General features: G+C 63.1%; 105 protein-coding genes and 4 pseudogenes (1 of these 109 running past the window's edge). 50 read left to right on the forward strand and 59 right to left on the reverse strand.

The genetic code is table 11. The features are described 5' to 3' along the window. A pseudogene (locus QN413_RS11365) lies at positions 1-390 on the forward strand (hypothetical protein); the annotation flags it as partial. Positions 391-504: 114 nt separating this feature from the next. Here the strand turns inward: QN413_RS11365 and gap are convergent. Continuing rightward, positions 505-1,506, reverse strand: coding sequence for a type I glyceraldehyde-3-phosphate dehydrogenase (gene gap, locus QN413_RS11370; RefSeq protein WP_323496718.1), 1,002 nt, complete (start codon positions 1,504-1,506; stop codon positions 505-507). A gap of 62 nt (positions 1,507-1,568) precedes the next feature. Beyond that, the gene (locus tag QN413_RS11375; RefSeq protein WP_323496719.1) at positions 1,569-3,704 is read right to left on the reverse strand and encodes a transketolase; all 2,136 of its coding nucleotides are present in this window, start codon (positions 3,702-3,704) and stop codon (positions 1,569-1,571) included. Positions 3,705-3,887: 183 nt separating this feature from the next. On the opposite strand from QN413_RS11375, the gene QN413_RS11380 reads away from it, so the two are divergent. From QN413_RS11380 to QN413_RS11400, 5 genes are read left to right on the forward strand one after another with little or no spacing between them, the layout of a single operon-like run. Then, the gene (locus tag QN413_RS11380; protein ID WP_323496720.1) at positions 3,888-4,364 is read left to right on the forward strand and encodes a (2Fe-2S)-binding protein; all 477 of its coding nucleotides are present in this window, start codon (positions 3,888-3,890) and stop codon (positions 4,362-4,364) included. Between the two features lie 3 nt (positions 4,365-4,367). Continuing rightward, positions 4,368-6,602 (forward strand): molybdopterin cofactor-binding domain-containing protein, encoded by a 2,235-nt coding sequence (locus tag QN413_RS11385; RefSeq protein WP_416352170.1) that lies wholly within the window; start codon positions 4,368-4,370, stop codon positions 6,600-6,602. Positions 6,603-6,621: 19 nt separating this feature from the next. Next, the gene (gene speD / locus QN413_RS11390) at positions 6,622-7,011 is read left to right on the forward strand and encodes an adenosylmethionine decarboxylase (protein WP_323496721.1); all 390 of its coding nucleotides are present in this window, start codon (positions 6,622-6,624) and stop codon (positions 7,009-7,011) included. Positions 7,012-7,061: 50 nt separating this feature from the next. Beyond that, complete coding sequence (locus tag QN413_RS11395; RefSeq protein WP_323496889.1) at positions 7,062-7,775, forward strand: nucleotidyltransferase family protein; 714 nt, start codon at positions 7,062-7,064, stop codon at positions 7,773-7,775. Positions 7,776-7,830: 55 nt separating this feature from the next. Next, positions 7,831-9,219: an aminopeptidase P N-terminal domain-containing protein gene (locus QN413_RS11400; RefSeq protein WP_187053703.1), complete on the forward strand. Its 1,389-nt coding sequence runs from the start codon at positions 7,831-7,833 to the stop codon at positions 9,217-9,219. Between the two features lies 1 nt (position 9,220). Here QN413_RS11400 and QN413_RS11405 read toward each other — a convergent pair whose 3' ends face one another. After that, the gene (locus tag QN413_RS11405; protein WP_323496722.1) at positions 9,221-10,294 is read right to left on the reverse strand and encodes a LacI family DNA-binding transcriptional regulator; all 1,074 of its coding nucleotides are present in this window, start codon (positions 10,292-10,294) and stop codon (positions 9,221-9,223) included. 234 nt (positions 10,295-10,528) lie between these two features. Between QN413_RS11405 and QN413_RS11410 the strand changes: the two genes are divergently transcribed. The 7 genes from QN413_RS11410 to QN413_RS11440 are packed head-to-tail and all read left to right on the forward strand — an operon-like array spanning position 10,529 to position 17,037. Then, the gene (locus tag QN413_RS11410) at positions 10,529-11,563 is read left to right on the forward strand and encodes an ABC transporter permease (protein ID WP_323496723.1); all 1,035 of its coding nucleotides are present in this window, start codon (positions 10,529-10,531) and stop codon (positions 11,561-11,563) included. A gap of 23 nt (positions 11,564-11,586) precedes the next feature. After that, entirely contained in the window at positions 11,587-12,585 is a 999-nt protein-coding gene (locus QN413_RS11415; RefSeq protein ID WP_323496724.1) for a substrate-binding domain-containing protein, read from the forward strand. Between the two features lie 27 nt (positions 12,586-12,612). Beyond that, complete coding sequence (locus QN413_RS11420; protein ID WP_323496725.1) at positions 12,613-14,175, forward strand: sugar ABC transporter ATP-binding protein; 1,563 nt, start codon at positions 12,613-12,615, stop codon at positions 14,173-14,175. Beyond that, a complete protein-coding gene (locus QN413_RS11425; RefSeq protein WP_323496726.1) occupies positions 14,172-15,203 on the forward strand; it encodes an ABC transporter permease in 1,032 nt (343 codons plus the stop codon). Before QN413_RS11420 ends, QN413_RS11425 begins: the two co-directional genes overlap by 4 nt. Before the next feature lie 40 nt (positions 15,204-15,243). Further along, complete coding sequence (locus QN413_RS11430) at positions 15,244-16,251, forward strand: dihydroxyacetone kinase subunit DhaK (protein WP_323496727.1); 1,008 nt, start codon at positions 15,244-15,246, stop codon at positions 16,249-16,251. 7 nt (positions 16,252-16,258) lie between these two features. Further along, complete coding sequence (locus QN413_RS11435) at positions 16,259-16,912, forward strand: dihydroxyacetone kinase subunit L (protein ID WP_323496728.1); 654 nt, start codon at positions 16,259-16,261, stop codon at positions 16,910-16,912. Then, positions 16,909-17,037 (forward strand): NAD(P)-binding domain-containing protein, encoded by a 129-nt coding sequence (locus QN413_RS11440; protein ID WP_323496729.1) that lies wholly within the window; start codon positions 16,909-16,911, stop codon positions 17,035-17,037. The genes QN413_RS11435 and QN413_RS11440 overlap by 4 nt, the downstream gene beginning before the upstream one ends. Before the next feature lie 13 nt (positions 17,038-17,050). On the opposite strand, the gene QN413_RS11445 is transcribed toward QN413_RS11440, so the two are convergent. Genes QN413_RS11445 through QN413_RS11465 form a run of 5 tightly spaced genes read right to left on the reverse strand, consistent with a single transcriptional unit; the run spans position 17,051 to position 23,016 of the window. Next, positions 17,051-18,637 carry an FAD-dependent oxidoreductase gene (locus QN413_RS11445; RefSeq protein ID WP_323496730.1) on the reverse strand — a complete coding sequence of 529 codons (1,587 nt, stop codon included), beginning with the start codon at positions 18,635-18,637 and terminating at the stop codon, positions 17,051-17,053. Then, complete coding sequence (locus QN413_RS11450; RefSeq protein ID WP_323496731.1) at positions 18,634-20,169, reverse strand: polyamine aminopropyltransferase; 1,536 nt, start codon at positions 20,167-20,169, stop codon at positions 18,634-18,636. The genes QN413_RS11445 and QN413_RS11450 overlap by 4 nt, the downstream gene beginning before the upstream one ends. An 11-nt stretch (positions 20,170-20,180) precedes the next feature. Then, positions 20,181-20,399, reverse strand: a complete 219-nt coding sequence (locus tag QN413_RS11455) for a DUF350 domain-containing protein (protein WP_187053712.1) — start codon at positions 20,397-20,399, stop codon at positions 20,181-20,183. Between the two features lie 27 nt (positions 20,400-20,426). Continuing rightward, complete coding sequence (locus QN413_RS11460; protein WP_323496732.1) at positions 20,427-21,911, reverse strand: DUF4178 domain-containing protein; 1,485 nt, start codon at positions 21,909-21,911, stop codon at positions 20,427-20,429. 43 nt (positions 21,912-21,954) lie between these two features. After that, on the reverse strand, positions 21,955-23,016 hold the full coding sequence (locus QN413_RS11465; protein WP_323496733.1) for an SPFH domain-containing protein: 1,062 nt from the start codon (positions 23,014-23,016) through the stop codon (positions 21,955-21,957). A gap of 190 nt (positions 23,017-23,206) precedes the next feature. Here QN413_RS11465 and QN413_RS11470 point away from each other — a divergent pair, with 190 nt between their 5' ends. The 4 genes from QN413_RS11470 to QN413_RS11485 all read left to right on the forward strand — a co-directional run bounded on the left by QN413_RS11470 (position 23,207) and on the right by QN413_RS11485 (position 26,865). Further along, a complete protein-coding gene (locus QN413_RS11470) occupies positions 23,207-25,555 on the forward strand; it encodes an NADP-dependent malic enzyme (protein WP_323496734.1) in 2,349 nt (782 codons plus the stop codon). 203 nt (positions 25,556-25,758) lie between these two features. After that, positions 25,759-26,172, forward strand: a complete 414-nt coding sequence (locus QN413_RS11475; RefSeq protein ID WP_323496735.1) for a ribonuclease domain-containing protein — start codon at positions 25,759-25,761, stop codon at positions 26,170-26,172. A gap of 64 nt (positions 26,173-26,236) precedes the next feature. After that, positions 26,237-26,671, forward strand: a complete 435-nt coding sequence (locus QN413_RS11480; RefSeq protein ID WP_261802611.1) for a barstar family protein — start codon at positions 26,237-26,239, stop codon at positions 26,669-26,671. A gap of 59 nt (positions 26,672-26,730) precedes the next feature. Beyond that, entirely contained in the window at positions 26,731-26,865 is a 135-nt protein-coding gene (locus tag QN413_RS11485; RefSeq protein ID WP_261802507.1) for a hypothetical protein, read from the forward strand. 48 nt (positions 26,866-26,913) lie between these two features. Here the strand turns inward: QN413_RS11485 and rsmA are convergent, their stop codons facing one another. Genes rsmA through QN413_RS11500 form a run of 3 tightly spaced genes read right to left on the reverse strand, consistent with a single transcriptional unit; the run spans position 26,914 to position 31,553 of the window. Beyond that, positions 26,914-27,711, reverse strand: a complete 798-nt coding sequence (gene rsmA / locus QN413_RS11490) for a 16S rRNA (adenine(1518)-N(6)/adenine(1519)-N(6))-dimethyltransferase RsmA (protein ID WP_323496736.1) — start codon at positions 27,709-27,711, stop codon at positions 26,914-26,916. A gap of 1 nt (position 27,712) precedes the next feature. Continuing rightward, positions 27,713-29,128, reverse strand: coding sequence for a peptidylprolyl isomerase (locus QN413_RS11495; RefSeq protein WP_323496737.1), 1,416 nt, complete (start codon positions 29,126-29,128; stop codon positions 27,713-27,715). Positions 29,129-29,150: 22 nt separating this feature from the next. Then, entirely contained in the window at positions 29,151-31,553 is a 2,403-nt protein-coding gene (locus tag QN413_RS11500; protein WP_323496738.1) for an LPS-assembly protein LptD, read from the reverse strand. 111 nt (positions 31,554-31,664) lie between these two features. Between QN413_RS11500 and QN413_RS11505 the strand changes: the two genes are divergently transcribed. From QN413_RS11505 to QN413_RS11520, 4 genes are all read left to right on the forward strand, one after another. Continuing rightward, complete coding sequence (locus QN413_RS11505; protein ID WP_323496739.1) at positions 31,665-32,828, forward strand: aminoglycoside phosphotransferase family protein; 1,164 nt, start codon at positions 31,665-31,667, stop codon at positions 32,826-32,828. A 1-nt stretch (position 32,829) separates the two neighbouring features. Further along, a complete protein-coding gene (locus QN413_RS11510) occupies positions 32,830-33,579 on the forward strand; it encodes a 16S rRNA (uracil(1498)-N(3))-methyltransferase (protein WP_323496740.1) in 750 nt (249 codons plus the stop codon). Positions 33,580-33,610: 31 nt separating this feature from the next. Further along, positions 33,611-34,996: a M20/M25/M40 family metallo-hydrolase gene (locus QN413_RS11515; protein WP_323496741.1), complete on the forward strand. Its 1,386-nt coding sequence runs from the start codon at positions 33,611-33,613 to the stop codon at positions 34,994-34,996. 102 nt (positions 34,997-35,098) lie between these two features. Further along, the gene (locus QN413_RS11520; RefSeq protein ID WP_409050897.1) at positions 35,099-35,587 is read left to right on the forward strand and encodes a YidB family protein; all 489 of its coding nucleotides are present in this window, start codon (positions 35,099-35,101) and stop codon (positions 35,585-35,587) included. A 68-nt stretch (positions 35,588-35,655) separates the two neighbouring features. Here the strand turns inward: QN413_RS11520 and QN413_RS11525 are convergent, their stop codons facing one another. Further along, positions 35,656-37,170, reverse strand: coding sequence for a M20 family metallopeptidase (locus QN413_RS11525; protein WP_323496742.1), 1,515 nt, complete (start codon positions 37,168-37,170; stop codon positions 35,656-35,658). A gap of 97 nt (positions 37,171-37,267) precedes the next feature. On the opposite strand from QN413_RS11525, the gene QN413_RS11530 reads away from it, so the two are divergent. Then, entirely contained in the window at positions 37,268-38,056 is a 789-nt protein-coding gene (locus QN413_RS11530) for a DUF72 domain-containing protein (protein WP_323496743.1), read from the forward strand. A gap of 24 nt (positions 38,057-38,080) precedes the next feature. Here QN413_RS11530 and QN413_RS11535 read toward each other — a convergent pair whose 3' ends face one another. From QN413_RS11535 to metX, 5 genes and pseudogenes are all read right to left on the reverse strand, one after another. Beyond that, a complete protein-coding gene (locus QN413_RS11535; protein WP_187053727.1) occupies positions 38,081-38,620 on the reverse strand; it encodes a bactofilin family protein in 540 nt (179 codons plus the stop codon). 249 nt (positions 38,621-38,869) lie between these two features. After that, positions 38,870-38,992, reverse strand: a pseudogene (locus tag QN413_RS11540) (IMPACT family protein); the annotation flags it as partial. A 49-nt stretch (positions 38,993-39,041) separates the two neighbouring features. Then, positions 39,042-39,845 (reverse strand): 2-oxo-tetronate isomerase, encoded by an 804-nt coding sequence (otnI, locus tag QN413_RS11545; RefSeq protein WP_323496744.1) that lies wholly within the window; start codon positions 39,843-39,845, stop codon positions 39,042-39,044. Between the two features lie 55 nt (positions 39,846-39,900). Continuing rightward, positions 39,901-40,485 carry a methionine biosynthesis protein MetW gene (gene metW, locus QN413_RS11550; RefSeq protein WP_323496745.1) on the reverse strand — a complete coding sequence of 195 codons (585 nt, stop codon included), beginning with the start codon at positions 40,483-40,485 and terminating at the stop codon, positions 39,901-39,903. Between the two features lie 19 nt (positions 40,486-40,504). After that, positions 40,505-41,740 (reverse strand): homoserine O-acetyltransferase MetX, encoded by a 1,236-nt coding sequence (gene metX / locus QN413_RS11555; RefSeq protein WP_323496746.1) that lies wholly within the window; start codon positions 41,738-41,740, stop codon positions 40,505-40,507. Between the two features lie 381 nt (positions 41,741-42,121). Between metX and QN413_RS11560 the strand changes: the two genes are divergently transcribed. Then, positions 42,122-42,628: an RNA-binding protein gene (locus QN413_RS11560; RefSeq protein WP_323496747.1), complete on the forward strand. Its 507-nt coding sequence runs from the start codon at positions 42,122-42,124 to the stop codon at positions 42,626-42,628. Positions 42,629-42,678: 50 nt separating this feature from the next. On the opposite strand, the gene QN413_RS11565 is transcribed toward QN413_RS11560, so the two are convergent. The 4 genes from QN413_RS11565 to QN413_RS11580 are packed head-to-tail and all read right to left on the reverse strand — an operon-like array spanning position 42,679 to position 45,680. Next, complete coding sequence (locus QN413_RS11565) at positions 42,679-43,455, reverse strand: SDR family oxidoreductase (protein WP_323496748.1); 777 nt, start codon at positions 43,453-43,455, stop codon at positions 42,679-42,681. Positions 43,456-43,483: 28 nt separating this feature from the next. Continuing rightward, positions 43,484-44,134: an LPS export ABC transporter periplasmic protein LptC gene (gene lptC, locus QN413_RS11570; protein ID WP_323496749.1), complete on the reverse strand. Its 651-nt coding sequence runs from the start codon at positions 44,132-44,134 to the stop codon at positions 43,484-43,486. Next, entirely contained in the window at positions 44,131-44,679 is a 549-nt protein-coding gene (locus QN413_RS11575; protein ID WP_323496751.1) for a KdsC family phosphatase, read from the reverse strand. Before QN413_RS11575 ends, lptC begins: the two co-directional genes overlap by 4 nt. Further along, a complete protein-coding gene (locus tag QN413_RS11580; protein ID WP_323496752.1) occupies positions 44,679-45,680 on the reverse strand; it encodes a KpsF/GutQ family sugar-phosphate isomerase in 1,002 nt (333 codons plus the stop codon). Before QN413_RS11580 ends, QN413_RS11575 begins: the two co-directional genes overlap by 1 nt. Before the next feature lie 48 nt (positions 45,681-45,728). Between QN413_RS11580 and QN413_RS11585 the strand changes: the two genes are divergently transcribed. After that, positions 45,729-47,714 (forward strand): cation:proton antiporter, encoded by a 1,986-nt coding sequence (locus QN413_RS11585; RefSeq protein ID WP_323496753.1) that lies wholly within the window; start codon positions 45,729-45,731, stop codon positions 47,712-47,714. A gap of 16 nt (positions 47,715-47,730) precedes the next feature. Here QN413_RS11585 and QN413_RS11590 read toward each other — a convergent pair whose 3' ends face one another. Together QN413_RS11590 and QN413_RS11595 are read right to left on the reverse strand one after the other, a co-directional pair. After that, positions 47,731-48,303 carry a hypothetical protein gene (locus tag QN413_RS11590; protein WP_323496754.1) on the reverse strand — a complete coding sequence of 191 codons (573 nt, stop codon included), beginning with the start codon at positions 48,301-48,303 and terminating at the stop codon, positions 47,731-47,733. A gap of 346 nt (positions 48,304-48,649) precedes the next feature. Further along, complete coding sequence (locus tag QN413_RS11595; protein ID WP_323496755.1) at positions 48,650-48,886, reverse strand: hypothetical protein; 237 nt, start codon at positions 48,884-48,886, stop codon at positions 48,650-48,652. A gap of 154 nt (positions 48,887-49,040) precedes the next feature. Between QN413_RS11595 and QN413_RS11600 the strand changes: the two genes are divergently transcribed. Then, entirely contained in the window at positions 49,041-49,259 is a 219-nt protein-coding gene (locus QN413_RS11600) for a hypothetical protein (protein WP_323496756.1), read from the forward strand. 365 nt (positions 49,260-49,624) lie between these two features. Here the strand turns inward: QN413_RS11600 and QN413_RS27335 are convergent. The 7 genes and pseudogenes from QN413_RS27335 to rpmH all read right to left on the reverse strand — a co-directional run. Then, positions 49,625-49,693, reverse strand: a pseudogene (locus QN413_RS27335) (zinc-ribbon domain-containing protein); the annotation flags it as partial. A 119-nt stretch (positions 49,694-49,812) separates the two neighbouring features. Beyond that, positions 49,813-50,280 carry a Crp/Fnr family transcriptional regulator gene (locus tag QN413_RS11605; RefSeq protein ID WP_187053739.1) on the reverse strand — a complete coding sequence of 156 codons (468 nt, stop codon included), beginning with the start codon at positions 50,278-50,280 and terminating at the stop codon, positions 49,813-49,815. 86 nt (positions 50,281-50,366) lie between these two features. Further along, on the reverse strand, positions 50,367-51,773 hold the full coding sequence (gene mnmE / locus QN413_RS11610) for a tRNA uridine-5-carboxymethylaminomethyl(34) synthesis GTPase MnmE (protein ID WP_323496757.1): 1,407 nt from the start codon (positions 51,771-51,773) through the stop codon (positions 50,367-50,369). 93 nt (positions 51,774-51,866) lie between these two features. Further along, the gene (gene yidC, locus QN413_RS11615; RefSeq protein ID WP_323496891.1) at positions 51,867-53,558 is read right to left on the reverse strand and encodes a membrane protein insertase YidC; all 1,692 of its coding nucleotides are present in this window, start codon (positions 53,556-53,558) and stop codon (positions 51,867-51,869) included. 2 nt (positions 53,559-53,560) lie between these two features. Continuing rightward, positions 53,561-53,848 carry a membrane protein insertion efficiency factor YidD gene (gene yidD / locus QN413_RS11620; protein WP_323496758.1) on the reverse strand — a complete coding sequence of 96 codons (288 nt, stop codon included), beginning with the start codon at positions 53,846-53,848 and terminating at the stop codon, positions 53,561-53,563. Then, positions 53,845-54,234: a ribonuclease P protein component gene (locus tag QN413_RS11625; RefSeq protein WP_323496759.1), complete on the reverse strand. Its 390-nt coding sequence runs from the start codon at positions 54,232-54,234 to the stop codon at positions 53,845-53,847. Before QN413_RS11625 ends, yidD begins: the two co-directional genes overlap by 4 nt. 80 nt (positions 54,235-54,314) lie before the next feature. Continuing rightward, complete coding sequence (gene rpmH / locus QN413_RS11630; RefSeq protein ID WP_007834827.1) at positions 54,315-54,449, reverse strand: 50S ribosomal protein L34; 135 nt, start codon at positions 54,447-54,449, stop codon at positions 54,315-54,317. A gap of 322 nt (positions 54,450-54,771) precedes the next feature. Between rpmH and dnaA the strand changes: the two genes are divergently transcribed. From dnaA to QN413_RS11670, 8 genes are all read left to right on the forward strand, one after another. Beyond that, on the forward strand, positions 54,772-56,151 hold the full coding sequence (dnaA, locus tag QN413_RS11635) for a chromosomal replication initiator protein DnaA (protein ID WP_323496766.1): 1,380 nt from the start codon (positions 54,772-54,774) through the stop codon (positions 56,149-56,151). A gap of 286 nt (positions 56,152-56,437) precedes the next feature. Continuing rightward, positions 56,438-57,544: a DNA polymerase III subunit beta gene (dnaN, locus tag QN413_RS11640; RefSeq protein ID WP_323496767.1), complete on the forward strand. Its 1,107-nt coding sequence runs from the start codon at positions 56,438-56,440 to the stop codon at positions 57,542-57,544. 61 nt (positions 57,545-57,605) lie between these two features. Beyond that, entirely contained in the window at positions 57,606-60,239 is a 2,634-nt protein-coding gene (gyrB, locus tag QN413_RS11645) for a DNA topoisomerase (ATP-hydrolyzing) subunit B (RefSeq protein WP_323496768.1), read from the forward strand. A 1,033-nt stretch (positions 60,240-61,272) separates the two neighbouring features. Continuing rightward, positions 61,273-61,548, forward strand: a complete 276-nt coding sequence (locus QN413_RS11650) for a hypothetical protein (RefSeq protein ID WP_323496769.1) — start codon at positions 61,273-61,275, stop codon at positions 61,546-61,548. A 117-nt stretch (positions 61,549-61,665) separates the two neighbouring features. Continuing rightward, a complete protein-coding gene (locus QN413_RS11655) occupies positions 61,666-62,235 on the forward strand; it encodes a hypothetical protein (RefSeq protein ID WP_323496770.1) in 570 nt (189 codons plus the stop codon). A gap of 118 nt (positions 62,236-62,353) precedes the next feature. Next, positions 62,354-63,337, forward strand: coding sequence for a magnesium and cobalt transport protein CorA (locus tag QN413_RS11660; RefSeq protein WP_323496771.1), 984 nt, complete (start codon positions 62,354-62,356; stop codon positions 63,335-63,337). A gap of 112 nt (positions 63,338-63,449) precedes the next feature. Then, a complete protein-coding gene (locus QN413_RS11665; RefSeq protein WP_323496772.1) occupies positions 63,450-63,938 on the forward strand; it encodes a hypothetical protein in 489 nt (162 codons plus the stop codon). Between the two features lie 87 nt (positions 63,939-64,025). Then, positions 64,026-65,222 carry a metallophosphoesterase gene (locus tag QN413_RS11670; protein WP_323496773.1) on the forward strand — a complete coding sequence of 399 codons (1,197 nt, stop codon included), beginning with the start codon at positions 64,026-64,028 and terminating at the stop codon, positions 65,220-65,222. Here QN413_RS11670 and QN413_RS11675 read toward each other — a convergent pair. The 6 genes from QN413_RS11675 to QN413_RS11700 all read right to left on the reverse strand — a co-directional run bounded on the left by QN413_RS11675 (position 65,188) and on the right by QN413_RS11700 (position 71,922). Continuing rightward, complete coding sequence (locus QN413_RS11675) at positions 65,188-65,721, reverse strand: polyhydroxyalkanoate granule-associated phasin (protein ID WP_323496774.1); 534 nt, start codon at positions 65,719-65,721, stop codon at positions 65,188-65,190. The two genes, QN413_RS11670 and QN413_RS11675, sit on opposite strands and share 35 nt — an antisense overlap. Before the next feature lie 211 nt (positions 65,722-65,932). Next, positions 65,933-67,486, reverse strand: a complete 1,554-nt coding sequence (locus QN413_RS11680) for a UdgX family uracil-DNA binding protein (protein WP_323496775.1) — start codon at positions 67,484-67,486, stop codon at positions 65,933-65,935. Between the two features lie 83 nt (positions 67,487-67,569). After that, the gene (locus tag QN413_RS11685; protein ID WP_323496776.1) at positions 67,570-68,847 is read right to left on the reverse strand and encodes a putative DNA modification/repair radical SAM protein; all 1,278 of its coding nucleotides are present in this window, start codon (positions 68,845-68,847) and stop codon (positions 67,570-67,572) included. A 59-nt stretch (positions 68,848-68,906) separates the two neighbouring features. Beyond that, positions 68,907-69,884, reverse strand: coding sequence for a YbhN family protein (locus QN413_RS11690; RefSeq protein WP_323496777.1), 978 nt, complete (start codon positions 69,882-69,884; stop codon positions 68,907-68,909). A 35-nt stretch (positions 69,885-69,919) separates the two neighbouring features. Beyond that, positions 69,920-71,176 carry a cardiolipin synthase ClsB gene (gene clsB / locus QN413_RS11695; protein ID WP_323496778.1) on the reverse strand — a complete coding sequence of 419 codons (1,257 nt, stop codon included), beginning with the start codon at positions 71,174-71,176 and terminating at the stop codon, positions 69,920-69,922. Between the two features lie 17 nt (positions 71,177-71,193). Further along, positions 71,194-71,922 (reverse strand): endonuclease/exonuclease/phosphatase family protein, encoded by a 729-nt coding sequence (locus tag QN413_RS11700; RefSeq protein ID WP_323496779.1) that lies wholly within the window; start codon positions 71,920-71,922, stop codon positions 71,194-71,196. A gap of 269 nt (positions 71,923-72,191) precedes the next feature. Between QN413_RS11700 and QN413_RS11705 the strand changes: the two genes are divergently transcribed. After that, positions 72,192-72,617, forward strand: coding sequence for a serine/threonine protein kinase (locus tag QN413_RS11705; protein WP_323496780.1), 426 nt, complete (start codon positions 72,192-72,194; stop codon positions 72,615-72,617). Positions 72,618-72,721: 104 nt separating this feature from the next. On the opposite strand, the gene QN413_RS11710 is transcribed toward QN413_RS11705, so the two are convergent. Both QN413_RS11710 and QN413_RS11715 read right to left on the reverse strand, forming a co-directional pair. After that, the gene (locus QN413_RS11710) at positions 72,722-73,309 is read right to left on the reverse strand and encodes a Spy/CpxP family protein refolding chaperone (RefSeq protein ID WP_323496781.1); all 588 of its coding nucleotides are present in this window, start codon (positions 73,307-73,309) and stop codon (positions 72,722-72,724) included. A gap of 145 nt (positions 73,310-73,454) precedes the next feature. Next, positions 73,455-74,801 (reverse strand): carotenoid oxygenase family protein, encoded by a 1,347-nt coding sequence (locus QN413_RS11715; protein WP_323496782.1) that lies wholly within the window; start codon positions 74,799-74,801, stop codon positions 73,455-73,457. A 201-nt stretch (positions 74,802-75,002) separates the two neighbouring features. On the opposite strand from QN413_RS11715, the gene QN413_RS11720 reads away from it, so the two are divergent. Continuing rightward, positions 75,003-75,824 carry a ferritin-like domain-containing protein gene (locus QN413_RS11720; RefSeq protein ID WP_323496783.1) on the forward strand — a complete coding sequence of 274 codons (822 nt, stop codon included), beginning with the start codon at positions 75,003-75,005 and terminating at the stop codon, positions 75,822-75,824. A gap of 33 nt (positions 75,825-75,857) precedes the next feature. On the opposite strand, the gene QN413_RS11725 is transcribed toward QN413_RS11720, so the two are convergent. The 9 genes from QN413_RS11725 to QN413_RS11765 all read right to left on the reverse strand — a co-directional run bounded on the left by QN413_RS11725 (position 75,858) and on the right by QN413_RS11765 (position 86,167). Further along, entirely contained in the window at positions 75,858-76,592 is a 735-nt protein-coding gene (locus QN413_RS11725; protein ID WP_323496784.1) for an aspartate/glutamate racemase family protein, read from the reverse strand. Between the two features lie 37 nt (positions 76,593-76,629). Continuing rightward, the gene (locus QN413_RS11730) at positions 76,630-77,520 is read right to left on the reverse strand and encodes an ABC transporter permease (protein WP_323496785.1); all 891 of its coding nucleotides are present in this window, start codon (positions 77,518-77,520) and stop codon (positions 76,630-76,632) included. Between the two features lie 4 nt (positions 77,521-77,524). Further along, positions 77,525-78,442, reverse strand: a complete 918-nt coding sequence (locus QN413_RS11735; RefSeq protein ID WP_323496786.1) for an ABC transporter permease — start codon at positions 78,440-78,442, stop codon at positions 77,525-77,527. Positions 78,443-78,487: 45 nt separating this feature from the next. Continuing rightward, positions 78,488-79,771, reverse strand: coding sequence for a PotD/PotF family extracellular solute-binding protein (locus tag QN413_RS11740; protein WP_323496787.1), 1,284 nt, complete (start codon positions 79,769-79,771; stop codon positions 78,488-78,490). A 103-nt stretch (positions 79,772-79,874) separates the two neighbouring features. After that, positions 79,875-81,011, reverse strand: a complete 1,137-nt coding sequence (locus tag QN413_RS11745) for an ABC transporter ATP-binding protein (RefSeq protein WP_323496788.1) — start codon at positions 81,009-81,011, stop codon at positions 79,875-79,877. A gap of 197 nt (positions 81,012-81,208) precedes the next feature. Then, entirely contained in the window at positions 81,209-82,474 is a 1,266-nt protein-coding gene (locus QN413_RS11750) for a biosynthetic peptidoglycan transglycosylase (RefSeq protein ID WP_323496789.1), read from the reverse strand. Between the two features lie 31 nt (positions 82,475-82,505). Continuing rightward, positions 82,506-83,120, reverse strand: a complete 615-nt coding sequence (locus tag QN413_RS11755) for a hypothetical protein (RefSeq protein WP_323496790.1) — start codon at positions 83,118-83,120, stop codon at positions 82,506-82,508. Then, positions 83,101-84,012 (reverse strand): exosortase Q, encoded by a 912-nt coding sequence (xrtQ, locus tag QN413_RS11760; RefSeq protein WP_323496791.1) that lies wholly within the window; start codon positions 84,010-84,012, stop codon positions 83,101-83,103. The genes QN413_RS11755 and xrtQ overlap by 20 nt, the downstream gene beginning before the upstream one ends. Positions 84,013-84,031: 19 nt before the next feature. Beyond that, entirely contained in the window at positions 84,032-86,167 is a 2,136-nt protein-coding gene (locus tag QN413_RS11765) for a VIT and VWA domain-containing protein (RefSeq protein ID WP_323496792.1), read from the reverse strand. A gap of 207 nt (positions 86,168-86,374) precedes the next feature. Here QN413_RS11765 and creD point away from each other — a divergent pair, with 207 nt between their 5' ends. After that, the gene (gene creD, locus QN413_RS11770) at positions 86,375-87,772 is read left to right on the forward strand and encodes a cell envelope integrity protein CreD (protein ID WP_323496793.1); all 1,398 of its coding nucleotides are present in this window, start codon (positions 86,375-86,377) and stop codon (positions 87,770-87,772) included. Positions 87,773-87,815: 43 nt separating this feature from the next. Continuing rightward, positions 87,816-90,155, forward strand: coding sequence for a penicillin-binding protein 1A (locus QN413_RS11775; RefSeq protein WP_323496794.1), 2,340 nt, complete (start codon positions 87,816-87,818; stop codon positions 90,153-90,155). On the opposite strand, the gene creC is transcribed toward QN413_RS11775, so the two are convergent. The 4 genes from creC to QN413_RS11795 form a co-directional block, all read right to left on the reverse strand. Continuing rightward, on the reverse strand, positions 90,148-91,623 hold the full coding sequence (creC, locus tag QN413_RS11780) for a two-component system sensor histidine kinase CreC (RefSeq protein ID WP_323496795.1): 1,476 nt from the start codon (positions 91,621-91,623) through the stop codon (positions 90,148-90,150). The genes QN413_RS11775 and creC overlap by 8 nt on opposite strands. Before the next feature lie 4 nt (positions 91,624-91,627). Continuing rightward, positions 91,628-92,473 (reverse strand): two-component system response regulator CreB, encoded by an 846-nt coding sequence (gene creB / locus QN413_RS11785; protein WP_323496796.1) that lies wholly within the window; start codon positions 92,471-92,473, stop codon positions 91,628-91,630. Positions 92,474-92,558: 85 nt separating this feature from the next. Continuing rightward, complete coding sequence (cueR, locus tag QN413_RS11790) at positions 92,559-92,981, reverse strand: Cu(I)-responsive transcriptional regulator (RefSeq protein WP_323496797.1); 423 nt, start codon at positions 92,979-92,981, stop codon at positions 92,559-92,561. After that, positions 92,982-93,176 carry a heavy-metal-associated domain-containing protein gene (locus tag QN413_RS11795; protein ID WP_323496798.1) on the reverse strand — a complete coding sequence of 65 codons (195 nt, stop codon included), beginning with the start codon at positions 93,174-93,176 and terminating at the stop codon, positions 92,982-92,984. 129 nt (positions 93,177-93,305) lie between these two features. Here QN413_RS11795 and QN413_RS11800 point away from each other — a divergent pair, with 129 nt between their 5' ends. After that, positions 93,306-95,594, forward strand: coding sequence for a heavy metal translocating P-type ATPase (locus QN413_RS11800; protein WP_416352171.1), 2,289 nt, complete (start codon positions 93,306-93,308; stop codon positions 95,592-95,594). Positions 95,595-95,608: 14 nt separating this feature from the next. On the opposite strand, the gene QN413_RS11805 is transcribed toward QN413_RS11800, so the two are convergent. Then, a complete protein-coding gene (locus tag QN413_RS11805) occupies positions 95,609-96,463 on the reverse strand; it encodes a PA4780 family RIO1-like protein kinase (protein ID WP_187053774.1) in 855 nt (284 codons plus the stop codon). A 74-nt stretch (positions 96,464-96,537) separates the two neighbouring features. Between QN413_RS11805 and QN413_RS11810 the strand changes: the two genes are divergently transcribed. Continuing rightward, positions 96,538-97,587 (forward strand): aldo/keto reductase, encoded by a 1,050-nt coding sequence (locus tag QN413_RS11810; protein WP_323496800.1) that lies wholly within the window; start codon positions 96,538-96,540, stop codon positions 97,585-97,587. 23 nt (positions 97,588-97,610) lie between these two features. Here QN413_RS11810 and QN413_RS11815 read toward each other — a convergent pair whose 3' ends face one another. The 4 genes from QN413_RS11815 to QN413_RS11830 are packed head-to-tail and all read right to left on the reverse strand — an operon-like array spanning position 97,611 to position 101,228. Further along, on the reverse strand, positions 97,611-98,750 hold the full coding sequence (locus QN413_RS11815; RefSeq protein WP_323496801.1) for a sterol desaturase family protein: 1,140 nt from the start codon (positions 98,748-98,750) through the stop codon (positions 97,611-97,613). A 12-nt stretch (positions 98,751-98,762) separates the two neighbouring features. Next, positions 98,763-100,004 (reverse strand): beta-ketoacyl-[acyl-carrier-protein] synthase family protein, encoded by a 1,242-nt coding sequence (locus tag QN413_RS11820; protein WP_323496802.1) that lies wholly within the window; start codon positions 100,002-100,004, stop codon positions 98,763-98,765. After that, positions 100,001-100,342, reverse strand: a complete 342-nt coding sequence (locus QN413_RS11825; RefSeq protein WP_323496803.1) for a phosphopantetheine-binding protein — start codon at positions 100,340-100,342, stop codon at positions 100,001-100,003. The genes QN413_RS11820 and QN413_RS11825 overlap by 4 nt, the downstream gene beginning before the upstream one ends. A 37-nt stretch (positions 100,343-100,379) precedes the next feature. Then, the gene (locus tag QN413_RS11830) at positions 100,380-101,228 is read right to left on the reverse strand and encodes an alpha/beta hydrolase (RefSeq protein ID WP_416352172.1); all 849 of its coding nucleotides are present in this window, start codon (positions 101,226-101,228) and stop codon (positions 100,380-100,382) included. A gap of 160 nt (positions 101,229-101,388) precedes the next feature. Here QN413_RS11830 and QN413_RS11835 point away from each other — a divergent pair, with 160 nt between their 5' ends. Both QN413_RS11835 and QN413_RS11840 read left to right on the forward strand, forming a co-directional pair. Next, positions 101,389-102,078, forward strand: a complete 690-nt coding sequence (locus QN413_RS11835) for a response regulator transcription factor (protein WP_323496804.1) — start codon at positions 101,389-101,391, stop codon at positions 102,076-102,078. Continuing rightward, positions 102,075-103,421, forward strand: coding sequence for a sensor histidine kinase (locus QN413_RS11840; RefSeq protein WP_323496805.1), 1,347 nt, complete (start codon positions 102,075-102,077; stop codon positions 103,419-103,421). The genes QN413_RS11835 and QN413_RS11840 overlap by 4 nt, the downstream gene beginning before the upstream one ends. A gap of 52 nt (positions 103,422-103,473) precedes the next feature. Here the strand turns inward: QN413_RS11840 and QN413_RS11845 are convergent, their stop codons facing one another. Beyond that, positions 103,474-104,577 (reverse strand): alkene reductase, encoded by a 1,104-nt coding sequence (locus QN413_RS11845; RefSeq protein ID WP_187053780.1) that lies wholly within the window; start codon positions 104,575-104,577, stop codon positions 103,474-103,476. A gap of 222 nt (positions 104,578-104,799) precedes the next feature. Here QN413_RS11845 and QN413_RS11850 point away from each other — a divergent pair. Then, positions 104,800-105,987: pseudogene (locus QN413_RS11850) on the forward strand (YbfB/YjiJ family MFS transporter). Next, positions 105,984-106,187: a hypothetical protein gene (locus QN413_RS11855; protein WP_323496806.1), complete on the forward strand. Its 204-nt coding sequence runs from the start codon at positions 105,984-105,986 to the stop codon at positions 106,185-106,187. Before QN413_RS11850 ends, QN413_RS11855 begins: the two are co-directional and overlap by 4 nt. Here the strand turns inward: QN413_RS11855 and gstA are convergent. Next, positions 106,151-106,759 carry a glutathione transferase GstA gene (gene gstA / locus QN413_RS11860; protein ID WP_323496807.1) on the reverse strand — a complete coding sequence of 203 codons (609 nt, stop codon included), beginning with the start codon at positions 106,757-106,759 and terminating at the stop codon, positions 106,151-106,153. The two genes, QN413_RS11855 and gstA, sit on opposite strands and share 37 nt — an antisense overlap. A 204-nt stretch (positions 106,760-106,963) precedes the next feature. On the opposite strand from gstA, the gene QN413_RS11865 reads away from it, so the two are divergent. The 7 genes from QN413_RS11865 to QN413_RS11895 all read left to right on the forward strand — a co-directional run bounded on the left by QN413_RS11865 (position 106,964) and on the right by QN413_RS11895 (position 113,349). Continuing rightward, on the forward strand, positions 106,964-107,149 hold the full coding sequence (locus QN413_RS11865) for a DUF1328 family protein (protein WP_187053783.1): 186 nt from the start codon (positions 106,964-106,966) through the stop codon (positions 107,147-107,149). A 251-nt stretch (positions 107,150-107,400) separates the two neighbouring features. Beyond that, positions 107,401-109,365, forward strand: coding sequence for a tRNA uridine-5-carboxymethylaminomethyl(34) synthesis enzyme MnmG (gene mnmG / locus QN413_RS11870; protein WP_323496808.1), 1,965 nt, complete (start codon positions 107,401-107,403; stop codon positions 109,363-109,365). Further along, the gene (gene rsmG / locus QN413_RS11875) at positions 109,362-110,015 is read left to right on the forward strand and encodes a 16S rRNA (guanine(527)-N(7))-methyltransferase RsmG (RefSeq protein ID WP_323496809.1); all 654 of its coding nucleotides are present in this window, start codon (positions 109,362-109,364) and stop codon (positions 110,013-110,015) included. The genes mnmG and rsmG overlap by 4 nt, the downstream gene beginning before the upstream one ends. Positions 110,016-110,288: 273 nt before the next feature. After that, entirely contained in the window at positions 110,289-110,903 is a 615-nt protein-coding gene (locus tag QN413_RS11880) for a LysE family transporter (protein WP_323496810.1), read from the forward strand. A 16-nt stretch (positions 110,904-110,919) separates the two neighbouring features. After that, positions 110,920-111,834 (forward strand): ParA family protein, encoded by a 915-nt coding sequence (locus QN413_RS11885; RefSeq protein WP_323496811.1) that lies wholly within the window; start codon positions 110,920-110,922, stop codon positions 111,832-111,834. Continuing rightward, positions 111,824-112,396: an alpha/beta hydrolase gene (locus tag QN413_RS11890; RefSeq protein ID WP_323496812.1), complete on the forward strand. Its 573-nt coding sequence runs from the start codon at positions 111,824-111,826 to the stop codon at positions 112,394-112,396. Before QN413_RS11885 ends, QN413_RS11890 begins: the two co-directional genes overlap by 11 nt. Before the next feature lie 5 nt (positions 112,397-112,401). Then, on the forward strand, positions 112,402-113,349 hold the full coding sequence (locus QN413_RS11895; protein ID WP_323496813.1) for a ParB/RepB/Spo0J family partition protein: 948 nt from the start codon (positions 112,402-112,404) through the stop codon (positions 113,347-113,349). Between the two features lie 71 nt (positions 113,350-113,420). Here the strand turns inward: QN413_RS11895 and QN413_RS11900 are convergent, their stop codons facing one another. Beyond that, on the reverse strand, positions 113,421-113,723 hold the 3' portion of the coding sequence (locus tag QN413_RS11900) for an FAD-binding oxidoreductase (RefSeq protein ID WP_323496814.1). The gene runs 1,119 nt beyond the window's last position; only the last 303 of its 1,422 coding nucleotides appear in the window; its start codon lies beyond the right edge, outside the window; its stop codon occupies positions 113,421-113,423.

Here is a 113,723-nt window from a genome sequence, read left to right on the forward strand (position 1 = left end):
GCGGGTGGCGGTGCAAAGGAGACAGCAAAGCTGTCTGCCTCACCACCCGCCGTGCCGAGCCAGCGCAGCGAACGCGACACCGCAGCGCTTGCCGCAGCCGACGCCGCGATCGCGCTGTTGTCCAGACCACCGGAGCGCGCAGCGCCGGACACGCCGTGGGTGGCTTCGACACCGCCCGAGAAGACGACGGCTGCGCGCACTTCAGCGCCATCGCCGGCACGGGTTTCGGGGCGCGACCCGACAGCGCAGTGCGCGGAGCTGAACTTCTTCTCGCGTGCCATCTGCGTCAACAACGTGTGTGCCGATCCGGTCTTTGCCAGCCACCCGCAATGCCAGGTCGCGCGCCTGCAACGGCAGCATGACGAAGCGCGGCGCAACACCCCCAACTGAGATGAACTGAACCGAGCGGGCGAGCCGGGCGCAAAAAAAGCCAGCAGACCCCGAAGGGTGCGCTGGCTTGCGGGGAGCGGCTTCGCTTTCGCGGTCGCCGGTCCGCGCGTGCTTTTACTTGGAGACGACCTTCACCATCTCCAAGCACTTGTTCGAATAGCCCCATTCGTTGTCGTACCAGCTCACCAGCTTGACGAAGGTGCTGTCGAGCGCCAGGCCGGCGTCGGCGTCGAAGATCGAGGTGCGCGGGTCGCCACGGAAGTCGGTCGCGACGACCTTGTCTTCGGTGTAGCCCAGCACGCCTTTCAGGGCGCCTTCGCTCTGCGCCTTCATCTCGGCGCAGATTTCCTTATAAGTCGCTTCCTTGATCAGCTCGACCGTCAAGTCGACCACCGACACGTCGGAGGTCGGCACGCGAAAGCTCATGCCCGTCAGCTTCTTGTTGAGCTCGGGGATCACCACGCCCACCGCCTTGGCGGCGCCGGTGCTCGAAGGAATGATGTTTTCCAAGATGCCGCGGCCGCCGCGCCAGTCCTTGTTGCTCGGGCCGTCGACCGTCTTCTGCGTCGCTGTGGTGGCGTGCACCGTGGTCATCAGGCCGCGCTTGATGCCCCACTTGTCGTTCAGCACCTTGGCCAGCGGGGCCAGTGCGTTGGTGGTGCAGCTGGCGTTGCTGATGATGGCTTCGCCCGCGTACTTCTTGTCGTTGACGCCATAGACGAACATCGGCGTGTCGTCCTTGCAGGGCGCCGACATGATGACCTTCTTGGCACCCGCGTCGATGTGCTTCTGACACGTTTCCTTGGTGAGGAACAGGCCAGTCGATTCGAGCACGATGTCGGCGCCGACGTCGCTCCACTTCAGGTTGGCCGGGTCGCGCTCTTGCGTCAGGCGGATCTTCTTGCCGTTGACGATCAGCGTGTTGCCGTCGACCGCGATCTCGCCCTGGAACCGGCCGTGCACCGAGTCGTACTGCAGCATGTAGGCCAGATAGTCGGGCTCGAGCAAGTCGTTGATGGCGACGATCTCGATCTCGTTTCTGAAATTCTGCACCGCTGCGCGCAGCACGTTGCGACCGATGCGGCCGAAGCCGTTGATGCCGAGTTTGATTGCCATGTTGACTTGCTCCTGAAGATTGAAAAAACGACTGTGTTCTTTGGTTCTCGACTGCGCCAGGCTCAGCGCTTGAGAACCGCCTCTACCGTGGCTGCAACGTTCTCCGCCGTGAAGCCGAAGTACTTGAAAAGCTCGGGCGCAGGCGCCGATTCGCCGAAGGTGTCGATGCCGACCACGGCCGCGCACCCGTACTTCCACCAGCCGGCGGTCACGCCCATTTCGACGGCGATGCGCGGCAGCTTCTTCGGCAGCACGTCCTTCTTGTAAGCGACGTCCTGGCGGTCGAAGGTGGTGGTCGAAGGCATCGACACGACTCGCACTGCGATCTTCTTTGCAGCGAGCAGTTTCTGCGCGGCCAGCGCGAGTTGCACTTCGGAGCCGGTCGCGATGATGACCGCGGCGGTCTTCTTGTTCTTCATGCCGACCGCTTCCGGCTCGGACACCACGTAGGCACCGCGGCTGATGTCGCCGAGGTCGGTCTTGGGTGCGTAGGCGATGTTCTGGCGGCTCAGCAACAGGGCCGTCGGGCGCGTGGCGTTCTGCAGCGCAACGGCCCATGCGACCGCGGTTTCGGCCGTGTCGCCCGGACGCCAGACGTCGAGGTTGGGGATCAGGCGCAGCGACCATGCGTGTTCGATCGACTGGTGCGTCGGGCCGTCTTCGCCGAGACCGATGGAGTCATGCGTGAAGACGTGGATCACGCGGCGCTTCATCAGCGCGGCCATGCGAATCGCGTTGCGGCTGTAGTCGCTGAACGTGAGGAAGGTGCCGCCGTAAGGGATGTAGCCGCCGTGCGCGGTGACGCCGTTCATGACTGCGGCCATGCCGAACTCGCGCACGCCGTAGTTGATGTGGCGACCGATGATGTTCAACGGCTCGGCGGACGCAACGGTGACGACGCTGTCTGCCGCGCTGGCGGGCTTGGCTTCGTCTTCGGCACCCTGCTTGGCGGGCTGCGGAATCGCGCCGAGCACCACGGCGCCGGTCTTCGGGTCGAAGCGCAGCGGCGGTGTGCTCTTCGTGTTCGTGAGGTTGGATCCGGTCAGGTCGGCGCTGCCGCCGAGCATTTCGGGCAGCGCCGCTGTGAACGATTCGAGCGCGAGCTGGCTGGCCTTGCGGCTGGCCACGGTCTCGGCCTTGGTGTGCGCAGCGACGACGGTGTCGAAGGCGGTCTGGTTGAAGTCCTTCGGCAGCTCGCCTTTCATGCGGCGGGTGAACTCCGATGCCAGCGCCGGGAACGCCGCGGCGTAGGCGGCGAAGCGGTTGTTCCAGTCGGCTTCGACTTCGGCGCCAGCCGCCTTGTGGTTCCAATCGTCGTAGACCTCTTTGGGAATCTCGAACGCAGGGTAGGGCCAGTGAAGGGCCTCGCGCGTGAGCTTGATCTCTTCGGCGCCGAGCGCCTCACCATGCGCCTTGGCGGTGCCCTGGCGGTGCGGGCTGCCCTTGCCGATGATCGTCTTGCAGATGATCAGCGTGGGCTTGTTGTCGTCAGCGCCGTTCTTCTTTGCCTTGGCAATGGCCTTGGACACGTCCTTCTCGTCGTTGCCGTCGAGTGGGCCGATGACGTTCCAGCCATGCGCCTCGAAACGCTCGCGCGTGTTGTCGATGAACCAGGGCTTGACCTGGCCGTCGATGCTGATGCCGTTGTCGTCGTACAGCGCGATCAGCTTGCCGAGCCGCCAGGCACCGGCGAGACCGGCGGCTTCGTGGCTGATGCCTTCCATCATGCAACCGTCGCCCAGGAAGGCGTAGGTGTGATGGTCGACGATCGTATGGCCCTTGCGGTTGAACTCGGCCGCGAGCAGCTTTTCAGCCAGCGCCATGCCGACCGCGTTGGTAATGCCCTGGCCCAGCGGTCCGGTGGTGGTTTCAACGCCCGGCGTGACGTCGATTTCCGGATGACCGGGCGTCTTGCTGTGCAGCTGGCGGAAGTTCTTGATCTCCGACATCGGGAGGTCGTAGCCGGTCAGGTGCAGCACCGAATACAACATCATCGACGCGTGGCCGTTCGACAGCACGAAGCGATCGCGGTCGAACCAGTGCGGATTGGCCGGGTTGTAGCGCAGGTGCTCGCTCCACAACGCGACCGCCATGTCGGCCATGCCCATGGGCGCGCCCGGGTGCCCCGAGTTGGCTTGTTGGACGGCGTCCATTGCCAACGCGCGAATCGCGTTGGCCATCAGGGCTTTGTTGGCCATGTCGGGGGGCTTTCGGGGAGAGTGTGGAGAAAGTCCGGATTTTAAGTTGTCGCCCGAAAGGGGGCGCAACGACCCGTCCGCCGGTGAAGAATCGAAGGCAGCGCTACAGTCTCGCACCGGCGGTTTCGAGCGCGCTGTTCGAGCTCCGTACTTCTGACTTCCACTAAAGAAAAAACAATCCCCATGATCAGTTTGACCATCAACGGAAAACCTCACCAGCTCGATGTGACGGACGACATGCCGCTGTTATGGGCCGTGCGCGACGTCGTGGGTCTTACCGGCACCAAGTTTGGATGCGGCATGGCGCTGTGCGGTGCATGCACTGTCCATGTCGACGGTCAACCGACACGCTCATGCGTCACGCCTGTGTCTCAAGTGGTCGGTAAAAAGATCACGACCATCGAAGCCATCGACCAAAGCGCCGTGGGCAAGCGGATACAAGCCGCCTGGCGCGAGTTGGACGTGGTGCAGTGCGGGTACTGCCAGTCGGGCCAGATCATGTCGGCCACCTCGCTGCTCACGACCAACGCCAAGCCGAGCGATGCGGACATCGATGCCGCCATGAGTGGCAACATTTGCCGCTGCGGTACCTACCCGCGAATCAAGGCGGCCATCCGACATGCAGCCGGTATTCCGGTCGTCGCGGTGAAGGGAGTCTGAGTCATGACCTCCCTCAACGCCTTGCAGGCTATGTCGTCCGCCCACACCGTCGATGCGTCACCAAGTGTCGAGCCCAGCGCAGGGCCTTCCCGCCGCTCGTTCATGAAGGTTGGCGCTGCCACCGGTGGTGGGCTGTTGGCGACGTTCGTGCTGCCCGCCTTTATGAGCGTCGCCGAGGCCGCGTCCGAAAGCACAGGCTTTGCCCCTAACGGTTTCATCCGGATCGACCGCACGGGTGTCGTGACCTTCGTCATGCACAAGGTCGAAATGGGACAGGGCACCTTCACTTCCATGCCGATGCTGCTGGCCGAGGAGCTGGAAGTGGACATCGACAAGGTCAAGCTGGAACAAGCCGCGCCGAACGGACAACTCTACAGTGACCCCCTGTTGGGCGGTCAGGTCACGGGCGGTTCGACATCGGTGCGCGGTGCCTATGTGCCCCTGCGCACGGCTGGCGCGACCGTTCGGCTGATGCTGATCAGTGCCGCCGCGCAAAGCTGGAAGGTCGACGAATCCACTTGCTCCGCAAGCAACGGCGTGGTCACGCACGCGGGCAGCGGGCGCAAACTCAACTACGGCCAACTGGTTGACAAGGCAGCCACGCTGCCTGTGCCGACCAACGTCAAACTCAAGGACGCCAAAGATTTCAAGCTGATCGGCAAGGCACACCATCGGCTGGACACCACCGGCAAGATCAACGGTACGGCGCGGTTCGGCATCGACGTGCAAATGAAAGGTCTCCGGGTGGCGACCGTCGCGGCTTCGCCGGTGTTCGGCGGCAAGCTGGCAACCACCGACGATGCGAAGGCACTGGCGGTCAAGGGCGTGCGTCAGATCGTGAAGATCGACAACGCGGTGGCGGTGGTCGGCGACCACATGTGGGCTGCCAAGCAAGGTCTGGCCGCACTCGCACCGACGTGGACCGATGGGCCCAATGCCGATTTGTCGAGCGCCGAGCTGAACAAGCAGATGGCTGCCGCATCGATGGTCGCTGGTGCCGTGGCCCGCAACGACGGCAATGCAGCCGCCACCGTGGCGGCCAGCGCGAACAAGATCGAGGCGATCTATGAATTGCCGTTTCTGGCCCATGCGCCGATGGAGCCGATCAACATCACGGTCGACCTGAAAAAGGACAGCTGTCAGATCTGGTGTGGAACCCAGGTGCCGACGTTCGCCCAGGGCGCAGCGTCCAAGGTGTCGGGGTTGCCTCTGGACAAGGTGCAAATCCACAACCACCTGATCGGGGGAGGCTTCGGGCGCCGCCTGGAAGTGGACTCGGTGGTGCAGGCGGTGATGTTCGCCAAGCAGATCGATGGTCCGGTGAAGTTCGTCTGGAGCCGTGAGGAAGATGTCCAGCACGACATGTACCGCCCTTACTACTACGACCGCTTGTCGGCCTCGCTCGATGACAAGGGCCAGCCCACTGCGTGGACGCATCGGGTCACCGGCTCATCGATCATGGCGCGTTTCGCGCCGCCTGCCGTGGTCAACGGCGTTGACCCCGACGCGGTGGAAGGCGCCAAGGATCTGCCCTACACGATTCCGAATGTGCATGTCGATTACGTGCGCCACGAACCGCCTGGAATTCCGACGGCGTTCTGGCGCGGAGTGGGGCCGACGCACAACATCTTTGTCGTCGAGAGCTTCATCGACGAATTGGCGGCGAAGGCGGGCAAGGACCCCGTGCAATACCGAGTCGATCTTCTGAGCAAATCGCCGCGCGAAAAGGCCGTGCTGCAACTGGCTGCCAGCAAGGCAGGCTGGGGCCAGCCGATGAAGTCCATCGAAGGCCGGCGTGTGGGACGCGGCGTGTCGGTGCAGTTCGCATTTGGCTCGTATATGTCGCAGGTCGTGGAAGCCTCGGTCGACAAAGACGGCGAGGTGTTCGTGCATCGTGTGGTCTGTGCGGTCGACTGCGGTCAGGTGGTCAACCCCGACACGGTCCAGGCGCAAATCCAGGGCGGTGTGATGTTCGGGATCAGCGCCGCGCTGTGGGGTGAAATTACGCTCGACAAGGGCCGCGTGCTGCAAAGCAACTTCCATAACTACCGGGTGCTCCGCATGAGCGAAGCGCCAGTCGTAGAGGTCTATATCGTGCCCAGCACAGAAGCCCCCGGTGGCCTCGGTGAGCCGGGCACGGCAGCCTTGGCTCCAGCGCTTGCAAACGCGGTGTATGCGGCGACCGGACAGCGCGTGCGCAAACTTCCAATCTCGTCGGGCGGTCTTAAAGACGCATAGGCGCGCTACATTCAAGCCCATGCAGGGCTTGCACCTCACCGCCGACCTCCACGATTGCCAGTGCACCGCGCACTGGCTGCTCGACGCCGAAGCATTGGGGGCGGCATGCGTCGAGGCCGTCGAAGCGGCGGGGCTGCAGTGCGTGGCCCGGCTGTTCCACACCTTTCCTGCCACCGAGCACGGCCCGGGCGGCGTGACCGCCACACTGCTCCTGGCCGAATCGCACTTGTGCCTTCATACCTGGCCCGAGCAACGCGCCGTGACGCTCGACGTCTACGTCTGCAATTTCGGCGGCGATCATTCGACCAAGGCGCACGCGCTGTTGAACGCGCTGGTCACCTTGATGGCGCCGCGCCATGTCGAGCGCCACGCACTGCAGCGCGGCGAAGTAATGGCCCTTTCCTCGTGAACGCGAAAACCGATATCCCGAAGGCGAACGCTGCGCCCAGAGCGGCGGCCATGATCCTGGCAGCCGGCCGTGGTGAGCGCATGCGGCCTTTGACCGATCACACACCCAAGCCGCTGCTCGAGGTGCATGGCAAGCCGCTGATGCAATGGCCAATGGAAGCGCTGACGCGCGGGGGGTTCGGCGACATGGTGGTCAACACCGACTGGCTTGGCGAACAGATTGCACGCCGCTTCGGATCACAGTCGTTGTTCGACGCTGTCGGCACCGCATCGATCGCGTACTCCGACGAGGGCCACGACTTCGGCGGCGCGCTCGAAACAGCCGGCGGCATCGTTCGTGCGCTGCCGCTTCTCGGCGATGTCTTCTGGGTGGCCGCGGGCGACGTCTTCGCGCCAGAGTTCGCGTTCACCCGGCAGGCCTTCGATCGGTTCGTCGCCAGCGGGAAGCTCGCGCATCTGTGGCTCGTGCCGAATCCCGCACACAACCCGAAGGGCGACTTCGGCATCGCCCCCGACGGCCGAGCGTTGAATCGAGCCATCGCCCCCGACGCTGCGTACACCTTCTCTACCATCGCCCTCTATCGGGCCGCCCTCTTCGCACCACCGTACTGCGGCATCCCCGCCGGGAATCCGGCCGGCATCAAAGCCCCGCTGGCCCCGATCCTGCGTGCCGCGATGGACAATGACCAAGCGAGCGCAGAGCTCTACACCGGACCCTGGACCGACGTAGGCACGCCCGAGCGACTCGCTGTTTTGAACCGCTGAATTGCACCGCCGGGTTGAACCGCTGACGACCACACGAGATGACGAAAGACACGCCATGACAGACACCTCGATCTACGCCGGCCGCCGCGCCCGCCTTGCCGCCCAACTCGGCCGCGACGGCATCGCCATCATCCCGACCGCACCTGAACGCCAGCGCAACCGCGACAGCGACTTTCTGTTTCGGCACGACAGCTACTTTTATTATTTGACCGGTTTTACCGAACCCAACGCCTGGCTGCTGCTGGCTGGCGACGGTCGTGCCACGCTGTTCAGCGCGCCCAAAGACCTGGAGCGCGAGATCTGGGACGGCTTTCGCCTCGGCCCCGACGCCGCGCCGTCCGCGCTCGGCATCGACGAGGCTTTTTCGGTCACCGATCTCGACGCCAAGCTGCCCAGGCTGCTCGAAAACAAATCGACGGTCTGGTATCCGTTCGCGACGCACAAGGGACTCGAAACCCGAGTCGACGGCTGGCTGCAGTCGGTGCGCGCCCGTGTCCGGTTCGGCGCGCTGTGCCCCGAAGAGCAACGCGATCTCTGCGGCCCGCTCGACGAAATGCGACTGGTCAAGGATGCGCATGAGCAGGACGTGATGCGCCGCGCCGCGCAGATCAGCGCGCGTGCGCACATCCGCGCGATGCAGCTCAGTGCCCGCATGCTGCGCGAAGGCAAGGAGGTGCGCGAGTACCACCTCGATGCCGAGCTGTTGCACGAGTTCCGCCTCGGCGGTTCGCAGTACCCGGCGTACGGCTCGATCGTGGCCGCCGGCGCCAACGCCTGCGTGCTGCACTACCGCGCCGACGTGGCGCCCGTGCATGCCGGCGACCTGGTCCTCATCGACGCCGGCTGCGAACTCGACAGCTATGCCAGCGACATCACCCGCACCTTTCCGGCCGACGGCAAATTCACCGGCCCGCAGCGCGCGCTGTACGACCTCGTACTGGCGAGCCAGGACGCGGCCGTGGCTGCAACCAAAGCCGGCAACCGCTTCAACGACCCGCACGAGGCGACAGTGAAGGTGCTCGCGCAAGGCATGCTCGATGTCGGCCTGCTCGATGCCAACAAAGTCGGCAGCGTCGACGACGTGATCGAAAAGCGTGCCTACTTTCCGTTCTACATGCACCGCACCAGCCACTGGCTCGGCATGGACGTGCACGACAGCGGCAGCTACGTCGAACCCACGCAGGTCGGCGAAGTGAGCGAGCGCAAAGACCCGCTGTCGAACGAAATCATCAAGAACCGGCCGAGCCGCATCCTGCATCCCGGCATGGTGCTGACCATCGAGCCCGGCATCTACGTGCGGCCGGGCGAAGGCGTGCCCGAGCGCTTCCACAACATCGGCATCCGCATCGAGGACGATGCGATCGTCACCGCGACGGGCTGCGAATTGATCTCGCGCGGGGTGCCTGTGAACGGGGACGAGATCGAAGCGTTGATGCGGGCTTAGGTCAGGACGCCAATGCGGCTTTCACCCGTGCTGCGACCGTTACGGGATCAACCGCCTTCAGCAGCACGCTCCCCCGCACGATCAGGTCGGCGCCGACCAGTATCTTCACGGCAGGATTGCTCATCTGAGACCGGGTTTGTTCGGCGAGCAGCGTGATGGCGAGATAGCCGATCTTTTGCTTGGAAACGTCGATAGTCGTCAACGGCGGGTCCATGGTTGCGCTCATCGGCAGGTTGTCGAAGCCGATCAAGGAAAGGTCCTGGGGAATCCGGATGTCGAACTCGCGCAATGCCTTGATGCACCCGTACGCAATGATGTCGTTGGTGCAGAAGTAACACTCCGGAACCGTTAGGCCGTCCTGCAGCTTTCGCAACATGTCTTGGTACGCGCCCTCGTAGGTCGAATCGACCGTGACGATATCGCGCGGACTGAACTTGAGGCCGAACGCTTTCATGCCCTCCACGAATGCTTCGCGGCGCAAATGAAAATTGATCGTCTTGACGTTGCTTGCAATGAAGCCGATTCGCCGGAACCCACGCTCCACGAAGTGCGACAGGATTTTGTAGACCGCGTCCTTGTTGTTCATGTTGACGAAATTGCACTCGAGCACGTCATAGAAGGTGTCGATGACGACGAGCGGAATCTCTGTGGCCTGAAATAGCTGAATATCCCCTTGCGTCAACTCCGTGCCCAACACCACCACGCCACTCAGGTTTGCGCCCGCAAGCGAGGCCACGACGTCCTTGATCGGCTGGCCCTCATGGCTCACGACCTCCAGCTTGAAGCCACGTTCGGTCGCGTGTTGGGACATGCCATCGATGTAGTCGGAGATAAAGGTGTTGTGGTCGCGGTTCACGGTGTGGCCGTGCTTGGCGATCTTTAAAAAACGCAAGGTGCCGACGTGACCCGCCTTCGCGGCTTTGGCCGGTTTCGGCATGTAGTTCAGCCCTGCCGCGGCCACTAAAACTTTCGCGCGGGTCTCGTCCGAGATTGCGCCTTTGCCGTTGAGGACGAGCGATACCGTGGCCGGTGAAACCTGGGCAGACAGGGCAATGTCTTTGATGGTCGGCGTCATGCGATCGGTGCTTTCCGTGTCCGCGACTTCTCGCGAACACAACTTTATTTTAGTAAATAGTAGCTGAACGACCCCGTTATCAACCAACTCTCCTCACTAACTTTTCAATTGGCTATGTTTTCAGTCGACTGATAGTTTGAGCATCTTCATTGGTAATCCACAAGGGTTTTTACCGATTCTTGACGTAGCTCGACGTCCTAGGATATTAACTAAACGTCAATAGATTTTAGCAAAGTGAGTGCCAAGCGCGATCCGCAACTGCTGTTCCTTGTCGGCATCAACCTCGTTGTGTTGCTGGCCGGAGCCGTCATGTCGCGCGGGGCTTTCATCGATCCGTACAACCTTCAGTCGATGGCTGGTCAGTTGCCCGAGCTCGGCTTGCTCGCAATGGGCGTGATGCTGGCAATGAGCTCCGGCAACGGCGGCATCGATCTGTCGGGCATCTCGTTGGCCAATCTGGCCGGCGTCACTTCGGCGTTGTTGGTGTCGCCACTGATCTCCGCCGATGACGCCCCGATGCTCTTCACGGCAGCCTTTACAGCGGTCGCCGTCGTGGTCGGATTGGTCGGCGGCATCGTCAACGGGCTTCTGATCGCACGAATCGGCCTGACTCCGATTCTGTGCACGCTGGGTACCCAACTCGTGTTCACCGGGCTGGCCGTGGTCTTGTCAGGTGGGCCTTCGGTCCGGGTCGGGAGTGCCGGGCCATTGATGGAAATCGGCAACGGACTGGTGTTCGGAGTGCCGATTTCGTTTTTGATCTTCTGCGGCGTCATGGTGTCGGTTGGCGCGGTGCTGAAGTTCAGCCCCTTCGGCATCCGCTTGTTTCTCATGGGCACCAATCCCAAGGCGGCGCGATATGCAGGGTTCGGACAGATCCGCCTGCTCGTCACGACCTACGGTCTTTGCGGCGTGCTTGCCGGAGTCGCGGGTGTGCTGATCGCTTCGAGAAACGTCAACGTGAAGTGGGACTACGGCCAGTCGTATCTGCTGATCGCGATTTTGATCACCGTCATGGCGGGCGTGAAGCCGGAAGGTGGCTATGGCCGGATGACTTGCCTCTTCCTGTCCGCGACGGCGCTGCAACTGCTGTCGAGCATGCTCAATTTTGCCGACGTGTCTAACTTCTTTCGCGACTGCGCCTGGGGCGCATTGCTTCTGGCGTTTCTCGCCATCAGCCGCTACGACATCGGCAGCCTTTTCAGACGACCGATTCGAGCCGTCACCTCCTCGATGCAGACCCCTCCTGCATCGAAGAATCTGTCCTGAGGGTTTAGAAATTGGAGACTCGCATGAAACGCATTTCTTTCAAGGCTTCCGTCATCGGAGCGGCATTGGTTGCCACCGTCGGCGTGCTTAACGCGCAAGACAAGCCCGTGATCGCGACCGTGGTCAAGATCAGCGGGATTCCATGGTTCAACCGGATGGACGTAGGCGTCAAGGAATTCGCCTCGTCGAACCCAACGGTCATGGCAAGCCAGAGCGGCCCCGCTACGGCCGACGCCGCACAACAGCTCAAGATCATCGACGATCTGGTCGCCAAAAAAGTCAGTGCGCTGGCCGTGGTGCCGATGGACCCGGCCGTCATCGAAGGCGTGCTCAAACGCGCCATGGACCGCGGCATCGTCGTGGTCACTCACGAAGCCGACAACCAGAAGAACACCAACGCCAACATCGAAGCGTTCGACAACGCGGCTTACGGCACGGCGTTGAACGAGAAGCTCGCCAACTGCATGGGCAAGCAAGGCAAGTGGACATCGTTTGTCGGATCGCTCGGAAGCCGCACCCATCTGCAGTGGGTCGACGCAGGCGCCGCGAATGCCAAGAACTATCCGGGCATGACACTGGTCGACGCCAAGAACGAGTCATTCGACGACGCCAACAAGACCTATGAGAAAGCCAAGGAGATCCTTCGCAAGCATCCCGATATTCGCGGCTTCCAAAGCTCCGCCGGCAACGACGTCCTGGGCATCGGACGCGCCATCGAGGAGGCTGGTCTGCAAGGCAAGGTCTGCCTGGTCGGGACTGGTCTGCCCAACCCCTCTGCCAAATTGCTCGACTCTGGCGCCATCACGGCGATTGGCTTCTGGGATCCAAAAGATGCCGGCATCGCAATGAACACCGTTGCCAAGATGCTGCTTGAAAAGAAGGCTTTGACCGATGGCATCAATCTTGGCGTGAAAGGCTACGAAAAAGTCTCGGTCACCAAGGGACCCGGAGCAGGATTACTGCTCGTCGGTAACGCCATGGTCATTGCCGACAAGGTGACTTACAAGAACTACCTGTTCTGATCCGGTAGAAGCAAAGCGGGCCAGACGATGGAACCACGGCAAAGCTCAGACGAGGTTGCGACTGCGCCCGCATTTCTTAAAGTACAAGGCATCCACAAACGGTTTGGGGGCGTGCATGCACTGCGTGGCATCGACCTTCGCATTGAACGGGGTGAGATTTATCACCTGCTCGGTGAAAACGGCTGCGGCAAGAGCACGCTGATCAAGATCATCTCGGGCGCGCAGCCGCCCGATGAAGGCGTCATCTGGCTCGACGGCACGGCGTTCAGTTCACTGACGCCGATCGAGTCGCTGACGGCGGGCATCGAAACGGTTTATCAGGACTTGTCGCTGATACCCAATATGACGGTCGCCGAAAATGTGGCCTTGTCGGAGCAATTGGTGCGCTACGGCGGCCGGCTGGCACGGCGCCTGGATCGCAATGCGATGCGATCGACAGCGCGCCGCGCCCTCGCCTCGGTCGATCTGGCGACGGACGAGGTGTTTCTGGACACGGTCGTCGCCGACTTGCCACTGGCCGTCCGGCAACTCCTGGCCATCGCGCGCGCCATCGCCACACGGGCCAAGTTGGTCATCATGGACGAGCCCACCACCTCGCTGACCCGAAAAGAAGTGGACAACTTGATCCGCGTGGTGGACGAACTTCGGCGAGAACGGGTGGCCGTTTTATTTGTGACCCACAAGCTCGACGAGTGCTATCGAATTGGCGGCAACGCCATCGTTTTTCGTGATGGGCAATGCGTGGCCCAAGGACCCGTCCACAGCTACTCGAAGTCCGAGCTCGGCCACCTGATGACCGGCAAGGTCATCGATGGAAGCCGATACCGGCGCGGCAGTCCAGATGGGCAGCTTTTGTTGCGTGTCGATAACCTTGGCTATGGAGACTCTTTTCGAGGCGTGAGTTTTCAATTGGCCCGCGGCGAAGTGCTTGGCATTACAGGATTGATGGATTCCGGGCGAAACGAGCTCGCATTGGCCATTGCCGGCGTGCTCGGTGCAACTTCCGGCACCATCAGCATGGAAGGAACGCGTGTCGCATTGAACCAACCGTCGGACGCGATCGAACACGGGATCGGTTACGTGCCGGAGGATCGACTGGCTGAAGGACTGTTCCTGGACAAGCCCATCCTGATCAACATGAGCGCACTGATCCTGGACCGATTGAAAAACCGCCTGGGGCTGCTCAACAGACCCAAGGCGCGATCGATTGCCGAAGGGCTGGTCGCCGAGCTGCGCGTCATGACGCCGAGTGTCGATCTCCCGGTGCAATCGCTTTCAGGCGGCAACCAGCAACGCGTTCTGATCGGGCGATGGCTCACGATCCAGCCCAAACTGCTGCTGCTCCATGGTCCGACCGTTGGTGTCGATGTCGGCTCCAAAGACACGATCTACAAAGCCATCCAGGCGCTGGCCGAAAAAGGAATGGCGCTCATCGTCATCAGCGACGATCTCCCGGAACTGCTGCAAAACTGCGACCGCATTCTGGTGATGCGTCACGGCCAGGTCGCGCGGGAATTTGCGGCCGCCGATGCCGACGAGGAAAGCCTGTGCGACACCATGGTGGCCGCACAACGAGAGACCGTTTCATGACACCGCCCAGCGTCGTGATCCTCACCTCGTCGGCACGCTTGCCGTGGCCGACCCGATTGCGGTTGCGCCTCGACCGGCGTCCCGAGCTTTTCACCTTGTTCCTGCTGGTATGTTTGTGTGCGTTCGTCGGGATTGCCAATCCGGACTTCTTCCAGGCCGCGACTCTTTTCGACCTCGCACGCTCGAGCGTGGTCACCGGGCTGTTTGCGCTGGGCGTGTTCGTTATTTTGGCGGCGGGTGGCATCGATGTGTCCTTCACGGCAATCGCCGCACTCTCGATGTATTCGGTCACGCAACTGGTGGTGACGCACTTCCCGAGCGCGCCACTGATACTGGTGTTCGCCGCCGCAGCGCTGGGCGGCGGCGTGCTCGGCCTGATCAACGGCTTCCTGGTCCACGAACTGAAAGCGCCATCGCTCATCGTCACCATCGGCACTCAGTACTTGTTCAGAGGATTTCTTCTGACCTTCATCGGTACGGCATGGGTCGCTTCGTTACCCGATCAAATGGACCATTTCGGCAAACTCGCCTTGATCGAGTTCGTCTCCGTACGCGGCACCAAAGCCATGTTGCCGGCGTTCTTCCTGGCGTTGCCTGCAGCCGCCGGCCTCACTTGGTGGATCCTCAATCGGACCCTCATGGGGCGCGCCATCTTTGCCACTGGCGGCAGTCGCGACGTGGCAGAGCGCCTGGGCTATAACTTGCGCGCGGTGCACTTCTTCATCTTTGCCTACACCGGCGCTCTGGCCGGGGTGGCGGGAATGATCCATGTCTGCAGCAGCCGAATGGCCAACCCGTTCGACCTGGTCGGGATGGAGATCGACGTCATCGCCGCGGTCGTGTTGGGCGGTGCGCGCATCACCGGTGGTACCGGGACAGTTACGGGCACTGTGCTGGGCGTGGTGCTGGTCGTGGTCATCAACAACGTACTGATCATGGCGGGCGTGCCGAGCACTTGGCAACGCCTCGTTGTCGGCGCCTTCATTCTGGTTGCAGGTGCGTTCTTTGTGGTGCGCCGCCGGCGTTGACCGTGCCAAGCGCAAGAACGAAAAACATAAGGAGAAGAATATGAAGAAGTTTTTAAACCAAGCTGAAGACTTCGTCGACGAAATGCTCGACGGCATCTACACCGCTCACCCAAAGCAGGTCGGCTTCGTGGCGCAGGACCGCCGATGCCTGGTGTCAACGCAGCCGCGTATCAAGGGCAAGGTCGGCCTTGCGACCGGCGGTGGCTCGGGGCACTTGCCGTTGTTCCTGGGCTTCGTGGGCGCGGGTCTGCTGGACGGCGCCGCTGTCGGCGGCGTCTTCCAATCGCCGAGCGCCGATCAGATGTACGAAGTTACCAAGGCCATCGATCAGGGTGCCGGCGTGCTCTATATCTACGGCAATTACACCGGCGATATCCTGAACTTCGACATGGCCACCGAAATGGCCGAAATGGAAAATATTCGGGTGTTGTCTGTGGTCGGCAACGACGACGTCGCTTCTTCGCCGCCAGGGCAGGAACACAAGCGGCGTGGTGTTGCCGGCACATTCTTCGTGTTCAAGGCAGCTGGCGCCGCAGCGAGCGAAGGCATGGCCTTGGACGAAGTCAAGCGCGTTGCCGAAAAGGCCAAGGCCAATACACGCACCATGGGCGTGGCACTGAGCAGCTGCATCGTGCCGGAGGTCGGCCACGCGACGTTTTCCATCGGTGAAGAGGAGATGGAAATCGGTATGGGAATTCATGGCGAGCCAGGCATTCGGCGCGGCCCGTTGTTGTCGGCCGACGCGGTGGTCGACGAGATGATGCGACCCATCCTGGCCGAGCGTCCACTGGGCAAAGGCGACGAAGTCGTCGTGCTGGTGAACGGTCTCGGCGCGACGCCCAAGGAGGAGTTGTACATCCTCTTTCGGCGAGTCTCGGGGATTCTGAAAGAGCGCGGAGTTTCAATCTTTCACACCTACGTAGGCGAGTTCGCCACCGCGATGGAAATGGCCGGTGCATCGATCTCTTTGCTCTATTTGGACGATGAACTCAAGCGACTGATTGCGGCGCCAGCGCAGTCTCCGTTCTTCATGCAGAACCCGTTGTGAGGCTTGCATGATGCAGCGCATTGGAAAGACCGATCTGGCCGGACTGTTCGAACGCCTGCGTGACGTTTTTGCCCAGCAACGCGCATTCCTGATCGAGCTCGATGGAAAGGTCGGCGACAGCGACTTGGGCATCACGATGAACAAGGCCTTCGCCGCTGCCTTCGTCTCGGTCCAGGCCAACACGGGCGATTCAATCGGCAAGACACTGCAGCTTGCCGGTATGGCGATCGCCAAGGCAGCGCCATCGACCATGGGCACGTTGACCGCGACCGGTTTCATGAGTGGCGGCAAGGCTCTGGGCGAGTGCCTCACCCTTTCCACTGCCGAATGGAGTGTGTTCTGGCGGGCCTATCACGATGCCGTGGCGCAGCGCGGCAAGGCGCAGCCGGGCGACAAGACGGTGGTCGATGTGCTCGGTCCGATTGCAGCCTCGCTCGAATCGTCAGCAAAGACGCAATCGCCGCTGCCGGATGCGCTGACGCTGGCAACCGAGGTCGCGGCGCAAGCACTCGAAGCGACCCGCACCATGGTGGCTCAGCATGGCAAAGCCGCCTGCTTCCAAGAGCAATCGCTGGGCCTGCAGGATGCGGGCGCGACGGTAGGGTTCCTGCTCATCGACACGCTGCGGGCCTTCGCCACGCAAGACGAAAGCATGAAATGAAAATCGCCATCATCGGCACCGGCGTCATGGGTACCGGGGTAGGGCTGACCCTCCTTAAAAAAGGCCACGAAGTGCGGTGCTACAACCGCAGCGCTGCCAACGCTGCGACTTTGAAAGACGCCTGAAGAGCCACTGTCTTCAAGAGTCGAGTCCTGCGAAGTGACCGCGCGTGAACGCCTCTTCGAAGATCGAATAGCCCGACCAGTCGGCATGCGCGAAGGCCAAGCGGCCGCTCGTGATGCGCTGTCGTTTTTCGCTTGCGCCCAATCGGTTCAGAAGTCCCGGCGTCGGCATGGCCATCGCATGCCCATAGCGGGTGATGTCGATGCGAGTGGCGAGCGAAGGCAGGTCCGGATGCGGCACCGACAGCTCGGCGAGCAGGTCGTCACGCCACCCGGCCCACGGCCGCTCGAGCAGCAGCTTTCGACCATCGCCGGTATCACTCGCGCTTGGACCTAACGGGCGGTACCAGCTCAGCACGGTCGGTGCGGGCGTCGGGTCGAGCGTCTGATGGCGCGCATCGACGTAGCCGAGGCCTCCGGTGCCGTAGACGAGGTTGTCCCAGCTCGGCGCAGCGCCGTGCCCGTTGTCGGCGAGCGGTGCGCGCAGGTGCACGTTGGCGACGAGCCACGGTGCGTAGCGCACGTTGGCCGCTGCGTTGCGAAGAACGGCAGGCGGGTTCTCGACCACACGTGCCGCGATGAAAACCGGCAACGCGACGATGCAACGTTCGGCCTCCCAGCGCACCATCGTTTTCGTCGCGGCATCGAATGCATCGACCTCGACGCCGGATCGCGATTCGGCAATGCGCGTGACAGCATGTGCCACTTTGATCCGGTCGCCGAGTGGCGCGACCAAACGACGCGCGAGCCAGGCATTGCCTTCGGGCCATGTCAACACAGCGTCGCGTTCTCCGCTGTCGTCGCCCGGCGCATGGAAGCCATGTCGACTCGCGAAGTAATGGATGCCAGCCCAGGCCGAGACGTGTGCGAGGCCAGCGCCGTAGTCGTCGCGGCAGCAATAGTCGAGGTACCAGCGCAGATGCGCGTCAACGAGGCCTTCGGGGTCGAGCCATGCCGCGAAGCTGACCGCATCGAGCGCCAGCATCTCGGGCGTCGCTGCGATCTTTGCCATGGGGATGGCGAACCGCGTCTTGCGCTGCAACGCTTCGACGCGTGAAGCAAAGAGTCTGTACTGCGCGAGCGTCGACTCGGTCACGCCATGCACCGGCAGCAGGCCTTCTTGCCACTCGCCTTGAAAGAACAGCCGCTCCTGTGGGCTGTGGCACAAGTTGCGCGCGTCGTATTCCCAACGGCCACTCACGCGCTTGCGCAGGCCGAGTTCTTCGAGCAGGTCTTGCACTTCGCTCGCGTCATCGCCGGGCACCGGCAGGTAGTGGGCACCGAGTGGGCAGGCGATGCCTGCCACCATGCCACCGCGGCTGTTGCCGCCAGCGCTGTCTTCGAGTTCCAGCAGCACGAAGTCATCGATGCCGGAGAGTCGCAGTGCGCGCGCGGCGGCCAGGCCCGCCACGCCGCCGCCAGCGATCACCACGCGCGTGCGGCGCACCGTTGTCGGCGCCGCATTCTTCAGCGCGCCATCGCGCAGCGCATGGCCCCGTGCCACGTCGATGCCGGTGAAGCCGCCCTCGATCGACAGCGGCGCGGCGCAGCCCGCGAGCGTCAGCGCACCCGCCGTCGCAGCGATGAAATCCCGGCGTTTCAATGCGCGACCACCTTGCCCCACTCGCTTTCGTAGGTGGTCACCAGGATCTGGTTCGACAGCCGGTTGACCTCGGTCGGCACGCGTGCCATGTCGAGTGGAAAGTCGAACATCAGCGGCAAGGTCGCCGCCGACAGAAAGCGCAAGCCGCCAGGCAACGTATCGGGTGCGCGCCACGGCCGGCGGCTCGCAATGATGAAACCCCATTCGCCAAAGCTAGGCACATGCACGTGATACGGCGTGGCCGTGAGCCCAACCGATTCGATGGTCGTCGCGACGGTCCAGAAACTCTTGCGCGCAACCAGCGGGGACGTGGTCTGGATCACTGCATAGCCGCTCGCAGAAAGCCGCTTTTCGAGCAGCGCGTAGAAGCTGTTCGTGTACAGCTTGCCGATCGCGAAGTTGGTCGGGTCCGGGAAGTCGACGACGATGACATCGAACATGTCTCCCGGCTGCTGCAGCCATTGGAAGGCATCGGTGTTGACGATCTTCACCTTGGGCGATTTCAGCGAACCGCCGTTGAGTGCGGCCAGCGTTTCATGGTCGGTGAAGAGCTTGGTCATGTTCGGGTCGAGCTCGACCAATGTCACCTGTTCGACCGACGGGTATTTGAGTATTTCGCGCACGGCCATGCCGTCGCCGCCGCCCAAGACTGCGACTCGCTTGGGTGCACCTTGCGCCGCCATCACCGGATGCACCAACGCCTCGTGATAACGGTACTCGTCGCGCTCGGCGAATTGCAGATTGCCGTTCAAGAACAGGCGATGCCCTAGCAGGCCACGCGTGACGACGATGCGCTGGTACGGTGACGTGTCGCTGAACACGATGCGGTCTTGATAGAACTTGTCTTCGGCGAGCGTCGTGATGTGGTTGGCGAACACGAAGGCCGTGCCGATCGCGATCAGCGCCAATGCACAAGCCGTTGCATGCGCACCGATGCCGCGCAGCTCATGGCGGAACAGCCAGAGCGCCCACACGGCCACCGCCGCATTCATGAAGCCGAACAGCAGGCCGGTGCGGATCATGCCGAGCTGCGGCACCAGCACCAGCGGAAAAGCGATCGATACAGCCAATGCGCCGAGGTAGTCGAAGGTCAGCACCTGCGACACCAGATCTTTCAGCAGCACGTTGCGCCGAAGGATGCGCATGACCAGCGGAATCTCCAGCCCGACCAGCGTGCCGACAATCATCACGAGCCCGTAGAGCAGCAGTCGAAACGAACCCGGCAGGTACGCGTTGGCGAGAAAGAGGATGGCCGGCAACGAGCCGCCGACGACCGCCACCAGCAGTTCGATGCGCAGAAAGTGCGCGGGCAACTGCCGATCGAAATAGCGCGAGAGCCACGAGCCCACGCCCATGGCAAACAGATAGGTGCCGATGATGGTGCTGAACTGCAGCACCGAGTCGCCCAGCAGGTAAGAACTCAGCGCTGCTGCGCTCAGCTCGTACACCAGCCCGCAGGCCGCGACGACGAAGACGCTGGCGAGCAGCGCGATTTCGACGGGCTGCGGGCCAGTCGAGCGAGGCCCGTTCAACGCACTGTCCGTCAATGAATCGCAGCGGCAACGATGATGCAGATGCCCAGGCTCATGGCGGCAACCACCAGCCCCAAGGCCACGTTGTGCTTCTCGACGATCTCGTGCCAGAGGTCGTAGGGCGTGAGCTTGTCGATGATCAAAAAGCACAGCCAGAAGATCAGCACGCCGATCAGCGCGAAGACCAGCGACGACAGGATCACGCCCGGCTTCAAATATTCAAATCCCATGATGAGGACCTCCGGAAAAAATGGGTGTCATTTGTGGCCACCACCACTCGAAAAACCGCCGTATGAGCCGCCCGAGCTGCGTGAGCCGCCCGACGAGCTGCTGCAAGTGCTCAGGATGATCAACAGAACAATGATCACCACACCGATCAGGATGATGGTGCCGCAGCCCAGGCCAGATCCCAACGCAGCACTCACCGGCAGCACGTCGCCGCGCTTGAACATGTCCTTCTTCGCGTCGAGCTTGAACGCGCTGGCCACCGTCGCGCTGTCGAGCTTGCCACCGGACGACCATGTCAGCTCGTTGGCCGAGCGTTCCATCGACAGCAGCGTGGCGCCGGCCGCGAAGTCGCGGTTGAAAGTCTTTTGTCCACGCTCGACCTTCCAGTAGAACTCGCCCGCCACATAGGTCGTCTCGGCGTTGTAGGCGTACTGCTGCTGAAAGCGCTTGCCCATGTACGTGGCAGCGGAACCGCTTTCGGCCATGGTGGGCGCGCCGGTGGTCGGCTGCACCATGCTCCAGCCGTCGGTCGCGTCGACCAGAAAGCTGAAACCGCGCTTCTTGTTGTAGAGCAGGTATTCGTCCCAGCCGAACATCTCGTCGTCGCCGGGCTCCTGCCCCATTCGATGCTGAAACCCAACCACCTGCCACGACGCGCCTTGCAGCTGCCCGAGTGCACCGAGCGCGATGAGCGGGCGCACCGGCTCGGCTTGCTCGGCGTGCTTCAGTCCACCGCCGATCCCCTGCGTCAGGTCGATGATGCTGTTGCACGCGCGGCAGGTGATGGTCTTGCTGTCGGCGAAGTTGACGGTGACCGGCGCGCCGCAGTTCGGGCAGTTGAAGCCGCGGCCTTTTTCTTCCTTGCCCGAGTCGTCCCGCAAGCCGGTGAGCTTCAGGTCGTCGAGCAACACAGACCGACCCAGGCTGGCCGCGGGCGGCACGCTGCCGTAGTCCAGGCTCAGCACCAGGCCCTGGTCGTTGCGCAGTTCGACCATCGCGAACGGTTTGCCGAGATCGGGCAGCTTCGGCAGCTCGCCTTGCGCCGACACCAGCGTCACTTGCTGGTTCGACGCGACGGTGTAGTTCTGGCCGTTGAACGCGGTGGTCGCGCCGACGACCAATGCTCCGGCCGACGGCGCCGGCTGCTTCAGCTCGTACGGCAGCGTGAAGACGTAGGCGCCGTTGTCTTCGCTGAGCGTGCCCGTGCGGTCGCCGTCGAGTTGCGCGATCCACTCGATCCAGCGGCCGCCTTCGTAGGCGTACTGCAGACGACCGACCAGCGTGAAGGGCTTGTCCTGGATGCGGCCCGCGGCAAAGAGCTGCAGCGGGCTGAAGTCGTCGAACAGCTCGGCCATTTTGCCGATGCGCGCCAGCGTGTCGCCCTGTCGCACGACAGTGCTCTGGCAATAAGCGCAAACGGCGAACGTCGACTGCGCCGACCGGAATTCGACCGGCGCGCCGCAGCCGGGACACGGCGCGCGGTAATAGCGCTGGCTGCCGGTATCGTCAGCCACGGAACACGCGCCATGGGGGCGCTGTCAGGACCATGTCGCGGGTCTAGACAAGCTTCTTGAGCAGGTCGGCCTTCTTGGCGTCGAACTCTTCCTGCGTGAGGATGCCCTTGGTCTTGAGCTCGCCGAGCTTTTCGAGCGTGGTCATGACATCGGCGGGGCTGACGACCGCGACCGACGATTGCGCAGCCGCTGCGGCAGCGCTCGCGGCGGCTGCGGCGTTGTTGTTCGGATTCAGGCCCTGCGCCAGGTTCTGCGCCATCACCTGACCGAGCGCCACACCGGCCCCCAGGCCCATCGCGTCGCCCGCGATGCCACCGCCGCTGGCCGAGCCCTCGGCAAACTTCGGAATCGCCTGCGCGGTCTGGTACTGCATGAACTTTCCCATGTCGTTGCCGACCATGCCCATGCCGATCTTCTGGTCGAGGATCTTCTGCAGCTCTTCCGGCAGCGACACGTTCTGCACCGTGATGTTCTCGAGCTTGATGCCGATCTTCTCGAACTCGGGCACGAGTTGCGCGGCCAACGCTTGCGCAAAGCTGATCTGGTTAGCCGCCAGGTCGAGAAACGGCACGCCGCTGGAGGCGATAGCGTTGCTGATGTTCTGCAGCACGATGCCGCGCAACTGGCCATCGAGATCGGTCACGCTATAGATGTCGCGCGTGCCCGAAATCTCGTTATAAAACAGCTTGGGGTCGGCAATCCGATAGCTGTAGTTGCCAAAGGCTCGCACACGCACCGCGCCGAAGTCCTTGTCGCGGATCGTGATGGGCTGCGGCGTTCCCCACTTCTGGTCGATCTGCTGGCGCGTGCTGAAAAAGTAAACGTCGCTCTTGAATGGCGACTCGAAGAGCTTGTCCCAGTTCTTCAGGTACGTGAGCACCGGCAGCGTCTGCGTGGTGAGCTTGTACATGCCGGGCCCGAAGACGTCGGCGACCTTGCCCTCGTTCACGAACAGCGCGATCTGCGATTCGCGCACGGTAAGCGAGCCGCCGTTCTGGATTTCCATCTCCGCCATCGGGAAGCGCCAGGCCAGCGTGCCATCGCCGGTCTCGGTCCACTGGATGATGTCGATGAACTGTTTCTTGATGAAATCCATCAGCGCCATGGTCGCTCCTCGTCCGGAATATGCCGGGGTGGTTTTTGACCTGGGGATATTGCCACATTGCCCCGCACGGCCACACGGATTTCGGGCGTGCTCGGCTCTGCCATGCGGCCTATGTCCGGCGGGGTCGGGGTCTACAATCGGCGCCCCCAGAAGAAGCGCGATTGCAGCGCAGCCCAAGGAGCCCAGGCCCATGTTCGAATCGACCCCCGCCACCCCGTCCGCGCCTTCTGCCGAGGACAAACGCGCCGAGCTGCGGCGCGCCGCGCTGGAGTATCACGAGTTCCCGGTGCCCGGCAAGATCGCCATCGCGGCGACCAAGCAAATGGTCAACCAGCGCGACCTGTCGCTGGCGTATTCGCCTGGCGTCGCCGCCCCGTGCGAAGAAATCGTCAAAGATCCGCTCAACGCCTTCAAGTACACCTCGCGCGGCAATTTGGTCGGCGTAATCACCAACGGCACCGCTGTGCTCGGGCTCGGCGACATCGGCGCGCTGGCTTCCAAGCCGGTGATGGAGGGCAAGGGCGTACTCTTCAAGAAGTTCGCAGGGGTCGATGTGTTCGACATCGAGATCGACGAGAAAGACCCTGCCAAGCTGGTCGAGATCATCGCGTCGCTGGAGCCGACCTTTGGCGCCATCAACCTCGAAGACATCAAGGCACCCGACTGCTTCTACGTCGAGCGCGAGCTGCGCAAGCGGATGAAGATCCCCGTGTTCCACGACGACCAGCACGGCACCGCGATCACGGTTGCCGCCGCAATGCTCAACGGCCTCAAAGTCGCGGGCAAAGACATCGGGCAGGTCAAGCTCGTCACGTCAGGCGCCGGTGCCGCCGCGCTCGCCTGCTTGAACTTGCTGCTCAAGGTCGGCCTGAAGCGCGAGAACGTCTACGTGACCGACCTTGCGGGCGTCGTCTACGAAGGCCGCACCGAGCTGATGGACGACGACAAACGCCAGTACATGCAGAACACCGAAGCGCGCTCACTGTCGGACGTGATCGAAGGCGCGGACGTGTTTCTGGGCCTCTCTGCAGGCGGCGTGCTGAAGCCGGCGATGGTCGCCAAGATGGCGCCCCGCCCGGTGATCTTCGCGCTGGCCAATCCCAACCCCGAGATCGCACCGGAAGACGCGCATGCGGTGCGCGACGACCTGATCATGGCGACCGGCCGCACCGACTACCCGAATCAGGTCAACAACGTCCTGTGCTTCCCGTACATCTTTCGTGGCGCGCTCGACTGCGGCGCGACGACGATCACCGACGAGATGGAAATTGCCGCAGTGCGCGCGATCGCCGAGCTGGCGCAAGCCGAGCAGAGCGAACGCGTGGCCGCAGCGTACGTTGGCGAGAAGCTCAGCTTCGGCCCCGAGTACCTGATCCCCAAGCCCTTCGATCCGCGGCTGATGATGAAGATCGCACCGGCCGTGGCGCAAGCTGCGGCCGACAGCGGCGTCGCGTCGCGCCCCATCAAGGACATGGACGCCTACCGCGACAAGTTGCAAAGCTTCGTCTACGCGTCGGGCACGACGATGAAGCCGATCTTCGACGCCGCCAAGCGCGCGACGAAAAAGCGCGTGGCATTTTCGGAGGGTGAAGAGGAGCGCGTGTTGCGCGCCGTACAGATCGTGGTCGACGAAGGCTTGGCGCGGCCGACGCTCATCGGTCGGCCGTCGATCATCGCGCAACGCATCGAGAAGTTCGGGTTGCGACTGAAGGAAGAGCTCGACTACGACATCGTCAACGTCGAGCAAGACCACCGCTACCGCGACTTCTGGCAGACCTATCACCGCATGACCGAGCGCGAAGGCACGACGGTGCAAACCGCGAAGATCGAGATGCGCCGGCGACTGACGTTGATCGGCGCGATGCTGCTGCACAAAGGTGAGGTCGATGGCCTGATCTGCGGCACTTGGGGCACGACGCACACGCATCTGCATTACATCGACCAGGTGATCGGCAAGCGACCTGGCGGATGCGAGAGCACGCCGCAGGACGTGCCGGTCTATGCCTGCATGAACGGCCTGCTGCTGCCGGATCGCCAGGTGTTCCTCGTCGACACGCACGTCAACTACGACCCGAGCCCGGAAGAACTGGCCGAAATTACGACCATGGCGGCGGAGGAAATGCTGCGCTTCGGGCTCAAGCCCAAGGCCGCGCTGCTGTCGCATTCGAACTTCGGCACCAGCAACGAGCCCAGCGCCCTCAAGATGCGCAAAACACTCGCGCTGCTGCGCGTGCAAGCGCCCTGGCTTGAAGTCGACGGCGAAATGCACGGCGACGTGGCTCTGGACGGCAAACAGCGCGACGCTGTCATGCCCCACAGCGCGTTGGCGGGAAATGCCAATCTGCTGGTGTTCCCCAACATCGACGCAGCCAACATTTCATACAACCTGCTTAAAACGGCAGCAGGCGGCAACATCGCCATCGGCCCGGTCCTGCTGGGTGCGGCCAAACCTGTGCATATTCTGACGGCGAGCGCGACGGTGCGCCGCATCGTCAACATGACGGCGTTGACAGTCGCCGACGCCAACGTCGAAAGATAAGGCGCTGCACCGAAAGCGGGCGCCAACTTAGCGGCGCACTGCAGTCTTTGTACCCTGCTCAATCTTTGAGCAGGGTACTTGCTATTTGTGCCGAGCTGGTGCACACTGGCGGGCTTGAATTTTCGGGTTAACCCCAAGGTTAATCCACCAATTCGACTCCCGCTCTTTTCCCTCTGGTGCCCCTGGCGGTCACTGTCCAGTCAATGGCCTCGATCACGTTTTTTGCCTCGAAGTTTGCGTTCACCGGCTTGTTGCTGGCGGCGTTGGCGACGGGAACATCTAATGTCGAAGCCCGCGATTGGTTCGGTCGCCTAGCCGGTCAATCCGCGAAGGAATCGATTGCACTGACCGAACTGCCGACGCAGGGTCAGCGAACTTACGAATCAATTTTGAACGGTGGCCCGTTTGCTCACGACAAAGACGGCATGGTTTTCGGCAACCGAGAACGCCAGTTACCCACAGCCCGTCGCGGAAACTACCGCGAATACACGGTCGAAACCCCGGGGTCGCGTGATCGCGGCGCCAGACGAATCGTCTGCGCAGGTGAGCGCAGGACGCCCGACACCTGCTGGTACACGGCAGACCACTATGCAAGTTTCCGGCGCATCGTCCCATGAAGACCGCATGAACGATGAACTGTTGAGGGGAGCGACGCCTCGAAGCGTCATGACGAAAGAAGACATGTTGACGACAACTATGGAAAGACCAACGGAGATGACCTTATCCCTTCGTTCCGTGCGACCGAACATCGTGCAGTCGATTCGCGCATTCCGCGTCAACGATCTGCAGGAAGCAGCGCACGCGGCGGGCCAGCACTTTCTCTATGCGAATCTGGGCAACGCCCAGACCAAGCAGGACGTGCTCGACCTGATTGCCCAGCAGTTCACCTTCCCGGCGCATTTTGGGAAGAATTTCGACGCGCTGTACGACTGCATGACAGACCCGTTGCATAAATCGGGCCCGCAGCCCGGTTTCATCATCGTGCTCGAGCAGATTCCGGCCAACGCCAAGTTCGACAAGGAAGCACGCGAGCAACTGCTCGATATCTTCCGGGACGCCTCGGACTACTGGGGGGATCGAAAGATACCCTTCAGGTGCTTTTATTCTTTTCTGTAGCCCGTTCTGCACACACCAGCCAAGCAGAACGGGCGAAAGAGGCTTCGCAGGGCACCGACGTGCTCTCGGGCATCGACCTCACCGTCGACCCCACAGCGGAAAAGATGCCGACCGACAAACTCGTCGATGTGTCGCCACTGGCGCTGCGTATGAGCAGCCCATTCAACTCCAACTATTGGCTTTCAGCTGCCTGAAGGCGGCCATAGAGGCAGCAAGAGAAAAGCCCGCAATGCGGGCTTTTCTCATTGTGTGACTTTCGTCGCATAGTCTGGTGGCACCGCCTGGGCTAAAGCCACGTATTCCGCGACGGGTACTTCTTCAGCGCGGCGCTGCGCATCGAACCCGCCTTCGAAGCCATGCGTCTCCAGCCATTTGCCCAATGTGTGGCGCATGATTTTCCGACGCTGGCTGAAGGCCACCTGGACGATCTCTCCGAGCCGCTTGACATCGACTGCCGGCGGAATGGCCAGCGGCACCATGCGCACGATAGCGCTGTCGACGCGTGGCGGCGGATCGAAGCTCTCGGGCGGTACGAACAGCACGTTGGTCATTTCGTAGCGCCACTGCAGCATCACGCTCAGGCGGCTGTAGTCGGACGTTGCCGGCTTGGCGACCATGCGATCGATCACTTCCTTTTGCAGCATGAAGTGCTGGTCAACCACCCGATGCGCCGAATCAAGCAGGTGAAACAGGATCGGCGTCGAGATGTTGTACGGCAGGTTGCCGACCACGCGAAGCCCCGTTGCCGGCGGCACCGCCAAGCGATCGGCCAAAGCACCGAAATCGACCTTCAACACATCCGACTCGATGACGTCGAGCTGACCATGAGCGCGCAACCTCACTGCCAGGTCGCGATCGAGCTCGATCACGGTAAGACGACCGAGACGCTCGACCAGCGGCTGCGTGAGTGCAGCGAGACCTGGGCCGATCTCGACCATGGCGTCACCCGGCTGCGGCGCGATCTCGTGCACGATCGCATCGATGATCCCGCCGTCGGTCAGAAAGTGCTGGCCGAAGCGCTTGCGCGGGATGTGCTTCACATCAACTTTGCGGCGGTTCGCGGTACTCGACGTACGCGCGGGCACGGACTTCTTGCGCCCAGGTTTCGAATGCTTCGTCAGCCTTCTTCTCACGCAACTCGGCACGCGCCGTTTCACGCTGCTCGGCCTGGCTGAGCTTGGATTCGCGACGCCCCTCGACCTGGATAAGGTGCACCCCAAAACGCGAGACCAGCGGGTCGCTGATCTGGCCGGGTGCCAACCGATCCATCGCTTCTTCGAACTCGGGCACGAACTGACCCGGTCGCGACCAGCCCAGCTCGCCGCCGTCCTTCGCGCTGCCATCTTGTGAGTTGTCGCGCGCCAAGGTCGCGAAATCAGCCGATCCGCTCTGGATGCGGCGCTTGTACTCGGCCAGTTTGGCCACCGCGTCAGTCGTTGGGACCTTGGGGTCGCTGCGCAGCAGGATGTGGCGCACTTGCGTTTGCGTGACCACGCCTTCGGCGGACCCGGCCTCGCCCTTGGCAAGCACCTTGATCACATGAAAACCAGCGCCCGAACGAACTGGCCCGGCAATGCCGTTGACCGCGACCGATTGCGTCGCCTCGACGAACAACGGCGGGTATTTGTCGGCGCTGCGCAAGCCGATGGCGCCGCCATTCACGCGTTCCGGAGAATCCGACAGGTCGCGTGCCAGTTTGGCGAAGTCTTCGCCCGCCTTGGCACGCTGCGCAATGCCCTGTGCCTTTTGCTGTGCCTTGGCGACATCCGCCGCGCTGGCACCGTCCGGCACCGCGACCAGCACCTGCGCCAGATTGATATCGGGTGCATTCGCTTTCGGGCTCAGCTTTTGCTCGCGCAGGTACTGGTCGACATCCAGGTCGGTGATCTTCAGCTTGTTGTCGACTTCTCGGTCGCGCAGACGCGTCAGCGTCAGCTGATTGCGCAGGTCGCTACGGAACTCGTCGAGCGTGATGCCATCGGCCTGGACGCGGGCGCGCAACTCGCTCAGGCTGAGCTGGTTCTGGCGCGCCACGGTCTGCTCGGCCTGCTCGATCGCGACATCGTCGACGTTGACTCGCGTCTCTTTCGCGAGCTGCAATTGCGCACGCTCCAGGACAAGCCGCTCCAGCACCAGGCGCGCAAGTTCAGCTCGCGGCACGCGCTCGGCCTCAGCGTTTTCTTTCAACACGCGAGACATCCGCGACTGCACTTCGGTGTTGGTGATCGGCTCCGAATTGACCAGCGCCACGATGTACTCCGCCGAGCGCTGCACGGCCGGGCCGGACGCCTTCGCTGCGGGTGCTGCCGCACCCGGTGCGGGAGCCACACGCGGGCCGGTACGCATGATGTCGGTGATGCCGCGACCGCTTGGGCGAAAGCCTTGCGCCTGTGCGCTGGACGTAACGACCAATGTCGCAAAACAGGCCAGAGTAAGGGTGGATCGGATGTGGTTCATGGCAGATGTCCTGGCAGATGGCTCAGTCGTAATTGGTGAAGCGGCTCGCGCCGGGATGGGGCGCGCGCAAGGGTTGATAACGCTGAATGTTTTGCGTCAGTGTGCGCAGCGGGCTGGTGCCCACACTGGCAAAACCGACGAACTCGAGCTGGAACATGAGCCGCGTACCCGCTGAGACTTGGCCGGTGCTCAAACGTTCCAGCACCACGCGGCCGATCCAGCAGCAGCCGTCATATTCGAAGCCGAGCACGCCATCGGTCAAGGTCTTGTCCTGGATGCTGTAGTTAAGGCGGCCGACCGCATACCAGCGCCCACCACCCGCACCGCGCCCCGGCCCCAGGTCTTTGCCCTTGTCGCCCCACAGGTCGTTCAGCGGCCACTGAAAGCCGACGTCGATCGACTTGTTGCCGTCGCTACCGCCGGCCGTCGTCGGCGCCTGGAAGCGGTATGACGCAGTGAGGTTGTGATACTGCTCCGGGCTGTAGCGTGCCGTGACCGCGGTGCGCACCGAACGGTGCGTGTCGGCGTTGTACTGGAACGTCGTGTCCAGGCTCCATTTCGACGTCCAGTTGATCTGGGCGCCCAGCAGCAGATCGCTCACCCCGGCCGGCGAGGCGACAGACGCAGCAGTCGATCCGGTGGCGGGCAGCGTCACGTCCTGGTCCCGGATGCGATACCGCTGTGCGATTCCGAAGCGCGCGGCCTCTGCACCGGTGTCGGCGTCGTACAGGCGCGTGGTCAGGCCGACCGTGAGCGCATTGGTGGCCGACACCCGGTCGTGCCCTGAAAACTCGTTCTCGGTGTAGACCGTCGCAAAGTTGAAGTCGTTGGACGCGCTGTCGTAGACCGGCAGATTGCTCTGGTTGCGGTACGGCGTGTACACGTAATAGGCCCGTGGTTCCAGCGTCTGCCGGAAGGCACGTCCGAAGAAATTGGCATCGCGCTCAAAGATCAAGCCGCTGTCGAGGCTGAAGGTCGGCACCGTACTTGACGCGCTGGTCGAGCCGTTGGCCAGCGCTGAGTCGAGCTGGTAGCTGGCGGTGTGCAGCTTGAGCTTGGGGATGATGAAACCGCCCGACGACAAGAGCGGCCGGCTGATCTCGCCCTCGGCGAACACGCGGTCGCCGTTGGGCTGCAGCTGCACCGACGGATCGGCCCTGAAGCGCGTGTAGTCGGTCGCCAGCTTGATGTCCAAGCCGTGCCAGTCGTACTTGGCATAGTTGGCGGTGATCTGCGGCAGTCGATCGTACGGGGGCGTGATGGTCGAGGCGTCGTACTGCAGCGTCTGGTACTTGGTCGCGCCGAAAGCGCCGCTCCAGTCGTCCTTGCTCCAGTTGAGCGCGCCATTGGTCGCCAGCAGACGCGAGGTCAGCGACGGAGTGCGCGTGAAATCGCGCCAATAGTTGTCGTCGCTCACGCGGTTGATGTTGAACACCATGCCGAGCGAATCCAGCTCGAAAGGCTTGGGATCGAAGGTTTGCTCATGGTGCGTCCAAAGACCCCAGCGCTTGCGATCGCGCAGCTCGTCCGTCGGCATGTAGTCGAAGCGGATCTGGCCGGAGTACTTGTCCTCGAGGTATCGAAATTCGCTGCCCAGATTGACGCCGCGCTTGCTCATCAGGTCCGGATAGAAGGTCGCATCCCGGTTGGGCGCGATGTTCCAGTAATACGGCGCCGTGATGTCGATTCCGTTGACGCTGCTGATGCCCACCGTCGGTGGCAGGAAGCCGGTCTTGCGATCGTTGTTGAGCGGGAAGCTCATGGACGGCAAGGCCGGTGTGCTGATGCCCATGAAGCTCAGCCGTGCATCGGTCGCCACGCCGACGTTTTCTTCGGAGTCGGTGGTGAGCGTCGCCGCGGTCAGGAGCCAGGCCGGCATCCAGCCGGGATAGTCTTCGCGCCGACACGTGGTGTATGTCGCCTGGCGAGCGACCGACACGTTGCTGTCGACGAAATCGATTCGCTCGGCGTCGCCATGGGCACCCGTGGCGAGGAATCGATAACGCACGTTGTTGAAAAAACCCTCGAAGGTTTCGAGCTTCAACTCGAGCTCGGGGCCCTCGTAGACATTGCCCGCCTGATTCACGCGAACATTGCCACGGGCCTTGGCCAGATCGTCCGGCTGGTAGTACTCGAGGCGGTCGGCGTTGATGACGGTGTCGCCCCGTCGCATCGAGGCATGGCCTTCGACGATCGTTTCAAGATCGGGTCGGCCCGAAAGCTTGTCGCCATCGACAAAGCTCGGGAGCTGGCCCCGCTCGGCTGGCGGCAATGTTTCGGTGAGCTGCGGCGTGCGCTTGAGCATGAGCGGCGGATCGACGGCGGGCGCATCCTGCGCCAGCGCGCCGTGCGCATGCAGCAACGCAAGTGACAGCGCGGCCAGAGGCAGCGGCGCGCGGCGACGACGCCACATGGCTCGTTTCATTTCAGGCATCGGCACGGTGCAAGGGTTCGTCGGGAAACGGCGCAACTGGGCCGGTGGTTGCAGGGAGGTCGGCTGCGCGGCTGCGAGTCGGATTTGTAGAATCGATTATCCATGACAGCCTCCTCGTCTCCCGCCCCTGAAAACACGACCCCGGTACAACCGTCGCAGCCCTTCGAAGCTGTCGATGCGATCGTCTGGCCAGACACGGCTCGGTCCGCGGCCTTCGACGGCTGGCTGGCGAGCCTGGTGACAACACAACGGTTGCGTCCGGACACCGTCCGCCTCGCATCCGCCGATGCGAGCTTTCGCCGGTATTTCAGGGTCGACACTGCCGACGGCACGACACGCATCGTGATGGATGCACCGCCCGAAAAAGAAGACAGCGCCCCCTTCGTGAAGGTCGCTGCCCTGATGCGCGAGGCCGGCGTGACAGCGCCCGCGGTGCTCGAGTGGGATCAAAGGTACGGCTTTCTGCTGCTCGACGATCTGGGCCACCGCACGATGCTAGACGTCGTCGACCCGGCGAACGCCAACGCCAGCCGGCCGCTATACGACGAGGCGATCGACGCGCTGATCCGCTGGCAGCTCGCATCGCGCCCGGACGTACTGCCGCCCTACGACCGCGCCTTGCTCGAACGCGAGCTTGCCCTTTTTCCGCAGTGGTACATCACGCAGCACCGCGGCATGGCGATCACCGGCAAGTTGCAGGAGCGGCTGGAACGCAGCTTCAAGCTCATCGTCGAGAGCAACCTGGCCTCGCCCAACGTCTATGTGCACCGCGACTTCATGCCGCGCAACCTGATGGTTCGCGACGGTGCAGCAGGCGGCTTGCTCAATGCTGCCAATGACATCAAGGGCGGTACGCGCCTTGGTGTCCTGGACTTTCAGGACGCGGTCTACGGCCCGATCACCTATGACATCGCCAGCTTGTTGCGCGATGCTTTCCTGAGCTGGGATGAAGCGTTTGTGCTCGATGTCACCGTGCGCTATTGGACCGCCGCCCGCAAGGCCAAGTTGCCGGTCGATGCCGACTTCGGCGCCTTCTATCGTGCGGTCGAGTGGATGGGTTTGCAACGCCACCTGAAGGTCGCTGGCATCTTCGCGCGCCTCACCTTGCGCGACGGCAAGCCGAAGTACCTGGCCGACACGCCCCGCTTCATCGCCTACATTCGCGCCACTGCGGCCCGGTACATGGAACTGACGCCACTGCTGCGCGTGATCGACGAAGTCGAAGGCAACACGGCTTTGTCCGGCTTCGCGTACGGCCGCGTCTGAGATGCCACGGTTTCATTGTTCGGTACCGTTGAGTGCCCGTGTATCACTGGACCTGCCAGCAGGCGCTGCGCGCCATGTGCAGGTGCTGCGCATGCAGCCTGGCGATGCGCTGACGCTGTTCGACGGCGTCGGCGGCGAGTACGACGCGACGGTCGAGCGCATGGGCCGCAGCGATGTTGCAGTCATGGTCGGCGACCATCGTTCGATAGAGCGCGAAGCAGCGCGTGCCGTGCATCTTGTCGTCGGCATGCCAGCCAACGAGCGCATGGACTGGCTGGTCGAAAAGGCAACCGAATTGGGGGTCGCGAGCATCCAGCCGCTGATGACGGCGCACGGCGTGCTGCGCCTGGCCGGTGAACGTGCCGACAAGAAGCGCGCGCATTGGGAAGCCATCGCCATCGCCTCGTGCGAGCAATGTGGACGCAACCGCGTGCCGGTGATCCATCCGGTCCGGTCGTTCGCTGCGTGGCTCGGTTCGATGCCTTCAGAAGCGGCGCCGGCGGATGCACCGGCACGCTTCGTCCTCAGCCTGGCGGACGGGACGCGTCCCTTGAACGCCGTGCTTCCGACGATCGGTGGCCGCGACGCACTGGTCTTGAGCGGGCCCGAAGGCGGCCTGAGCGGCGGCGAAGAGCAAGAGGCAATTGGGCACGACTTCATGCCGGCCACGCTCGGTGCACGCGTACTGCGCGCTGAAACCGCAGCGCTGGCGGCATTGATGTTGTTGTCCGACGCATCCGAAGCCCGCTAGGCCCCTCAACCCTGTTCCGCCCGTTCCTCCGATGCTTGCCCTCAAACTTCGTCGCCTCGCTTCTGTCACTTCCGCAATCGCGCTCCTTTGCTCGAGCGCGCTTCACGCCCAAGGCTTCAATGCCGTGGCGCCAACGCCGCTGCAGGTGTCACCCGCCGTCGACAAGGCGTTCGAACAACTGATGGCCTCACAGGTCATCAAGCAGTTGCTCGAAGCGGTGCAAGCCGACCACACCCGCTCGATCGAAGACCTGAAGATGCTGACCGAGATTGAAGCGCCGCCCTTCAAGGAGCAGAAGCGCGCCGAGGCTTATCTCGCACGCATGAAAGCACTCGGCCTCGCCGATGCACGCATCGACAGCGAAGGCAACGTCGTCGGCCTGCGCAAAGGCACCGGTAACGGTCCCAAGCTGTTGATCTCGGCGCACCTCGACACGGTGTTTCCGGCTGGCACCGACGTCAAGGTGAAAGAGCGCGACGGCAAGCTCTACGCGCCCGGTATTTCAGACGACGTACGCGGCCTGTCGGTGCTGCTGTCGTGGCTCAAGGTACTCAACGACAACAAGGTGCAGACCGTCGGCGACCTGCTCTTCGTCGGTAATGTCGGCGAAGAAGAGCTCGGCAACCTACGCGGCATGAAGCACATTTTTGCCGAGCATCGCGACATCGACGGCATGGTCGGCCTCGAGCCGGCACCCGATGGTGCTGTGCTCGTGCTGGGCACCGGCAGCCATCGCTATGAAGTGACCTTCAAAGGTCCGGGTGGGCACAGCTACGGCGCCTTCGGGCAGGTGCCGAGTGCCATCCACGGCATGGGCCGCGCCATCGCCAAGATCGCCGACATCCAGACGCCGAGCGTGCCGCGGACGACCTTCACTGTTGGCACCGTGGGCGGCGGCACCTCGGTCAACACCATTGCGCCCGACGCGCGCATGGCGATCGACATCCGCTCCGATGCGATGGCGCCGCTGCTCGAAACCGAGAAGAAAATCCTGACCGCTATCGACGAAGCCGTCGTTGCGGAGAACAAGCGCTGGAACGTCGACACGCTGACCGTATCGACCAAGCTCATCGGCGATCGCCCGGGTGGCCGCACACCGGGCGATTCGGTCATCGTCGAAGCAGCAGTGCGATCGAACACCGCCTTCGGCCTCAAGACGCTGATGTCAGGTGCGAGCACCGACGCCAATGTGCCGATGTCTCTCGGCATTCCCGCCATCGTCATCGGCGGCGGCGGAAAGACCGGCAACTTTCATGCGCTGTCGGAATGGATCGACGTCACCGATGCGTGGAAGGGTGCGCAGAACTCGCTCTTCACCGTGCTCGGGCTGGTCGGCGTGCAAGGCGTGAGCGAACCACTGCTGGCAAAGCGCCCGCCCCGGACGGCTGTCGTCGGTCAGGCAACGGCGCCGAAGTAATTGCAGCAAGACGGCGCGCCCGGTAGGGAAAAGACAGTTTCCTTTATTCCGCGCGTCAACCGACAATGCCAGCAGTTCTGTCACACGCACGAGGGGAAACTCATGGGATTGTTCGATTCGATAGTCGGTCAGGTGTTGGGCGGGTTGCCGCAGTCGCAGTCGGCACCGCAGGGCGGCATGCCTGCCGGTGGCATGCCCATGGGTGGCGGCCTAGGCGGGATCGGTGACCTCGGCGGTTTGGCCGGTGCACTCGGCGGCCTGCTCGCCAACAACGGGTCGCAAGGCGGACTCGGCGGCCTGGTCTCCAAGTTCGAGCAAGCCGGCCTCGGCGATGTCGTCGGCTCGTGGATCGGCAAAGGCGACAACGTGCCGATCTCTGGCGGTCAGCTCAACGACGTGCTCGGCAATGACACCGTGGCGAGCATCGCCAGCAAGTTGGGCATCAACGCGGCGACGCTGTTGCCTCTGCTGGCGACCATGCTGCCGCAGTTGATCGACCATCTGACGCCGCACGGACAAGTACCCGCTCAGGGCTTAGGCGAGCACGACGATTTGCTGTCATCGTTGAGCGGATTGCTTCAAAAGGGCTAGCAAAGAAGCCTGCAGGTTTCATCGCAAGTTGAGCGCTCGGGAGGGCGCTCTTTTTTTGTCTATTGCGATCAGGCGGTCGCAGTGGCACCTGCCGCATGCGCGGCATGCGCCACAGGCAATGCGGCGATGACTTCGGCCACGGCTGCCGTCAGCTTCTTCGCATACGGCACATGCAGGAACTCGTTGGGCCCGTGCGCGTTGCTCTTGGGGCCGAGCACGCCGCACACCATCATCTGCGCGGTCGGAAAGCCCGCACTCAGCATGTTCATAAGCGGGATGGTGCCGCCCTGCCCGATGTAGCCGCACGGCGCGCCGAAGTGCGCCTGGCTCGCCGCGTTGAGCGCCTGCTCGAACCACGGCGTGATGGCAGGTGCGTTCCAGCCGGTGGCGCCGCCACCGTGCTCGAAGGTCACCTTGGCCTGGTACGGCGCGTTGTCTTCGAGCAGCGCCTTCATTTCCGCAACCGCCGCACCGGCATCGACCAGTGGCGGGAGGCGCAGCGACAGCTTGAACGCGGTGTAGGGACGCAGCACGTTGCCCGCATCTTTGAGCGCCGGAAAGCCTTCGGCCCCGGTCACGCTCAAGGTCGGCTTCCAGGTGCGATTGAGCAGCGCCTCGAGCGGGTCGGTGGTGGTCGGCAGGGCGAAGGCGGTAGAGCCACCGCAGTCGTAGTGCGCCCATGGAAAGCGCTTGTAGACTTCTTCGCCGAGGATCGCGGCTGTCGCCTTGGCTTGCGCCAGCCGGTCTGCCGGCACTTCGCAATGAAAGCTGGCCGGCAACATGCGACCGGTGGCGCTGTCTTCGAGCCGGTCGAGTACCTGCCGCATGATCCGAAAGCTCGACGGCACCAGGCCCGACGCATCGCCGGAGTGGATGCCTTCGGTCAGCACTTCGACCTTGAGCGTGCCGCTGGCCATGCCGCGCAGCGACGTGGTCAGCCAGAGCTGGTCGTAGTTGCCGGCGCCGGAATCCAGGCAGATCACCAGCCCGACTTCGCCGAGCCGATCTTTCAGCGCGGTGACGTAAGGCAGCAGGTCGTACGAGCCGCTTTCTTCGCAGGTTTCGATCAGGCCGACGATGCGTGGGTGCGCCGCGCCTTGCGCCTTCAGGGCCTGCAGCGCGGCGACGCTGGCGTACACCGCGTAGCCATCGTCCGCACCACCGCGGCCATACAACAGACCGTCCAGATACTTGGGCGTCCAGGGGCCGAGGTCGTTGCGCCAGCCGGTGAACTCGGGTTGCTTGTCGAGGTGGCCGTACATGAGCACGGTGTCGGTCATCGTGGTGCCGGTTGCGGGTACCTCGAAGAACAGCACGGGCGTGCGGCCTTCGAGCCGGACGATCTCGAGCTTGAGGCCTTCGACCTTCTGCGCTTCGACCCAGTTCGCTGCGTTGCGCAGCACCGTGTCGAGATAGCCATGCGCTGACCAGTCTTTGTCGAAACCGGGCGACTTGGCCGGGATCTCGATGTAGTCGGTCAGTTGCTTGACGATGTCGGTGTCCCATTTGACAGTGACATCGGACAGGGCGCGGCCAGCGTCGAGCAGGCCGGTGGGAATTTCGCGGTGCAGGGGTGCATTCATGTGGGGTCTCCGCTGAAGGTGAGCAGGGGCAAAACATTATTCTGCGCCGCTTGGAGAGGTTGACGAAAGCGAAAGGCCGAACGCACCATGCAACCCCATGGCAACTTCGAAACCAACCATCTCGAACATACGGGTCGGCATCGGCGGCTGGACCTTCGAACCGTGGCGCGACAACTTCTATCCCAAGGGCCTGTCGCATGCCAAAGAGCTCGGCTACGCCAGCCGGCACACGACCGCCATCGAGGTCAACGGCACCTACTACAGCACCATGAAGCCCGAAAGCTTCAGGAAGTGGCACGACGAGGCGCCGGACGACTTCGTCTTTTCGCTCAAGGCCACGCGCTACGCAACCAACCGCAAGCTGCTTTCGACCGCTGGCGAATCGATCGAGCGATTCATCGGCAGCGGCCTCACCGAATTGGGTAAGAAGCTTGGACCCATCGTCTGGCAGTTCATGCCAACCAAGCAATTCGATCCGGAAGACTTCGAGGCCTTTCTCGCCCTTCTGCCGAAGAAGGAAGGCAGCCATGCGTTGCGCCACGTGATGGACGTACGGCATCCGAGCTTTATCGTGCCCGAGTACCAAAAGCTCGCGAAAAGGTACAAGGTGACGACGGTCTTCACCGACTCCGACAAGTTCCCTTCGTTCGAACAACCCGAGGGCGAGTTCACCTATGCACGGCTCATGATGAGCGATGCGAAACTGAAGACCGGCTACGCGCCAAAAGCACTCGATGCATGGGCCGAGCGAGCGCAGAAATGGGCAGCGCCGTCGGCCAAAAAGAGGAGTGACGTGTTCGTCTATTTCATCAACGGCGCCAAAGAAAAAGCACCGGCCGCGGCAGGTGCTTTGTTGGAGCGTCTTGGATGGAAGCCCGCCGCCTGAGAACGCTCGTGAAAGCTTTCCGGATCAGGCTGATTGCAGCGGCTTGTTGGTCTCGACGCTCTTGGCACCCGAGGCACCGAAGCTGATTTCGCCAGACAGCTGGCCGCCTTCTTCGATCACGATCTTGCTGTAGCGAACCTTGCCGGTGACCTTGCCAGTGGCGTGGATCACGAGCTTCTCACGCACCGTGAGGTTGCCGTCGAACAGGCCATGGATCTCGGCAATGTCGATCTCGGCCGAGCCCTTGAAGGCGCCCTGCTCGGCGATCTGCATCACCCGCGAGTCCATCGTGGCCTCGACCAGACCTTCGACGATCAGCGTATCGCAATCGGTGATCTCGACGCCCTTGAGCTTGATGTTGGGGCCGACGGTGAGCTTGCTGCCGCCTTCCTTCATCGGCGAGCCGCCGGCTGCGGCATTGGCGGCTTGCGCGTTGACGAGAGACGAAGGATGCACGGGGCTGCCCGACAGATTGGTCGGCGTGCCGACCAATGGAGCAGGACGGGAAGTGAGCGAATCGGTGTCGCCGGTGCGTTTGCCGAAGAAGGGGGACTGTGTGGCCAAGGGTAGCTCCTCTAGAAAGATCCCCTATCGTAAGAACGCAGTCGGGCGGTTCGGCGCTTCTTGGACAAATTTTGAGTAACTGAATAAAACGACTGGGCCTGCGTTGCATACTTTTGGCTGCGTGGGATTGCCATCGAACGCCTCGGCCGCCTGGCCCGCATGCTGCGGCCGGTGGGTAGTGCCCTGAGCTCAATCCTCGACACGATCGATCCACCCAATCCACCCGATACGACCTTGCGATGCGTCGCCGAGCCGCTGCAACACTGCCAACGCCGCCTTGCGAACCGGCATGGGCTGCACGCATCCCACGAAGCGGCTCTTCTTGACGAACAGCTCGCTGTGGACCGGCGATGCGAGCGTGAACGCCGTTATCAGTTCGACGAGGGAGAAACCTTCATGCGTATGCCTTCATCGATGCGGTTCACCGAACGACTTTCATCGAAGTTTTCCAGCCAAGCCCTTCGTGCGCCGTGGTGCGCGGCCGGTATTCGCAACCCAGCCAGCCGTCCCAGCCACCATTGGCCGACAACTCATCGATGAGCGCGAACAGATAGGCGTAGTTGAGCTCGCCCTGATCAGGCTCGTTGCGCTCGGGCACGCTAGCGATCTGCAGATGCCCGACGCGCCCGGTCGGCAGGTACTTGCGCAACTTCATCGCGACGTCGCCCTCGACGATCTGGCAGTGGTACAGGTCCATCTGCACTTGCAGATTGAGCGCGCCGACCGCATCGATGATCTCGTGCGCATGGTCTTGTCGGTTCAAGAAGAAACGCGGTATGTCGCGCGTGTTGATGGGCTCGATCAACAACCCAGTGCCCTGTTTCGCCGCCTCGACCGCGGCCCAATGCAGGTTGGCGATGTAGGTCGGCTGCAAGGTGTCGCGCTCTATGCCTTCGGGTACCAGGCCGGCCATCACGTGGATGCGTGGGCACGACAGCGCCTTCGCATAGCCCAAGGCCTTGTGGATGCCAGCGCGAAAATCAGCCTCGCGCCCGGGCAAGCAGGCGATGCCGCGTTCGCCGCCATCCCAGTCGCCCGGCGGCGCGTTGAAGAGCACTTGCTGCAGGTCGTTGTCGCGCAATCGAGCTGCCAGATCGGCCTCTGGCCACTCGTACGGGAAGAGGTACTCGACCGCTTTGAAGCCATCTTTCGCCGCTGCTTCGAAGCGATCGAGAAACGGAAGCTCGTTGTAGAGAAAACTCAGATTGGCCGCGAATTTCGGCATGGAAAAACTCCTGTCTCGTTGTTGTTCAGTGGCTGGTCTTCGTGCCGGCGTCGCCTCAGGCGCGCTCGAACTTGAACACCGCCGTGCTGGCGCGCGCATTGGGCATCCAGCGTACCTTACGGTCCTCCTGCACGCCAAAAGAGTCGAGCACGCGCAGCTGGTTCTTCCCGGCAAGCACCTCGAAATCCTTGAAGGTGCCAACGCGGATATTGGGCGTGTCGTACCACTGATACGGCAGGCGTCGCGTCACAGGCATGCGGCCACGCGCCACGCTCAAGCGATTCGGCCAATGCGCGAAATTTGGGAAGGCGACGATGCCGATACGCCCGACGCGCGCGGTCTCGCGCAGCATCACTTCGGCATTGCGCAGATGTTGCAGCGTGTCGATCTGAAGCACCACATCGAAGGAGGCGTCGTCGAACATCGCCAGGCCTTCATCGAGATTGAGCTGGATGACATCGACACCGCGGCGAATGCACTTGAGCACGTTGCCGTCGGCGATCTCGACGCCATAGCCGCTGCAACCACGCTCGCGTTGCAACAGGTCGAGCAGGGCACCGTCGCCGCAGCCCAAGTCGAGCACGCGCGCGCCGTGAGGCACCAGACGGACGATCAGTTGTTGGGTGTCGCTATCGCTCATGGGTTGCTCAGAAGTTCGCTCATGCCGGCGACCCCAGCTCGGTTGCGACGCGCTCGAAGTAGGAGCGCACGACGCCGACGTAGCGCACATCGTCGAGCAAGAAGGCATCGTGGCCGTGCGGCGCATCGATCTCGGCGTAGCTTACGTTGCGACGGTTGTCGAGCAAGGCCTTCACCATCTCGCGGCTCCGGGCCGGCGAAAAGCGCCAGTCGGTCTTGAAGCTGACCAACAAGAACTTGGCTGTGGCCTGGGCCAAGGCAAGGCTCAAGTTGCCGCCGTGGTCACGTGCCGGATCGAAGTAGTCCAGCGCGCGGGTGATGAGCAAATAGGTATTGGCGTCGAAGTACTCGCTGAACTTGTCGCCCTGGTAGCGCAAGTAACTTTCGATCTGGAATTCGACCTCTTGCGTCGAATAGCGATAAGTCGTCGGGTCGGCCTCGCCTTTGACGGCGCCGAGCGCCGCTGGGCCGCCCGGAGGCGCTAGCGCCCCCCCGGGGGACAGCGAACCACGCGCAGCGGGTAGCGTGGGGGCCCGCGGCTGCAGCATTCGCCCGAACTTCTCGTTCATCACGTCGTCGCTGAGGTAGGTGATATGGCCGATCATTCGCGCGATCCGCAAACCGCGCTTCGGGATGACGCCGTGCTCATAGAAGTGGCCGCCATTGAAGTCCGGGTCGGTCACGATGGCGCGGCGAGCGACCTCGTTGAAGGCGATGTTCTCGGCCGTGAGGTTGGGCGCGCTGGCGATGACGACGGCATGACCAACGCGCTCCGGATATTGCAAGGTCCACGACAAGGCCTGCATGCCGCCCAGGCTACCGCCCATAACGGCAGCGAGCCGCTGGATGCCAAGTCGGTCGAGCAACGCAGCTTGCGCGTCGACCCAGTCTTCGACCGTCACCACCGGGAAGTCGGCGCCGTAGATGCGGCCGGTCGCCGGGTCGGTGTGCATGGGACCGGTCGAGCCGAAGCACGAGCCCAGGTTGTTGACGCCGATGACGAAGAAGCGATCGGTGTCGAGCGGCTTGCCCGGGCCGATCATGTTGTCCCACCAGCCTTCCGACTTCTCCTGACCTTCGTACATGCCCGCGACGTGGTGCGAAGCATTGAGCGCATGGCACACCAACACCGCGTTGCTCTTGTCGGCATTGAGCTTGCCGTAGCTTTCCCAGGCAAGCGAGTAATCGCTGATCGACGCGCCGCTTCGCAGAGCAAGCGGCCCCGTGAACGACATCAACTGAGAAATAACGATCATGAAAGAACTCGGCCTCGCCAAAAACGAGCCGGGTCCGGCATCCGTCTTTAGCAGTATTTGTTAAGCGCCCGCAAGCTGGAAGCAAATCGGCGCGTCGGGAAAGTATAGCAACGCATCCGCTATCAGGGCGGCGGCACCATGCACCACGCCGAACGCCTATGTTGTAAGCGGGCGCTGACTTCACCAATGTTGCAGCGCAAGACACAAACACAAATTCCTCGTTGCATTTATGAGATTTCACTCATAATAAAAACGCCTCCCGCCAACTTCCGGGGCGGCAAATTCGGTGATCGGCCAGCTACGCGCGACACAACGGTTCGTTGGGTCACGCCTTCAGGGCTCCATCGCTTTTGTGTTTGTGTTGATATCAGGAGTCCATCGATGGGCAACAAACTGTACGTCGGCAATCTGCCGTATTCGGTCCGCGACGGTGATCTGGAACAGGCTTTCGGTCAGTTCGGCGCGGTGACCAGCGCCAAGGTGATGATGGAACGGGATACCGGCCGTTCCAAGGGCTTCGGTTTCGTCGAAATGGGCAGTGACGCGGAAGCGCAAGCAGCCATCAACGGCATGAACGGCCAACCGCTCGGCGGCCGCAGCGTCGTCGTCAATGAAGCCCGGCCGATGGAAGCCCGTCCTCCGCGCAGCGGTGGCGGCTACGCCGGTGGTGGTGGATATGGCGGCGGTGGTGGAAGTGGTGGCGGAGGAGGCTACGGCGGTGGCGGTGGCCGAAGCGGCGGCGGTGGTGGCGATGGTGGCGATGGTGGTTTCCGCAGCCCTTACGGTGCTGGCCCACGCGGTGGCGGTGGTGGCCGCAGCGGTGGTGGCGGTAGCAGCGGCGGTGGCAGTGGTGGTGGCTACGGAGGCGGTGGCAACGGCGGCTACTGAGCAGCAAGTTGCTCAGAACTAAAAGGCTCCTCGGGAGCCTTTTTGAATGGTTAGTTCTCCGTCTGCCGCTTTTTCCGCCCGCGTCCTTGCACGAGCCGGTCGTACAGCGCGTTGGGCACCAAGCGCATGAGCTTGGCGATCATGCCCATTTGCCAGGGAATGACCCGGTAGCTGGTACCGGACTCGATCGTCTTGAAGGCAGCGTCCGCGAACTCGCTGGCCTGCATCAAAAAGGGCATGCCGTAGCGGTTGCCTTGCGTCAGTGGCGTGTCGATATAGCCGGGGCACAGCGTGACGACCTTAACGCCGCTCGGTCGCAATTCGCCGCGCAGACTTTCGCAATACGCCACGACGCCGGACTTGCTGGCGCAGTAGGCGCCATGCCCCGGCAACCCACGAATTGACGCGACGCTGCCGATGCCAACCAAGCGCCCGCTGCCGCGCTTCGCCATGGCGGCGACGAACGGATGAAAGGTCGCTGCCAGACCGATGTTGTTCACTGCGAAAGTGCGGGCCAGCACGTCGATATCGCCCCGCTGCGCGGTGTCGATCCCGACACTGATGCCGGCATTGGCGATCACCACGTCGGGCAAGCCCTGACAGGCGATGCAATCCGCGCCGGCCGCCACGATGCTGTCGATTTGCGCTACGTCCGCGCCATAGATCTGAAAGCGGTCGGTAGCCAGTTGCCGGGTTTGCGCCCACGATTCGATCTCGGAGGTGCGGCGGGCCACCAGCGCGAGGTTGTAGCCGGCTTCGTAGAAACGCGCTGCCAGCGCCTGGCCGATGCCGCTCGATGCACCGGTGATGAAAACAAGGGGTGCCATGGCGGTTCCAGTGGTGGTCAAGAGACGGTCAGCGTTTTTTGGTGGCAGCCGGCGCCGGGTTCGCGCCTGGCATCAGCACACCGCGCACGCGGCCGCGCAGCACGGCAACGCCGGTCATGTTGTCGTAGTCGAGGTTGTCGGCAGTGAACTTGTCGGCGCCGCGCGTGAGGGTCACGGGCTGGTTCGACGTCACGCGTTCGGTGTCGAGAAACGCGTAAAGGAACTCGCCACGAAACTGCATTTCGGGCACCGGCTGACCACCGGCTGCGCTGCCCGGTTCACGGGTGACGATCGCGTCGCCGAAGAGCTGGACCTCGCTGCCGTCGGCGTTCGAGAGCCCGCGATTGGCAGTGGCACGCGTGGTAAAGCCGGTCGGAGAAATCGAGCGCAAGCGGACCTTGTCGACCTCGAGCGTGTCGGTGTCGGGGAAGTGCCGGCCTTCAGTGCCGAACAACTCGCTTCGCAAATCGCCGTTGGCAAGGTAGTTCTTGATGACGAAGCCGCGCATGAAGTAGTCGGGTTCGTGCACCGGCGCCACCTTGGCTGTGGGGGCGATCAAACGCGGCGCGTTGCGCACCAGCCAGTAGGTGCCGAGTGCCAGCACCGCAGTCAGGATGATCGGCAGGTAGATCGTGACGCGATCGAAACCATCGCGCAGCAGCGCCCAGGTCGACTTCATGCGGCCGGTCCGCGCGCGGCGTCGAGCAAGCGGCGGTAGTGGCCGTTTGCAGTCAGCATCAGATCGCAGAATTCACGCGCCGCGCCCTCGCCACCGCGTGCCTTGGTGACATAGAGCGCCACCTCGAGAACTTCGATGTGCGCGTTGGCTGGCGCGACAGGAAGGGCGACCCGACCTAGCACCGGCAGGTCGGGCCAGTCGTCGCCGATGGCCGCGGCCTGCGACCAAGTGAATCCGAGCGCCGCGAGCATTGCCTCGGCCGCGGGCAATTTGTCTTCGGTGCCGAAGCGTACGTGTTCGATACCGAGTGCCGCCAGCCGCACGCGCAACGGCTTGGAGTCGCGACCGGTGATCACCGCTGGCGTGATGCCGGCCATTCGCAACAGCTTGAGGCCATAGCCGTCGAGGGTGTTGAAGCGCTTGAGCGTTTCGCCTTCTTCGGTGAAGTAAACGCCGCCGTCGGTGAGCACACCGTCGACGTCGAAGAAGGCGATGCGGATGTCCTGTGCGGCGAGCAGGGTTTCGGCCTTGAACGGGAACGGCATCAGATGACTTTCGCCCGCATCAGGTCGTTGATGCTGAGCGCGCCAATCAGCAAGCCGTCGGCGTCCACGACCAGCACGCTGGTAATGCGGTGCTGTTCCATCAGTTCGGCCGCTTCGACGCCCAGCGCATCGGCGCGGATTGTGCGCGGTGTGTGGTGCATGACCTCGCTCGCCGTCAGCGCACGCAGGTCGGCGCCGGTTTCGATCAGGCGGCGCAGATCGCCATCGGTGAAGACGCCGATGGCGTGGCCCTCTGCATCCACCACGGCGGCAGCGCCCAGGCCCTTTGAACTCATCTCGCGCATCAGCACGCTCATGCTCGCGTCGCGGGTGACGCGTGGCACGTTGTCGCCGCTGCGCATCAGGTCGGCCACATGCGTGAGCAGCTTGCGGCCGAGCGCGCCGCCAGGATGCGAGCGCGCGAAGTCTTCGGTACCGAACCCGCGGGCGTCGAGCAGGGCCACCGCCAGGGCATCGCCCAGCGCCATTTGCGCGGTGGTGCTCGCGGTGGGTGCGAGGTTGAGCGGGCAGGCTTCTTTCTCGACACCGCTGTCCAGCAGGATGTCGGCGTGCCGGCCGAGCATGCTGTCGGCGCGGCCCGTCATGGCGATCAGCGGCACGCCTTGGCGCTTGACGACCGGCAAGATGGCGGCGAGCTCATCGCTTTCGCCGCTGTTCGAAATGGCGATCACCAGGTCGACAGACTTGATCATGCCGAGATCGCCATGACTGGCTTCGGCCGGGTGCACGAACATCGCCGGCGTGCCGGTCGATGCCAGCGTGGCGGCGATCTTGCGGCCGACGTGGCCGCTCTTGCCCATGCCCATCACGACCACGCGGCCGCGCACGTTCAGGATCAGGTCGATCGCCTCGACGAAGCTCGGGCCGATTCGGCTCTTCAGGCCGAGCACGGCGGCCGCCTCGATGTCGAACGTGGTCCGGGCACGAGCAAGCATCTTGTCGGGGTCGGTCGGGGCGACCAGGGGAGGGCGGGAACTCATCGACCGGATTTTATCGGCCGCGCGCATGGTGCTTGCTAGCATCCGCCCATGTCATCGTTCGAGCTTGCCCTGTTGTACTTGCTGGCCGCAGTGATCGGCGTGGTGGCCTGCCGAATGCTAAAGCTGCCGCCGATGCTCGGCTACCTGAGCGCAGGCGTCTTGATCGGGCCACACGCGTTCGCCTTTGCGCAAAACACCGAAGGCATCCAGCACTTGGGCGAGTTCGGCGTGGTCTTTCTGATGTTCGTCATCGGACTCGAGTTCAACCTGCCCAAGTTGCGGGCCATGCGGCAGCACGTCTTCGGGCTCGGGTTGCTGCAAGTGCTGTTGACGATGACGATCGCGACCGCCGGCACGCTGGTATTGAGCATGGTGGTGCCCGTCGGCTGGCGACTCGGCTGGCAAACGGCGCTGGCCTTGTCGGGCGCGCTTACGATGAGCAGCACCGCCATCGTCGTCAAGCTCATGGCCGAACGGCTGGAACTGGAGAGCGAACACGGCAAGCGCGTGATGGGCGTCCTGCTGTTCCAGGATCTGGCGGTAGTGCCTTTGCTGGTGCTGATTCCTGCGTTGGGCGCGCCGCCCGAAGCGCTGGCCACCGCCCTTGGCGTCGCGCTGGCGAAAGCGACCTTTTTGATCGGCGTGCTGCTCTACGGCGGACCCCGCGTGATGCGCTGGTGGCTGACGATCGTCGCGCGGCGGCGCAGCGAAGAACTGTTCATCCTCAACGTGTTGCTGATCACGCTAGGCCTCGCGTGGATCACTGAATTCGCCGGGCTGTCGCTGGCTTTGGGTGCCTTCATCGCCGGCATGCTCATCTCGGAAACCGAATACAAGCACCAGGTCGAAACCGACATCCGGCCGTTCCACGACGTACTGCTCGGGCTCTTCTTCATCACCATCGGTATGGCGCTCGACTGGCACATCGTGCTGGACAAATGGGCGTTGGTCGCGGTGCTGCTCGTGCTGCCGCTGCTCTTCAAGCTCGGTCTGGTGATGCTGTTGGCGCGCTTGTTGGGCGCAACTGCCGGCGTGTCGCTGCGAACCGGTCTTTACCTCGCGCAGGCTGGTGAGTTCGGCTTTGTCCTGTTGACACTGGCGCAGGGCCGTGGGCTGTTGCCGCCGCAGTTGGCCAGCCCGGTGCTGGCGTCGATGGTGCTGTCGATGTTGGCCACGCCGTTCATCATCATGTACAGCGATGCGATCGTGCGAAAACTGGTGGCCAGCGACTGGCTGCAGCAGTCGTTGCAAATGACCTCGATCGCTCGCAAAACCATCAACACCGCCAAGCACGTGATCATCTGCGGCTACGGCCGTTGCGGCCAGAACCTGGCGCGCATCCTGGAACGAGAAGGCATCCCGTACATGGCGCTCGACCTCGATCCCGACCGCGTTCGGCAGGCCGCCGCGGCTGGCGATTCGGTCGTGTTCGGCGATGCGGCGCGGCTGCAGGCGCTGATGGCCGCGGGGCTGGCACGTGCAAGCGCTGTGGTGGTGACCTACCTCGACGTACCCGGGGCGCTAAAGGTGCTGGCCAACACACGTGCGCACGCGCCGCAGGTGCCGGTGATCGTTCGCACCCAAGACGACCACGATCTCGAAAAGCTACAGGCGGCCGGCGCGACCGAGGTGGTGCCGGAAGCGATCGAAGGCTCGCTGATGCTGGCGAGCCATGCGCTGGCGCTGGTCGGCGTGCCGATGCGGCGCGTGATCCGCGTGGTGCAAGACCTGCGCGACGCGCGCTACAACCTGCTGCGTGGCTACTTCCACGGCGCCGACGACGACAACGCGGACGAACTCGACCACGAGCGGCTCAACAGCTTCACTTTGAATTCAGGCGCGCGCGCGGTCGGGCAGCCGCTGGCGCGGCTGGCGCTGCATGCGCTCGGTGTGCGAGTGGCGAGCATTCGGCGGCACGATGGTCGGGCGAGTGAACCGGGGGAAGACACCGTGCTGCTGGACGGCGATACGCTGGTGCTGTCGGGCAAACCGGGGAATCTGGCGATGGCCGTTGAACGGCTGCAGAAGGGTTGAACGGAAACCGACGCCTTTAAAGCGCCGCGCCCGCGCGCGCCGGCGGCAGATCCGCGATATCCCCCGGCACCCACTGCTCGTCGATGCGGACGAAGTTCTTGCGCTGCGTCAACTGCCATCCTTGCGCCGCCGGTTGCCAGCGCGCACTGCGCCAGGTCGGCAGCTCGCGTGCCAACGCCTCAGCGACGCCCGGGTTGTCGAGCCACGGTGCGGGTTGGTCGAGCACCCACCGAACGTCGGCTGGAACGCCGGTGTACGGCTTGCCACGCAGCCGCATGTCGTCGACACGACCGATGTTGGCCACGCTTTCCAGCTTGACTGCGCGCGCTATGCACAGGCGTCGCGCGCCGGCCCAGTCGGCCAGTGAGGGCAAAGGCTGGTACACCAGGAGCGCCTGCGACACAGCACCGCCGGAGACGCCGTTGGCAGGCGCCGCATACAAGCCGGCCGCCACGAGGATGTTCATCCACGACACTGTGGCTGCGTTGTCGATCTCGACATTGACGGGCTCCTGGTCGTAGGCCAAGCCGTTGGCTACGCAAATCGGATCTCGACCCGGGCTGTCGCCTCGCGCGATGGCGATGCGCATGGCGGTCTGCAGCGCATCCGCAGAAACCTCGAGAGGCCTCGGCCACCAAAGCACCGCGACAAACAGGGCGAGCAGCGTCGTGGCAACACCAAACGCTGCGTGCCGTCTCCCGTCGGCAGTGCCACGCGGTGTCGATTGATTTATAGACGAACCAAGAGACGCAGCGACCGTCCGGGCGCGCTGCGAGCGGGGGCCCAGCGCAGCACCGCATGCGTCGCAAAACGGCGCCTTGTCATCGACCTGCTTCGAGCATGCTGCGCACAACATCGACGTCGCTACCTTTTACATGCTCGCCATACGCCGGCGGCACCAGCGCGGTCGGTGTGGCAGGCGTTGTCGGCGCAGCTCAATTGGCCATGCTCGGGTTACGCTTTTCTTCGTCGATCCGCTGTTGCTTTCTTACTGCATCGCACTGCGGGTGCGATTTGAATTCGGCCTTGGCACATTGATTGACCATGCACTGCGCCATGGCGATGAAATTGCGCCCGGCGCATTCCGCCTGCGGGGCGGCCGGCGGTGGCGGTGGTGGCTCAGGTGCCGGAACCGGCGTCGGCGCCGCCGTGACCGGCGCGGCGGCGGCCACCACAGGCGCGGGTGCCTGAGCTTTCTTCGCCTTTGCAGATGCGGTCGCTACAGCGGTGCGAGCGGGTGCCGCGCGGGTTTCGGAAGTCCCAAGCGCCGGCTGCGCCGTTGATGCGACTGACACAGGCGCCGAGGCTGCAGGGGATGCGACGGCCGTGGTTATTTCCGCTGGCGGCGCCGGTTCAACAGCGCCCGTAGCGGCCGGTGCGCCTGCCGCTGGCACCGCCGCCGGCAAAACCTCTGTTACTGGACCCCGGCCTGAAAACCAGTACCAGCCAGCGCCTGCAACGATGGCCGCCAACAGCACGATCACGCCGATTCCTGCGCCGCTGGAAGATTTCGGCTCAGGCAAAGTCAGCGGCGCCTCCGGATGACGGTGCGCAACGGCGTCGTCCGCTGCGACGAAAGTCGATCGAGGCGGGCCGGGTGGCAAGGAAGGTAGAGAGGAAGAAAGCGATGAAGGCGCCGAGGCAGCGAACAGCGTCGATTCCGCCATGGATGGCTTTAGAAGAGTCACGTCCTCGGGCTGGTGCTTCGAGCGCGCAGCGGCGTTGACGATGACGGTTCTTTCGTCCTCGAATGGCACAGCGGGAGTAGTCGGTCGTATGGGCGCAGGACTTCCACGTTCCAGCGGACTGGCTGGCAATTTCCCTGTCTCCAGCGGCGCGGGCTCGGTAGCAGGCCATTCGCTCACGTGCGCTGCTTCTGCGCGCAGCGTGGAACCCGACGTCAGCCTGCCGCCGCAACCCTTACAAAATCTGGCGCCGTCTCGGTTTTCGGTGCCGCACGCGGGACATACCACAGCCATATCGCACCCCAAAGTATCTTTGTAACTATGTTAAACCGCGGTCTGTCGGCTGTCATCACCCGATTCAGGCTTGTTACTGCTGACGCGCGCCGGCTGCGCAAGACTCCGGCCTGATGAGCTCAGGTGACCGCGACTCGCTTCGGCTTGTTCACCATGCGCCTGGCGATCACTGCACCTAAAGCCAGCACCAGCTCCAGCGCCAGTCCCGGTTGCCGATTCGACATCTCGGAAAAGCGGATTGCCGTCAGTCTCCAGACGCGAGCCGGACCGGTTGCCACCACGTTGGCAGAGCGTGGCAGGCGCGAGAAAAACGAACCTTCTCCCACGACCGAGCCGGGGTTGAGGATGGCCAATTGCATCTGCCCCTTGTCGCCGATGAGGTGGACACTGAGTGCACCGCTCTCGATGAAGAACAGAGTTCGGTCGTGCGCGTTTTGGTCGATCAGGACCTGGCCTACGGCCAGGTCGGACACTTGCAAATAGCTGGCAAGCATTTCCCATTGCGGCGGCGTCAGCGCTGGCGCAAAGGCGTCGTAGCTCGTGTTTTGCGAGACGGCGCGGCACAAATCCTGGATGGTGGATGACATGGCTTCAACACCTGCGTTAGGTGGCGCAGTATGGCGGAGTGCCTGCCGGAACAGCGACAAATGTCACGTTTGCACACGGTTGGCTACTACTTTCCAATGCAAAAGCGGGAAAAAATCACACCCAATAAATCGTCAGCCCCAAACTCGCCAGTGATTTCGTTCAACGCATTTTGCGCAAGGCGCAGCTCTTCAGCCAACAGATCGAGTTGCTGCGCCCGCGCAAGCAGATGCTCGTTGGCGATGCCGAGGTGCCCACTCACACGCTCGAGCGCCTGCACGTGTCGGGCGCGCGCCAGATAGGTCCCTTCGGGCACCGCCTGCCAACCGGCAACTTCGAGCAGTTTGTCGCGTAGCGCCCCGACGCCGAGGCCGGTCTTGGCTGACAACATGATTCCGGAGCGAGGGTGCGTGTTCGCGACCGCATCCCGCTTGTTCCAGACATTGACCACGGGTACCGACGATGAAAGCTTGGCTTGCAGGCCCTGAAGAATTTCATGGTCCGCCGCTGCGTAGATGTCGGTATCCGCGCGCGTCAGGTCGTGCAGAAAAAGCACCGCGTCGGCGCCTTCGATCTGACCCCAGGCACGCGCGACGCCGATCTGTTCGACCTCGTCGGTGCTGTCGCGCAGGCCCGCGGTGTCGGCAACGTGCACGGGCACGCCGTGGATCTGAATCGTTTGCGAGACGACGTCCCGCGTAGTGCCGGGCACCGCGCTCACGATGGCAAGCTCGGCGCCCGCCAGTGCATTCAACAACGAGCTTTTTCCTGCATTAGGTTGGCCGGCAATCACCACCTTAATCCCTTCTCGCAGCAACGCGCCCTGGCGTGCACGCCGTTGCACTGCGGTCACTTGTGCACGCAATGAATCGAGTTGCCCCGTGGCATCTGCCTTCTGCAAAAAGTCGATCTCTTCTTCCGGAAAGTCCAGCGTGGCCTCCACCAGCATTCGCAGATTGACCAGCGCATCGCGCAAGCTGTGAATCTCGCGCGAGAACTCGCCCGAAAGGGATCGCGACGCGCTGCGCACCGCCGCTTCAGTGCTGGCGTCAATCAGGTCCGCAATCGCTTCGGCCTGCGCCAGATCGATCTTGCCGTTCAAAAAGGCGCGCTGGCTGAACTCGCCAGGTTCTGCAATACGAAGATGGGGCAGCCTCGGAAGACTCGTCGCCGCGTCGATCTCCGTCGCAGCTTCGAGACAGCGCGCGACCAGCAGTTGCAGCACCACCGCGCCACCATGCGCTTGCAGCTCCAGCACGTCTTCCCCGGTGAACGAGTGCGGCGCCGGAAAATGAATCACCAGGCCACGATCGATCGGCTCACCCCGCGCGTCCCGAAACGGCAGGTAGGTCGCTTCGCGCGGCTTGAGTTCGCGTCCGCACAGCGCGTTGATCAGTGGCGCCAGGCGCGCGCCCGATACGCGGACGATCCCCACAGCGCCGCGCCCCGGCGCAGTGGCGACGGCGACGATCGGATCGTTCGTGCGAGACAGCATGGCGCGATTCTTTCAGTTCTTGGAGCACGTTCGGAGCGCTCACAAAAAAGGGCCGCTTTTGCGGCCCTTCAAGGTTGGGTATGTGCGCCGCGGCTACTTTTTCCCCAATACGCCGAGGCGCTTGTTAATGAACCACTGCTGTGTGATGGACAAGGTGTTGTTGGTGATCCAGTAAAGCACCAGACCGGCCGGGAAGAATATGAACATCACGCTGAAGGCCAGCGGCATGATCCACATCAACTTGGCCTGCATCGGATCGGGCGGGGTCGGGTTGAGCCAAGTCTGAAACAACGAGGTGCCGGTCATCACGACCGGAAGGATGTACCAGGGGTCTGGCGCCGAAAGGTCATGAATCCAGCCAATCCACGGCGCATGGCGCATTTCGACCGACGACAACAGCACCCAGTACAGCGCGATGAACACCGGGATCTGAATGACGATCGGCACGCAGCCACCCATCGGATTGACCTTTTCCTCGCGGTAGATGCGCATCATCTCTTGCTGCATCTCCTGCGGCTTGTCTTTCAGCCGCTCACGCATTTCAGTGACCTTCGGGCTTATGGACTTCATCTTGGCCATGCTGGCGTAGGCTTTGGCATTGAGCCAATAGAACGCTGCCTTCAGCAACACCACCAGCGCGACGATCGACCAACCCCAATTGCCCAGCAGTGCGTGGATCTCGTTGAGCAACCAGTAGAGCGGCTTGGAGATGATGGCGAAGATGCCGTAGTCCTTGACCAGGTCCAAGCCAGGCGCAGTCGCTTCAAGCGTGCGTTCGATTTCAGGGCCAGCGAACAAGCTGCTGCTGACGACCTGCGTGGTCCCGGGAGCAATCTTTGGCAAGGCGGCCACCATGGCGATCGAATACAGGTTGTCGCCCAGATCGCGAACACGGAATTCACGCTTCAACTGGTCGCCGCCTGCCCCCGTCAACAGCCAGGCCGACACGAAGTAGTGCTGGACCATCGCGACCCAACCATCATTTGCGGCTGGCGGTGGCTCGGCCTTCCCCTTGGCGATGTCCTTGAAGTCGAGCTTGTGGAACTTCTTTTCGTTCGTATAAGCAGCCGGGCCTGTGAACGTATTGGTGCCGAACATCGTGCCTGCGGCCACCGTGCCGTGGCGCACCAGTTGCAGATAGAGCTGCGCGTCACGTGGCTGATCGCTCACGTTGACGACCTCGTGGCGCACGCCGATCGAATAGCTTCCGCGGTTGAAGATGTAGGTCTTGATGTACTTCAGACCACCGACGGGCTTGCTTTCGAAGGTCACTTCAAGCGCGTTCTGGCCATCGGCCATCTCATGCGGGCCTGATTTGACGGCCATCGGCGTCAGATGGTTCGGAAACCTGTCGCCACTGTCAACGGGGTTGATCAGGCCGGATTGGGCAACGTAACGCGTGGCTGGCGAGCCGTCTTCGAACAACACGACATGCTTGCTGCGATCGCCGTTGTCTTCGTACTTGAGCAGTTCGAGGTGATCGACGGTCGCGCCCTGGCTGTCGATGTCAGCCTTGAAGAGGTCGGTGGTGATGGCAATGCGTTCGTTCGAAGCAGGCGCTGCGGCTTGCGTCGGCACCGCGCCTGCCGCGCCCGAAGTAGAAGACGAGGCTGTCGGCACACCATTGGTTGCGCCGGTGGTGGCAGGCGCATTTGCAGCCACCGTCGGTTTGCCCGAGGGCAAAAACGTCGGCTTGTTGCCGTTGAAGACTTGCCATTGGTCCCACAACAACACCAGTGAAAAGCCAAATATCACCCAGAGGATGGTTCGGCGGATATCGAGCATGTTCATGGCGAAGACTTCTTGTCGGGAAACAGACCAGCGAACAGTGACCTGGTTGGGTCGCATGGGCGCTTGCCTTTGGTGGGAACTGGGTCGTGTCCGCCAGCGCAGAAGGGCTGGCAGCGAACAAGACGCTTCAAAGTGAAATAGCTGCCCTGCGCTGCGCCGTGGACCTCGAGTGCTTCGATCGCATAGACGGAGCAAGTGGGTGTAAAGCGGCACGAGGCGCCGAGCCAGGGACTCAACAGCAAACGGTAAGCCTTGACCAGCCAGATCAGCACGCCACGAATCATGCTCTTGCCCCTGCCGCCCGCTTCAAAAGCTGCTGTAGCTCTAGCCGCACAGCAGCCTTGAGCTTTTCGGAGGTCGCGCTGACGAATTCCTTGCGATCGAAGCCGGAGCGCAAGCGAACGACGTGCGCCGCTACCGGCAGGGTAACTTCCGGCGCTGCACTCACGTTGTAGATCTGGCGTTTGATGGCGTTGCGGGTCACCGCGCGTTTTGCCCATCGTTTGGGGACCATGGCACCGAGCCAGACGTCTTGTACATCGAACAGGGTCGCGGCTTCACCGGCCGGCACATCGAGCGGGCAACGGTGCAATGCAAAGTGAGGAGTGCGCGCCACGGTGGAACCTGCGAGCACGGCTTGGAATTGCGCGCGGGTTTGGAGCCGCTGCATGGAAAGCAATCTCGACGCACCAGCAACCGGGGCCGACGGATCGAAATCTCGACGGTCCGGCAGTGGCGCGCGGACCGGTTTCAGACAGCCAGGCGCTTGCGGCCCTTGGCGCGGCGCGCGTTGATGACGGCGCGGCCACCGCGTGTCTTCATGCGGACCAGAAAACCGTGGGTACGGGCGCGGCGGACTTTGGATGCTTGGTAAGTGCGTTTCATGATGGTTCTTCCTGATATGCCCGACAGGGTGCCGAGCCCCCCGAAACACACAAAGGGTTTTCAGGGAAACCCGCGATTATCGCAAACATTTGTCTGAGCAACAATGATCACTTGTTTTGGCGTTGCTCTCGATGCTCTACAACTGCCTGCTGTCCCTGCGCTCCAGCGGCATTCCTTACAACCTTCTCATGACCTTTCCAGGTGTCTTCAGGGGTGTGGATAAGGTTTTGACAAGTTAGAATGTCGGGCGCTCGCCGCAGAGAATATCCACAATACAAAGACAAGAGAATGCCCGAGGGATTCACCACCATTTACAGCACCCATGTCGACTGACGGCATTGGTGAAAGCCTGTGGCAGGCCTGCGTCGATCAGCTCGCCCAGGAGCTTTCGGAGCAACAATTCAATACCTGGATTAAACCGCTCACTGCACAGGTTGCGGACGATCTTTCGCGCATGACGGTGTTCGTCGCAAACCGCTTCAAGCTGGACTGGATTCGTGCCCAGTACGCGGGCAAGATCGCGTCGATGGCAGAGAAAATGTATGGCCAGCCTGTAGCTATTGAGTTAGCGCTCGCTCCGCGTGAAATGCCCGTTCGCTCTACGCCAATGGCGGTGATGTCCGAGACCGATGTACCGCGCGACGTCGCTGGGCCAGGAGAAGATCCAGCCGCGGCTGCTTTCAAGAACCGACTCAACTCCGGCCTCACTTTCGACACGCTGGTCGAAGGGACCGCCAATCGAATGGCGCGTGCCGCTGCCATGCACGTTGCCGGCATGCCGGGCCACTTGTACAACCCGCTTTTCATCTACGGCGGTGTTGGCTTGGGCAAGACCCACTTGATGCATGCTGTCGGCAACAAACTGCTCGCCGACCGGTCCGACGCCAAAGTTCTCTACATCCATGCCGAGCAGTTCGTGTCGGATGTGGTTAAGGCCTATCAACGCAAGACTTTCGACGAGTTCAAGGAGCGCTATCACTCGCTCGACTTGCTGCTCATAGACGACGTCCAGTTCTTTGCCAACAAGGACCGAACGCAAGAAGAGTTCTTCAATGCATTTGAGGCCTTGCTTGCCAAGAAGTCGCACATCGTGATGACAAGCGACACTTATCCGAAGGGCCTGGCCGACATTCACGAGCGCCTTGTTTCACGATTCGATTCGGGTTTGACGGTCGCCATCGAGCCACCTGAACTGGAGATGCGCGTCGCCATCCTTATCAACAAGGCCCGTGCCGAGTCAGCTGAAATGCCGGAAGAGGTCGCATTCTTCGTCGCGAAGAACGTGCGCTCCAACGTTCGTGAACTTGAAGGCGCGCTGCGCAAGATCCTCGCCTACTCGCGCTTCAACCAGAAAGAGATCTCGATCGCACTGGCACGTGAAGCCCTGCGCGATTTGCTATCAATACAGAACCGGCAGATCTCTGTCGAGAACATACAGAAGACGGTGGCCGACTATTACAAGATAAAGGTCGCCGACATGTACAGCAAGAAGCGCCCGGCCTCTATTGCGCGGCCACGGCAGATCGCGATGTACCTGGCCAAGGAACTGACCCAGAAGAGCCTTCCTGAGATCGGAGAACTCTTCGGTGGGCGTGACCATACGACGGTGCTGCACGCTGTGCGCAAGATCTCTGGCGAGCGCCAGCAACTGACCGAGCTCAATCAGCAGCTGCATGTGCTCGAGCAGACGCTCAAGGGTTGAAAAGCGAGCATCGAAACCATGATCTATTTGTCATCACAGATTCAAGCAAGACTGTCAAAGGACAACTCTGGGGACAGTTCCGGCACAAGCGGGCAGTTGTCCACAGGCCAGACGCAAACCGAAAAGTTATGCGCTTTGGCACGACAGCAGAAAACACGGCTACACACAGCCAGAGGGACGAGGCAAGTGCCTGTCAGGAAAGGAGAAAATGCCTCTTTCCACAGGGCAGCGCTGCCCTTATCTACTACTACTAAATTAAATTAAAGAAATAAGGAAGAGGTAAGAAATGATCGTCCTGAAGGCAAACCAAGACAAAGTCCTCTCCGCGCTGCAGTCGGTGGCGGGCATCGTCGAGCGCCGGCATACGCTGCCGATCCTGGCCAACGTGTTGATCCGCAAGACAGGCGGACAGTTGCAACTCACGACCAGCGATCTTGAAATCCAGATCCGCACGACGTCTGAACTTGGTGGCGACGAAGGCAACTTCACGACGACCGTTGGTGCGCGCAAGCTCATCGACATCCTGCGCACCATGCCGGCAGACCAGACCGTGAGCTTGGAGTCGAGTGCGAGCAAGCTGGTCCTGAAGGGCGGAAAAAGCCGCTTCACGTTGCAGTCGCTGCCGGCCGAAGACTTTCCGCTGGTGCAGGAAGCCGCCAACTTCGGACCCGTGTTCAGCGTCCCGCAAAAGACGCTGAAAGACCTTCTCAGCCAGGTTTCGTTTGCGATGGCAGTGCACGACATCCGGTACTACCTCAACGGCATCCTTTTCGTCGCCGAAGGCAAGCAATTGAGCCTGGTCGCGACCGATGGTCACCGCCTTGCTTTTGCATCCGCCACGCTCGACGTCGAAGTGCCACGGCAAGAAGTCATCCTTCCTCGCAAGACGGTGCTCGAGATGCAGCGCCTGCTCTCCGATGCCGAAGGCGCGATCGAAATGCAGTTCGCCAACAACCAGGCGAAGTTCAGTTTTGGCGGCATGGAGTTCGTCACCAAGCTGGTCGAGGGCAAATTCCCCGACTACAACCGCGTGATCCCCAAGAACCACAAGAACAGCGTGACGCTGGGTCGTGCACCATTGCTCGCCAGCTTGCAACGCACCGCCATCCTGACGAGCGAAAAGTTCAAGGGTGTGCGCCTCAATCTCGAGCCCGGCACTTTGCGCATTGCGTCGAGCAACGCAGAGCAGGAAGAAGCGCAAGACGAGCTCGATATCGACTACGGTGGGGACGCGATCGAGATCGGCTTCAACGTGACCTACCTGATCGATGCGTTGGCCAACATGGGTCAGGAGATGGTTAAGTTGGACTTGGCCGATTCGAACAGCTCGGCCCTGTTCACCATTCCCGACAACGCGAGTTTCAAGTACGTCGTGATGCCAATGCGAATTTAAAAGAATAAGCCTGTCTGTTTGCCCGAGTTAGCGAGTCAGTGAGCGAGAGGAAAGAGTCCCAATGAGCGAAGAAAACAAGCCGAAAGTTCCGTCGGAAGCCCCGCATACCGAACCGGTCTACACCCCTGAAATCGAAAGTGCGATTCCGGTTGAGATCATTGCGCCCGACACTTCGTATGGCGAAGGCTCCATCACGATCCTTGAGGGCTTGGAGGCGGTGCGTAAGCGCCCCGGCATGTACATCGGGGACACGTCCGACGGCACCGGTTTGCACCATCTGGTGTTCGAAGTGGTGGACAACTCGATTGACGAAGCGCTGGCCGGCTATTGCGACGACATCGTCGTCACCATCCATTCCGACAACTCGATTTCGGTCACTGACAACGGTCGCGGTATTCCGACCGGCGTGAAGATGGACGACAAGCACGAGCCTAAGCGCTCGGCCGCTGAAATCGCCTTGACCGAACTGCACGCCGGCGGCAAGTTCAACCAGAACAGCTACAAGGTGTCGGGTGGTCTGCACGGTGTGGGCGTGAGCTGCGTGAACGCGCTCAGCGTGAAGTTGCGCCTGGTGGTTCGCCGTGAAGGCAAGATCCACGAACTGGAGTTCAGCCGTGGCTTCGTGCAGAACCGTTTGCTCGAGATAGTGAACGGCGTTGAGGTGTCACCGATGAAGGTCATCGGCGAGACAGACAAGCGCGGCACTGAAGTTCATTTTTTGCCCGACACGACAATTTTCATCGAGAACTCGGACTTCCATTACGAGATCCTGAGCAAGCGTCTGCGTGAGCTGAGCTTCCTGAACAACGGCGTGCGCATTCGTTTGCTCGACGAGCGCACAGGGAAGGAAGACGACTTCTCAGGCGCGGGCGGTGTGCGCGGCTTTGTCGAATTCATCAACAAAGGCAAGACCGTATTGCACCCCAATGTCTTCTACGCAGAGGGCAGGCGTCCGGCCGAAACCTATGGTGGCATCCCGGGCACGGAGATCGGCGTCGAAGTCGCGATGCAGTGGAACAGCGGCTACAACGAGCAAGTCCTTTGCTTCACCAACAACATTCCACAGCGCGACGGCGGCACCCACCTGACCGGCCTTAGAGCCGCGATGACGCGCGTCATCAACAAGTACATCGACGAGAACGATTTCGCCAAGAAGGCCAAGGTTGAAGTCACTGGCGATGACATGCGCGAAGGTCTGTGCTGCGTCATGAGCGTGAAGGTGCCCGAGCCTAAATTTTCCAGCCAAACCAAGGACAAGCTGGTGTCCAGCGAAGTGCGTGCACCGGTCGAAGACATCGTCGGCAAGTTGCTGGCCGACTATCTGCAAGAACGCCCGGCTGATGCCAAGATCATTTGTGGAAAGATTGTCGAAGCGGCCCGGGCACGCGAGGCCGCTCGCAAGGCGCGCGAAATGACGCGCCGCAAGGGCGTGCTCGACGGCATGGGCTTGCCCGGAAAGCTGGCCGACTGCCAGGAAAAAGATCCCGCACTTTGCGAGGTCTACCTGGTGGAGGGTGACTCAGCCGGCGGCTCTGCCAAGCAGGGGCGAGATCGCAAGTTCCAGGCTATTCTTCCACTGCGCGGCAAGATCCTGAACGTTGAAAAGGCACGCTACGAAAAGCTGCTGACCAGCAATGAAATCCTGGTGATGATCACTGCGCTCGGTACGGGTATCGGCCGCGCAGGTGGGAGCAGTGCGGGCGGCGGTGCGGATGACTTCAACGTCGCCAAGCTGCGCTACCACCGCATCATCATCATGACCGACGCCGACGTCGACGGTGCCCACATCCGCACATTGCTGCTCACCTTCTTCTATCGCCAGATGCCCGAGTTGGTCGAACGCGGCCACATCTACATTGCCCAGCCGCCGCTCTACAAAGTGAAGGTCGGCAAGGAAGAGCAATACCTGAAAGACGGCCCGGCACTCGATGCCTTCCTGCTCAAGGTCGCATTAAAAGACGCGAGCATTGAAACCGGTGGCGCCAACTCGACCACGCTCTCTGGCGACACGTTGTCTGAGCTGGCACGCAAGCACCAAGTGGCCGAAGCAGTGATCGCACGGCTGCGTAACTTCATGGATGCCGAGGCACTGCGCGCCATTGCAGACGGCGTTGCACTCGACCTCGACAACCCGGGCAGTGCCGAGGCCTCGGCCGTGGCATTGCAGATCAAGCTGCGAGAGCTGAACAGCACCGGCGTGCCTGCCGAAGTTGCCAGCGAGTTCGACGTGCGCACCGACAAACCGTTGCTGCGCATCAGCCGCCGGCATCACGGCAATATCAAGAGCAGCGTGATCACGCAAGACTTCGTTCATGGCGCTGACTACGCAGCCCTGGCCTTGGCAGCCAACACCTTCCGCGACCTGCTGAGTTCCGAGGGCGCCGTTGTCAAACGTGGTGAGGGCGAACGTGCAAAGGAAGAAAAGGTAGCCGACTTCCGTATCGCCATGAAATGGCTGATCAGCGAAGCAGAGCGCACCACTTCACGGCAGCGCTACAAGGGCCTGGGCGAAATGAACCCCGAGCAGCTGTGGGAAACCACGATGGACCCGACCGTGCGTCGCCTCTTGCGCGTGCAGATCGACGATGCCATCGAGGCCGATCGCGTGTTCACGATGCTGATGGGCGACGAGGTGGAACCGCGGCGGAATTTCATTGAACAGAATGCGCTGCGGGCCTCGAATATCGATGTTTGATCGCGACTAACGCGCCTTGGTTTAGACAAAGACGCTACCTTCGGGTGGCGTTTTACTTGGTCATTTCGACCGAAGAGGGCGTGCGGTTTGAGAGCCGAGAGAGTTGAACAATCTGGGAATAGGTCTTGTGCAGCTTGCCGAAATGCAGTTGGCAATAAAGGTTGAATGCGGCGATTAATTATTCGCCGGTCCATTCATGGCGCATAGCGGTTTAGGGCATTGAATATGTTGTCCGGCATCATTGCCGACACTGCAGCCGAAACTGTCGACCGCGCGCGTCTTTCCGGTCTCGGGTCAGTTGATCCTGCGTCCATGCGCTCTGCGGCTGGCGCGCCATTGCATCGATCGACTTTATCTGTGCATCGAGCGTTGTGCACTCGTTGGAAGCGTTCTCAACGCTCAGTGCGATACGTTGTTCTTGTCTATGTATCTGGGCCAAGACAGCACTGTTATTTCGTGTCGATGCTTCCCTATCTGCGGCACTCAGCCCATCTGAGAGATTCACATCAGGCTGCACCCAGACGATAGTTGGGCGGCTGCCTTCCGGGCATGGGCCATCGGAGTACGCCGTTGTGCCCAAAGCGGAAATGCACTTGGTGACCCCGTAGCTTTCAGACGTGCGTGGGTTTGGCTTCGCCGCAGGTTGAACTGATGCAGATGGGGGTGTTGGTTCTGTGGCGACGGCCGTAGGGGCACTCGATGTCGTGGCGGCAGGGAGTGGAGTTCGCCGCTCGAGCAACCATTCGCCGCCTCTATATGCAAGGAATACGACGGCCGCTGCAAGCGCCAGCCAAAGCATCCAGTGGCTGTCCTGCTTTGGTCGCAGGCTACGTTCCCAAACTGTCATCGCCTCTCGGCGGTCTTTCAAAGGGTCGTGATCGTTTAATGCCATGCGGCGTAGTGTCTTCGCTCAAAACAGGCCCCGCCGCGCGCATTCGAAAAAATTGCCGCACCGCCCCCAAGCCCGACTAACGCGGTGGTTGCAGCGCTGACTAGCTGCCGCATTAAAAGCGACCGGCTACGTCCTGCCGTCATGAGCCGCAACAGGCCGGCGGGTGTGGACTTCTTTGATTGCGTCGAGGGTGGATTGGGCGTTCGCCATGGGTGGAGGCTCTGTTTTGGGTGCGATTCGATCGATGTTGGTTCCTATCAAGACGGCGAGCGCACCGCTATAGATGTCGGCGAAATTCGCAGGCGGGAGATGGGCGGGCAAAAGGGGGGGGTCGATCGAGAGACAGAAGGGGTGATCAATCACCTGAAGCTGCTGCAAAGCGCTCCCGCATTGACGATGACGCTACAAAAAACATAGCGCACTGGTGTTAACGCTGTGGCTAGCCCGCTCCTTGCTAAGCAGAATCTCATGCGGTAACGCTTGGCAATCTCCCAACACCCTCTCTAACCACCTCCAGCGGCAAGGACTTCGGCAGTGACCACACCTTCCAGGAATTCGCGACCTTCGTTCGACGCATCCAGCGCGCTGGCTTGCCTCTGTCTCGCCTTTTGTGCCGCGCTGCCTGCGCATGCGCTCCCGAGCAACCCGCCGATCCGCGTCGCGCAACAGGGCGTCGAGTACATGAGCGGTGGTGCGAACAAGGACGAGGCGGCCTTCATGGCCATGGTGTCGCCGCGCTGGGCGGCCACGTTCGAATTCGGCCTGAAGAATGCCAGGCTGCCGGCGCCGGTACGCGTGGTGGTGCACAACGCGTCGAATGGCGATCTGATCATGGACGCGCTGTCGTCAGGCCCGGTCATGCTGGCGCGGCTCGAGCCCGGCGCCTACGACGTCGACGTGACGGTGGGCGGGCTCACGCTTACGCAATCGGTCAGCGTTTCCATCGATGTGCCGGGGCACGCAGTTTTCAACTGGCCTTCGAATTTCGACATGATGGCCGCGACTCAGGCCGCCGCACCTGTGACGGCGCAGACGTTGCCGGCACCCGCGCCGCAAGTGACGGAGGCATCGCGGACCACGGCGATGTTGTCGGTCAAGCATTGACCGTGCTGCGCCGGGGTTCTGCGCCGTCGCAGCGCTGGCCGCAAAACCGCCTGTCATCAGCAGGCAAGCGGACTCGCACCGACAATCGGGCTCCCACGTTTTCCAATGCGAGCTGCCGATGTTGATCAATTGCGTTGCCTACCAGCATGGCGCCAAGCTAGCCGATATCGATGTAGACAGCATCAGCGACTACATCGCGCGGCCCGATTGTTTCGTGTGGGTCGCACTGAGTGATCCGGAGCCTGAAGAGCTGGCGATGATGCAGTCGGAGTTCGGCTTGCACGAGCTGGCAGTGGAAGACGCGAGCCACGGCCATCAGCGGCCGAAGATCGAGGAGTACGGAGACTCGCTCTTCGTCGTGATGCATCTCATTGAACCGATCTCAGCGACCGCTGATAGCGAGGCGACCCTCAACGTCGGCGAGGTGGATGTGTTTGTTGGGCTGAACTATGTGCTGTCGGTGCGCAGCCGAAGCAGGTCGGGGTTTCTGGGCGTGCGCGAGCGTTGCGAACGAGAGCCAGAGCTGCTGCGCAATGGCTCCGGCTTCGTGCTGTACGCACTGATGGATGCGGTGGTCGACCGCTACTTTCCAGTGATCGACGCGCTGGAGGTCGAGCTCGAAGAAGTCGAGCAGCAGATCTTCAGTCAGGGTGAGCCGCGCGCGAGTATCAAGCGGCTCTATGAACTCAAGCAGCGCGCCATGGTGCTCAAGCACGCGGTCGCGCCATTGCTGGAAGGCGCGGGCAAGTTGCATGGCGGACGCGTGCCGCAGATTTGCGCCGGCTCGCAGGAATACTTTCGCGACGTGGTGGACCACCTGAGTCGCATCAACGGCTCGATCGAGTCGATCCGCGACACCATCAGCACCGCGGTGCACGTCAATCTCTCGATGGTGACGATTTCGGATGGCGAGGTCACAAAGCGACTGGCGGCCTGGGCCAGCATCTTCGCGGTGTGCACGGCCTTTGCCGGCATTTGGGGCATGAACTTTGAGGCGATGCCGGAGCTCAAGTGGCGCTATGGCTATCTCATGGCCCTTGGCCTGATTGCTGCTACGTGCGGCGTGTTGTATTGGCGGTTCCGCAAGGCCGGCTGGTTGTAACGTTGACCTTAGCGCTGACCTGGACGCCGACTGAAGTCAGCCTCACCTAAGGCGCGCGCAGCACAGTGGCTAGCGGTGCGATTCGCGCCAGGAAGACCGAAGGACTTTCATCATGAAACCATTTTTCTCACCCGTCCGTTCGCTGCTCGTCGCGGCCGCTTGTGGCGTTGCGCTGCTGGGCGCGATATCGGCGAACGCGGCCAATCCGCCGATCTTCATGACGCATGGCGTCGAGTACATGAGCGGCGGCATCGGTGCCGACGAGGCCGAGCTGATGCAAGTCGTGTCACCGCGCTGGGCGGCGACCTTCGAGTTCGCGGTCAAGGACCATAAAGGTGCTGATTTAGCGGCCAACGTGCACGTGACCGTGCGCGACAAAAGCGGCACCGCGCTGCTCGACAACGTGGTGTCGGGTGGCCCGTACTTTGTCGCGCGACTCGAGCCCGGCGAGTACGAGGTCGAAGCCCAACTCGGCGGCCAGAGCCTCAAGCAGCCGCTGCAAATCATGGCTGGCGCACCTGCCAAGGCGACGTTTCTGTTCCCCGTGGGCGCCGACGCGGCCCCTTCTGTGACAGCCGCGGCGCCGACAGCAAAGCCGTAGTGATATCCGCCCGTGTCCGCGCCTTGAATGTGCGGCACGCGCCTTGCAGTTGTCTGTCCCCGGGCCGTGCCCGTTCCGACTGACCCGATGCCTTTCCGTTCCATGAGTGTTTTGACAGCGCTGTTGCATGTGCTGATCGGCTTGCGTCTTGTGCCTGCGCTCGCATCGTCGAGGCCGTTGTGGCCGCTCGCTGCGCTTGCGATCGTCGCGCTGCTCGTTTCAGCCGCCACCATCCCGCTGCCTTTCCTGTCGCGCGGCATCGCCAAAAAGACTTCTGCCGTCGATGTGCTGAAGTGGATAGGGCTCATCAGCATGGGCTGGTTCTCTTCGCTGTTCGTGCTCACGATCCTTAGAGACGTCGGCATGTTGCTGACCTGGGCTGTCGGCGCGGCCAGTGGCATGGTGATCGACTGGCCGGCGTTGCGGCAATGGAGCGCTGTGGCAGTCCTGGGCGTGGCGACGGCGACCTCTCTGATCGGCTTCGTCAATGCGCGCCGCACGGCTGGCATCAAGCGCGTCGACGTGCCGATCACCGGGTTGCCGGCGGCACTGGATGGCTTCACGATCGCGCAGCTGAGCGACATCCACGTAGGCCCGACCATCAAGGGCGGCTACATCAGCCGGATCGTCGAGGCGGTGAACCGGCTCGACGCCGACGTGGTCGCCATCACCGGTGACCTGGTCGACGGCACGGTCCCGGAGCTGCGTGACCACATCGCGCCGCTCGCTGGCTTGCGTGCGCGGCACGGAACCTTCGTGGTCACGGGCAACCACGAGTACTACGCTGGCGCGCACGCTTGGATCGTCGAGCTGCGCCGGCTCGGCCTCACGGTGCTGCTCAATGAGCATGTGGTGTTGCAGGGCCGTCCGCCGCGAGGCGCACAAACCGACGAGGAGGTGAATGCCGATGCATTGGTGCTGGCGGGGGTGACCGATTTCACTGCTGGGCACTTCGACGCGGCACATGCCAGCGACCCACGCGCTTCATTGGTCGGCGCACCGCTTGGGGCGACGACCCGCGTGTTGTTGGCGCATCAACCGCGCAGTGCCGCGGCGGCGGCCGATGCGGGCTTTCACTTGCAGTTGTCAGGTCACACGCACGGCGGCCAGTTTTTTCCGTGGAACCTCTTTGTGCCCCTGCAGCAACCCTTTACGGCGGGGCTGCACAAGCTGAGTGACATGTGGGTCTATGTGAGCCGCGGCACCGGCTATTGGGGTCCGCCCAAGCGCTTTGGCGCGCCGTCTGAAATTACGCTGCTGCGATTGGTGCCCGAGCGGCTTTGACCACGACGGGCGCCAGGCGCTTGGCGTTCGACGTCGCCTTGGCGTGAATCGGGTGCAGCCCGCGCTGTGCCGCCAGGGCGGAGGCGCTCGACAGCTGGCTCACCGTGGCGGCGGAACGCGTGGCGGCATCGACAAAAGCGGAATGGTGCGCCATCGCCTGAGCTGGCGTGGTGCTGCTTGCCAGCGCGAAGAGTGCGGTGACGCTGCCGATCCAGTGCTTGACGACGCTGTTCATGAGCATGAATTGCTTGTTGCCCAACTCGTCCGCCATGGCGGCGGTCGACTCGTTGGCAGCCTCGAACTTCTCCTTGCCCATCAATTGAAATTCGGCCATGTCGGCGGCGCTGGGCGCAAGCCCGGCGGAGGCCATGCGTTGCGTGCGGACCTGAATGACCGAGCCGGAGGACATCAGCATCTCCCCGGTCTTGAGCACGACATCGGTCCACACCATCAGCGGGTTGACAAAGCGTGGCGAAGCAGAAGTAGAGCGAGAGGACATGGAAGTGTGACAGCGTTGATTTCGATTGATAACTATAGTCTCGGCGGACACCTTTTGCTGCGGTGCAGCATTCAACAAAGCTGCGATTGGTAAAAGCGTCCTACTTTGCATTTGGAAACGTTCTCGTTGCGGGTGAAGTACTTCTTCAACGCCGCATCCAGGAGCCGAATCCGGGCGAAAACTTCTACAAGGTTGGGTACGGGTACCGTTTCTAGACGGCGTGCTTGAGCCAGTCCGTGGCGAGTGCCAAATCGTCCAGCCACGCCTTGTAGGCCTGCTCGTGCTCGGCAGGGTCGCCGCGAAGCAATGCGGACGGATGCAACGTCACCAGCACCTTGCGTCCGCGCGGACCGTCGTGCCACTGGCCGCGCTCACGCGTGACGGCGACGGGCCGGCCCAGCAAGGCCTTGGCCGCTGTGGCACCGAGCGCAATCAAGGCATGCGGCTGAACTTGTTCGATCTCGCTTTCAAGCCAATGCAGACAGGCGGAGGCCTCACGTTGAGTCGGCGTTTTGTGAATGCGCCGCTTGCCGCGAAGCTCGAACTTGAAGTGCTTGACCGCGTTGGTCACATAGAGCTGCTCGCGCGGCCAACCGAGCTGCGCGATGGCTTGATCGAACAGGCGCCCGGCAGGCCCGACGAACGGGCGACCACGCAGATCTTCCTGGTCGCCGGGTTGCTCTCCGACCACCATCAGTGCGGCGTGGACCGGGCCTTCACCGAACACCGATTGCGTCGCGTGTTCACCGATGGGGCATTCACGGCACCGGTCGGTCGCTTTCTTGAGGGCGGTCAGCGCCTGCGCTGGGTGGATGGCAACAGTGAGCTCTGCGAAGACGCCGCGACCAACGTCTTCTGGCCCGGCAACGCCCTCGTGCGGCGCATTCGACACCCTCGGCGCCGTCTCACTTGCCACGGGCACGATGCGCCGCGCAGGCTGCGTCGGCGCGGCTTCGACCATGCGCCCGCTACGTGCCATCGCGTCGGCTGCCAGCCCGCTGATGAGTTCGGCCTCCGGCAGGTTGTGCCAGTACTTGACCGGCATCTCCTTTTTCATCATCGCCATCTTGAGGCGCGCTGGATTGAAGATGTTGGCGTAGTAGGTGAGCCACAGGGCTTCGCCCGCGTCGGGCGCGGGTGCATGGCGACGCTCGCCGCCAGGGCCGAAGTGCAGGCGCTCGCCATCCCAGTGCACTGAACGCTCCGGTGTCAGGATGGCCCACTCCATCTGCGTAAAACGTCGCATGAAGAACGGCGCCACGGCTTCGACAATGTGGTGATCGGGCTCGAACCACGCGACGTGCAGTGGCGGCTTTCCCTCTCCGCTCTCAACGGTGCGAAAGCGCACGAAGGCTTTCATCTTGTGCATGTCGCGCCGCACCGATTGAGCCATGTGCTGCACCTTGACACGGCCTGCATCGAGCGGGTCGTGACGCAGCGCGGGCTCATGGACAAGTCTCCACAGCAGGCTGTACAGCAGGCCGAAGCGAGCGGGGTCGTTGTGCAGAATGACCGTTTCGCACAGCGTGACGAAAGACGACGGCACCACCAGGTTGATCGGACCATGCGAATGCGCTGCGACAAGTGGACTGGTCGGCGACACGTCGGAATCCGAGAACAAATCTGCCGCGCCGCTTGCGGGCGTGTGCCATGCGACTTCTGCAGGAGCGATCAGTTTCGCAAGCAGCGCGCGGGCTTCGTTGCGAAAGCCCGGCCAGTCCGTTTCGCTTGCAAGTGAGATGTTCGTGACCGTGAGACCTGCCATAAACCAAGGCTATGACGCAGCGGTCGCGGTCGATGTAGGGATTGAGCGCGCGCCATGGGCAGCGGTCACGCAACCACAGGGCCTCATGCGTCGAACAGAGAACCTTGCACGTGCGCGGGGCGCAGCTGCGCCGCAAGCCGGTGGCTGGTGAGCGTGGGGTCGGGCCGATGATCGGCCGTCACGACGAAAGGCATCACTTTCTTGAGCGGCACATGCAGTCGCGAAAGATCGTCGCTGCGCAATTGCCGCACGCGCCGCGCGATGAGCAGCCGGTCGACCGCCTTCACGCCCAGGCCCGGCACGCGCAACAGCATGGCGCGCGGCGCCACATTGAGGTCCACCGGAAAGCGCTCGACATGCGCCAGCGCCCACGCCAGCTTGGGATCGACATCGAGCGACAGCATGCCGCCTTGTGCTTTGGGCACGATCTCTTCGTGCGAAAACCCATAGAACCGCATCAACCAGTCGGCCTGATAGAGCCGGTGCTCACGCACCATGGGCGGCGACTTCAACGGCAGCGAAGACGAGGCATCCGGAATAGGGCTGAATGCCGAGTAGTACACCCGGCGCAAGCTGTAGGCGCCGTAGAGATTGGCGCTGGTCGACAGGATGGCGACGTCGTCGGCGGCGTCTGCACCGACGATCATTTGCGTGCTCTGCCCAGCGGGCGCGAAGCGGGGCGGCTTGGCGCGGCGCGGTGTGGCGTTTGGCATCGAGACGATCGAGGTGACGCTGCTGTCGCGTGCCGCACCTTTGGCGTCGTCGATGTGGACGGCCAGCCGCGCCATCGATTTGCGGATCGCCGTGCCGTCTTTCTCCGGTGCCAGCAATGCCAGGCCCTGCAGCGTCGGCAGTTCGATGTTGATGCTGAGCCGGTCGGCATAACGGCCCGCTCTTTGCAGCAGCTCGGGCGACGCGTCGGGAATGGTCTTCAGATGAATGTAGCCGCGAAAGTCGTGGTCTTCGCGCAGCACGCGCGCGACCTCGACGACCTGCTCCATCGTGTAGTCGGGGCTCTGGATGATGCCGCTGGAAAGAAACAGGCCTTCGATGCAATTGCGGCGATAGAAGTCGAGCGTCAAGCTCACCACTTCGTTCACCGAAAAGCGCGCGCGCTGCACGTTGCTCGTCACGCGATTGACGCAGTACAAACAGTCGTACGTGCAGAAGTTGGTGAGCAGAATCTTGAGCAGCGAGATGCATCGGCCGTCAGGTGCATAGCTGTGGCAAATGCCGGAACCTTCGGTCGAGCCGATGCCTTTGCCGCCGACCGAATTGCGCTTGCTCGTGCCGCTCGATGAGCACGAGGCGTCGTACTTGGCGGCGTCGGCCAGCACAGCGAGTTTCTGTTGAATATCCACTGGATGAATTTACAGTGGTTGTCGGATTCAATCCATACCGTTCGTCTCGTCCGCCTGCCTCAGGCGGCTTGTTTTGACGCGGCCAGCTTCTTCGCGTTGAGTTCCATGAGCAGATACAGCGCCCCGGCGATCGCGAGCGGCGCCCAGTAGTACATCGCCCGATAACAAAGCACTGCCGCGATCAACACGCTGTTGCCGAGCGGTGGTGAGAGCACGGCAATGAAGACCGCCTCGAGCACGCCGAGCCCGGCCGGTACACGCGACAGCAAGCCTGCCACGGCTCCGATCAGCAACACGCCGAGCGCCATCGGATAGCTCACCTTGCCGAGCAGCAGTACATACATGGTGGCGCCCATCACCGCCCAGTTGGCGCACGACATCGCCAACTGCACCAGCGCGACGGGCAACGCGGGCAATGCGATCTCGTGGTCGCGGATCGTCCACTCACGGCGTTTTGAAAACGCGCACAGCAGCAGGTAGGCGAGCGCAATCAGCACCAGCACACCGCCGACCGCTCTCAACGCGGCCATCCCCAGATGCCATGTGTCCGGCAACTTGAGCGGCCAGAACAGAAAGGCCGTGCCCGCGAGCAGAAAGTAGCCGAGCCAGTTGGTCAGCATGCTGCTGCCGACGATGCGGGCGATGGTCGTCGGCTCGAGCCCGAGCCGCGAATACAAGCGAACGCGCATCCCCAGTGCACCGACCAGAGTTCCGAGGTTCAGGTTGAACGCATAACTTACGAAAGCGATGGCCATCACCGTTGCCGCCGGCAACTTGTGGCCGGTGTAGTGCCGGCCGACGAGATCGAAGGTGCTGTAGATCAGGTGACTCGACGCTGCCAGCGCGGCACCCAGCAGCAGCACGTGCAGCGGGTAGGCGCGCAGGGTCGTCATTACTTCCGACCAGTCGATAGACCGGGCCTGGACGACCAGCAGCGTGATGACGAAGGCCAGGAAGCCCAGCACCACGATGCGCTTGGCCCAAGGCCACCATGGCTTGCTCGTGATGTTGAGGATCCATGATCGGCGCGGAGGCATTGGCTGCGACCTGGTGGACCGGGCCGCGGCCGGGGTCATGCGGCTGTGTCCGTCTGCGTAGCGCCCGCCGTTGCGCTGCCGCTGCCTTGCGCACCAGACTCGACCCGTTGCAGGCGCGGCGCATGGCGCGGCAGCCAGCGAATCCACGCGGGATACCAGCGCAGCAGGTGAAAGATGAAGAAGCTGCGCACCAGCCGCCATCCGCTCCACTCGGTAAGGTCCGATGTCTTGATCTGCTTGCAGCTCAGTGCGATCAGCGTGTCGAGTCGGTCGGCCAACACGCCGTTGAACTCACGGTCACGCACGATCACGTTGGCTTCCAGGTTGAGCGACAGGCTCAGCGGATCGAGGTTGCTCGAGCCGACCGTGCTCCAGCGATCGTCCATCACGGCGACCTTGCCATGCAGCGGTCGCTCGCAGTATTCGTAGACCCGCACACCGGCATTCAGCAGGTGGTGATACAGCATGCTGGCGGCGGTCTTGACGATTGGCATATCGGGCTCGCCCTGCAGGATGAGCTTTACATCGACACCGCGCCGAGCGGCGCGCCGCATCTCCTGGATCAGGAGGTAGCCGGGAAAGAAGTACGCGTTGGCAATCACGACACGCTGCCTGGCCGCGCGAATCGCGGTGCGGTAGTGGCGCTCGATGTCGTTGGTATGACGCCGGTTGTCCCGGCTGACGAAGAGCACATCGGCCGTACCTGATGGTTGCGCAATGGTGACGTCCACGTGTTCTTTCGCGGCCCGAAGCCGCCGCCTGAACCAGCCCGCACCTTTGCCACCCACCGCGATGGCGTGCAGCACGAAGCGATGGATTTCCACGACGATCGGACCCGTCAACTCGACCACATAGTCCTGCTTGGACTTGGGCCCGTGCGCGATCAGGTGATCGGCCGCATAGTTGATGCCGCCGACGAAGGCGCGCGCCCCGTCGATAACGACGAGCTTTCGGTGCATGCGACGAAAGATGTTGAGGCGCTGCCCGAAGTACCGCTTGCCCGGATCGAACACGCGCACCCTGACGCCGACCGAGGTGAGCGACGCCATGTACTCCGGCGACAGATCGGGTGAGCCGAAGCCGTCGATCATCAGGTCGACCTTGACGCCGCGGCTGGCGGCCGACACCAGCGCGTCACGCAGCCCCAGGCCGACTTCATCTTCAAACAGGATGAAGGTCTCGATGATGACTTCTCGCTCGGCCTTGGCAATAAGCCCGAACACGCGCGGAAAAAACTCCTCGCCGTTTTCCAGCAGCGCGATGGTGTTGCCGGCGATCCAATGCGCGCTCATGGTTTGACCCCGATCGTTTACAGCGAGATGTCTGCGACCAGCGGCGCATGGTCGGACAAATGCGACCAAGGCTTGCGCGGCAACACGATGGGCGAATGCACGCCGGCATTGCGCACATAGATACGGTCCAGTTGCAACACGGGAAAGCGTGCCGGAAACGTGCGCGCGGCGCTGCCATTGGCCTGCAAGAAGACTTCGTGCAGCGCAGCGCCTTGTTCCAGGATCTCGTGCGCGCGGCCGCGCCAGTCGTTGAAATCACCGGCGACGATCAGCGCCGCATCGGATGGCACTTCGTCTCGCACGATATGGCACAGCAGTTCGAGTTGCTGCTGCCGATGTGCCTCCGCCAGACCCAGGTGCGCGCAAATCACATGCACATCGACCGGGCGACCCGGCAGGCGCAGCACGCAATGCAACAGGCCGCGTTTCTCCGGTCCGGTGATGGATACGTCATGGTTCTTGAAATGCACGATCGGGAATTTGGAAAGCACCGCGTTGCCGTGATGTCCCTTGGGATACACCGCATTGCGGCCATAGGCAAATTGCGGCCACATGGTGTCTGCAAGGAATTCGTAGTGCGGTGCCTCGGGCCAGTTGTCGACTTTGCGCGAGTGCCGCGAATGCGTGCCCAGCACCTCCTGCAAAAACACGACGTCCGCGCCGACAGTGCGAACGGCATCGCGCAGCTCCGGCAGGATGAATTTGCGATTGAGCGCAGTGAACCCTTTGTGGGTGTTCACTGTCATGACCTTGAGGGATGTGGGTGCGGGTGTCACAGATCTCGGTTGTAACGGTCACGCGCTCGATGGGCTGTAGGAACGCGCCACCTTCGCCCTCATTCCTTTCCGACCCTGCCAAAGCTTGCCGAAACCTTTCGTACTCGCCCTCCTCGCTCCTACAACTCTGACTGCTGCGCCCCGACACGGTGCGCGCCAACTGGGGCTACGGTGGAACCAGAGCTTTTCGAGCGGAAGGGCTCATCCATCCATTCTGAAATTCAGTAAAGGACATCGCCATGAAAAACCAACGTCTGTTATCCGTACTCACCGCCACCTTGTTGGGCGTCGGCAGCATCAGCGCAATGGCCCAGGACAAGCCTGCAGCACCCAATCCGTCCAAGGGCGGCGAAGGCAGCACGATCTCGCTCAAGAACGGTACAACCAACCCGCCTCAGCGACCTGACGGCACCGAACCGGTGTCGCGCGAAGCTGTGAAGGCAGAGACGCGCGCTGCTAACCGCGCGAAGACCATTCCAACCGGCGAAGCGAGCACGATGGGCTCGATGACCAAGCAGCCTAACGAGACGATGCAGGCGACCGGTGACATGTCCCGCAAGGAAGTCAGCATGGCGGGGCGCAAGACCAAGCCGATGCGTGGTGACAAGGTCGAACGTCCAGACGTTCCCACCAATCCAGCCGCAGGTGGTGGTACGCCGAAGTAATTCGGTGCTCGCCTGAGGCAAAACAAAAGCCCGTAGCGCGATGAGCGCCACGGGCTTTTTTATGGACGTCGAGGTTGAGCTTTTATGCACTCAGCGTCGATGGCTCATCCCTTGAGGGGAGGCGGCGTGCGATGGCCGTCCGGGCCGCCCTGACCGCGGTGACCGCGTTGACCGTCGTGGCCCATGTGCGCAGTTTCCGCATCGAAGGTTTTTTGCTGTTCGGGATTCAGGCCCGCGTAGAAGGTCTTCGTTGCTTCCGCCCGCTTCGCGAACATGGCGGTGCGCTCGCTCTGGCGGGCTTGCATGCGCTCGAGACGCTGCGGCGTTGTCAGCTTGGCAAACTCAGCGCGGTCGGGCCGCTGCGGTGGTGGGCCTGCAGGGGGCTGCGTCGATGCGGTGAAGTTGGTCCAGGCAGCTTCTTGCGTCGGGCTGAGCTTGAGCTTTTCTTTCAATGCCGCCATGCGTTTGGCCCGGTGCTCCTGCATGCGGGCAAATCGCTTGGCAGGATCTCCGTGGTCCATGCGGCGATGGTCGGCCGCGGGGTCGGCTTTGCCGACGGGAGCCTGAGCAGTGGGCGCAGCGGGCGCAGTCGTCGGCGCCGATGGCGCCGGTTGCGCGAAGGCTCCTGCAGTGACGAGCGTAGCGGTGGCCAGCATGCTGGCCCAGAGAACACGTTGGCGGAGTTTGATCATGACGTTGCTTCCTTTTGAAGCCTGCCACCGAAGGGCGGCAGGTGAGGGTAAGTGTGGAAGCCGTCCGTGTCGATTCCGTGAGCGCAGCGTGAGCTTGCGTAAAGTTCAATGAACTGTTCAGTGAATCATTTGGGCCGCGGCCGCCTCAATCGGACGTCAGGCGGGTCGGTCGTTCCGGAAACCAGTTGCCGTGAAAGCCTACCGGCACGCGATGCGGCAAGGAGGCGATGCACACCGGGCCCTTGGCGACGTCTCGCGCATCGAAGATGACGAGGTCGCTCGTGTTGCTGCGGCCGCGCCACACGGTGGCCAGGAGCCAGCCATCGCCTTCGTCGGCTTCGTCGGCGCGGGGCACGAAGATGGCTTCGGAAACCATGTCGGGCGCATCGAAGGTGAACATGTCGCGGGCGCCTGTCGCGTGATCGACATGGACGACGCTCGCGTACATGCGCACTTCGCCATCGTTCAGCGCGACGTGTCCGGCGAACCACCCGTGGCGATACGCAAACCCGGCGTAGCGCTCGTCCATTCGCGGGAATTCGCCGCGGGTTTCTTCCAGCACCGTTTGCGTGAACTCGTGGGCCGGGTTGTCGAGGTCGAAGGTCCAACGGGTGAGGCGTGAGGGCGTGCGGCTGTCGCCGGCGGGCGAGCCGTCCGGGTACGGAAAAAGCGGCGGCAGGTCGAACTGCATGACGTCGACGAACACGCTGTTGCCGGCTTCCCACGCGTTCATCACATGGAACACGTAGCAGGCCGGACCCGACCACCAGACCAGGTCTTTGGTGCTGCCGTTGCGCGGCATCATGCCGACGCGTGTGCCGTGCGCAGGTTCCCACGCGAAGGGCGGCCGGCCCGATTGGGCGCGCTCGCGGCTGGCGGTGAGCGGCATGACCGGGAACATCACGTGCTCGGCACTGACCGCGAAGTCGTGGACCATGCTCGCGTAGGGCGCCTCGAAATGTTCCCGCCGCGTTACGCGGCCTTCGCGCGAGACGGTGCCGAAGCTCATGCCGCTGGAGAGCGACTCGGGCGTGCCGTAGCCGAAGAAGAGCAGCTCGCCGGTGCGCGGATCGGTCTTGGGATGGGCGGTGACGCGGTGCTGCAGGCCGCCGTCGAAGTCCGTGGGGCCCAGCGTGTCGAGGGTGGCCAGATCGATCACGACCGGCAGGTGTGCTTCTTCGAGCGCGAGCACTCGGCCTGCGTGGCCGATGACATTGGTGTTGGCGACGCCGTCCGACGGGCCCGTTTTGACCCAGCGGTTCCGGTAGTGCACCGCGCCGTCGGCGATGTGAAAGGCGTGGAGCATGCCGTCGCCTGAAAACCAATGGGCCTTGGCGTCCGGCACGCGCGGGTTCGGACCGTTGCGGACCAGCGTGCCGCGCAGACTTTCAGGCAATGTCCCGTGCAAGGGCAACGGGCCGACTTCGATCTCGAAATCGATCGGCGCCAGGTTCGATGGCGCCGCGGTGTGGCGCGGGGTCGCTTCGTTCATGAGAAGGCTCCTGTTCTTCGCGGAAATCGCGGCGCTGGGCTTTCTGTGCCTGCGCGATGCCATCGTATCGGCGGTCTGCTTTTTTAGGGGCATGCCGTCCTAACTCATTCATAAGTTGAATTGGTCACGCGCCTACAGGGGGGATTGGGCAACGGGCGAAGAATGAAGCAAGGGTCGAATCAACAACGTCAGGGAACGCACATGCCAGCGCACGAAGCCGCTCGATGGGAAGCGGAGGATCTTGATTTCCGGCGCATCGTGCTCGGCGACGTACACGAGGACGAGAACCTTTTTTATCTGATCAGTTGTGCCTCTTTCATAGAGAGTGGCTCCGATCTCTACACGCACAACCTGATCGACTTCTTCCGTGGCGATACCGAGGTGGCCGACTGGCTTCGCGATCGCTGGGAGCCGGAAGAGCTGAAGCACGGGCGTGCCTTGCGAGCCTATGTCCAGCACGTCTGGCCTGAGTTCGCGTGGCAGCCGGCCTTCGACGCGTTCCTCCATGAGTACGCGACCTACTGCAAGGTCGAACTGCTGGCGCCTACCCGGGCGCTGGAGCTGGCGGCGCGCTGCGTCGTCGAGACCGGCACGGCGACGTACTACAGCGCTCTCGCCCAGAGCACGAACGAGCCGTTATTGCACGAGCTGGCTAAGCGCATCGCTGCCGACGAGGTCAGTCACTACAAGAACTTCTATCGCTTCTTCAAGCGGTATCGCGCGCAGGAAGCGCCGGGTCGCGCACGCGTGTTGGCGACGGTCGGCCGGCGCACGCTGGAGCTGAAGAGCGAAGACGCGGACTGCGCGATAAGGCACGTGGCCAGGTCGCACGCGCCGGAGCGTGCCGGCGACTCCGCTTATATGCAGCAGATCAGCGCGCGCATGAATGCGACCATCCGCCGCAATTTGCGACCGGGTACCACGCTCAAGATGCTGATGCGCCCGCTGGCTTTGCCGCCGACCTTGCAGGCCATAGTTCAGTGGCCGGTCGAGCAGTTCATGCAGCGCGTGTTCTTGCGCTAGCGCCGCGGCATCGGCATAGGCCTCGCCCGCGCATCAAGGCAGGGCTTCGAGTTCCCACGATACGTTTTGCCACACGACGCCGAAACCGGCTGACGAGACATTGCGTGCCCCTGGATTCCGCAGCGCTTCGAGTGCCCATTGGGCACCGGCAGTGACGCTGTCGACCAGCGGGACCGGCACTTGGGCCGCGATGTCGGCGGCCATGCCTGCGAGGCCCGCGCCGCCGAGGATCACAGCCTGTGCCTTGAATCGATCGGCCGCCTGGCAGCAGGCCTCGGCCAGCATCTTGCGAGCGCCGACCGGATCGGCGGCGAGCTGCGCGCCGGTGGGCGCTACCGTGTGGATGCCAGCCAGCGTCTGGCCGTGGCCGAGCGCATTGGCCAGGCGCGCGAGCATCGGCCGCCAGCGGTCGCCGCCGGTCACGATGGCGAAGCGCCCGTGCCACGCGGCGGCCGTGAAAGACGCCTCGGCCAGGCCGCTCACCGGCACACCGGCGCCATCGCGCAACGCAAAAAGTCCGGGATCGCCGAAGCACCCGATCAGTACCGCGTCCGGCTTGAGTCCTTGCGCTTGCGCCACCGCCCAGCTGTCGAGCACTGCGTGGTTCGCGACCGCGTAGCTGGCTTCGTCCGAGATGTAGGGTGCGCCGAAACGCGCCGTCAACGTATGCGCCGACAAGGCCGGGCCGGCGGCGGCTTGCACGTGGCCCTGCAGCAGCGCGGTGACGGACGCCGAGGTGTTCGGATTGATGACGAGCAGGCTGGGCATCGCGGCGTTGTTCCCGGATCGCTTGGTGTCGTTCGGGTCAGCGGGGCCGCGCGGCACGTCGACGCAGCAGCGCGGCCGAGCCGAGCGCGATCGCCATCACGCCGAACGACACGATGGTGGTCACGGTACCGAGCGCATAGATCGACGGCGTCGTCACCGTCGAGGTCAGTCCTTGCAGTTCGAGTGGCAGGGTATTGACGTCGCCGATGGCCTGCGAGGTGCGTGCGATTTCGTCCCAGCTGAGCGTGAAGCCGAACATGCCGATGCCGACGATCGAAGGGCCGATGAGCGGCAACACGACGAACCTGAATGCTTGCCACGGCGTGGCGCCGAGGTCGCGCGCGGCTTCTTCGTAAGCCGGGTCGAAGCGGTTGAACACGGCGAACATGATGAGCAGGCCGAAGGGCAAGGTCCACGTCAGGTGCGCGCCGAGCGCCGAAGTAAAGAGGCCGAGGGCTGTGCCATAACCCTCGAGCATGTCGGTTGCGCCGAGTGCCGTCAGTGCTTCCTTGATGCCAGTGTCTATGAGGCGGAACTGCAGTCCGATGCCGAGCGAAATAATGATCGACGGCATGATCAAACTTGCCACCGTGATGAAGAAGAGGGCGTTGCTGCCGGTGAGCTTCTTGCGGAATGCGAGGCCTGCCAAAACCGACAGTACGACGGTGAAGGCCATGACGACGGCGCCGAGAGCGAGCGAGCGCCTGAACGCTGCGCCGATGTCTACCGTGCCGAGGCCTTCTGCAAGTTTGTAGAACCAGTGCAGGGAGACACCGCGCAGCGGGAACGTGAGGCCGCCTTCGGGCCCCTGGAAGCTGAGCACGAAGATCGTGATCATCGGGCCGTATAAAAAGACAACGAAAAGCGCGAAGACGATGGCCAGCGGCCAGAAGCCCGGGGAGCGTTGTTCGCCTATGCGGTTGCTCATGGCGTCACAGTTCCTTCCGGATGTCGACGAGCCGGGTCAGACCCCAGATGATCATGAGCACGACTGCCAGCAGGATCATCGCGTTGGCTGCGGCGAGCGGGAACTGCAGGTACGAGGTCTGTACCTGGATGATCTTGCCGATGGAGGCGATCTGCTGGCCGCCCATCACGCCGATGGTGACGAAGTCGCCCATCACGATGGTGATGACGAAGATCGAACCGATGAGGATGCCGGTGCGCGACAGCGGAACGATGACGTTCCACAGCGTCTGCCAGCCGGACGCTCCGGCGTCGCTGGCTGCTTCGAGCAGACTGCGGTCGATGCGCATCATCGAATTGAAAATCGGCACGATCATGAACATCGTGTAGAGGTGCACGAAAGCGAGCACCACCGAGAAATCGGAGAACAGAAGCCACTCGATCGGGTCGTGGACCACGCCCAGGCTCATCAGTCCCTGGTTGACCAGGCCGTTGCGACCCAGCAGCGGAACCCACGAGATCATGCGGATGACGTTGGAGGTCCAGAAAGGCACCGTGCACAGCACGAACAGCACCGTCTGCATGGTCGACGAGCGCACATGGAACGCAAGAAAGTACGCGACCGAAAAACCGATGAGCAACGTGATGCCCCAGACCAGCAGACAGAACTTGAGCGTGCTGATATAGGTGCTGAGCGTGACGCAGTAATCACCGTTGTCGGTGAGGTGCGTGCAGCCTTCGAAGATGCCGATGTAGTTGCGAATCGAGATGGCAGGAATGAGCTCGTATTCGTTGAAGTTCCACAAGCTGACCATCGCGATCAGCGCCAGTGGAATCAAGAAGAAGAGCAGGAATACCAGCGCGAACGGCGCCGCCTGCCACCATGCCTTCACGGTGTGGCTGGGCAGGGATGCGGCGTGACCGGACGTTGCTGGTGCGCTCATGAATCAATGTTGGAAGAGGAGTGTTCCCGAGGCGAGCAACAGTGTTCAGGCTGCTACGAACTCGTTCCACTTCTTGACCATGTACTCGTTCTCGTCCATCACCGCGTTCCAGCAGGCGATGCCGCCCATGCGTTCTTCATAACTGCCGCCGTCGCGGATTGCGCCGGTCTTGGCCAGCACATCGCCGTTCGGGCTCTTGATGTCTTGCGAAGCGGGTTTGCCTTCCATCCAGTAGGCCCACTCGTAGCCTTCCATCTTGGCCTTGGCGGTGTCGAGCACGGCGCTGTAGTAGCCCTGACGATTGAGGTACGCGCCGGCCCAGCCGTCGAGGAACCAGTTGATGAACTCGTAGGCGCCGTCGAGCTTCTTGCCGCTCAGGGTGGCTGGCAGACCGAAGCCGGCAGCCCAGGCGCGATAGCCTTCTTTCAGCGGTTGGAAGTTGCAGGCGATGCCCTTGGTGCGCACGGCCGTGACGGCCGGCGACCACATCGACTGGATCACCACTTCGCCCGAGGCCATCAGGTTGACCGACTCGTTGAAGTCTTTCCACAGTGCGCGGAACTGACCGGCCTTCTTGGCTTCGATCAGCGTCTTGATCGTCAGGTCGATCTCGGCCTTGGTCATGTTGCCTTTGTCGGCGTACTTGTGGATGCCCTTGGCTTCCACCACCATGGCCGCGTCCATGATGCCGATCGACGGGATGTTCAGGATGGCGGCCTTGCCCTTGAACTCCGGGTTCAGCAGCTCGGCCCACGAGGTGATGGGGCGCTTGATGAGGTCCGGGCGAATCCCCAGCGTGTCGGCGTTGTAGACCGTGGGGATGAGCGACATGAACTGCGTCGGAGTGGTCGAGAATTTCTTCGACTTTTCGCTTTCGAGGTAGATCACCTTCTTGGGTGCGGTGCCCTGGTCACCGACCTTCTTGCCGGCCACTTCGCCCTTGGTGAAGAGCGCGGTGATCTTGTCGGCGTTCTTGATTTTCTTGACGTCGATGCCCTTCAGGTTGCCGGTCGGCACGATCTTCTTGAGCGAGAAGAATTCGGTGTCGATCAGGTCGAAGCTGTTGGGCGCGGTCACGGCGCGCTTGGTGACATCGTCGGTGGTCACGGCCACATACTGGATCTCGATGCCGGTGTCGGCCTTGAATTTCTCGCCGATGGCCTTGTCCTGGTTGACCGCCGTGCCCAGGTAGCGCAAGACGATTTTTTCCTGTGCGTGCACGAAGGGCGCGACGCCCGCAGCAAGGATGCCGGCCATGCCCGCGCCGCCTTGCAGCAGGACGCGGCGCTTGACGCCATTGGCAGAAGAGTTGTCGATAGGGTCGGACATGAGGAGGCCTCCAGGTTTGTGGTTTGAGAGAACGGGATCGCGGGAATCGGGAGCGGTATCGGAAGAGTCGAGGACGCGTGGTCGAAGCGTTGCCGACGTGCCGTCAGGCGGGAATGACCGTCAGCACTTCGGTCGCATCGCGGACGGCCGGCGCCGCGTTGGAAGACGGTGGCGCCCTGCGTTCACCGCGCTCCGACGGCCGCTTGACGCCGGGGCCGAGCACGCGCGCATCGGCTTCATGCCACGACAGCGTGACCTGCTCGCCTTGCGCGTAGAGACGGGCCAAAAATGGCGCTTCGCCCAGCAACACCGACACGGTCTTGCGGCCCGGTGCGCCTTGCAGCAACTCGAGGCCGAGCAGCACATAGGTGCCCTGGTATTCCACGTCGGTGATCTGCGCGGCCACGGCGTTCGCGCTTTGGATGGGCTCGCTGGCCGGTGTGATCAGCATGTGGTCGTTGCGCACCGCGATCGGCCCGTTCGGCGTGTCGATCACGTTGTGGCCTCCCATGAAGCGGGCGACGAATTCGCTGGCCGGATGGTTGTACACATCGTGCGGCGAGCCGACCTGTTCGATCAGCCCGTGGTTCATGACGACCATGGTGTCGGCCAGTGCCATCGCTTCTTCCTGGGAATGCGTGACGTGAATGAAGGTCAGGCCCAGTTCCTTTTGCCATCGGCGCAACTCGGCGCGCATCTGGATGCGCAGGAACGGGTCGAGTGCCGAGAGTGGCTCGTCGAGCAGTAGCACGCGCGGTTCGGTGATGAGCGCCCGCGCCAGCGCCACGCGTTGCTGCTGGCCGCCGGAGAGTTCAGCGGGCTTGCGCTCGGCCAGATGACCCATGGCCACGCGTTCCAGCAGGTCGCGCGCCTGCCTCTGGCGCTTCACCTTGCCGATGCCCTTCATCTTCAGGCTGAAGGCGACGTTGTCGAGCGCGGAGAGGTGCGGAAAGAGCGCGAAGCTCTGGAACATCATGGCCGTGCCGCGGGCTGCGGCGGGCAAGTCGGTGATGTTGCGGTTGTCCAGCAGGATGTCGCCGCTCGACACGGACTCGTGGCCGGCGATCATGCGCAAGGTGGTGCTCTTGCCGCAGCCTGAGGGGCCGAGCAAGCAGCAGTAGCTTCCGCTGGCAATTCGCAGGTCGATCTGGTCGACAGCGGCGGGCGTGCCGGCAGCGTATTGCTTGGTCAGCGAGACGATTTCGACGGCCGCGGGCGGCAGGGCAGTGACAGCATCCATTGAGTGCTGTTGTGCAAGACATGTGCCAGTTGTGCGGCGAGCCTTGTGCACATCACTGGTGCACCAGGTTATTCCGCAAGATCGCGAGTGGCGTCGAAATGGGGCAGAGCGGCAGCGCAAAGTATTCGCAAGCTGACGGGAGCCAGAAGTGATCGGTGCCCCAAACCGTGCATCGACAGCGACGGAAGAAACCCAATTCAGGGCGGTGCGAACTTGGCGGCGGCCACATTCTTGAGCAGCGACTCGCGCTGAAAACGGGTCACGCCACGCACTCCTTCGGCGACCCACTTGGCGCGAGCGGCGTCGATGCTGCCATCGCGTTGCCATTTCTCGACGGCGACCTGCGGGTTGTTCAGCATGGCGGCCATCCAGACCGCCTGCGCCGGTTCGAGCTTGACGGCGCTGCGCTTGAAATAGCGCCTGGCCGCCGATTCGGCACCGCAAAGGTCGGTGCCCCAGGGGGCGTTGTCGAGGTACAGCTGGAGGATGCGCGCCTTGCCGAGGGTCTGCTCCATCTCGACGGCGTAGAGCAGCTCGCGCAGCTTGCGTTCGGCCGTGCGGTCGCTGCCGGTGACGAGCAGTCGCGCCAGCTGCTGGGTCAGCGTGCTCCCGCCGCGCTCCACGTGGCCGCTCTTCTGGTTGCTGTCGATGGAAGCGGTGAGTTCGGTCAGGTCGTAGCCTGTGTGGGTGAAGAAGCGCTGATCTTCGGCGGCGATGACGGCGCGTGCCAGCCAACTGTCGTTGCTCAGTTTCGCGGGCGAGCCGCAACTGGTGCGGGCGCCGAGCATCGCTTCGGTGCCGAGCCCTTCGACAGTGAACTGCGCGATGCGCGGCTGCAGCGCGAAGGTGCCGGCGGGCAGGGTGAACTGGCCGCGCATCGCCACGCTGCCGCCAATGCGGGCACGTTGCAGCTCGGGCAACGCCGGCGCGAGCACCGCGTACCAGAGTGCGATGGGTGCATCGGGCAGGTCGACGTTGATGGGGAGTGACTTGGGTGTGAGGCGGCCGTCCCAGTTGCCGCGCAAAAGAGTGGCACCGGTGGCCCCGACATTGGCTGCAGGTGTTGCCTCGAGCGTGCCGGCCAGCGCGTTGCCATCGCGACGCACGGTGGCGGTCAGGCGGTCCAGCCGGATCGGTGCAGAGCCCAGTGCTGGCACCGACGCACTGCACGGCGCACACCGCAGTTCGAGTGCGCCGACGCTGTCGTTCCAGGCGAAATGCACGGTGCCGAAACGCGTGTCGAGCGAGCGGCCGTCGAGCCACGGCGCGAACCACGGCGATGTCGCCACGCGGATGGCCGAAGGCACGCTGACATCGAAATCGACCGGACCGAACTTGATGCGCGTCTGCCACTCACCGGCCGCCGGTGCCAGGGTAAAGCGCGCGATCAACGCTGCCGCCACACACGTGGTGATCACCAGGGCCAGCAGCCCGAACAGCACGAAACGCAGCGTCTTCTTCACGGTTTTTCCGCCCTCTCTTTATTCGATGACCTTACATCGGTCTTGTGACGCGGGCGACGGTCACGGCCTCCCATGGCCCGGTCGAGTGACCGCTGGCCGCCGCCCAGTACCAGGCTGAAGTGTCGGTGAAAGAAGTGCCCTTCGCATCGACGATGCGCTCGCAGACACGCAGGGTTTGTCCCTGTTGGCTTAGGTGGCTCGATGCAATGCGCGTGGCACCTCGCTGGGCGTTGAAGCATCGCCACAGCCGTTCTTGCGCATCACGTTCCAGCCGCGCCTGCACGATGCGATAGCCCAGCGCACGGTAGCAATCGGCGGCGGGATGCAGCATGCGCGTCGGCGCCTCGACCTGCCGCAGCACGAACATCTGCTCGCCGTCGGTCATGCGCGCGATGGCGCCCGGAAAGCGGTCGGCGAAGCGATGCTCGACCTCGCTCAATGCCAGCGGGCGCAGCGGCACGCCGTCCCATTCGCGCGGCCATTCGTGGAAGGCTGCTACCGGCTGTTGGGCGGCGGGTGGGGCACGCAGGCCGGCGGCAGTGCTCCACACGAGACACAGCAGCATGGCCGCGCCGAACAGGCTCTTGTGCACCGCGCGATGGAGGAAACGATTGGCGAACCAGCGGTCAAAGAGCAGTGTCGACACGAGGGCCTCCTGGGGATGTGATCAAGCCGGGGATGGCTTTGGCCGTCCTACTCGCCATGGCCCAGGCGATGCCACCGCAGACCAGCGCCAGCAGCAACAAGCCGAACGCGTCGTGCGCCCAGGGCGCCAGCGCGTGCCCGGCACCTTCGAACGCCACCAGCACCGCATTGCGCACGATGTTGCCGAGCAGCACCAGCAGTCCGACCACGGGCAGCCGCGTCGCGAACTGCCTGTCCGTGCGCTGCGCCCACAGTGCGACGGCGCAGGCGGTGAAGTAACCGAGCCAGGCCATCTGCACACCGGAGCAGGGCGCGTCGACGATGACCATGCGGCCATCGACCAGCAGCGTGCTGCCTTCACGCATCACCTCGAACCCCGGCGCCAGCAGCCAGCGACTGGCTTCGGCCGTGACCACGCGCAACGGGTAGCCCGCATAGAACTGCAGCGACGAGAGCAGGGGCAGTGCCAGCACTGCGAGCCCTGCCACCGGCAACGCGGCGACGCGCTTCGGCAGGAAGGCGACGAGGCCGCAGGCCAGCGCCAGCACGGCCAGCAGACCGGCCGCGAGCGGCGGCAGAGCAGGCACCACGCCGAGACCGTTGCGCGCCAGGGTGGCGAGCAAGGTACCGCCCGTCGCCAGCGCGATCCAGCCGAGACGTGGCGCCGCGCGCAGTTGGTGTCGAAGGTGCCCGACCAGCACAGCGAGCGAGGCCAGGGCCAGCGCGCCGAGCGGATCGTCCGAGCCGTCGCGCATGCGGATGACCATCCAGCACCAGGTCGGCGTGAGCGCAGCGAACTGCAGTGCGAGCCAGCTGGCAGCTGGCAGGCGATCGACGTGAATGCTCCAGTCCACGAAGCGGGGATGGTGCTGTGCGAGGTGAGCGAGCGTCATGGTGTTCGATCGATCCGGTTCAAGCCGTGAAGCGGCGGTCGTCGTGCCGGCGCGCGCGGCGGCGCAACATCGCGAGCATCGACAGCACCACCGCGATGGCGCCGAGCGTCTCTGGCTCCGGTGTGCTCGGCACTTCGGCACCGAGCGTGGCGCCGCCGACAGCCAGCTCGCTCACGCCTCTGGGCAATGGCACCGGCTGGTTGACGCCCACCGTGTTTTGCGGCGCGACGTTGCGCACCACCTTGTCGACCGCGATGAAGCTGGTGTACTGCGTGAGCAGGCTGTATTGCAGGCCGAGATCGGTGATGCGCTGCTTGAAGCTGTCGCCGCCTTCCAGCGTCTCCTGGTCGCTCAAAGACGCGATGCGGTGGCGTGCCCACAGGCTGCGCAGTGCGGCGGTGTCTTGACGCACTGCGCCGTCGACCTTCAGCTCCTGCCGATACGGGCCATTGGCGCTGCGGCCTTCGATGACGATGCGGCCCTTGGGCGCTCCACCATCCGCGTTCGCGCGCCACTTGCCGAACACGATCACCGGGCGCTCGCCCATCACGTCGGGCAGTGCGGCCGGCTCGACGTCGTACACATCGATTCCTTCGAACTTTGCCTTCACGCTCGTCAGCACCGGCGACTCGACCATGCGGCGAAAGCGCGCAGCCTCCTCGGTCGCCTGAATGGGGTCGGTGATGATGAAAGGTTCGCCCATGCCCGCCCGCGCAATGCCTTCCATCAGGCCGCGGTTGACCGATGAGCCGATGCCGAAGGCGAACACGTTGGCTTGCGAGAGGTTCTTGCGCACCAGCTCGAAAGCCTCGCGTTCGACCGTCACATAGCCGTCGGTGATGACCACCACGGTGCGCGACACGTCGGGCTGCTTGGGCTCGGCGTAGACGCGCTTCAGCGCGGGGATGAGCTCGGTGCTGCCGCTGCCGCTGTAGTTCTGGATCGTCGCGAGCGCTTGCTCGATGTTGGCGCGCGTGGCCGGCACCGAGTGCGGCGACAGCATCTTGTTGCTGCCTGAAAACAGCAACACATTGAAGGTGTCGCTGGTGCGCAGCCCGCCGATGAGTTCACGCAGCACGACCTTGGCCGTGTCGAGCGGAAAGCCGTGCATCGAACCCGAGATGTCGACCACGAAGATGTAGTCGCGTGGTGTGATGGCGGTGGCCGCGACCGACTTGGGCGGCTCGACCATCGCGAGGAAGAAGTTCTCCGCGGCTTCACCGTTCGGACCTTGGCCCTGGCCTTTGTAGAGCATCAGGCCGGATTCGATCTTCTCGCCAGCCAAGCGGTAGTCGAGCACGAAGTCGCGGTTGTCGGAAGGCTCGGCGCTTTGCGTCAACGCGACGTCCGCGTGCCTGTCTTCATTGTTCTTTTCGTCACCCTTCTTCACGTCGATGTCATGCGTGCGCGAACGCACTTCCTTGATGCCCATCGGCGTGTCGATCGCCAGCTTCATGGCGAAGGTCGTGCCCGGCGGCACGGCCGCACGCAACACCGGTTGCGCGACCCAGCTCGCGTTGGCCTGCGACGACTGCGGACTGTTGTAGCGCGGGCCGACCACCGTCGGAAAGACGAACTGGTAGTTACCGGACTGCGGCACCAGCAACTCGGTGTAGTGCAGCTCGACCTGAATGTCGTCGCCCGGCAGGATGTTGGCGACGTTCATCTGGAACACGTTGGGCAGATGCTGTTCGAGCAGCGCGGCCGTCTTGCCTTCTTTCTTTGCGGTGTCGTACTCGATCTGCGCCTGCTGCTTCTCGCGGATCTGCGCGGTGATGAGGCGATCGGCCAGCCGCACGTTGAGACCGTTCACCGCCGCCTTGGTCGAGCCGGGGAACACATACTTGGCTTCGATGGCGCGCTGGCCTTCGTTGCGGTAGTGCTGTGTGACCGTGACGTCGGCGATGACGCCCGTTATGTGCACTTTGACTTCGGTGCCCTTCAGTGGCAGGCGGTCGACCGTCGGGTCGTCGCTCTTCACGAAGAAATACGGGCTCTCGGTTTTGAGGCGCGGGCCGGGTGCTTCCTGGGCATGCAATGGCCGCATGCCGAGGGCGACGAAGCCCAGCGTAGCGAGGCCCACAGTGGTCGCCCAGAGCCAGCGGCCCGGACGGGTCGATGCGCTGTTGTTGTTTAGGTTGTGGCAGGTGTCCATGACAGCTTCTTCTCCGGTGCGTGCAACGGTGCACGGAGTCGAATGTCGGAGCCCAAGGAGAAGCCGCAATGAAGCCTTCGCGCGGTGACTTCGAAGGCCGCACGCCTGGTGTGAAGTCTGTGTGAAGTGACGCTGTCGACGCACTTCACACGGACTTCGGATGGCGAGGCGAGCATCGGGTCGTTCCACATCCAGGGAGAGAAAAAAATGTTCAAGAACCTTCGCAATTCAGTGCTGTTCAAGATCGGCGTGCTCGTGCTGCTGACATTGTTGTTGTGCATCCCGCTGGCCGAGATCGGATCGCTGATCAACGAGCGCGGTGGCAGTCGACGGGAAGCAGCAGAAGAGCTCGGACAGACCTACGCCGGTCCGCAGACGCTGGTCGCGCCGCTGCTCATCGTCCCGTACACCGAGCGCTGGTCCGAGGAACAGCGCAACAGCGCCGGCAACGTAACGGGCACTGTAGGGAAGACCAAATCGCTCACGCACATGGTGTTTCCAGAGACGCTTCGCATCGAAGGCACCATGGCGCCGCAGCAGCGCTATCGCGGCATCTTCAACGTGCTGTTCTATACCTTCAATGCCGGGATGGAAGGGCGCTTTGCCGCCTTCGATCCAGCGTCGATCCCGCGCAGCGAAACCGGGTCCACGATTGAAGCGGGCACGCCATACCTCGCTCTCGGCGTCAGCGATTTGCGTGGCCTCGATGGCTCACCGGCGCTGACGCTGGCTGGCGAAAGGCTGCGCTTCATGCAGCGCGTTCCGGGCCTTGGCAAAAAAGATGCATGGCTCGCTGGCGGTATTCATGCGCCGCTGGCCGGTGGCGCGGTGAAAGCGTGGAGCGCGAGAGAAGCGCTGCGCTTTACTTTGAAGCTTGGCTTGGTCGGGCAAGAGACGCTGTCCATCGCGCCGATCGCCGACGACACGACTGCGCATATCACCTCGCCATGGGCCGCGCCGAGCTTCGGTGGACGTTTTCTGGCATCGGAGCGCAGCGTGACGCCTCAGGGCTTCGACGCACACTGGCGCGTTTCTTCGCTGGTGAGCGCGGCGCGCGAGCAGGTGCGCTCTGGTGTGGGCGGGCCCCAGGGCAACGCGTTGGAAACTTTCGACGTGACGCTGGCAGAGCCGCTCAACGTCTACGCGATGTCGACACGCGCCGTAAAGTACGGAGCGCTTTTCGTCGGACTCGTGCTGATGGCCGGCTTCATGTTCGAACTTTTTCGCAAGTTGCGGCTCCATCCTGTGCAATACGGTCTGGTCGGCCTTTCGATCGCGCTGTTCTTCCTGCTGCTGCTGGCGCTGTCTGAAAAGCTCCTGTTCTGGCAGGCCTATTCTGTTGCTGCGACAGCAAGCGTGTCACTGCTCGCCGTGTACTTCAGCTCGGTGCTCGGCGGCTGGTGGCGCGGCGCTTCTTTCGCTGCCTTCGTGGCGCTGTTGTATGGCGCGCTGTACGGGCTGCTCGCTTCCGAGAGCAATGCGTTATTGCTCGGCGCCTTGCTGGTGTTCGGCATGCTGGCGGTACTGATGCTGGCGACGCGCAAGGTCGACTGGTACGCGCTGTCGAACGCAACAACGGGCCAGCTGGACACCAGCACTCCGTGACGTCTGGCCGCGTCGACACATTTATTCAGATATTGAGGTTCGCATGGTTCCGATTCGCAAGCTTTTGAAATGGACTGCCGTTACTGCGGCGGCTGGCGTGGTGTCGCTGCTGCTCGTTGGCGGTGTCGCGCTGGCCGTGATCTATCCCAAGCTGCCGGATGTGTCGTCGTTGTCCGATTACCGACCCAAGTTGCCGCTGCGCATCTTCTCTGCCGAAGGCACCTTGATCGGTGAATTCGGTGAAGAGCGACGCACGCTGACGCCGATCGCGTCTATTCCCAAGTCGATGAAAGAGGCCGTGCTCGCGGTGGAAGACGCGCGCTTCTACGAGCACGGCGGCGTCGATTCGCTCGGCCTGATGCGCGCGGTGCTAGCCAATCTACGAGGCGGCATGCGCCAGGGCGCTTCCACCATCACGCAGCAGGTGGCGCGCAACGTCTATCTAAGCTCCGAACGCACGTTGAGCCGCAAGGTCTATGAGGCACTGCTCGCGTTCAAGCTGGAAAGTCGGCTGAGCAAGGACCAGATCTTCGAGATCTACCTGAACCAGATCTACCTCGGCAACCGGGCCTATGGCTTCGCGGCCGCGTCGGAGGTCTACTTCGGCAAGCCCTTGCAGGACATCACGGTGGCCGAGGCCGCGATGCTGGCCGGCCTGCCCAAGTCGCCCAGCACCGCCAACCCGATCAGCAGCCCGACGCGGGCGCGCGCCCGTCAGCTGCACGTGATCGACCGCATGAAAGACACCGGCTTCCTCACCGCCGCACAAGCCGATGAGGCGAGGCAGGAGCCGCTGCATCTGCGCGACGCGTCCGACCCGAACCGGCCGCACGCCGAATACGTGGCCGAGACCGTGCGCCAGCTCATGTACGCGCAGTACGGCGACAGCATCTACACGCGCGGCCTGTCGGTGCAGACCACGCTGGCGGCGGCCGATCAGCAGGCGGCATATCGCTCGTTGCGCAAGGGCATCATGGACTATGAGCGACGCCAGATTTACCGCGGCCCCGAGGCCTTCGCCGACTTGCCCGACGACCCCAAGGCGCTAGACGATGCAGTCGACGACGCATTGGCCGATCACCCGGACAACGACGACGTGATGTCCGCCGTGGTGCTCACCGCGACGCCGAAATTGGTGACTGCGGTGCGCGGCAACGGTGACATTCTGCAGATCACGGGCGATGGCCTGCGTCTCGGCCAGCTCGGTCTTTCCGACAAGGCCGGCCCCAACATCAAGGTGCGTCGCGGCGCGGTGATCCGCGTCATGAAGACGCCACGCAACACGTGGGAGATGGCGCAGCTGCCCGAGGTCGAAGGTGCGTTCGTCGCAGTCGATCCACGCGATGGCGCGATCAAGGCGATGGTCGGTGGCTTCGACTTCGGCAAGAGCAAGATGAACCGCGTGACGCAGGCGTGGCGCCAGCCAGGCTCGAGCTTCAAGCCCTTCATCTATTCAGCCGCACTCGAGAAAGGTTTTACGCCGGCGACCGTGGTCAACGATGCGCCGCTCTTCTTCGATGCGGCCACCACCGGCGGCCAGCCGTGGGAGCCGAAGAATTTCGAAGGCACCTACGACGGTCCCATGTCGTTGCGGCATGCGCTGCAGGAGTCGAAGAACCTGGTGACGATCCGTGTGCTGCAGTCGATCGGCACGGAGTACGCGCAAGACTGGATCACGCGCTTCGGCTTCGACAAGGACAAGCATCCGGCGTACTTGCCGATGGGTCTGGGTGCGGGCTCGGTGACACCGATGCAGATGGCGACGGCCTATTCGGTGTTCGCCAACGGTGGCCACCGTGTCGACCCGCATCTGGTGATGCGCGTCACCGATCGCGATGGCAAGGTGCTCAGTGAAGTGATGCCGCCGGTGCTCGACGAAAGCAACCGCGTCATCCCGGAACGCAACGCCTATTTGATGGACAGTCTGCTGCAGAGCGTCATCAGAAACGGCACCGGTGCCAAGGCGTATCAGGCGCTGAAGCGCGACGACCTCTATGGCAAGACGGGCACCACCAACGATTCGGTCGACACCTGGTTCGCGGCGTTCCAGCCGACGATGGTCGGCATCGCATGGGTCGGCTACGACACGCCGCGCAAGCTCGGTGTGCGCGGCGAGACCGGCGGCAGCCTGAGCTTGCCGATCTGGGTCGGCTACATGCAGGCCGCGCTCAAAGGTGTGAAGGTCGCTGAAGTTCCCGAGCCGCCGGGGCTGATGCACGCGGACGGCGAGGTGTTCTTCGACGACTACGGGCCGGGGCGTGGCGTGGCGAGCCTGGGGCTGGATGCGACACCGACTGCGCCAGCGGAAACGTTAGTGGGGGAGCAGGTCGCACCGGTTGCGCCTATCGAGGAGCGCAACCGGATTCTCGACATGTTCAAGTGACGGTTCGATTCGTGTCCCTCGCCAGATAAGACAGCGGCAACGTCAACGTCGCAATCGCCCCGCCGCCCTTCGCATTCGTCAGCTCGATGCGGCCACCGTGCAACGCGGTGATCTCCTTGACGAAGGCCAGTCCGAGGCCGGTGCTCTTCTTCAGCGTGTGCGGACGCGCCAGCGAATAGAACTTCTCGAACACCTTGGATTGCGCGTAGTCGGGGATGCCCGCCCCGTGATCGCGTACGGTGACGACAACGTTGCGGCTCGCTACACGCAGTGCGAGCGTGACCCCTGCGCCGTCAGGCGAAAAATCGATCGCGTTCGCGAGCAGGTTGCTCACGGCCTGCTGCAAAAGGAACCGATCGCCGTCGCAATACAACTCACCGAGGTCTTCTCGCGGACCATCGACCTGCACTGTGATACCGCGCGCCGCAGCGCTGGTGCCGGCGCTGTCGGCCACCTCGCGCAGCAGCACGCCGAGCGCGACCGGCTCGGTACGGTCCAGCACGCGCCGTGTCTCCAGCGCGGTCAGCTCCATCATGCGGTCGACGATCTGCTGGATGCGCTCGGTCTCTTGCGCGATGTTGCCGAGGAAGCGCTCGCGTTCGGCCTCGGGCATGCTGCTTTCCTGCATCAGCTCGGCCGCACCGCGAATCGCCGAGAGCGGGCTCTTGATCTCGTGGGTGAAGGTCTGAACGTAGTCGGCGACGTAGTTGCGGCCGGTGAGGGCGTCGCGCATTTCTCCGAAGGCGCCGCGCACCATGACGATGGCCCGCCGTACCATGCGCACCGGATGAAAGCCGCGCTGCGTGCGCAGCCATGCAATGTAGTCGGCGGTAAGGCCGAAGGGTCGCACCAGCCACACCGAGAGGATGAGCGTGAAGAGCAGCAGCGCCGCGGCCGATCCGGCACCGACCCACAAGGTGCGCGCCCGCGCGTCCTCGATGAACTGGCCGAAGCTCTGCACCGGCTTGCCAAGGCTGACGACGCCGACGATCTCGTTGTTCCAGCGGATCGGCGCGCCGACGTACATCACCGAGGTGCGCGGATCGCTCTCGACGTCGCGTGAGGTGCGGGCGCCGTAGAGGCCGGCGAGCGACTTCGTGACGTCGTTCCATTGCGAGTAGTCGGCGCCCTGGTTGCGCCCGAGCGAATCGAACAGCACTCGGCCGTTGCGGTCGGTCACGTAGGCGCGCAACTCGACGCGGCTCTTGTGTAGGTTGTAGATCTGCGCGGAGAACTCGCGCGCGTAGACCGACTTGAAAATCGGGTCGAGACGTGCGGGGTTGATGGCGCCGGCGATGACGTCCTGCTCGATCATGCTGGCCATGAGTTGCGTGGTGTCGACCAGCGACTCTTCGGCCGACTCGCGGTAGCGCGGATCGATATCGAGCACCACGCGATACAGCAGAAACGCGATGCCCGCGCTGTAGATCAGCAGGATGCCGATGAAGATGCGGGTTCTCCGGCTCACGCGCTCAAACCGGTGTGGGCGGGAGGTCTTCGTTCAGCGCATAGCCGGTGCCGCGCAGCGTGCGGATCGGCTCGACGTCGGGCGCGATCGCCTTGAGCTTGGCACGCAAGGTCTTGACGTGCGCATCGACCGTGCGGTCGAAGCTGTCGCTGGCGTCGTCCCACACGTGCTGCAGCAACTCGTCGCGCGTGAAGACGCGGCCGGGCCGCTGCACCAGCAGGCGCAGCAGGCCGTACTCGTAGCGAGAGAGTTCGAGTGGGCGGCCGTAGTAGCGGATTTGCATCCGCTCGGCGTCGAGGGCGAAAGGTGTCGTGCCGACGACGACAGGCGTAATCGCTGCGGGCGATGCGATGGTCGGTGCAATAGTCGGTGCAAGAGGAGCGGCTGGCGTGTTGGCCGTTGGCGCAACGCCCACATGCCGCACGCTGCGCCGCAAGACGGTCCGTACCCGTGCCACCAGTTCTCGTGGCGAAAAAGGTTTGGCGATGTAGTCGTCGGCACCCAATTCGAGCCCGACCACGCGGTCGATCTCGTCGCTGCGCGCGGTCAGGAAAATCATCGGCACTTCGGGTGCGCCGGTGCTTTGCGTGATGGCCTGCAACCGCTTGAAGAGCTCGAAGCCGTTGAGGTCGGGCAGGCCGATGTCGAGGATCGCCAGCGCCGGCGGCTGCGCGGTGAATTGCGCGATGGCTCCTTGCGCCGTGGCACACCACATCGGCTCGAAGCCATCGGACTTGAGTACGTACTGCAGTGTGTCGGCAATGCCCGATTCGTCTTCCGCGATCAGGATGCGCAGTTTGGATGACGCCGATGGCGGCGTTGGAATCGATGGCGGATGCGGGGATGACATGCCCGGCATCGTAGCCGCGCCTTTGCGGCCTGCGCTCACCGGGTCGGGTAGCTGCGTCAGGCGCTCGTCTCCAATCCGAAAGTGTTCAGGCCGACCCAGCAAGGTCTTCAAGGATCGGGCAATCGGGCCGCGCATCGCCATGGCAGCAATGCACTAGGTGCGCCAGCGTGCTGTGCATGGCCTGCATGTCGACGATGCGCTGTTCGAGTTCGTTCAGGTGCTGCTGTGCGATGCGCTTGACACTGGCACTGGCCCGACGGCGGTTGTGCCACAGACCGACCAGCTCGCCGATCTCGTCCATCGAAAAACCAAGATCACGCGCCCGCTTGATGAAGCGCAAGCTGTGCACATCGGCCTCGCTGTATTGTCGGTAGCCGCTGTCGGTGCGTGCGACTGAAGGCAGCAATCCGAGGCCTTCGTAGTGCCGCACCATACGTGCCGACACGCCGGAGCGCCGCGATGCTTCGCCTATCGCGACATTGACCGGGCTGCTGTCGACGTTGCGCACCTATTGCACCCGGTAGCCGGCGTTCTCGATGGCGGCAACGATGTCCTGGCGCGGCTGCAGGCTCAGCACGTCGACATGGCCGGTCTGGAGATCGACGGTCACTTGCGCTTCAGGATCGACGGCCTGCACCGCGTTTTGCACCGTGCTCACGCAGTGGCCGCAGCTCATGCCGGTGACGTTGAATTTCTGACTCATCTTGATGTTCCTTTGGATTCGAGGATTGAACAGAACTCCGAGTTTGAACCTTCTCACGATGTCAATGTCCAGCGCAGGGTCTCAATTGCAACTTGACCTTGCCATCGTGTGAGGCTTTAGTCTCCATGCATGAATTCTTCGATGGCTACCCCGGCTCCCTCGCAAACTTTCGACATCGCCATCGGCGGCATGACCTGCGCGTCATGCGTCGCGCGCGTCGAGAAAGCGCTCGATCGGGTGCCCGGCGTGCTCAGTGCCAGCGTCAATCTCGCGACGGAGTCGGCGAGGGTGGTCGCCTCGTCGTTGCCCTCGGGAGTCGGAGAGCTCGATGCCTTGTTGCGGCGGGCGGTGCGTTCGGCCGGCTACGAGCCGCGCACGGCGAAAGCGGCCGCTGCGCTGTCCGACGCGGCGGCAGCATCGCCCTGGCAAGGCTTCGCGCCGATCGCACTGGGCATGTTGCTGTCGGCGCCGTTGCTGGCACCCATGCTGCTCATGCCTTTCGGCATCGACCTCATGCTGCCGGCGTGGGCGCAGCTGTTGCTGGCTGCGCCGGTGCAGTTCTTTCTGGGCGCTCGCTTCTATCGCGCAGGCTGGCATGCGGTGTTCGCGCGCTCCGGCAACATGGACTTGCTGGTCGCACTCGGCACCAGCGCGGCTTTCGGGCTGTCGCTGTGGTTGTGGTGGCGCGGCATGCCGCATCTGTACTTCGAGGCATCGGCCGTGGTCATCACGCTGGTGCTGCTCGGCAAATGGCTGGAGGCGCGTGCCAAGCGGCAGGCGACGTCTGCCATTCGTGCGCTGCAGCAGTTGCGGCCCGAGGTAGCGCATCTGCTCGCGGAGCCCGGTACGCGCGGTGGCCGGATTGTCGAGAGCGACGTACCGCTCGCAGAGGTCATGAAGGGTGATCGTCTTGCGGTGCGTTCCGGTGAGCGCGTTCCGGCCGATGCACGCGTGCTCGAAGGCGAGTCGGAGGTAGACGAAGCGATGCTCACCGGCGAGCCTCTGCCAGTGCCCAAGCGGCCCGGAGATTCGCTGACCGGCGGCTCGATCAACGGCGATGGTCGGCTGGTGATCGAAGTGCGCGCCGTCGGTGCCGAGAGCGTGCTGGCGCGAATCATCCGGCTGGTCGAAGACGCGCAGGCGGCCAAGGCGCCGATTCAGCGACTGGTGGATCGGATCGCCGCGGTCTTCGTGCCGGTGGTGTTGCTCATCGCGCTGGCAACGCTCTCAGGCTGGATGCTGCATGGAAGTGGCGTGGAGATCGCGATGATCCACGCGGTCGCGGTGCTGGTGATCGCCTGCCCGTGCGCGCTTGGCCTGGCGACGCCCGTGGCGGTGATGGCCGGCACCGGCATGGCGGCGAAGCGGGGCATCCTGGTGAAGGATGCGAGTGCGCTCGAGATGGCGCGCCGTGTCGACACGGTGGCGTTCGACAAGACCGGCACGTTGACGTTGGGGCGGCCCGTGCTGAGTGCACTGGTGTCGCTCGAAGCGGACAAGGGCGCATCCACTGCAGACGGCATTGCACAAGACGAAGCAACATGGCTGGCCATCGCTGGGGGCCTGCAAGGCGGCAACGCGCATCCGCTTGCGCGCGCCGTGACCGATGCCGCTTCGCGGGGCGGCATCACGGCGTACGCGCTCGACGGGCTCAGGTCATTGCCAGGTCGCGGTGTGCGCGGCGACATCGCCGGTCAGAGTTGGGCCCTTGCCAGCCTGCGCTGGTGTGCGGAGCTCGGTGTGGCGGTCGATGCGACCGCGCTCGAGCGGTTGCACGCACACGGCGCCACTGTGTCCGCTTTGCTGCGCTTCGATGCCAGCGACGCGGCCCACGCCGTCGCGTTGCTGGCCTTCACCGACGAGCCCAAGCCGCATGCTGCCGAGGCCATCGCCACCCTGCATGGGCGGGGCCTGCGCGTGGTCATGATCTCCGGTGACAACGCGCAGGCCGCGCACGCTATGGCAGCTCGCCTCGGCATCGCGGCCGATGATGTCTTCGCCGACGTATTGCCGGCCGACAAGGCCGCGCAAGTCACCGCGCTGAAGCAAGGCGGCCATGTCGTTGCGATGGTCGGCGACGGCGTCAACGATGCGCCGGCGCTTGCCGCCGCGGATGTCGGCATCGCGATGGCAAACCCGGACGGCGGTACCGACGTCGCCATGGAAGCCGCCGGCATCACACTGATGCGCGGCGATCTCGCCTTGGTGGCCGAGGCGCTCGACGTGTCGGCGCGCACCGTGGCCAAGATCCGGCAGAACCTGTTCTGGGCTTTTGCCTACAACGTGGCCGGCATCCCGCTCGCTGCCTTCGGCTTGCTGAGCCCGGTGGTGGCGGGGGCGGCAATGGCGGCTTCGAGTCTGAGCGTGATGGCGAATGCGCTGTTGCTCAAGCGCGAAGGTCGTCGCAGCGAGCGATAGCGCGCAGGTCGGTTTCAGCGCACTGGCTGCAACTGCATCCGCACGCGGCGCGCTGCCTCTTCAGCCTTCGCGTCGTCGACTTCCCGCAGCACGTTGCCGACATCAACCGGACCGGTCTGGCGCGCGAAACGCCCGGTCAACGGCGTCTCGACCTGCAGTGCGCCGCTTTCGTACAGCGACCAGATCTCGTCGCCGAAATTCGTCTTCAGCAACTCTGGCGCGAACTGCCCGAAGAAATTGCGCAGATTGGCGACGTCGCGCAGCAGCATGCGGTTGGCGTGGTTGTTGCCGGCCGCGTCGATCGCCTGTGGCAAGTCGATGATGACCGGACCGTCGGCTGCCAGCAGCACGTTGAACTCCGACAAGTCGCCGTGGACGACACCGGCGCACAGCATGCGCACGACTTCCTTCACGAGCGTCGCATGGTGTCCGCGCGCTTCGTCAGCGGTGAACACGCAGTCGTTGAGGCGCGGCGCGGCGTCGCCATCGGCGTCGGTCACCAACTCCATCAGCAGCACGCCTTCGGCGAAGTTGTAGGGCGTGGGCACGCGCACGCCGGCCGCGGCCAGGCGGTAGAGCGCGTCGACCTCGGCGCTTTGCCAGGCGGCTTCGGTAGCTTGCCGGCCGAACTTGGTGCCCTTGGCCATGGCCCGGGCCTGCCGCGAGTTCTTGACCTTGCGGTTCTCGGTGTAGTCGACGGCCTGGCGAAAGCTCCGGTTCGTCGCTTCCTTGTAGATCTTCGCGCAGCGCGTCTCGTCGCCGCTGCGTACGACGTAGACCATCGCCTCTTTGCCGCTCATCAACTGGCGCACGACCGTGTCGATGAGGCCTTCGTCGACCAAAACCTGAAGTCTGGGAGGTGCTTTCATCCGGCGTATTCTGCGCTGCAAGCCAGCTCGGTTTCCCTTCTGGTTTCTTCTCAATCCTTCAACGGAGTCCTTTCATGCGACACAACCCTCTGGGCCGAACCGGCCTCTTCGTTTCAGAACTTTGCCTCGGCACCATGACCTTCGGTGGCAGCGACGGCATCTGGGGAAAGATCGGCGACCTGCAGCAGAGCGATGCCGAGCGGCTGGTCGGCCAGGCGATCGACGGCGGTATCAATTTCATCGACACGGCCGACGTGTACGCGGGCGGACTGTCGGAACAGATTACCGGTCAGGCGCTGAAGAATCTGAAGGTCCCGCGCGAAAACATCGTGGTCGCGACCAAGGTGTTCAGCGACGTGGGCAAGGGCCCCAATGCGCGTGGTGCGTCGCGTGGTCACATCATGGACGGCGTCAAGGCGAGCCTGAAGCGGATGCAGCTCGAGTACATCGACCTGTATCAAATTCATGGCTTCGATCCGGCCACGCCGATCGAGGAAACGCTGCGCGCGCTCGACCAGCTGGTGCGCCACGGCCATGTGCGCTATGTCGGCGTGTCGAATTGGGCCGCGTGGCAAATCGTCAAGGCGCTCGGCATCTCCGAGCGGCTCGGGCTGGCGCGCTTCGAGTCGCTGCAGGCGTACTACACAGTCGCCGGCCGCGATCTCGAACGCGAGATCGTGCCGATGCTGAAGAGCGAAGGCGTCGGCCTGATGGTGTGGAGCCCGCTGGCCGGCGGCCTGCTCAGCGGCAAGTTCGGCCGAGAGCAAAAAGGCGAAGCCGGCAGCCGCCGCGTCGAGTTCGACTTTCCGCCGGTGAACAAGGAGCGTGCCTGGGATTGCGTCGATGCGATGCGGCCGATCGCTGAAGCAAGAGGTGTGTCGGTGGCGCAGATCGCGCTGTCGTGGCTGCTGCATCAACCGCAAGTGACCAGCGTGATCCTCGGCGCCAAGCGGCCCGATCAGCTAACCGACAACATGGCTGCAACGAAGGTGTCGCTGAGCGAGGACGAGCTGAAGAAGATCGGCGATGCCAGCGCACTGGCGCCTGAATATCCTGGGTGGATGTTCGAGCGGCAGGGGGAGTTGCGGCGCGGGCAGATGGGAGAGCGGGCTGCGCCACGGTAAGCGTGGAGTTGGCGCTCTTCGCGTCAAGCTCCCGACAGCAGCACGACCGATATGGTCAGCAACACCGTTTGCACTGCCCAAGCCCGTCGCAAACCGACGGTTGCACCAAGCACTGCGCCGGTCACCCATAACCCCGCCGCCACGCAGCCGAGGAGCGCGGCATCCACACCGAACGACAGCTCGTCTGCCTGCCACAGGAAGGCCAGCGTCGCGGCGACCCACAGCATGAAGTGCGCGGCGCCGGTCCACTGCTGAACACGCGAAAGCGAAGGATCGAAGCGACGCACCGCATCGAGCGCGAACGGTGCTGCGGGAAAGCGCGTCGCCACATCGGCCGGTCGCCACCCCGGCGCCTTGAACCACACGCGCAGCTTGTCGCGCCAGCGCCGTGCATGCCAGGCATCGCGCAGCAAAGGTACATACGGCCCCAACACCGCGCGCATCGGACTCCAGCTGTCCAGCGGCTTGCGCGTGCCGTACACGCAGGGCGCACGTTCCTCGGCGAAGGTGCCGAACATCCGGTCCCACAGAACCAGCATGCCGCCGTAGTTGCGGTCGATGTATTCGCCGTTGACGGCATGGTGCACGCGATGATTCGACGGCGACGAGAACACGCGATCGAACCAGCCGAGCTTGCCGATGTGCTCGGTATGAATCCAGAACTGGTAGACCAGCACGATGAGCCCCGCCACGCCGAACTGCTCGGGTGGCACGCCGAGCAAGGCCATCGGCAGGTAGAACGGCCAGCCCAATAACGCGACCGTGCTCTCTTGCCGCAACGCGGTCGACAGGTTGAAGTCCTGGCTCTGGTGATGCACCGAGTGCGCGGCCCAGAACACGGCCGACTCGTGCCCCGCACGGTGCAGCCAATAGTCGCAAAAGTCGAACAGCACCACGGCCAGCACCCATCCGATGGCGCTGTCCCAGAAAGTTTCGCCGGGCGGATGGATCCACCGCGTCGCCAGCGGAAACACCATCGCGTAGAGGCCGATTTGAAAGAGCTGCGTGCAGACCGCAGCGGCCTGGCTCAACAAGCCCTGGCTCAGGCTGCTGATGCTGTCGTTGAGCCGCCAGGTGTTGCGCTGCTTTCGCCAACCCCAGGCGAACTCGAGCGCCATGAGCAACGCGAATACCGGCACCACCAGCACCACCAGACGATGCACGAGATGCTTCGCTCAGTCGGTGAGGCTGGCGCGACTCGCGACCAGCACGGCGTTGGTACCGCCGAACGCGAACGAGTTCGAAATGGCGTGCCGCAGCCGCGGTGCCGCGCGCGCGGTGCCGCGCACGAAGTCGAGCGCGAACGCCGCATCGGGCGTCTGCAGATTGGCCGTCGGCGGCACGCTGCGACGCTCCAGTGCACGCAGCGTGGCAACCAGCTCGACGGCACCGCCGCCGCCCAGCAGGTGGCCGTGAATCGCCTTGGTCGCGCTGACCGGCACAGCATCGCCGAACACCTCGTTCACCGAGATTGCCTCTGCCGCATCGCCGGCGCCGGTGGCGGTGCCATGCGCGTTGATGTAACCGATGTCGGTCGCGTCGAGGCCGGCATCGCGCAGCGCGGCGCGCATGGCACGCACCTGGCCGCCCGCATCGGGGTTGGTCATGTGCACGCTGTCGCAGTTGGTGGCGTAGCCGCTCAGGAAGGTGGTGGGCTTCATGCCGCGCGCCAAGGCGTGCGCTTCCGATTCGATTACCAGCGCAGCAGCGCCTTCGCCGAGCGCGAAGCCGACGCGGTCGGCCGAGAACGGACGGCATGCCGTCGACGGGTCGTCCGCCGGTGGCTGCGCGGTGACGCGCATCGAATGCCACCCAGCCATCGTGCCGGACGTGAGCATGGCCTCGTGGCCGCCGACGATCGCGATATCGATCCAGCCGCCTCTTATCGCGCGCATCGCTTCGCCTATAGCGACAGCCGATGAGGCGCATGCGCATGCATAGCTCAACGCTGCACCACGCGCACCGAACAGCAGGCCGAGCTCGGCCGCGGCGGCGTTTGGCATCGTGGTCAGCACGGCGGTCGGGCGGATGCGTCGCTTGTGGCGATACAGCGCGATCGCCGTTTCGTCGAAGCTCGCCGAGCCGGCCATGCCGCTGCCCCAATACACGCCGAGGCGTTCGCCGTCGGGTGGCGTTTCGGCCAGGCCCGCCATGATGAATGCATCGCGTGCCGCAGCGATGGCCATGGCGGTGCCGCGGTCGAGCGGCAAGCGCGATGTGCTGCGTTCGGAGTCGTCGAAGTCGCAGGATGCGACGGCGAGCTGCATCGCATCGAGCCCTTCGATTTCAAGCGTGAGCGCGCGCACCGCAGAACGACCCGCGAACAGTGCGTCGTCAAATTGCGCAAGCGTGTGGCCGAGCGGCGTGACGAGGCCGATGCCGCTCACGCCGATGCGTGCGCCCTGGCCGTTGCTCATGCGCGTGCTGAGCTCAGCACCGGCTTCATCGCGTTCGCAAGCGATGCCACGGCGGGCGCTGCGGGCGCGGGCAGATCGTCGATGACTTCGCACAGCCGTTGCAACGTGATGCCGGCCTCGCGGGGATCGAGACGCTCTTCCGGAATGCGCAGGTGAAACGCATCTTCGACAGCGAAGACGAACTCCATCAACGCCAGCGAGTCGAGGCCGAGGTCGGTCAACGTCGTCGTCGGTTGAACGGCTGCGGCCTCGACCTTGAAGTCGCTCCGCAAAATGCCGGCGATGGTGTTGAATGTGGGCGATGTCGCGGACGTCGTCGAGGTTGTCGTTGCGGTCATGTGGATCTCCTGTGTGCCGATGGTGAGAGTCCGTGCGTCAGCCAGCGCTGTGCGCGATGGTCGAAGCGAACTCGAGGGCGTGCCGGACCACTTGATGGCGGTCGTTGTCGATGGTGATCATGTGATAGCTGTCACCCAGCACCACGGCACGAAAAGAGGCCGAGCGCAGTCCGCGCGCAAGCAGATCGAGGTTGCCCACGCTGGCCACTTCGTCCTGCCGCGCATGCAGCGCGAGCACGTGATCGCAGACCACGCGGCCAAGCTGGCTGCGCACGTGGCGCATCAGGCGATGGTGTTCGCGCATGTGTGCGATACCGATCACCGAAGAACCTGCACTGGAAATGCGACGCGTGCGCAGTTCGCGCTCGATCCATGCGCGCACACGCTCGTTCTTGACGCCATAAGGCGCGCGCTCACGGTATTTCCAAAAACGGCCGAGCGGCGTGTACAGCGCCAACGGCAGCAAGAACTGCCAGCGCGGAACGGCCCAGCCGTCGAAGCGCAAAGTAGTCGACATCAGCAGCAGTGCATCGACGCGGCGCTCGCAGCGGATGGCCGCGGCCAGCGCAAGCGATGCGCCGGCTGAAATACCGACCAGCATCACGCGCTCGTGTGACGTGCGCAGTGCGTCGATGCGACGTTCGATCGAATCTATCCACTGCTCGAACGGAGCTGCTTTCTGCTTTTCGACGCCTGGATTGAAAGAGTAGCCATCGATCGACATCGGGTGCACCGAGTAACCCACGCTGCGCAGCGCGCTTTGCACGCCCTGCAATTCATCGGGCGTGCTGCACAAGCCGTGCAGCAGCACGACCGCTGTGCGACTGGCCGTTGAATGATCTAAGCCGTGGTCGTGTCCGATGACAAATGCGGGCCGCGCGCTCAACGGTGGACCCCTGGCCTTTTGCTGATAACCCGCTCCCTGAAAATCACCTGCTGTCGTATGCTCATGCCCCGTTTATCGCGCCGAGCGGCTGACGTGCCGCTGACCCTCTGATTGCGTATAAACACGTACTTTCGACCACCGTTTTCTCCAGCTAAAACCGATGCGAATACTTCTTGTCGAAGACGACGCCGTACTGCGTGAAGTGATGCTGCGCAGCCTCGCGGATGCGGGGCATCGCGTCGATGTCGCATCGAATGTCGATGACGCCGATCACCTGTGGCGGGTGCAGCCGTTCGATGCGGTGCTGCTCGATCTCAACTTGCCGGTGACCGGTGCGATGGGCAGTGCGACTGGCAGCGGCCTTACCGCGTTGCGCCATGCACGGGCTCGTGGTGACCGCACGCCGGTGCTGGTACTCACCGCACGCGACCGCACCGAAGAGCGCATCGCCGGTCTCGATGCAGGCGCCGACGACTACCTCGGCAAGCCCTTCGATCTGGCCGAAGTCGAAGCGCGCTTGCGGGCCTTGGTGCGACGCGCCAAGGGCACCGAAGACATGGTCACGCTCGGCCAGCTCAAGCTCGATCGCAAGGCACGGCGCTTTGCGATGGGCAGCACGCCGCTCGACTTGCCGGCGCGCGAGTTCGAGGTGCTGTGGGAACTCATGAGTCCGCCGGGTCATGCGGTGAGCAAGCGCTCCTTGTCGGACAAGCTCTCGACCTTCGATGAGGCGCTCGGCGACAACGCGCTCGAAGCCTTCATCTCGCGCCTGCGCAAGAAGCTGCTGGGCAGCGGTGCAAGCATCCGTACATTGCGAGGCATCGGTTACCTGCTGGAAGCCGAACAGTGAACGCGCCTTCGCTGACGCAGCGTCTGCTGCGCAGCGTGCTGCTGCCCTTGGGCCTGACATGGCTCATCGGCACGGCGGTGGCGATCTTCATCGCCAACGTGTTGACCGAGCAGGCCTTCGATCACGCGATGCTCGACGATGCGTATTCGGTGTCGACCAACGTGCAGGTGAGCGATGGCGGCATCGAGCTTTTGCTGTCGCCGCGCGAAGTGACCACGGTGCTTTTCGATCAGGTCGAAACCGTGTACTTCGCGGTGCTGCGGCCCGATGGTTCGCTGCTGGCAGGCAACGCCGGGCTGGAAGCGCCGGCGCCTGGCGAAAACGCGCAGCTGCGCTTTTCGGACATCGTTTTTCAGGGCAATGCGTTGCGTGCCGTGGTGCTCAGGCATGACTCGCCCAATGCCTATCAAGTGATCATCGCGCAGACCACGCGAGCCCGTTCCACACTGGTTGCGCGGCTGCTCAGCTATGCGCTCACACCGCAACTCATCCTGCTCGCCTTGTTGGCGCTGTGGATCTGGCGGCGTATCCGAAACGACCTGCGGCCGTTGGGCGAGCTGCAACGCGCACTCGACCGCCGCGATGCGCGCGACCTCGCGCCGGTGCCGGTGGCGCAGACGTCGCGCGAGTTGCAAAGGCTCGGCAATACCGTCAACTCGCTGTTCGAACGGCTCGGTTCAAGCGTCCGGGCGCAGCGGGAATTTGCCGGCAACGTGGCGCACGAGTTGCGGACGCCGCTGGCCGGCATTCGTGCGCTGGCCGAGTACGGACTCGCTCAGCCAAACCCCGTGGTGTGGCGTGAGCAACTGGAACGCATTGCGGCGAGCCAGGCACGCGCGAGCCGCCTCGTCGACCAGCTGCTCGGCCTCGCATTGGCCGATGAGGCGCACGCGGGATTGCAACGAGAGCCGGTTCGACTCGATCGCCTCGCTGAAGAAGCCGTCATGCGGCACCTGACGCGCGCCGATGCGAGGGGCGTCGATCTCGGTGCGATCGGGCTTGAGAAGCCTGTCACGGTGGATGCCAATGCCGCATTGATCGAAGGCATCCTGGACAACCTCATCGACAACGCGATGCGCTATGGCGGGCGCACGATCACGATCGAACTCTCGGGCAGCACGCTCAGTGTGGTGGATGATGGCGCCGGAATTCCGGCTGATGCGCAACGTGAACTGGTGCAGCGCGGGTCGCAAGGTGCGGCGGGGCAGAAGCTGGGCCAGGGTGCCGGACTCGGACTGTCGATCGTGGCGCGCTACGCCAAGCTGCTCGGCGCCGAGCTCACGCTGGAAAACGACGCGGCCACCGGTGGCTTGCGCGTCAACGTCGCGTTCGCTGGCACCTGAGACGCGCGCCCCTTTCAAGGCGCGAGTTCGGCTTTGCCCAGGCTGCCGGGCGTTATGCGAGCGCTGGATAGTCGGTGTAGCCCTTGGTGCCGCCGCCGTACAACGTGGCCTTGTCGAGCTCGTTCCATGGCGCGCTTTCGCGGATGCGGCGTACCAGATCAGGGTTGGCGATGAAGGGCCTTCCGAAGGCCACGAGATCGTCGCCTTCCTTGACCGCGATCTCGGCCATCGGCTTGTCGTAGCCGTTGTTCACCATCCAAGCGCCCTTGCCGCCGGCCTGGCGGTAAGCAGCCTTGAGCGCTTCGTAGTCGAACGGCCTGTCGTCCAGTTCGCGCGGGCCGCCGGTGGCGCCTTCGATGATGTGGATGTAGGCCAGGCCGAGCGTCGCCAAGTGCTTCACGACATAGGTGAAGAGCGGTTGTGGATCGGCGTCTTCGACGCCGTTGGCTGGCGTCACCGGCGAAAGGCGGATGCCGGTCTTGCCGCCGCCGACGGCATCGACTACGGCGCGCGTGACTTCGAGCGTGAAGCGGGCGCGGTTCTCGATGCTGCCGCCGTAGTCGTCGGTGCGCTGGTTGCTGTTGGTCTTCAGAAACTGGTCGAGCAGGTAGCCGTTGGCGCCGTGAATTTCGACACCGTCGAAGCCAGCCGTTTCAACGGCGTTGCGTGCTGCAGTGGCAAAGGAGTGAACGATGCCGGGGATCTCTCCAGCGTCGAGCGCGCGGGGTTCCGAGGTGTCGACGAAGCCTGCCACGCCGTCCTTGATGAGCACGGTCTTGGTCTTGGCGGTGATGGCCGAAGGTGCGACGGGTTTGCCGCCTTCGGGTTGCAAGTCGATGTGCGACACGCGGCCCACGTGCCAGAGTTGCACGACGATCTTGCCGCCGTCGGCATGCACCGCGTCGGTCACCTTCTTCCATGCATCGAGCTGCTCGGTGCCGTAGAGGCCCGGTACGTCGGAGTAGCCCTGGCCCTGCTGGCTGATCGCGGTTGCTTCGGTGATGAGCAGTCCGGCGCTGGCACGCTGCGCGTAATAAGTCGAGGCGATGTCGGGCGGAACGGCGTTGGGCGAGCGATTGCGCGTCAGCGGCGCCATCACGATGCGGTTGGCGAGGTGCAGGTCGCCGGCTTGTACGGGGTCGAAAAGTGTGTGCATCGGGATCAGGTCTAAGTTGGACAAAAGGGGACGAGGGCAGCAAGGTTAGCGCCGCGCGCGCAAACGTGCTGTGACAGGGTTGTCGTGCGGTGTCGGCCGGGTGTCGCAAAATGATCCGCCGACCGCCACGAGCCCATGACTTTTTCGTCCAAGCCACCCGACACGCCAGCCCTGGCCGCGCTGTCATCGGCGGCGTCGCGCTCTGTTCGTAGCCCGCTTCGAATGGCCCTTGCGTTGTCGATGGGTGCAGCGGTGTCGCTCGGCATCACGCGCTTCGCATACGGCCTGCTGTTGCCACCGATGCGCGCCGATCTGGGTTGGAGCTATGCACTGGCCGGCGGCATGAACACCGCCAATGCCTTCGGCTACCTGATGGGCGCGCTGGTGATGCCGGACTTGATGCGGCGCGTCGACCCCACGCGCTTGCTGGTGTGGGGCGCTGTGCTGGCGAGCATCTTCATGGCCGCGAGCGGCTTCGTCGAAGCGGCGCCTGCCCTGTTGTTGCAACGCTGGCTCGCCGGCGTGGCCAGCGCATGGGTCTTCGTGGCGGGTGGGCTGCTGGCTGCGCGGCTCGGTGCCGAGCACCCGACGCGCGCTGGTTTGTTGCTGGGCATCTATTACGGCGGGACTGGCTTCGGCATCTTGCTGTCGGCGTTGCTGGTGCCGCCGGTGCTGCATGCGGCGGCGGGCGTGCCGCACGGTTGGGCTTGGGCGTGGTGGATGCTGGCGGCGGTGAGTGCCGTGGCGACGATGGTGTTGGCTGTGACGGTGCGTGCGCTGGACCGCAATACAGCACGCCGAACGACCGTGCCCGCGAACACGGCGGATGTGCGAGCCGGTCCGCGGCCCGTGCCGGTGCGCCGCTTCGGCTGGGCACTCGGTGGCTACACCTTCTTCGGCGCAGGCTACATCGGCTACATGACCTTCGTCATCGCGCTGCTGCGCGAGCAGGGCGCCAGCGCCGGCGGCGTCACGTTGTTTTATTCGTTGCTCGGCGTGGCCTGCGTCACGTCGTCGCGTCTCTGGGCTGGCCTGCTCGATCGCTATCGGGATGGTCGACCGCAGGCATTGCTGAACACCTTGCTGGGCATAGCGACCTTGCTGCCGGTGCTGAGCACGTCGTAGCCTGTGGCGTTGGCGTCCGGTGTGCTTTTCGGCGCGGTGTTTCTGTCTGTGGTGGCATCAACCACGGCATTGGTCCGGCACAACCTGCCAGAAGCGCAGTGGGCCACCGGCATCAGCGCATTCACGATCGCTTTCGCGCTGGGGCAGATCGTCGGACCGACGGTGGCCGGCTGGATTTCCGACGGTTCGGGTGGCCTGGCGCGCGGGCTCGTCGTGTCGGCGATCACTTTGTGGATCGGCGCTGCGTTGGCGTCGAAGCAGAAGCCTTTGGCAATGCCGACATGACCACGGTGAATGGCACGGCAGCGCGCAAGCTGCGATATCTCCTGCGTCTCGGCGAGCACCGTTTTACGTCGATCGCCGATGCTTTCGACGATGCACTTGCGCCTGATGGCAGGCAGACAGCGCAGCGCATGCGAGACGCGCCGGACGCGCTCCCGTCATTGCGCTACTTCAGCGCGGCTTCAGCCTTCAAGGCTTCCTGAACAGCCGGCCGCGCACCGACGCGCGCATGCCAAGCCATGACCGTCGGGTACGGCGACAGGTCGATGCCCAGCGGCTTGGCCCAGTTGGTGATGGTGAACAGGTAGCCGTCGGCCACGTTGAAGTGCTCACCCATCAGGTACTCCTTGCCTGCGAGCTCGCTCTCCAGCCATGTGTAGCGCGACGCGAGCCGTGCCTTGACCACGGCTTTGTACTCGTCCGGCGTGGCCGGATTGAAGAGCGGGCTGAAGCCCTTGTGCATCTCCGTGCCGATGAAGTTCAACCACTCTTGCAGGCGGTAGCGCGGCATCGTGCCCGCAGCGGGCGCAAGGTTTTTCAGCGGGACCAAGTCGGCGATGTATTGCAGGATGGCCGGGCCCTCGCGCAGGCGCGTGCCATCGTCGAGTTCGAGCATGGGCACGTAGCCGAGCGGATTGATGCCGTAGTAGTCGGTGCCGTCTTGCAGCTTGTGGCTCTTGGTGCTGGCGAGCACGGGCTCGAACGCGAGGCCGGCCTCATGCAGGGCGATGTGCGGCGACAGCGAGCAGGCGCCGGGAGAGAAATACAGCTTCATGGAATGCTCCGTTGGTTTCATTTGTGTCGACAAGATGGCGAATGCTAGCGGGTCCATGGACTCCGGGTGAGGGTGCGGAGGATCTTGCGGGTGTCCGCGTTTTTGTCCTACGGTCCCTCGCGTGCGGCGACTATTCGCTGCCGCGCGCGCCAACATTTAGTCTTCGTTTCACTGCGGGCGGTGGCCTGCTGCAAAGGAGTTTCCATGTTGAAGTACGCGATTGTTTTTGCCGTGATTTCGCTTATCGCGGGTGCTCTCGGCTTCGGTGGTGTGGCTGCCGGCGCCGCCGGCATTGCGAAGGTGCTGTTCGGCTTGTTCCTGATCCTGGCAGTTGTGTTCCTGGTGCTCGCCGCACTGGGTGTCGGAGCTGTTCGAAAAGCGCTCGACTAGTCTTTCATTTAGAGCTGTGCCGGGCTCGTCGAAGATCAGCACGAGGCGACGATGCGGCGGGCCTATGTCATTGCGATCGCGGACTGACCTGCCGGCGCTACCAATAGGATAGCGTTAGAGGCAGATGGCATCAGGCTTTTGCGATGCCTTGATTCGAGAGGCCTATAGGCAAAGGATGGTGCGAATGTCCGAGGCGGCGATTAAAATCGATGCCCCACTTTGCTGCAGCGCGTCAAAGTCGCGCCTCATTCATGCTGTACCCCGAAGAATTCGATGTGATCGTCGTCGGTGGCGGTCACGCCGGCACTGAAGCCGCGCTGGCGTCGGCGCGCATGGGCGCGCGAACGTTGCTCCTGTCGCACAACATCGAAACCTTGGGCCAGATGAGTTGCAACCCGTCGATCGGCGGGATCGGCAAGGGCCACCTGGTTAAAGAGGTCGATGCGCTGGGCGGTGCGATGGCGCTGGCGACCGACGAATCAGGCATTCAATTTCGTATTCTTAATTCCAGCAAGGGCCCCGCCGTGCGAGCTACGCGGGCGCAGGCCGATCGGGTTTTGTACAAAGCCGCGATTCGGCATCGGCTCGAAAACCAACCCAACCTCTGGCTTTTTCAACAGGCCGTCGATGACCTGATCATCGAAGGTGACCGTGTGGTGGGCGCTGTCACGCAAGTGGGCATTGGCTTCCGCGCGCGAGCGGTGGTGCTGACGGCCGGAACCTTTCTCGACGGGCGCATTCATGTTGGCCTCGACAACTACCAGGCTGGACGCGCCGGTGACCCGCCCGCGATCAGCCTGTCGGCGCGGCTGAAGGAGCTCAAGCTGCCGCAGGGCCGCTTGAAGACCGGCACGCCGCCTCGACTCGACGGTCGAACGATTGATTTTTCGAAATGTACCGCGCAGCCCGGCGACGGCATGGAAGGCGGCACTGGTCCAATGCCGGTGTTCAGTTTCATGGGGCACGCCGAAATGCATCCGGCGCAAATGGCCTGCTGGATCACGCACACCAACGCGCGCACCCACGACATCATCCGATCCGGATTCGATCGCAGTCCAATGTTCACCGGCAAGATCGACGGCATCGGTCCGCGTTATTGCCCGAGCGTCGAAGACAAGATCAATCGCTTTGCAGACAAGGAAAGCCACCAGATCTTTCTGGAGCCCGAAGGTCTGACGACGAACGAGTACTACCCGAACGGAATCTCGACGAGCTTGCCTTTCGACATCCAGTATCAGCTGGTGCGCTCGATGGTCGGTTTGGAAAAGGCGCACATTCTTCGACCTGGCTACGCCATCGAATATGACTACTTCGATCCACGTGAGCTCAAGAGCAATTTCGAGACACGGGCGGTGCGGGGGTTGTTCTTTGCGGGGCAGATTAACGGCACTACGGGCTACGAAGAGGCGGCCGCGCAGGGTCTTTTTGCGGGCGTGAATGCCGCGCTGCAATGCCGGGGCGACGACGCCTGGCTGCCGCGTCGTGACGAGGCCTACCTTGGCGTGCTTGTCGACGACTTGATCACCAAGGGCGTGACCGAGCCCTACCGTATGTTCACCAGCCGAGCGGAGTTCAGGCTCCAACTTCGCGAGGACAACGCCGACATGCGTCTGACGGAGGCTGGTCGCAAGCTGGGGTTGGTCGACGATGCGCGATGGGATGCGTTCAGCCGAAAACGTGATGTTGTTTCACGTGAAACAGAACGGTTGAAATCGATCTGGATCAATCCGCGAAATCTTCCGTCGGCCGAGTCGCAGCGCGTCCTCGGCAAAGCAATCGATCACGAATACAACTTGGCTGATTTGCTTCGACGTCCGGATGTCAGCTATGCCTCATTGATGTCGCTTGATGGTGGCAAGTACGTTGCGAATTTGCCTTTGGGTGAGACCGAAATAGAGCAGATTGAAATCGCCGCTAAATACTCGGGCTACATCGAACGCCAGCACGATGAAGTCGAGCGCGCGTCCCACTTCGAGAATCTGAAGTTGCCGGACGCGTTCGATTACACCCAAGTGCCGGCGCTGAGCTTTGAGGTTCGACAGAAATTGACGAAGCATCGGCCGGAGACTCTGGGGTTGGCCTCGCGCATTTCCGGCGTGACCCCGGCAGCGATTTCGTTGCTGTTGGTGCATCTGCGTAAGGGCGGACATCGCGCCTTTGCAGCGGATGCGTCGGGGCTTGGGGTCAGGCTGCCAGAGCCGCACGCTGCTGAATGACCGCTGTGCTCTCGGAGTCTGCGCTGCGAAGCGGCGCGGAGGCATTGAATGTTGAACTGACGGACGCCCAATTGGCGCAGTTGGGAAACTACGGCGCGCTCCTGATGAAGTGGAGCAAGGTCTACAACCTGACGGCGGTGCGCGACCCGGGTGGCATTTTGACGCACCACTTGCTTGACAGCATGGCTGTCGTTCCCGCCCTTCGTCGCGAGTTGAGAAAAAGAGGGTGGGAGAAGGTCCGTCTTCTGGATGTGGGATCGGGCGCCGGCCTGCCAGGTGCGGTTATCGCGATCCTTTGCCCGAATGTCGATGTGACTTGTCTCGATGCCGTTGCCAAGAAGATCGCATTCGTTCAGCAAGTTGCGGCTGAACTCAAGTTGCCCAATCTCACGGGCCTGCATGCCCGCATCGAGGCCATGACCGATTCTTACGAAGTCGTCAGTTCACGCGCGTTTGCCTCGCTTGGAGACTTTGTCGGTGGCTCGGCAAACGCCCTGCGCTCCGATGGGATATGGCTTGCGATGAAGGGTCGAACGCCGGATGAAGAGATTAAAAATCTGCCTGCCGGGACGGAAGTGTTTCACGTGGAACAACTGGTTGTTCCCGGCCTGGACGCCGAGCGTTGCATCGTCTGGCTTCGGAAGGACTAGACAAATCATGACGGCGGCGTTCATCGTGACGTCCATGACAGAAGGGCGAGTCCGTGTCGATCACCTGCTTTTCCACCACGTACCCGAGGCCCGGAAGCACACGCTGTAACTGGTCGGCGTTGCGTGCAATATGTCGGAAGCGAGCGAACGCGTCGTAAGCTGAGCGAAGTTTTGCGCCGGAGCGCTGGCGGCGGGCCGGCAGCCCGGCAGCCCGCCATTGGGGAATGCCGACGCCATGCGTACACTCGGGGTTTTCCTACAGCCCCCAATTCCATGTTCGGCATCGCTGACTACGGTGCGTTTGTCGCCGCCATCATTCTGTTTTTGCTGATCCCCGGCCCGGGCAATCTGGCATTGATCACGTCGACGGGCAAGGGCGGAATTCGAGGTGGCTTGGCTGCCACGCTGGGTGTGATCGCTGGCGACCAGGTATTGATGTGGGCCGCTGTCGCTGGTGTCGCTGCTTTGCTCTCCGCATATCCGATGGCCTTTCATGCCGTCCAATGGCTGGGCGCTGCTTATCTCGCGTGGCTCGGCTTAAAGATGTTGCTTGCCAAGCCCGGCGCGGCACCGATTCTCAACATCCGACCGCGGCACTTTTTTCGGCAGGCGATGGCGATCACGCTGTTGAACCCCAAAGCCATCGTCTTCTACATGGCGTTCTTCCCGCTGTTTGTCGATCCGGCGCAGCACCAAGGACTCACGACTTTCGGCGTGATGGCTGCGACGATCGCCGCGTTGACGCTCGCTTATGGACTCATCGCCACCTTGTTGACTTACTTTCTCGCCGAAAGGCTTCGTGCCAATCCGCGCGTGTCGTCGACGCTGGAAAAATTGGCGGGCGCTTTTCTGATCGGCTTCGGCGTCAAGCTGGCGCTGTCCCGCTAGCCGACCGAACAAGCACATGGCTAAAATTTTTTGCATTGCCAATCAAAAGGGCGGCGTCGGCAAGACGACCACCACCGTCAACTTGGCGGCAGGCCTGGCCAAAGTCGGTCAGCGCGTGCTCATGATCGACCTCGATCCCCAAGGCAACGCGACCATGGGGTCCGGCATCGACAAGCGGCAGCTCGAACTGTCGGTGTACGACGTACTGCTTGAGTCGGCGACTGTGGCCGAAGCTCGCGTCAAAGCCGAAAAGCTGGAGGCGGCGGGTTGCGGATATGACATCCTGGGCGCCAATCGCGAACTGGCCGGCGCAGAGGTGGAGATGGTCGCGCTCGACCGCAGGGAAAAGCGCCTGCGTACCGCGCTGGCTTCCGTCGGCGCTGAGTACGACTTCATCCTGATCGATTGCCCTCCCTCCCTCAGCCTGCTCACGCTCAACGGCCTGTGTGCGGCCCACGGCGTCATCGTGCCGATGCAATGTGAGTACTTCGCGCTCGAAGGTCTGACCGACTTGGTCAACACCATCAAGCAGGTGCACGCCAACCTCAACAAGAATTTGCAGATCATCGGCTTGCTGCGAGTGATGTTCGATCCGCGCATCACGCTGCAGCAGCAGGTGAGTGATCAACTGAAGGCGCACTTCGGCGACAAGGTTTTCGACACGGTGATCCCGCGCAACGTGCGCCTCGCGGAGGCGCCGAGCTACGGGCTACCTGGCGTGGTGTTCGACCCGTCAGCCAAGGGCAGCGTGGCCTTCGTCGCCTTCGCTAAAGAGCTCGTTGAAAAGATGCCGCCGGCCAGCGCATTGCAATCTCCGTCGGCACCCCCCGATGACGGGCCGGTCGTTGGCGTGGGCACAGCCAGCGCCGCGGGTGTGGCAGACAAGGCCTCCGGCGTGCAACCAGAAGTGCAGAACCACAATGGCGGCTAGTCCTGCGGACGGTACGGTCCTGCTGCTGCCGGGTTGGCAGAACAGCGACTCTGGTCATTGGCAAAGCCGCTGGGAAACGCTCTACGGCGACCGCCGCGTCGAGCAACACGAGTGGATGCATCCGCGCCGCGGCGACTGGTCCGCGCGCCTCGAAGAAGAAGTGCTGGCCGCGCCGAGCCGGGTGCTCCTCGTTGCACACAGCCTCGGCTGCATCCTCGTCGCCGCCTGGGCTGCGCACTCACGCAACACGCAGAAGGTGCATGCGGCGCTGCTCGTTGCGCCGGGCGACGTCGAGCGCGATGACCTGAGGCAAATGATCCCTGGCTGGGCGCCGATCGTGCGGCGGACCTTGCCTTTCAAGGCTCTGATGATCGCTGCCGACAACGATCCGTATTGCGCCATCGACCGCTCACGAGACATGGCCGCCGACTGGGGAGTCCGCTTTGTCGATTCAGTGGACGCTGGCATCGCCGGTAAAGGCGGACATCTCAACAGCGAATCTGGATTGGGTGATTGGCCCCAAGGGCGCGCCCTGCTCAACGAAATTTCGAAAGAAGAATAGCGACCATGGTCACCAAAAAACTCAAAGGCCTTGGCCGCGGACTCGAAGCCTTGCTCGGTCCGACCGCATCTTCAGCCAGCGATAGCCTCGACGGAAACGGCATTGCGCACAACCCGACCGTGCTAAGGCTCGATCAAATGGTGCCCGGCGTCTACCAGCCGCGCACGCGCATGGACGAGGGCGCGCTGTACGAATTGGCCGAGAGCATCAAGGTTCAAGGCATCATGCAGCCGATCCTGGTGCGTCGGCTAGACGCCGAATCGGCAGACGCGAAGAACGCAGAATTCGAAATCATCGCGGGTGAACGTCGCTACCGCGCAGCCAAACTGGCTGGTCTCGACAGCGTGCCGGTGCTGGTGCGCGACGTGCCCAACGAAGCCGCGGCGGCGATGTCGCTCATCGAGAACATTCAGCGTGAAGACCTCAACCCGCTCGAAGAGGCTCAAGGCCTGCAAAGGCTGGTGGCTGAGTTTGGGCTCACTCACGAAGCTGCGGCGCAGGCTGTAGGCCGTTCAAGAAGTGCGGCGAGCAACTTGCTGCGCTTGCTTAATCTGGCCGAGCCGGCGCAGGCCATGCTGATGGCGGGCGACATCGACATGGGTCACGCGCGGGCTTTGCTGTCGCTCGATCGTGGCACGCAGATCACCGCTGCCAACCAGATCGCCGCAAAGAAGATGTCGGTTAGGGAAGCTGAAGCCCTGGTCAAAAAGCTGGCGGCCGAGTTCAGCCTGTCGCCTTCGCCGCGCCACGGCAGCGCAGCGGGCGAGAAGTCTCGCGACTTGCAGCGCGTCGAAGAAGAGCTGGCCGACCTGCTCACAGCCGAAGTCGAAGTCCGGCTCAAGAAGCGCACCAAGCGCGGCGGGCAAGTGGAGCAGAGCGGTGAGCTTGCGATCCATTTCGGCACGCTCGAGGCGCTGAATGGTTTGATCGATCGCCTACGTCGAATGGCATAGGAAAGGGAGCCAGCGCGCTGCTGACCCGCATCGACAACCGCTCCGGCAAGGAGAAGATGAGCGAGCGAAACCTAGCGGAAGATTTTTCCTGGATTCATGATGTTCTTCGGGTCCAGCGCCCGCTTGATCGTCCGCATCATGTCCACCGCTCCCGCGCCCGCCTCGGTCACGAGAAAGTCCATCTTGTGCAGCCCGATGCCGTGCTCGCCGGTGCAGGTGCCTTCCAGTTCGATCGCGCGCATCACCAGCGCATGGTTCAGCGCCTCGGCCTTGGTGCGCTCTTCGGCATCGTTGGGGTCGATCAGATAGCCGAAGTGGAAGTTGCCATCGCCGACGTGACCGACCAGAAAGTAGGGGATGCCGCTGGCGTCGAC

Source organism: Variovorax sp. LG9.2, from assembly GCF_035018885.1.
Taxonomy (GTDB): domain Bacteria; phylum Pseudomonadota; class Gammaproteobacteria; order Burkholderiales; family Burkholderiaceae_C; genus Variovorax.

What these genes read in the sequence shown, in the direction of transcription:
- QN413_RS11495 (WP_323496737.1), bottom strand. Translation starts at nt 29,128, where the DNA reads ATGAACCACATCCGATCCACCCTTACTCTGGCCTGTTTTGCGACATTG.
- QN413_RS11435 (WP_323496728.1), top strand. Translation starts at nt 16,259, where the DNA reads ATGATGCAGCGCATTGGAAAGACCGATCTGGCCGGACTGTTCGAACGC.
- QN413_RS11520 (WP_409050897.1), top strand. Translation starts at nt 35,099, where the DNA reads ATGGGATTGTTCGATTCGATAGTCGGTCAGGTGTTGGGCGGGTTGCCG.
- QN413_RS11735 (WP_323496786.1), bottom strand. Translation starts at nt 78,442, where the DNA reads ATGAGCGCACCAGCAACGTCCGGTCACGCCGCATCCCTGCCCAGCCAC.
- otnI (WP_323496744.1), bottom strand. Translation starts at nt 39,845, where the DNA reads ATGCCGAAATTCGCGGCCAATCTGAGTTTTCTCTACAACGAGCTTCCG.
- QN413_RS11710 (WP_323496781.1), bottom strand. Translation starts at nt 73,309, where the DNA reads ATGATCAAACTCCGCCAACGTGTTCTCTGGGCCAGCATGCTGGCCACC.
- metW (WP_323496745.1), bottom strand. Translation starts at nt 40,485, where the DNA reads ATGAGCGATAGCGACACCCAACAACTGATCGTCCGTCTGGTGCCTCAC.
- QN413_RS11660 (WP_323496771.1), top strand. Translation starts at nt 62,354, where the DNA reads ATGTTGATCAATTGCGTTGCCTACCAGCATGGCGCCAAGCTAGCCGAT.
- QN413_RS11715 (WP_323496782.1), bottom strand. Translation starts at nt 74,801, where the DNA reads ATGAACGAAGCGACCCCGCGCCACACCGCGGCGCCATCGAACCTGGCG.
- QN413_RS11430 (WP_323496727.1), top strand. Translation starts at nt 15,244, where the DNA reads ATGAAGAAGTTTTTAAACCAAGCTGAAGACTTCGTCGACGAAATGCTC.
- QN413_RS11405 (WP_323496722.1), bottom strand. Translation starts at nt 10,294, where the DNA reads ATGACGCCGACCATCAAAGACATTGCCCTGTCTGCCCAGGTTTCACCG.
- QN413_RS11740 (WP_323496787.1), bottom strand. Translation starts at nt 79,771, where the DNA reads ATGTCCGACCCTATCGACAACTCTTCTGCCAATGGCGTCAAGCGCCGC.
- mnmE (WP_323496757.1), bottom strand. Translation starts at nt 51,773, where the DNA reads ATGCTGTCTCGCACGAACGATCCGATCGTCGCCGTCGCCACTGCGCCG.
- QN413_RS11835 (WP_323496804.1), top strand. Translation starts at nt 101,389, where the DNA reads ATGCGAATACTTCTTGTCGAAGACGACGCCGTACTGCGTGAAGTGATG.
- rpmH (WP_007834827.1), bottom strand. Translation starts at nt 54,449, where the DNA reads ATGAAACGCACTTACCAAGCATCCAAAGTCCGCCGCGCCCGTACCCAC.
- QN413_RS11680 (WP_323496775.1), bottom strand. Translation starts at nt 67,486, where the DNA reads ATGGCAGGTCTCACGGTCACGAACATCTCACTTGCAAGCGAAACGGAC.
- gstA (WP_323496807.1), bottom strand. Translation starts at nt 106,759, where the DNA reads ATGAAGCTGTATTTCTCTCCCGGCGCCTGCTCGCTGTCGCCGCACATC.
- QN413_RS11440 (WP_323496729.1), top strand. Translation starts at nt 16,909, where the DNA reads ATGAAAATCGCCATCATCGGCACCGGCGTCATGGGTACCGGGGTAGGG.
- QN413_RS11820 (WP_323496802.1), bottom strand. Translation starts at nt 100,004, where the DNA reads ATGAGCAACGGCCAGGGCGCACGCATCGGCGTGAGCGGCATCGGCCTC.
- QN413_RS11580 (WP_323496752.1), bottom strand. Translation starts at nt 45,680, where the DNA reads ATGAGTTCCCGCCCTCCCCTGGTCGCCCCGACCGACCCCGACAAGATG.
- QN413_RS11560 (WP_323496747.1), top strand. Translation starts at nt 42,122, where the DNA reads ATGGGCAACAAACTGTACGTCGGCAATCTGCCGTATTCGGTCCGCGAC.
- metX (WP_323496746.1), bottom strand. Translation starts at nt 41,740, where the DNA reads ATGATCGTTATTTCTCAGTTGATGTCGTTCACGGGGCCGCTTGCTCTG.
- QN413_RS11880 (WP_323496810.1), top strand. Translation starts at nt 110,289, where the DNA reads ATGTTCGGCATCGCTGACTACGGTGCGTTTGTCGCCGCCATCATTCTG.
- QN413_RS11665 (WP_323496772.1), top strand. Translation starts at nt 63,450, where the DNA reads ATGAAACCATTTTTCTCACCCGTCCGTTCGCTGCTCGTCGCGGCCGCT.
- QN413_RS11380 (WP_323496720.1), top strand. Translation starts at nt 3,888, where the DNA reads ATGATCAGTTTGACCATCAACGGAAAACCTCACCAGCTCGATGTGACG.
- QN413_RS11400 (WP_187053703.1), top strand. Translation starts at nt 7,831, where the DNA reads ATGACAGACACCTCGATCTACGCCGGCCGCCGCGCCCGCCTTGCCGCC.
- creD (WP_323496793.1), top strand. Translation starts at nt 86,375, where the DNA reads ATGTTCAAGAACCTTCGCAATTCAGTGCTGTTCAAGATCGGCGTGCTC.
- QN413_RS11775 (WP_323496794.1), top strand. Translation starts at nt 87,816, where the DNA reads ATGGTTCCGATTCGCAAGCTTTTGAAATGGACTGCCGTTACTGCGGCG.
- dnaA (WP_323496766.1), top strand. Translation starts at nt 54,772, where the DNA reads ATGTCGACTGACGGCATTGGTGAAAGCCTGTGGCAGGCCTGCGTCGAT.
- QN413_RS11420 (WP_323496725.1), top strand. Translation starts at nt 12,613, where the DNA reads ATGGAACCACGGCAAAGCTCAGACGAGGTTGCGACTGCGCCCGCATTT.
- QN413_RS11465 (WP_323496733.1), bottom strand. Translation starts at nt 23,016, where the DNA reads ATGGCGCTGATGGATTTCATCAAGAAACAGTTCATCGACATCATCCAG.
- QN413_RS11730 (WP_323496785.1), bottom strand. Translation starts at nt 77,520, where the DNA reads ATGAGCAACCGCATAGGCGAACAACGCTCCCCGGGCTTCTGGCCGCTG.
- QN413_RS11865 (WP_187053783.1), top strand. Translation starts at nt 106,964, where the DNA reads ATGTTGAAGTACGCGATTGTTTTTGCCGTGATTTCGCTTATCGCGGGT.
- QN413_RS11510 (WP_323496740.1), top strand. Translation starts at nt 32,830, where the DNA reads ATGCCACGGTTTCATTGTTCGGTACCGTTGAGTGCCCGTGTATCACTG.
- gap (WP_323496718.1), bottom strand. Translation starts at nt 1,506, where the DNA reads ATGGCAATCAAACTCGGCATCAACGGCTTCGGCCGCATCGGTCGCAAC.
- QN413_RS11525 (WP_323496742.1), bottom strand. Translation starts at nt 37,170, where the DNA reads ATGAATGCACCCCTGCACCGCGAAATTCCCACCGGCCTGCTCGACGCT.
- QN413_RS11810 (WP_323496800.1), top strand. Translation starts at nt 96,538, where the DNA reads ATGCGACACAACCCTCTGGGCCGAACCGGCCTCTTCGTTTCAGAACTT.
- QN413_RS11470 (WP_323496734.1), top strand. Translation starts at nt 23,207, where the DNA reads ATGTTCGAATCGACCCCCGCCACCCCGTCCGCGCCTTCTGCCGAGGAC.
- QN413_RS11800 (WP_416352171.1), top strand. Translation starts at nt 93,306, where the DNA reads ATGAATTCTTCGATGGCTACCCCGGCTCCCTCGCAAACTTTCGACATC.
- QN413_RS11700 (WP_323496779.1), bottom strand. Translation starts at nt 71,922, where the DNA reads ATGACAGTGAACACCCACAAAGGGTTCACTGCGCTCAATCGCAAATTC.
- QN413_RS11725 (WP_323496784.1), bottom strand. Translation starts at nt 76,592, where the DNA reads ATGCCCAGCCTGCTCGTCATCAATCCGAACACCTCGGCGTCCGTCACC.
- QN413_RS11670 (WP_323496773.1), top strand. Translation starts at nt 64,026, where the DNA reads ATGCCTTTCCGTTCCATGAGTGTTTTGACAGCGCTGTTGCATGTGCTG.
- QN413_RS11825 (WP_323496803.1), bottom strand. Translation starts at nt 100,342, where the DNA reads ATGACCGCAACGACAACCTCGACGACGTCCGCGACATCGCCCACATTC.
- QN413_RS11425 (WP_323496726.1), top strand. Translation starts at nt 14,172, where the DNA reads ATGACACCGCCCAGCGTCGTGATCCTCACCTCGTCGGCACGCTTGCCG.
- yidD (WP_323496758.1), bottom strand. Translation starts at nt 53,848, where the DNA reads ATGATTCGTGGCGTGCTGATCTGGCTGGTCAAGGCTTACCGTTTGCTG.
- QN413_RS11690 (WP_323496777.1), bottom strand. Translation starts at nt 69,884, where the DNA reads ATGCCTCCGCGCCGATCATGGATCCTCAACATCACGAGCAAGCCATGG.
- QN413_RS11885 (WP_323496811.1), top strand. Translation starts at nt 110,920, where the DNA reads ATGGCTAAAATTTTTTGCATTGCCAATCAAAAGGGCGGCGTCGGCAAG.
- QN413_RS11505 (WP_323496739.1), top strand. Translation starts at nt 31,665, where the DNA reads ATGACAGCCTCCTCGTCTCCCGCCCCTGAAAACACGACCCCGGTACAA.
- dnaN (WP_323496767.1), top strand. Translation starts at nt 56,438, where the DNA reads ATGATCGTCCTGAAGGCAAACCAAGACAAAGTCCTCTCCGCGCTGCAG.
- QN413_RS11415 (WP_323496724.1), top strand. Translation starts at nt 11,587, where the DNA reads ATGAAACGCATTTCTTTCAAGGCTTCCGTCATCGGAGCGGCATTGGTT.
- QN413_RS11765 (WP_323496792.1), bottom strand. Translation starts at nt 86,167, where the DNA reads ATGGACACCTGCCACAACCTAAACAACAACAGCGCATCGACCCGTCCG.
- QN413_RS11515 (WP_323496741.1), top strand. Translation starts at nt 33,611, where the DNA reads ATGCTTGCCCTCAAACTTCGTCGCCTCGCTTCTGTCACTTCCGCAATC.
- QN413_RS11795 (WP_323496798.1), bottom strand. Translation starts at nt 93,176, where the DNA reads ATGAGTCAGAAATTCAACGTCACCGGCATGAGCTGCGGCCACTGCGTG.
- QN413_RS11805 (WP_187053774.1), bottom strand. Translation starts at nt 96,463, where the DNA reads ATGAAAGCACCTCCCAGACTTCAGGTTTTGGTCGACGAAGGCCTCATC.
- QN413_RS11590 (WP_323496754.1), bottom strand. Translation starts at nt 48,303, where the DNA reads ATGCGCATCGCCATCGCGCGAGGCGACAGCCCGGGTCGAGATCCGATT.
- mnmG (WP_323496808.1), top strand. Translation starts at nt 107,401, where the DNA reads ATGCTGTACCCCGAAGAATTCGATGTGATCGTCGTCGGTGGCGGTCAC.
- QN413_RS11575 (WP_323496751.1), bottom strand. Translation starts at nt 44,679, where the DNA reads ATGCCGTTCCCGTTCAAGGCCGAAACCCTGCTCGCCGCACAGGACATC.
- QN413_RS11475 (WP_323496735.1), top strand. Translation starts at nt 25,759, where the DNA reads ATGGCCTCGATCACGTTTTTTGCCTCGAAGTTTGCGTTCACCGGCTTG.
- xrtQ (WP_323496791.1), bottom strand. Translation starts at nt 84,012, where the DNA reads ATGACGCTCGCTCACCTCGCACAGCACCATCCCCGCTTCGTGGACTGG.
- QN413_RS11385 (WP_416352170.1), top strand. Translation starts at nt 4,368, where the DNA reads ATGACCTCCCTCAACGCCTTGCAGGCTATGTCGTCCGCCCACACCGTC.
- QN413_RS11855 (WP_323496806.1), top strand. Translation starts at nt 105,984, where the DNA reads ATGACCACGGTGAATGGCACGGCAGCGCGCAAGCTGCGATATCTCCTG.
- creB (WP_323496796.1), bottom strand. Translation starts at nt 92,473, where the DNA reads ATGTCATCCCCGCATCCGCCATCGATTCCAACGCCGCCATCGGCGTCA.
- QN413_RS11605 (WP_187053739.1), bottom strand. Translation starts at nt 50,280, where the DNA reads ATGTCATCCACCATCCAGGATTTGTGCCGCGCCGTCTCGCAAAACACG.
- QN413_RS11895 (WP_323496813.1), top strand. Translation starts at nt 112,402, where the DNA reads ATGGTCACCAAAAAACTCAAAGGCCTTGGCCGCGGACTCGAAGCCTTG.
- speD (WP_323496721.1), top strand. Translation starts at nt 6,622, where the DNA reads ATGCAGGGCTTGCACCTCACCGCCGACCTCCACGATTGCCAGTGCACC.
- QN413_RS11720 (WP_323496783.1), top strand. Translation starts at nt 75,003, where the DNA reads ATGCCAGCGCACGAAGCCGCTCGATGGGAAGCGGAGGATCTTGATTTC.
- lptC (WP_323496749.1), bottom strand. Translation starts at nt 44,134, where the DNA reads ATGAAGTCGACCTGGGCGCTGCTGCGCGATGGTTTCGATCGCGTCACG.
- QN413_RS11745 (WP_323496788.1), bottom strand. Translation starts at nt 81,011, where the DNA reads ATGGATGCTGTCACTGCCCTGCCGCCCGCGGCCGTCGAAATCGTCTCG.
- yidC (WP_323496891.1), bottom strand. Translation starts at nt 53,558, where the DNA reads ATGCTCGATATCCGCCGAACCATCCTCTGGGTGATATTTGGCTTTTCA.
- QN413_RS11890 (WP_323496812.1), top strand. Translation starts at nt 111,824, where the DNA reads ATGGCGGCTAGTCCTGCGGACGGTACGGTCCTGCTGCTGCCGGGTTGG.
- QN413_RS11675 (WP_323496774.1), bottom strand. Translation starts at nt 65,721, where the DNA reads ATGTCCTCTCGCTCTACTTCTGCTTCGCCACGCTTTGTCAACCCGCTG.
- rsmG (WP_323496809.1), top strand. Translation starts at nt 109,362, where the DNA reads ATGACCGCTGTGCTCTCGGAGTCTGCGCTGCGAAGCGGCGCGGAGGCA.
- QN413_RS11625 (WP_323496759.1), bottom strand. Translation starts at nt 54,234, where the DNA reads ATGCAGCGGCTCCAAACCCGCGCGCAATTCCAAGCCGTGCTCGCAGGT.
- QN413_RS11530 (WP_323496743.1), top strand. Translation starts at nt 37,268, where the DNA reads ATGGCAACTTCGAAACCAACCATCTCGAACATACGGGTCGGCATCGGC.
- QN413_RS11705 (WP_323496780.1), top strand. Translation starts at nt 72,192, where the DNA reads ATGAAAAACCAACGTCTGTTATCCGTACTCACCGCCACCTTGTTGGGC.
- QN413_RS11500 (WP_323496738.1), bottom strand. Translation starts at nt 31,553, where the DNA reads ATGAAACGAGCCATGTGGCGTCGTCGCCGCGCGCCGCTGCCTCTGGCC.
- QN413_RS11375 (WP_323496719.1), bottom strand. Translation starts at nt 3,704, where the DNA reads ATGGCCAACAAAGCCCTGATGGCCAACGCGATTCGCGCGTTGGCAATG.
- QN413_RS11845 (WP_187053780.1), bottom strand. Translation starts at nt 104,577, where the DNA reads ATGCACACACTTTTCGACCCCGTACAAGCCGGCGACCTGCACCTCGCC.
- QN413_RS11480 (WP_261802611.1), top strand. Translation starts at nt 26,237, where the DNA reads ATGTTGACGACAACTATGGAAAGACCAACGGAGATGACCTTATCCCTT.
- QN413_RS11585 (WP_323496753.1), top strand. Translation starts at nt 45,729, where the DNA reads ATGTCATCGTTCGAGCTTGCCCTGTTGTACTTGCTGGCCGCAGTGATC.
- QN413_RS11455 (WP_187053712.1), bottom strand. Translation starts at nt 20,399, where the DNA reads ATGGGATTTGAATATTTGAAGCCGGGCGTGATCCTGTCGTCGCTGGTC.
- QN413_RS11650 (WP_323496769.1), top strand. Translation starts at nt 61,273, where the DNA reads ATGAGCCGCAACAGGCCGGCGGGTGTGGACTTCTTTGATTGCGTCGAG.
- QN413_RS11395 (WP_323496889.1), top strand. Translation starts at nt 7,062, where the DNA reads ATGATCCTGGCAGCCGGCCGTGGTGAGCGCATGCGGCCTTTGACCGAT.
- QN413_RS11565 (WP_323496748.1), bottom strand. Translation starts at nt 43,455, where the DNA reads ATGGCACCCCTTGTTTTCATCACCGGTGCATCGAGCGGCATCGGCCAG.
- clsB (WP_323496778.1), bottom strand. Translation starts at nt 71,176, where the DNA reads ATGAGCGCGCATTGGATCGCCGGCAACACCATCGCGCTGCTGGAAAAC.
- gyrB (WP_323496768.1), top strand. Translation starts at nt 57,606, where the DNA reads ATGAGCGAAGAAAACAAGCCGAAAGTTCCGTCGGAAGCCCCGCATACC.